Below are 114,840 nucleotides of genomic sequence, written 5' to 3'. Positions count from 1 at the left end.
CTCGGATCGGTCGTCGGGGCGGTCCATGAAAGCCTCCACGGTTCGGGCAGGCGCGCGTACGCTTGCTGTTCTTCCCGGTCGTCACGTCGCCCGGCCACGTTTGCCGAGCGTATTGCTGGTGACCCGGATCCCGCTGCCGGTCGGCGAGAAGGGGGCCCTCATGTCACGGTCGGCCACCCAGCGTGCGGGGCGTCCGCGGTGAGACGGGTGCGCGCGGTGTGGCAGGGGCTGGGGTTCGCCGAACTCAACAGGCGCGGGCGGGAGTTGGAGCTGCTGCACCGGGCGATGGGGTTCGCGACGCTCGCTCTGGTCACCCTGGCTCCCCTGCTGATCGTGGTGGCCGCGGCGGATCCGCTCGGGCACGGCGGGTTCGCGCTGTGGCTGGTGGACGGCATGGACCTGTCCGGCCGGTCCGCCCGCGCGCTCACGGATGTCTTCACCCCGCCCCGCAAGGTCATCGGCGCCACGAGTGCGTGGAGCGTGGCGCTGCTCGCGCTGTTCGGCCTGTCCTTCGCGTCGAGTGTGCAGAGCGGCTACGAGCATGTATGGCTCCCGACCGGTGCCCCGTGGAACCGCATCTGGCGTCAACTCATCTGGCTGGTCATGCTGATGGGCTACCTGTACGCGCAGGTGCAGACCCGCAACGTCCTGGAGGGCACGCCCCGCATCCTGCTCAGCATGGCGGCCGGCCTGCTGTTCTTCTGGTGGGGCCCGCACTTCCTGCTCAACCGCCGGGTCCCCTGGCGCTATCTGCTCCCGGGCGCGCTCGCCACGATGGCGGGCCTGGTCGGCCTGCGCTGGTTCTCGTACCTGGTGTTCACCCCGCTCCTGGTCACCAACGCGGTCAGCTACGGCCCGGTCGGCACGGTCCTGGTCGTGGAGTCCTGGCTGGTCGGCGTCGGCTTCGTGCTCTACGGCGGCGCGCTGGTGGGCAGGCTGCTGTGCGAGCGGTTCGGGGACCCCGACGCGGCGTTCCGCACGGAACCGGAAGCGCCGGACGACCCGGTGTCCGCCGAGCCGGAGGAACCGCCGACGCGCTCCGAGCAGGACAAGGTGTGAGACCTCGCCCACCGGAGTCCGTCCGAAGGGAAGGCCTACCAGCCCTTCTCGAACATCCGGGCCACCTCGGCGATACGGACCTCGTCGCGCCGGTAATAGGTCCGCAGCCGGATCCGCCGCACGCGCAACAGGCCCATACTCGCGAGGAGTTCGAGGTGCGTGTCGGCGACCTGGTGGGACACGCCCAGCTTGGCCGCCACGGCCTCCGAGGTGACACCGGCCTCGGGGTCATACCGATGGCCCGGGAAGTGGGTGGCCGGATCTCTCAGCCACTCCAGGATGTCCAACCGTCGCTGGCCTGTCGGAGTCCTCAACATGTCGTGACCCTCCGTTCTGCGCGCCGCTTGCCGCGTCCTCCCACTCTCCCGCAGCACGGTCCGCCACGTCCCGGACTCGGTGACCCTTGTCCGGGACCGAACGGTCCTGTTGGAGAGGGCCGATCGGCCCTGGGGCGTGGGGCGACAGGCGGGACGCGATCGCACCGGAGCGACCGGACACCGGCTCCCGGGACCGGTGATGGCCGAACCACACCGCCGTAGCCGAACAGAACCGCACGCCGGACAGCGGACAGGACCCCCTCCACCCGCGGCTCGTGGCACGCGCGGGCGGAGGGGAGTTCGGCTCAGCCGTCGAGTCGTACGACCCGGACGGCACCGGCTGGCACCGCGAGGCCGCCCGCGGCGCGTTCGCCGGTCAGCAGCTCGGTGCCGTCGGTGCCGAGCGGCACCTTGACGTCCGAGGCGCTGTGGTTGATCGCGAAGAGGAAACTCCCCAACTCCCCTTCCCGACACACGACTTCGACGTCGTACGGCAGGTCGGCGCGCGGCGCGATCCGGGCGTCCTCGGCCGCCCAGCCGAGCAGGGCGTCCAGGCCGTGGGCGTCGAGGCGGGTCGACACGTACCAGGCGGTGCCCTCGCCGAGGCGGTGCCGGGTGACGGCCGGGTGGTCGGCGGTGAGGCCCTCGGCATACGTCCACACGGTCTCGGCGCCGCTCGGGACGACGAACTCGGTCCAGACGTCGCCGGTGAGTTCGGAGCCGTCGGGACCGGTGATGCGCACCCGCTGGTCGGCGAGGAGCGGCGAGAACTCCTCGACCGTCAGGCCGAGTACGTCCCGCAGCGCGCCGGGGTAGGCGCCCTCGTGGACGGCGTCGTGCTCGTCGACGATGCCGGAGAAGTAGGAGACGACGAGGGTGCCGCCCTGTTCGACGTACCGCTGGAGGTTGCGGCCGGCCGCCTCCGTCATCAGGTACAGCGCCGGTACGACGACAAGGGGATAGGCCGACAAGTCGGCTTCCGGGTGCGCGAAGTCGACCGTGAGGTGGCGGTCGTAGAGAGCCTCGTAGAAGGCGTCGGCGCGCTCGCGGGCGTCGTGGTCCTCGCTGGGGCGCCACGCCAGTTTCTGCGCCCACCACGAGTGCCAGTCCCATACGACGGCCACGTCGGCCTGGGTGCGCGTGCCGCGTATCTGGCCCAACTCATCGACGGACGCGCCGAGTTCGACGACCTCGCGCCAGACACGGGTCTCCGTGCCGCCGTGCGGGAGCATCGCGGAGTGGAACTTCTCGGCGCCGCGCCGGGACTGGCGCCACTGGAAGAACATCGCGCCGTCCGAACCGCGCGCCACGTGCGAGAGGGCGTTGCGGGCCATCTGGCCGGGGGCCTTGGCGGGGTTGCGGGGCTGCCAGTTGACGCCCGAGGTGGAGTGTTCGAGGAGCAGCCAGGGGGCGCCGCCCGCGACGGAGCGAGTCAGATCGGCGGCCATCGCGAGGTTGACGTGGGTGCGGCGGCCGTCGGTGATCAGGTAGTGGTCGTTGGTGACGAGGTCGACCTCGCGGCCCCAGGCCCAGTAGTCGACGGACTCGCACTGGCTGAGGGCGGCCATGAAGTTGGTGGTGACCGGGATGCCGGGCGCGAGACGGTGCAGGATGTCCCGTTCCGCGACGAAGTTCTCGCGCATCGTGGCGTCGGCGAACCGCGTGTAGTCCAGCGCCTGGGCGGGGTTGACGGCGGTCGGGGTGAGACGCGGCGGGTTGATCTGGCCGATGTCTCCGTACCGCTGGCCCCAAAAGGCCGTGCCCCAGGCCTCGTTGACGCCGTCGACGCTCTTGTACGTCGTGGTCAGCCAGCGGCGGAAGTGGGCGGCGCAGGAGTCGCAGTAGCAGGCGGAGACGGGGACGCCGTACTCGTTGAAGACGTGCCACAGCGCGAGGGCCGGGTGGTCGCCGTAGCGCTCGGCGAGCTTGGTGGTGATGTTCGCGGCGGCGGCGCGGTAGTCGGCGTTGCTGTGGCAGATGGCGCCGCGTGAGCCGAACTCGTAGCGGGTGCCGTCGACGGTGACGGGCAGGGCCTCGGGGTGGGCGCGGTAGAACCAGGCGGGCGGGGAGACGGTGGGCGTGCCGAGGTCGACGCGGATGCCGTTCTCGTGCAGCAGGCCGATGATCCGGTCGAGCCAGCCGAAGTCGTACACACCCTGCTCGGGCTCCAGCAGTGCCCAGGAGAAGATCCCGACGCTCACCATGGTGACGCCGGCCTCGCGCATCAGCCGGACGTCCTCCGGCCAGACGCTCTCCGGCCACTGCTCGGGGTTGTAGTCCCCACCGAAGGCGAGCCTGGTGAGGCCCTTGGGGGTGGTCTCCGGCATGGATCTCTCCCGTAGTCGATCATTTGGGAACGTGCACACAGCAGCCCGAGGGCACCGACCCAACATAACCGCACGCCTGCGACCGCTGACAAGTGTCCTTGACGTTTCTCTGCTGTGAACGCTCCCAGCACGCGCTTCTGGCTCCGGGTCCGGGAGCCGTAGAGTCTTGACCATGACCAATACGGGGGGTCGGCGCAGACCACCGACGATCCATGACGTGGCGCGCGAGGCCGGTGTCTCGCGGGGCACGGTGTCGCGTGTCCTCAACGGCGGGCACTATGTGAGCCCGGCCGCGCAGGAGGCCGTCAACGCGGCCATCCGCAAGACGGGTTACGTCGTGAACCGGCACGCCCGGTCGCTGATCACGGGGCGTTCGGACTCGGTCGGTTTCCTGCTGACGGAACCGCAGGAGAAGTTCTTCGAGGACCCGAACTTCAACATCCTGCTGCGGGGCTGCACCCAGGCGCTGGCCGCGCACGACATCCCGCTGCTGCTGATGCTGGCCGGCACCGAGGACGAGCGGCGGCGCATCACGCGGTACATCACCTCCGGGCACGTCGACGGGGTGCTGCTGGTGTCCAGTCACTCCGGGAACCCGGTGGCGGAGGAGCTGAGCGAGGCGGGCGTACCGCTGGTCGCGTGCGGCAAGCCGATCGGGCTCGGCTCCAAGATCAGCTATGTCGCCGCCGACGACCGGGAAGGCGCCCGTGACATGACCCGGCACCTGCTCTCCCTCGGCCGCCGCCGCATCGGCACGGTCACCGGCCCGCTGGACACCCCGGGCGGTGTCGAGCGCCTCGCCGGTTACAAGGAGGTGCTCGCGGAGTCGGGCATCGAGGTGGACGCCGATCTCATCGTCTCCGGCGACTACAGCCGACTCAGCGGCGAGCGCGGCGCCGAGCGGCTGCTCGCCCAGGTCCCGGACCTGGACGCCGTGTTCGTCGCCTCCGACCTGATGGCGCGGGGCGTGCTCACGACGCTGGAGCGGGCCGGGCGTCGCGTACCGGAGGACGTGGCCGTCGGCGGCTTCGACGACTCCCCCGCCGCGCTGGCGTCCAGCCCCGAACTCACCACGATGCGGCAGCCGTTCGACCGGATCAGCGCGGAGATGGTGCGGGTGCTGCTGGCGCAGATCGGGGGCGAGGACACGGCGGCGGTGATACTGCCGACGGAGTTGGTGAAACGGGAGTCGACGTGAACGGGCGGGCTGTCGCGGGGAGTTGAGGCAACAGCTCGGTGCGCGCCGGGAGTTGAGGGGCGAGCTGCGGACCCGCCCCCCAACGTCACCGTCAGGCGGACGGGTTGACGATCACCTCGGCCGTGTTGTTCCCGGTGTTCGAGTCGAAGGCGAGGGACGTGCCGTTGTAGGCCCGGGTCGTGACGTGGCCCGTCGCGTCGGGGACGACCCGGTCGATGCGCAGCTGGAACGGGAAGGTGACGTCCAGGTCGGGCTTGGCCCACGTCGGCAGGGCGCACGCGTAGTGGCCGATGGTCGGGTCCTCGCCGGAGGTCCAGGCGTTGTGGCAGGTCTTGGGCACGGACGTGACAACGGTGCCCTCCGGTGCGTAGAAGTCGATCGTGGTGATCGGGTCGCCGGCGCTGACGTCGCCGGCCCAGGCAGGACCGTGGTTGACGAAGCGGAAGCCGGAGGTGACGGTGTCGCCGAGCGCGCCGCTCGCCGAGGTGCCGTAGACGGCGAAGTCGGCGGTGTTGTCGGCGTTGATGTGCCAGGAGCCGCCGTTGTCCGAGCTGTCGAGATCGGTGGTGTCGCCGAGGGGCTCGACGTCGTAGTCGAACCGGTCGTACAGCGCGTGGTCGGTGACGGCGAGCCGCAGCGGCTCCGGCAGTTCCACCGTGGCGCCGGGCGCGACATCGGTGTCGAAGGAGCAGGTCACGACCGTATCGCCACTGCCGTTGACGTCCGGCCCCGTGTAGGTGCACTGCGGGTAGCGGGTGGTGACGTCGAGGCCGTACGTCGCCCACATGTTCAGGGTGAAGCCGTGGGCGGTCTCGTTGCCGGTGTTGGTGATCGCGTACGGCGCGGTGAGGCTGGTGCCGGGCGCGACGCCGTTGGCGTCCTGCGGGGCGGTGATCCCGAGGTCGACGCCGGAGCTCACGGTGACGGTGGTGTCGTCGCTGCGTCGGGCGACAAGCGTGCCGTCGGGGCCTCCGGTGGCCTCGGCGGAGTACGTGATCGTGCCCCGCGCTCCGACGGCGGCGCCGGCGACGGCCCGCACCTTCAACCGCACCTGCGCGCTGTAGCGGATCGGCACGTCCCCGGTGTCGCACACGGCGACGGTGCCGCTGTCGTCCGGCGTGCAGTTGTCGGGCCAGGCCACCTCGGCGATCCCCGCGAGCCCGGAGGCATCGACGGTCAGCCGTCCGTCGGTCAGGGTGAAGGCGTCATTGCTGTGCGTCAGTCCCAGCGCCAGCGGCCGGTACTGCGCGGCACCACCGTCGGGAGCGGCGGTCACCGCCACGTCGTACGGCGACTGGATCGACAGCGCGTCGGTCTGCGGTACGTCGTCGGCGACCGCCACCCCACTCCCGAGCCCAGCGACGGCCAACGCCCCCACGGCTCCGGCGCAGGCCCCGCGACGCAGCACACGTCCGACGGAGAAAGAACTCATGTGGTCCCCCCAGCTGGGCAGCAGAAAGCCCGGCAAGTGACCAGCACCGGGCGCGAGTTGGACGGGGTGCCGGGGTGGAAGGTTGTAGGTGGGGGGCGCGGGGTGGGTGGTTCTTACCGTTTTCTTGATCAGTGGCGGTGCACCGACAGCCACCTACAGGGGAGGAAGGCTGCGCTTCTTCGCTCTCCGTCGGCGGCGGAGGGGACCGACAACCACGTAGAAGAAGACGGCGAAGGCGACCAGGCTCACCCCCTGCAACAAGTGCGGGAACCAGGACCACCCTGGATCACCATCGGTCACGGTCGCCACGATCGTGGCAACTCCGACGCAGGAGAACACCACCACCCAAGTCCACAACCACCACGGCACGCGACGCTCGGCCATGCCCCCCCTCGCCTCCGCTGCGAAGTCCGGTTTTCGTCAGGACAGGGTGCCATGGCGTACCGGACAGAGCAGCCGGTCAGGATTGGAGAAGCCTCCGCGCCTCCCCCGCCCTAGCCTGAATTCACCGGCGAAATCCGTCGGACCACGCTTCACGGAGGAGCTCGTCATGACCGACGGACTGAACACGATCATCTACCCCGTCAAGGACCTCGACGCGGCGAAGGCCCTGTTCGGCGCGCTTCTGGGGGTCGAGCCGTACGCGGACGAGCCGTACTACGTCGGGTACAAGGCCGCCGGGCAGGACGTCGGTCTCGACCCGAACGGGCACGCCCGGGGCATGACCGGACCGGTGCCGTACTGGACCGTGGACGACATCCGGACACGGCTCGCGGCCATGGTGGAGGCGGGCGCCGAGCTGGTCCAGGACGTCCAGGACGTCGGCGGCGGCAAGCTCATCGCGTTCGTCAAGGACGCGGACGGCAACTTCGTCGGGCTCACCCAGAATCCGGCCGCCTGATACCGGGCCCGATACGGGAGCCGGGCCCGGCCGATTACTTGCACGCGCACTAGTTGCGTACTCAATAACTGGCCGGATCGGTGTACCGTGCGGGTATGGCAGTGAAGTCGGCCGGTGCCCGGCAGCTAGAGGAACAGTGGCGGGACATCCTGTCCGTGCACGCGCGCACGATGTGCGAGATCGACCGCGTACTGCACCCGCACGGCCTGGGCGCGAGCGACTTCGAGGTGCTCGACATGCTCGCGTCCGAGGCGCCCCGGGAGGGCGATCAGTGCCGGGTGCAGAACCTGGTCGGACGGGTTCATCTCAGCCAGAGCGCCCTCTCCCGTCTCATCGGACGGCTGGAGAAGGACGGCCTCGTGGAACGCTCCATGTGCATCGAGGACCGACGCGGGGTGTGGGTCGCGCTCACGCGCAAGGGGCGTGATCTCCACGCGGAGGTGCTGCCGCTCCAACGGGGCGTCCTGGCGCGGATGTTGGACGACACCGACAGCTGACGCCCCGGACCCGCCTCACACCACGAACTCCGCCCCGTCCATGAGTACTTCGACCCCGGCCCCGTTCACCTGCGCCCGCGCCGCCGAACTCGCGTCCAGCAACGGGTTCGTGTTGTCGAGGTGGGTGTAGATCCGGCGGACTGCGGGGTGGCGGGCGAGCGCGGTGAGGCTGCCGTGCGAGCCCGCGACGGGCAGGTGCCCCCTGGTCGGACGGCCGGTGCCGGCGCGTTTCGTCGTCGTACGTGCCCCGTCCGCGGTGAAGTACGTGCCGTCCAGCACCGCACAGTCCGCCGTCGTCAGCATCTCGTCGAGTGTGTCCGACCAGGCCGCGACACAGGGTGCGTAGACGAGCGTCCCGCCGGTCGCCAGGTCCTCGATGCGGTACGCCGTCACCCAGCGGTCGTCCGCCGGGCGGGGCGGCAGGTACGTCGGCGGCTCGGCGCCCATCGGGTGGGCTGTCACCACCAGGCCGCCGGCCAGTACGAACCCGCCCTCCCCGAGGCTGTCGGACCACTCCCACGGGGCATAGCGATCGAGGACCGCCCGGGCCGGGATGAGCGCCGCGAGGACAGGCCTCGGGGCGTACACCTTGAGGCCCGCCGCCCCGCGGAGTGCGGCCAGGCCCGTCACATGGTGGGGCTCGGCGTCGGTGAGGAGGACGCCGCGCACCGGGGTGTCGCGCGCGGCAGGACCCGGCCGGAGCGCCGGGGTCGCGGTGAGTTGGGTGCGGATGTCGGGTGAGGCGTTGAGCAGCCACCAGTCGCGCGCGTTGCCGGTGACGGCCACGCACTCCTGCGTACGCGAGGGCAGTTTCCCGTCGCGGGCGGCCGCGCACAGCGCGCAGGCGCAGTTCCACTGCGGGAAACCGCCACCGGCGGCGGTACCGAGCAGGACGACCCTCACGACGATCGCGCCCCCTTGCCGACTCACCCAACTCGCGGACTCACCGAATCTCCCCGAGGGATCTTTCCTCCAGAACGGACCGGACTACCCCACCGCAGGGGGCAGTTCCGGCCGATCTCCGCCCCCGTCCCCTCCCCCTTCCTCCGGTCAACGCAACAGATCCCGTACCGCCGCGAACGCCGCCTCCACCGTCGCCGGATCCGCCCCCGGCCGGGCCAACGCGCTCATGGGAATCGGAGTGACGGAAGGCAGCCCGTCGTACGGAGTCAGCCCGTCCGGAGCCGAACCGACCGCCGCGAGCAGCGCGACACCCTGTCCCGTGCGGGCGATGTCGAGGACCCCGGCGAGGTAGCCCGCGTCACCGACCACCGCCGCCGGTACACCGTGCGCGGCGAGGGTGGAAATGGCGCGGCGGCGGATCGCGCACGGGTCCTCGATGGCGACCAGCGGGACGGGCGCGGGCGCGGCCGGTGGCTGCCAGCCGGGCGTCGCGTGCCAGGTGAGCGGGAGGCCGCCGACCGGAGTGCCCTCGGTGGCGGCGGCCTCGGTGACGTAGACCGCGACGTCGACGCTGCCGCGTTCCACGGCCTCGACGAGGCGGGCCGAGCGGTCGATGCGGAAGCGGACCCGGCAGCCGGGCCGCACCTCCTGGACGGCGGCGGTGAGCCGTGGCAGGAACTGGTCGGCCGCGTGTTCGGTGGAGCCGATGGTGACGGTGTCGCCGTCCACGTCGAGCAGCGTGCGTACGGCCTCGTCGTGCACGGCGAGGATGCGGCGGGCCTGTTCCAGGAGGAGCCGCCCCTCGGGGGTGAACCGGGTGCCCCGTCCCTCACGCTCGACGATCGGCCGGCCCAGCGTCTTCTCCAGCCTGCGCACATGCTGGCTGACCGCGGACTGGCTCAGGGCGAGGGCCCGGGCCGCGCGATGGAAGCCGCCGCAGTCGGCGATCGCGGTCAGGCTGCGCAGGGCCACGATGTCGAGGACAGGTTGGGGCATGCCGGTGACGGTAGCCGTTGCACGTCTCGTTCCGGACCGATCGCGATAACTGATCGATTTCGATGCGGAATCATCGTTGGACGCGATCGGTCGCGGCCGGTCATGATGGGCGCATGCTGCACACGACCGCTTTCGCTGCCCTTCTGACGCAGCGCCGAGTCATCGACTTCGGCGTGGCGTGCAGCGCGCGCTGTCGTTGACCCACCGCCTCTCCGCGGCCCCCTTCCCGAGTTACAGCTGATCACGTCCGCCCTGCGCACTGACACGTGACGGCGGCTCCGGCCTGCTCGTTTTCTCCCCCTCTCCTCAATTCCCCTCCCCTTTCCCCTCGTTGGGAGCTGTCACCCCATGCCCTCTTCCTCCGTCTCGTCCTGGGACGAACCCGAAGGCCTCGCCGCGCGCGGCACGTTGATCGTGCTGGCCGGGCGGGGCGAACACGGCGGTGTCTACGAGCGGTTCGGCCGCCGTCTCGGCTTCGACGCCTACCGCGTCCGCGCCCTCGGCGACCCGACCGCCGACCCCGCCGTCCTGGAGCAGGCCGCCAAGCTGCTCGCCGACGAGTCGCTGCCCGGCCCGAAGGTGCTGGTCGGTTCCGACACGGGCGCCCTCCACGCCCTTCAGCTCGCCGCCGAGCAGACCGCGGGCGTCGACGCGCTGATCCTGGCCGGACTGCCCACCGGCGCCTGGACGGCGGGCAGTTGGGAGGAGGAGGCCGCCGCCCGCACCGCCTGCCCGACCCATCAGGGGCGGCTCACCAACGACCCCGACTTCCGGCGCGGTGCCATCGACGACACCCCCGACCTGCCCGAACCCCGCCTGGACCTGGTGCGCGTCCCGGTCCTGGCCCTGCACGGCAAGGACGACACGATCAGTCCGCTCGACCGGGCGCTGAGCGTCTACGACGGTCACCCGGGCGTGCACACCGTGGTCTTCCACGGGGGCCGGCACGACGCCCTCAACGACGCCCTCCATCGCACCGCCGCCGCCACGGTCGTCCTCTTCCTCGAACGGCTCCGGCTGGCCCCCGAGGTCCGTGAGACCGGCGAGGCCCGTGAACTTCCCCTGATAGCCGAGGAGTTGACATGAGCGGCCGCGTGACGACCACGGTCGCCGAGCTGACCGAACTTCTCGGTTCCGACCGGCCGCCCGTCCTGCTCGACGTCCGCTGGGCCCTCGGCGACCCGTACGGCCACGATCACTACGCGGACGGTCACATCCCCGGCGCGGTCTACGTCGACCTGGACACGGAGTTGGCCGCACCGGCGAGCCCCGAGGGCGGTCGGCATCCGCTCCCCGAACTCGCCGAACTCCAGGAATCCGCCCGCCGTTGGGGCATCGGGAGCGGCCGATCCGTCGTCGTCTACGACGACCTGGGCAACACGGCCGCCGCCCGCGCCTGGTGGCTGCTGCGGTACGCGGGTGTCTCCGAAGTGACCCTGCTGGACGGGGCGTTGGGTGCCTGGCGGACCGCGGGGCTGCCGCTGGAGTCCGGGATTCCCGCCGATCCGACACCCGGTGACGTCGTGCTCCACGCGGGTGCGCTGCCGATCACCGATGCCGACGGCGCCGCCGAACTCGCCGTATCGGGGCTGCTGTTGGATGCCCGCGCCGGTGAGCGTTACCGGGGCGAGGTCGAGCCGGTGGATCCGCGCGCGGGGCACATCCCGGGGGCCGTGTCCGCGCCGACCGGGGAGAACCTGGCGGCGGACGGCACCTTCCTGGCACCGGAGTCGCTGCGCAAGCGGTTCGAGGAGCGGGGTGCCGGAGACGCGGCGCGCATCGGCGTGTACTGCGGGTCCGGGGTCACCGCCGCCCATCAGATCGCGGCGCTGGAGATCGCCGGGTTCGAGGCGACCCTGTTCCCCGGTTCCTGGTCCGCCTGGTCCGCCGACCCCACGCGCCCGGCATCGACGGGAGACCGGCCATGACGACGAAACCCCTGAACGCGGCGGTGCTGCCCGCCCAGCCTGCCCCCGCGGACACACCTCAGCCGGCCGCGCGCGTCACCATCCGCGGCACGGCGAAGACCTCCCGTCGCTTCACCGTGCCCCGTTCGGTGCGCCGGGCAGCCGGCCCGGTCGGCCTCGTCCTCCTCTGGTTCCTGACCTCCGCCACCGGAGTGCTCCCCGAGTCCGTGCTGGCCTCCCCCGTCGACGTCATCCGGCAGGCGGTCGACCTCACGAAGAACGGTGAACTCCCGCACGCCATCGCCGCGTCGGGCCGCCGTGCCGCCATCGGCTTCCTGATCGGCGCAACCGTCGCACTGGTCCTCTCGCTGCTGGCCGGGCTGTTCCGGCTCGGTGAGGACGTCATCGACTCCTCGATGGGCATGTTCCGGGCGATCCCCTGGGTGGGTCTGATCCCGCTGTTCATCGTCTGGTTCGGCATCGAGGAGACGCCGAAGATCGCGCTCGTGGCGCTCGGGGTGACGTATCCGCTGTACTTCAACATCTACGGCGGCATCCGCTCCACCGACGCCCAACTCGTCGAGGCCGCGCGGATGATGGGGCTCGGACGATTCGGGCTGATCAAGTACGTGATCCTGCCGAGCGCGCTGCCCGGGGCACTCGTGGGCCTGCGGTACGCGCTGTCCACCGCGTGGCTGGCGCTGGTCTTCGCCGAGCAGGTCAACGCGGACGCGGGGCTCGGCTATCTGATGAGCAACGCCCAGCAGTACTTCCGTACGGACGTCATCGTGCTGTGTCTCGTCGTGTACGCGCTGCTCGGTCTCGCCTGCGACTTCGCCGTACGGATCCTGTCGCGCCGGCTGCTGACCTGGCGGGCCAACTTCGAGGGTGAGGCGTAGAGATGGCCAACTCCGTTGAGATTCGGGGGCTTTCGCGGGCCTTCGACGGCAACACCGTGCTGCACGACCTCGATCTGGACATCCGTGAGGGCGAGTTCGTGGCCCTGCTCGGGCACAGCGGCTGCGGCAAGTCGACGCTGCTGCGGATCCTCGCCGGGCTCGACGACGAGATCGGCGGCGAGGTGACCGTGCCAGCGCGGCGCAGCGCGGCCTTCCAATCGCCGCGGCTGCTCCCGTGGTTGAAGGTGTGGCGCAACGTCGTGCTCGGGCTGCCCGGGCGACCGGACCGGGCGCTCGCGCTCAAAGCCCTCGACGAGGTCGGCATCGCGGAGCGCGCGACCGTATGGCCCAAGACGCTGTCCGGCGGCCAGGCCCAGCGCGTCTCGCTCGCCCGCGCCCTGGTCCGTGAGCCCGAACTCCTGTTGCTGGACGAACCGTTCGGCGCGCTGGACGCACTGACCCGGGGCAAGGTGCAGGCGCTGGTCGCCGAGCTGTGGCGGCTGCACGGGTGCGCGATCCTCCTGGTCACCCATGACGTGGAGGAGGCGCTGCTGCTCGCCGACCGGGTCCTGGTGATGGACGAGGGCCGTATCGCCCACGAGGTGACCGTCGACCTGCCCCGCCCCCGTGATCTGACCGCCCCCGAGTTCGTGACCCTGCGCGCCCGCCTCCTGAACTGGCTCGGCGTGACCCGCACTTTGGAAGGAACCCCCTCGTGATCCGCAGAATCGCCGCCGCCACCCTGAGCATGACCGCCCTGCTGGCGCTGAGCGCCTGCGGTGCCGACTCCTCGGCGGACACCTCCGCCGGCGGGCAGGTCACCCTCACCATCGGCGACCAGGCCAAGACGCTCCAGACGATCATCGCCGCGTCGGACGCGCTCAAGGGCGCCAAGTACAAGGTGAAATGGGCCGAGTTCCAGGGTGCGGCCCCGCTCTACCAGGCCGTACAGGCGGACGCCGCCGACACCGGGTACTCGGCCGACCTGCCCGCGCTCCAGGCGCTCAGCGGCGGAGTCAAGATCAAGAACGTGGCCGCCCTCAAGAACGACGGCACGCACGTCGGGATCGTCGTCCGCAAGGACTCCGGCATCGACAGCGTGAAGGACCTCAAGGGCCAGAAGGTCGTGGTGTCCTCGGCGAAGGGCAGCATCTCGGAGTATCTGCTGGCCAACGTGCTGAAGCAGAACGGGCTCAACTACAAGGACGTCAAGGTGCAGTACCTGCTGCCGACCGACGCGCAGGCCGCCTTCGCCTCCGGGAAGGTCAAGATCTGGGCGACGTTCGGCGTCTACCAGGCCGTCGGTCTGGAGCAGGGCGGCAAGCTCCTCGTCGACGGCGCGGACGGCCGGGTCAGCGGCTACGGCTTCATCAACGCCTCCGAGAAGGCACTCGCCAACTCGGCGAAGAAGACAGCACTTTCCGACTTCCTCCAGCGCCTGAGCACGGCGCTGAAGTGGACCAGCACCCACCAGGACGCGTACGCGAAGGCCATCGAGCAGCGCAACGGCGCCGACGCCACGGTCGCCAAGACCCTCGCCTCGGCCGCCTACAGCCAGGTACTGCCCATCACCTCGGACGTCAACACGACCGTCCAGCAGGTGGCCGACCTCATGAACAGCATCGGGGTCCTCGACCCGAACGTGGACGTGGCCAAGTCCGCCGACACCTCCCTGCTCAAGTGACCTTTCCTGCTTAGGAGTTCGCTCATGCCTGTCGAGTTCATCAGCGCCGTCCACACCGACTCCGGGGCCTCGGGTCCCGCCGCGTCGAGCCGTACCGGCCTGGACGTCGACCATCTGCGCAAGTACGCCCGGGCGTTGGACGACGGCGGCTTCGACCACACCCTGGTCGCCTACCACTCGGCCTCGCCCGACGCCTTCCAGATCGCCCAGTTCGTCGCCACGCACACCGAGCGCATCCGCCCGATCCTCGCGCACCGGCCCGGCGTCATCTTCCCCACGCACGCGGCCCGCGCCCTGGCCACGCTGGACCGGATCAGCAACGGCCGGCTGACGCTGCACATCATCTCCGGCGGCAGCGACGAGGAGCAGCGCCGGGAGGGCGACTACCTCAACAAGGCCGAACGGTACGAGCGTTCGGACGAGTACATCCAGATCCTGCGCAAGGTGTGGGAGGCCGAGGGACCCGTCTCGCACGAGGGCAAGTACTTCACCTTCGAGGGCTACTACTCCGACGTGAAGCCGGTGAACGGCCTCGTCCCGATCTCCGTCGGCGGCTCGTCGCAGGACGCGTACCGGGTGGGCGGACAGCAGGGCGACATCTTCGGGCTGTGGGGCGAGCCGCTCAAGGAGACGGCCGAGCAGATCGCCGCCGTCAACGCGGTCGCGGATGCCGCCGGGCGCCCGCATCCCCGTATCTGGGTCTCGTTCCGCCCGATCATCGCGCCGACCGAGGAACTCGCCTGGGAGAAGGCGCACCGCACCCTCGGCATCCTCAAGGACCAGGCGAAGAACACCGAGTTGCTCCGCCACTACCGCACCACAGGCCGCCCCGCGAACGTCGGTTCGCAGCGCCTCCTCGACATCGCCGAGCGCGGCGAGGTCCAGGACCGCTGCCTCTGGACCGCCCCCGCCGTCGCCACCAACGCCGCGGGCGCGTCAACTGCCCTTGTGGGCACGCCCGAGACGGTCGCGCAGGCGCTGCTCGACTACGTCGACATCGGCTGCGACCTGCTGTCGATCCGCGGCTACGACCCGCTCAACGACGCGATCGACTACGCCCGTCACGTGCTGCCGCTGGTCCGCCAGGAACTCGCGCACCGGGCCACCGCCTCGCACGCCGCCTGACCCGTCCGTCACCTTCTGATTGCGAACCCCCTTATGGAGACCCCGTGTTGTTGCGCCACACCCTGCGCGCGTCCGCCGCCGCCCTCGTCCTGCTCCTGCCCTTCGCCTCGGCCTGCGGCGGCAGCGCGAGCGCCGAGTCCTCGTCCGACGTCTCCTCCGTCACCCTGCGGGTCGGCGACACCGGCTGGAAGGTCGACGAAGCCGTCCTCAAGTACGCCCACCTCGACGACACCCCGTACAAGGTGAAGTGGAGCCTGTTCCAGGGCGGCGACCAGCAACTCCAGGCGATCCGCGCCGGAGCGCTCGACCTCGCCTCCTCCAGCGAGATCCCGCCCCTGTTCTCGGCGGCCGACGGCAACCCCAACTTCAAGGTCGTCGCCGTCCAGCGCGGCACCACCCTCAACCAGGAAGTCGTCGTCCCCAAGGGCTCGAAGGTGACCGACATCGCCGGTCTGAAGGGCAAGAAGGTCGGCTACGTCCAGAACACCACCGCCCACTACTTCCTCTACGAGCTGCTGAAGCGGGCCGGGTTGACGTGGTCGGACATCGACGCCAAGCCCCTGCTCCCCAACGACGGCCTCGCGGCCCTGAACGGCGGCTCCATCGACGCCTTCGCCTCCTACGGCACGTCGATCATCACCGCCCACCAGCAGGGCGCGACGACGGTCGGCTCCGGCGCGGACATCCTCTCCGGCAACTTCCTCTGGTCCGCCCGCGACAGCGTCCTCAAGAGCCCCGCCCAACGAGCCGCCGCGGCCGACCTGATCGCCCGGATCACCAAGGCGTACGCCTACGTCCGCGACGGCCACGAGAACGGCTTCGCGAAGGTCACCGCCGACGCCACCCACCAGCCCCTCGCCCAGGCCAAGTCCGACCTGGTCGCCGCGCAGAAGCAACGCCCCACCCAGGCAAGGACAGTCGGCGCCGACACGATCGCCTCCCAGCAGAAGGTGGCCGACGCCTTCACCGAACTCGGCGCGCTCAAGAAGCACCTGGACGTGAAGTCGTTCTGGACCACCGCACTCAACTCCGACCTGAAGAAGGCCCTGTGACCGCCCGCATCGCCGAACTGGCCGCCGGCTACGACCAGTCGGGCGCCTTCCCCGCCGACTCCCTCCGCATCGCCCACGAGGCCGGCCTCCTCACCGCGACCATCGGCGAGTCCTACGGCGGCCGGGGCGCCCGGGTCGAGGAGAGCGCGCGCATCCTCCACCGGATCGGGCAGGGCGACCCGTCGGTGGCCCTGATCGCGGCGATGACCCTGAACACGCATGCCAGGCAGGCCGCACAGCCGCACTGGCCCGAGGAGCTGTACGCGCGGATCGTCAAGGAGTCCTTCGAGCGGCCGGTGCTCGTCAACCACGCCCGCGTGGAACCCGAGTTGGGCTCCCCCGCACGCGGCGGCCTCCCTTCGACCCTCGCCCGGCGCACCCCGGACGGCTGGTCGCTGAGCGGCACCAAACGCTTCGTGACCGGCGCGGAGGGCCTGGACTGGTTCCTGGTGTGGGCCACCACCGACGAACCGGAACCGCGTGTCGGCACCTTCCTCGTTCCCGGCGACTCATCCGGCATCGAAATCACCGGCCGCTGGGACCAGTTGGGCCTGCGGGCCAGCGGGAGCCACGACGTGACGTTCCGGGACGTGGAGATCCCGTACGAGCACGTCATCGGCATCGGCCCGTACGGCGCGTCGGCCGAGCAGGACAACCGGGCGGGGGCCTCTCTCCATCTCCCCCTCGCCGCCCTCTACTTGGGGGTGGCCCGGGCAGCGCAGTCCTTCTTCCACACGTTCGCCCACGCGCGCGTGCCCGCCAACCTCGGTCATCCGGTGGCCCGTACGGAACGCTTCCGCAGGACCGCCGGGGAGATCGAGGTGCTGCTGGCCGGTGCCGAACAGCTGGTGTTCGGCGGGGCCGCCCGGGTGGACGCCGGTGACTCCTCGTACACACCCGAACAGGCGCTAGGGGCACGGGTGTTGGCCGACCGGCACGGCGTACGGGCCGTGGAACTCGCTGTAAGGCTGCTCGGCAATCCCGGGCTCGCGCGGGGCAATCCGCTGGAGCGGCACTTCCGGGACATCCAGTGCGCGCCGGTGCACGCACCACAGGAGGACATCTCCCTGCTCGCGATCGGAACGAAGGCGTTGAATCCGTGAAGGCACGCACAGTGAAGGTACGGAACCGGTGACCACAGCTCCCCCCACCACGCCCACCGCCGCCGCCCGGCTCCTCGGTCTGCTCGCCCGGGATCTGGCGCCCGACCAACTGGCCACGGATCCGCGCACGTTGGCCGCGCACACCACGGACCGTTCGGGCACCCGCCCTGACGGCGTCCCGCTCGCCGTGGTGCACGCGCGGCGCACCGAGGACGTGACCGTCACGCTCCGGCACGCGAACGCGCTGCGCGTGCCGGTGGTGCCGCGTGGTGCGGGCACCGGTCTGTCGGGCGGGGCGTCGGCCGGTGAGGGGGTGCTCGTGCTCGACCTGTCCGGGATGAACCGCATCCTCGAACTGTCGGCCGACGACCAGCTCGCGGTGGTCGAACCGGGCGTGATCACCGCCGAGTTGGACCGTGCGGCGGGCGAGCACGGGCTGCGGTACGCGCCCGATCCGGCGAGTGCGGCGATCTCCACGATCGGCGGGAACATCGCGACCAACGCGGGCGGGCTGCGGTGCGCGAAGTACGGGGTGACGCGGGACAGCGTGCTCGGTCTTGAGGCCGTCCTCGCCGACGGGACGGTGGTCACGACCGGCCGCCGTACCGTCAAAGGGGTCACCGGGTACGACCTCACCGCGCTGCTGACCGGCTCCGAGGGCACGCTAGCCGTCATCACGTCGGCGACGCTGCGGCTGCGCCCGGTGCCGGTGGCGACCGCGACGCTGGCCGCGTACTTCGACTCGTTCGAGGCGGCGGCCGAGGCGTCGTACGCGATCGGGCGGGCCGGGGTCGTACCGGCGCTCGCGGAGCTGCTCGACGGGCCGGTGTTGCGGGCCGTCGATCCGGCGCTCGGCGAGCGCGGGTCGGCGCTGCTGCTGGTGCAGTGCGACGGGGCGGGGGCTGCTATCGAGGCGGAGCAGGTCGCACGGGTGCTGGCGCCGCTCGCCACGAGCGTGGAGACCACCGCGGACCCGGTCGAGGCGGAGTCCCTGCTGGCGGCCCGGCGGCTCGCGCTGCCCGCACTGGAGCGGCTGGGCCGGCCGCTGATCGAGGACATCGCCGTGCCCCGCTCTCGGCTCGCGGAGGCGGTTCGCGAGATCCGCGCCATCTCGGCCCGGCACGACGTGCCGGTGTACACGCTCGCGCATGCCGCCGACGGCAACCTCCATCCGATCATCGTGGTCGATCCGGCCCTGGACCGGCTGCCGGACGCGGCCTGGGAGGCGGCCGGCGAGATCTTCGCGCTGGCGCTGCGGCTCGGCGGCACACTGACCGGCGAACACGGTGTGGGCGTACTCAAGCGGCAGTGGGTGGCGGACGAACTCGGGCCCACCGCGCACGCGTTGCAGCGACGGCTGAAGGAGGCGTTCGACCCCAGGGGGATCCTCAACCCCGGCAAGACCCTGTGAGGCACGCCGGATCGGATACCGCCGAACGGGTGAGGGCGAGTGATCCGGGGGTGGTGCGGGAGCACGTGCGACTGGCATGTGCCTCGGCCGCCGTCCGAAGTCATCACTCGTCGTGACCGACAACGGGTAGCTCTACGCACGGAATGTGACGGACGGCAGCCGTCCCGTCACCCGCGCGACAGGAGAGAAGGCACCATGTCGGTCGACACCGGTACCGCGCCCGAGGCGGGCGCCGAGGAGCGGGAACAGCAGAGCCTCGGCACCGCCGCAGCACGCACTCTGGCGACCACGACCAAGTCCGAACCCCAGATGCAGGGCATCAGTTCACGCTGGCTGACCCGCATGCTGCCCTGGGTGAACGTGCCCGGCGGCACCTACCGCGTCAACCGACGGCTGTCCTACACGCGGGGCGACGGACGGGTGACGTTCGTGCAGACCGGCGCACAAGTGCGGGTCGTCCCGGCCGAGTTGAGCGAGCTCCCGCTGCTGCGCGGCTTCGCGGACGCCGACGCGCTCGGCGCGCTGGCCGATCGGTTCGAGCAACGGGAGTTCACACCGGGCCAGTTGATCGTGGAGGCGGGCCGCCCCGCCGACCAGGTGTATCTGATCGCGCACGGCAAGGTGGAGCAGGTCGGGGAGGGTCCCTACGGCGACGAGACGGTCGCCGGTCTGCTGGCCGACGGCGACACCTTCGGCGGCCAGGTGCTCGCCGACCCCGACAGCACCTGGGAGTTCACGGCCCGCGCGGCGACGGCGACCACGGTGCTGGCGCTGCCGCACTCTGCGTACCAGGCCGTCGCGGAACGGCACCCGGAGCTGAGCGCACACGTCGAGGAGGTCGGCGCGGACGAGCACGGCCCGGTCAACCCGTTCGGCGAGGCGGCGATCGCCCTCAGCGCCGGGCATGTCGGCGAGCCGGACCTCCCGGGCACGTTCGTCGACTACGACCTCGTCCCGCGCGAGTACGAACTCAGCGTCGCCCAGACCGTGTTGAAGGTGCACAGTCGCGTCACCGACCTCTACAACCAGCCGATGAACCAGACCCAGCAGCAACTCCGGCTCACCGTCGAGGCCTTGCGCGAGCGACAGGAGAACGAGCTGGTCAACAACCGGGACTTCGGCCTGCTGCACAACGCCGACTACGACCAGCGGATCTCCACCCACTCCGGCCCGCCGACCCCCGACGACCTCGACGAACTCCTCAGCATGCGGCGCGACACCCGCTACCTGTTCGCCCATCCGAGGGCCATCGCCGCGTTCGGCCGCGAGTGCAACAAGCGGGGCGTCTACTTCAGCGGCATCGACGTCGGCGGCCACCATCTGCCCGCCTGGCGCGGGGTCCCACTGCTGCCCTGCGGCAAGATCCCGGTCAGCGAGTCCCGTACGTCGTCGATCATCGCCATGCGCACCGGCGAGGACGACCAGGGCGTGATCGGCCTCTACCAGACGGGCATCCCGGACGAGCTCGAACCGGGCCTCAACGTACGGTTCATGGGCATCAACGAGCAGGCGATCATCTCCTACCTGGTGAGCACCTACTTCTCGGCGGCGGTCCTGGTGCCGGATGCGATCGGCGTCCTGGAGAACGTCGAGGTCTCCCGCCGGGACGGCAACTGACAGAGATTCAGGGCTAGTTCAGGAACGCGTCCAGCCGTGCCGCGTCCGGCGCCGTCGCCGGTCCCGGCGCGGTGACGGCCAGGGCGGCGCCCGCGTTGGCCCGGTGAGCGGCGGCCACCGGGTCGACACCCCGAGCGAGGGCGGCCATGAACACCCCGGTGTGCGCGTCGCCGGCGCCGTTGAGATCGACGGCGTCGACGGCGAACCCGGGCACGGCGACGAGGTCTCCGCCGTGGTGCACGAGACATCCGTCGGGGCCGGTACGGACGAGCACCGAGCCGCGCCCCAGGCGGGATTGGAGCGCGCGGGCGGCCTCGGCCGGATCGTCGAGGCCGGTGAGCAACGCGGCCTCGCGGGCGTTGCAGCTCCACCAGTCCGAGCGGGCGAGCAGCAACTCCACGGCCCCTGCGGGGATTTCGCGGACCAGCGGTCCCGGGTCGGTGACCAGCGTGACGGCCGGGTCCAGTCGGGGCAGGAGGTCGAGCAGGGCGGCGCGGTTGCTGTCGTAGAGCAGGCCGTATCCGGTGACGTACACCAAGTCGCCCGCCCCGGGCCGGAGTTCGGCCAGGTCGGCTGCGGCCAGACACGCCTCCGCACCAGGGCTCGTGACGAAAGTGCGCTCACCGTCCGCGTCCACCAGGCAGACCACGAAGCCGGTGTCTGTTTGCGGGCGCGGTGCGAGCAGGACGTCGATGCCCTCGGTGTGCAGCGCGGCACGGGCCCGGTCGCCGAAGGGGCCGGTGCCGTGCGCTCCGGCATAGGTCACCGCGAGTCCCTGGCGGTGAGCGGCGGACATGACGTTGAAGCCGCCGCCCGGAGTGTGCTCGGTGCGGGTGGCGAGGACGTCGCCGCCGCGCTCGGGGAGGGCGGGGACATCGAGGACCAGGTCGACGACGACGTTGCCCAGGTGCCACAGTCTGGCGCTCACGGACGTGCCCGGAGTTCGAGCAACGCGGCTGCTGTGGCGTCCAATTGGAGCTTCGGGTTGACGCGTGCGAGCGTCTCCCGCGCGTCGGCCGGGAAAGCGTCCAGCCCGTGGCAGGCGCCGCCGACGGCCCCCGCGATCGCGGCGATGGTGTCGCAGTCACCGCCGACGGACGCGGCGAGCAACGCGGCCCGCCAGGGGTCGTCGGGGCAGGCGGCCAGAACGGCGAAGGCGGCGGGCACGGACTCCTGCGTGGCGAGACTCGTCCCGATCAACGCGTAGACACGCTCGCAGACTTGGGCCTCCGTGAGCCCCCGCACCAGCCCCGTCGCCCAGACGATCCGCTCGGCGACATCGGCGGCAGCCACCCAATGGCCGCGCCCCGCCGCCAACCGGGCAGCCGACACGGCCACTTCGACCGCCTCCGGAACCGACACCCCGTCAACTCCCGCGCTCACAGCGGCAGCTACGGCCGCGGCACCGGCGAGTGCGACCCCGGTGTTGTGGGTCAGGCTGCTGGCCTCCACCACCCGGTCCACCAACTCGGCCGGTTCCGCGACCGACACGGCGATACCCACGGGGGCGATCCGCATCGCCGCGCCGTTGGTGGTGCCGTAGCGCCCCACCTCGTCGACGGGAGTGCCCGCGAGGACGAGTTCCACCGCGCGCTTGGTGGACGGCCCCAGGAGGTCGAGCGAGCCGCGGGCCCGCATGTCGTCCTCCCAGGCGACGAGGCGCCGGGCGAGTTCCGCCGGGTCGATGCGGCCCTTGCCGTCGAGGAGCAACTCGGCGAGGAGCAGGGCCTGTTCGGTGTCGTCGGTGACGGCTCCGGCCGGCATTCCAGCGGCGAGGGGATGGTCTGGGGCGGCCGGTTGGAAGCCGGTCAGGAGCGGGCCGTAGCGAGATGTGATGTCCGGGCGGGACAGCATCTGGGTGGGCATGCCGAGGGCGTCTCCGAGGGCGAGCCCGTGAAGGGCTCCGGTGGCGCGGCTCTGGAGGGTCATGGGTGCTTTCCGGTACAGAGGTGCGGGTCAGCCGAATTCGAGGGTCAGTTGGAAGTGGTCGGGGTCGAGGAGGCTCACGACATGTTCGACGAAGGAACCGTCGGCCGCCCGGCTGGTACGCCGCGTGTCGAGGAACCAGTCACCCGGTTCGCGGCGCAGCAACTCCGCCTCCCGCCCGTCGATCCGCCGCCCGCTCACCCGCTGCTCACCGTGGTCGGCCCGCAGCCCGGCCCGCAGCATCACATCGGTCAGCGACTCCTGGCCGAGCCCCCGGGAGGGCAGGTCGCGCACCCCGGGCACGGGCGGCAGAAAGCTGCGTTCGTACGACACGACGACCGCGTCCGCGGCCAGTTCCCGTATCCGCTCCACGCACACGAACTCGGTGGTGTTCAGGGTGAGTTGACGGGCGAGGCGCTCGTCCCGCCGTGCGTCCACCGTGAGGGTCCGCACCCGCGTGTCGATGCCCTGGGTGGCCAGCGCGTGGGCCCAGCCGAGGCGGTCGTCGAGGGGGCGGCCGTCGAAGAGGACGTAAGAGCCCTTGCCCGTGTGGGTGGCGATCAGTCCGGCCTCGCTGAGTTCGGCGAGGGCCGCGCGGACGGTCGTACGGCTGACGCCGAAGCGTTGGGCCAGGGCGTGTTCGCCGGGGAGTTGGTCGCCGGCGCGGTGGTGGCCGCTGCGGATCTCCTTGGCGAGGACCTCGGTGATGCGCTGGTGTTTGAGGCGGACGGCGGTCATGACGGCTCCCCGACCACCTCGGCGACGGTGACCACCCGGATCAGGGGCCGGTAGAGGTCCATGACGTGCAGGGCCTTGGCGTGGGAGTCGTCGTCCACGCCCGCGCAGGCGTCGGAGACGACCAGTACCTCAACTCCCGCATCAGCGGCGGCCAGTGCCGTGGAGAGGACGCAGCAGTCGGTGCTGACTCCGGCGAGGAAGAGGCGGCCGGTGGGGCCGACGCGTTCGGCGAGTTCCGGGGTCCACTTGCCGAAGGTGGGCGCGTCCACCAAGTGGCTTGCGCGCACGGCGAATTCGTCGGTCAGGCGCCAGAGCGGCGCGTCCGGTGGCTGGAGGGCGAAGGGCCACTGATCGTAGTAGGCGCGCCAGGCGCCCTCGGGTTTCTCGGGGGCCAGGAAGCGGGTGAAGGTGACGCGTTCGTCGAAGGCAGGCAGCAGTCGCCGTACGCCTGCCGCCGCTTCGGCGAAGCGGGGGGTGGCCCAGGGGCTGTCGGGTTCGGCAAAGACGCGCTGCATGTCGATGACGGCGAGGTGGCCGGGTGCGGTGGTCATACGGCGGGCACCGCCTCCGGGCTCGGGGCCTCCGCTTCCTGCCGCTGGACGCGGGCGCGGCCCAGCGCGAGTGTGCCGAGGAAGCCGAGGGCGAGGGCGATCAGCACGCCGAGGTTGGCGTAGGCCCAGGAGCCCGACTTGCCGCCGAGGCCGAGCGGGTCGAGCAGATAGCCCTGCCAACTCAGCCAGTCGGCGGCCGTGTTGGTGACCAGGCCCCAGCCGATCGCGGTGGCGGCGAGGGTGAGGAGGAGGGGTGTGGGCTGGACGTCGCCGTAGCGACCGCTCGGGCGGAAGAGGTCGCCCTCGTCGTAGTCGCGGCGGCGGAGGAGGAGGTCGGCGAGCATGATGCCGGACCAGGCGGCGATGGGGACGCCGAGGGTGGTGAGGAAGCCCATGAACTGGCCGAGGAAGTCGTCGGCGAAGAACACGATGTAGACGGAGCCCGCGATCATCAGGACGCCGTCGACGAGCGCGGCGAGGTAGCGGGGGATCCGGAGTCCGGCCGACAGCAGGGCCAGGCCGGAGGAGTAGATGTCGAGGACCGCGCCGCCGACCAGGCCGAGGACGGCGACCACGGCGAACGGGACCAGGAACCAGGTGGGCAGGATCGTCGTCAGCGCGCCGATCGGGTCGGCGGCGACCGCCTTGTTGAGCGTGCTGGAGGAACCGGCGAGCAGCAGGCCGAAGACCAGCAGGAGCAGCGGGGCGACGGAGGCACCGAAGGTGGTCCAGCCGATCACGCCTCTGCTGGACGAACTCCGGGGCAGGTAACGGGAGTAGTCGGCGGCGGCGTTGACCCAGCCGAGGCCGAAGCCGGTCATCATGAAGACCAGCGCGCCGATGAACTCCTGGGCGGAGCCCGCCGGTACGGCACTCACCGTGCTCCAGTGGATGTGGTCGGCGACGAGCGCGATGTAGACGATCGTGAGCACGCCGGTGACGACGGTGATCACGGTCTGCAGTCGCATGATCAGGTCGAAGCCCATGACTCCGCCGACGACGGTCAGCGCGCCGACCAGGATCAGCGCGACCACCTTGGTCTCGGTGCCGCCGCCCCAGCCGAGTCTGCTGAAGACGGTCGCGGTGGCCATCGTCGCGAGGGCGGTGAGGACGGTCTCCCAGCCGACGGTGAGGACCCAGGAGATCACCGACGGCAGCCGGTTGCCGCGCACGCCGTAGGCGGCGCGGCTGAGGACCATCGTCGGCGCGGAGCCGCGTTTGCCGGCCACCGCGATGAAGCCGCAGAGCAGGAAGGAGAAGACGATCCCGATGACACCGGCGACGAGCGCCTGCCAGAAGGAGATCCCGAAGCCGAGCGCGAAGGCACCGTAGCTCAGGCCGAGGATGGAGACGTTCGCTCCGAACCACGGCCAGAACAGGGTACTTGGGGTGCCTTTGCGTTCGGCGTCGCCGATCACGTCGAGGCCGTGTGTCTCGACCTGGAGCTGCCGGGACTGGGATGTCCGGGAGGAGTTCGGCATCGTCGACCTACCTGTCTAGACGTGTTCAGTCGAGGCTAGGTGTGGGGGTGACGGGCGTCAAGGGGAGGCGTGGGCGCGTCAGTGGCAGTCGCCGTGGCGGCCCAGGGTCTCCACGGGGGTCGCGCCGGGGCGGATCCACTGCGGTACGGGACGGCTGGTCCCGCCCCAGGTGGCGTTCCCGTCGGCGTCCGAGCGCCAGTACCAGCAGGCGTCGCGGCCGGGCGGGTAGCCCTCGGGGTTGTCCTGCCATGCCTCGCCGCGGCCGTAGGGCGTCATGTCGAGCAGGGCGAGGGAGCTGTTGACCGGTTCGTTGCCGCGGCCCGTCGTGGAGTAAGTGAGGAACACGCGGTCGCCGTCGCGCAGGAAGGCAAGGATGTGCCCCATCCCGCCGCCGATCGGCGCGTCCAGGCCCCGCACCGAGTACCAGGGCTCGGTGTACCCCATGAACTCGACGTACGGAGCCACCTCGTCCCACACGCCCGTGGTCAGGACGGCGTACGAGACGCCCCGGGCGTTGAGGTAGACCGCGTCCTTCATGTGCCAGGCCGTGGTGGTGCAGCCCTCGCACTGGCCCTGGTGGGGTGCGTGGTCGTGCCACATGTGCTGGTACACCACAAGTTCGTCGCGCCCCTGGAACAGGTCGAGGAACGGGACCGGTCCGTCCGCGCCGACGACCTCGACCTTTCCGTCGAGCTCGACCATCGGCAGCCGCCGCCGGGCCGCGGCGATCGCGTCCCCCTCACGGGTGTGCGCCTTCTCCCGGATCAACAGCTCGTCGCGCGCCGCGTTCCAGGTGGCGATGTCTACGACGGGCGGCTTGCCGGGGAGGTCGCTGTTCGCGGTGCCGGGGGCGGTCGTCATGGGGTCCTCCGTGGTGCGTCGTTTCGGAGTCATTCCGGGCAGCGTCGCACGGCGTACTACGGCGCTCACCGGATCAGACTCCCGGGCCGACCGAAACTCATCGCCGCGACTCGCCCTGTCCCGCTGTTCCGCTCACCGGCACAGGACGCGACACGTCGCCGACCCGCCCGCAGGCTGTCCCCATCGGTCGGCGCGTCACGCGTACCGCACGATCTCGAAGGGGGCCGCCATGGAGTCGTCCGGGACGCGTCAGGGGTACGGCGAGGGCGCCCGCACTCCCCGCAAGCACCGCGCCCGCGACACGCTGTCGCTGCTGAGCGCGGAGTTCGACGGGGTGCACGACGTGTGGCGCTCGGCCATGGGCACAGTGTGTGTGGCCGACCCGGAGTCCGCCCGGGCGGTGCTCGGCAACCGGGACGCCGTAGTCGCCGAGGCGTCCGACTTCTACAAGACCCGGCACGGAGACTTCGGTCCCCGTGCGGCGCAGATCCGGATCGGGCGCGCGGCCCGCGCCCTGATACGCCGTCACCTGGACGCGCGGCGGGCGGAGTTGCCCGGCCTCGTCGCCGAACTCCTGGCCCCCAGCGCCGTCTGGCCCGATGCCGGGAACCTGCTCGTCCTGCGCCACATGCGAGACGTCCTGCTGCACCGGGACGCGCCGCCCCAACTGCACGCCTCCGTCGGGCAGATCGTCCATCGGGCGGTCCTGGCGGGCGCCCGGCACCGTCACTCGCCGCCGTCCCGACTGCTCTTCCGGCGCCGCGCGCTGAACTTCCTGCACACCGAAATACGCGACAGGCAACGGCAGTTCCATCCCGCCCGCGACGCACGCGACCTCCTCGACGTCGTCGTGGACGAGAGCGAACCCGGGGCCGACCCGAAGGATCTCGCCGAGGTCTATCTCTCCTTCCTGTTCGCCACCGTCGGCTCGGTCGGCTTCGCGCTCGGCTGGTCCGTCCACCTGCTCGGCACGCACCCCGACTGCCAAGCGGCGGAGCCGAGTTGGACGGTACGGGAGGCGCTGCGGCTGTGGCCGGTGGCGTGGCTGTTCGCGCGGACCCCGAGCCATGCGCAGACGCTCGGCGGGACGGAGGTGACCCCGCGTGACCTCCTCGCCGTCTGCACCTATCTGGTGCACCGGCATCCCGGGTACTGGGAGCGGCCGGACGAGTTCGTGCCGGAGCGCTGGGCCGGGGCGGTGCCGGACGCGGCGTATCTGCCGTTCGGGTACGGGCCGCACACCTGCGCCGGGGCGACCGTCACCATGCGGCTCCTCGAAGACCTCGTCGAACTCATCACCCGTGACCGGCAGTTGGCGGTCACCCCTGACGGCACCGGTCCCCAGGTGGGCCCGGCGCTCGCTCCACCGCGTTTCACCGCGGTGCTGAGCGCCCGCACCGACTGTCCCGGAGGGAGGTGAACGCGCATGCACGCCCTGTATCTCAAGGCGAAGTCCGTCCTCAACATCCGAGGCTCGTACGGGCAGTTCTGGTACCTGTACCACCACATCTGACCGGCCCGGCGCGGGGAACCACCGAGCGGCCGGCTCCCCGCGCCCCACGAGGGGACGCTCATCATGACCACCCCGCAGCACCCCGAGGACTTCCTGCGCGCCATCCGTACGCGCAGCGCCGCCGAGGACGGGATCTTCTGGGTCGACGACACCCGGCTCGGCGTGTTCGAGCCGGAGGCGGCACGCCGGGTCAGTGCCACGAACTGGCGCCGGTTCGTCCTGCACGACCGGCTGATCGACATGCTGCGGCGGCGGCACAGTACCGAGGTGCGGTGGAGCCAGATCCGTTCGGCGTGGCTCACCCAACTGCACACGCTGGCCACGCCGGAGCACCACGGCGGCCTGATCGACCGCATGGAGCGGATCATCGACGAGCGGCTCGGCGAGGACGTCGACCTGGTGATGCTCACCCAGGACGTGGCGCTGCGGTCCATGCTGCCGGTCGCCCTGTCCGGACTCACCTCCGGCGAGGCCGAACTGGTCCGCCGTGACCTGGAGATGAAGCTGCTCCGGCTCGTCTCGCCCACACCGGCCGGGTTGTGGCACCACCTGCGGTTCATCGTCGTACAGCTGCGGTCGGGGCTGGTGGTGCGCCGGGTGCTGCGGCAGCGCGCGCACGGGAAGCGGAAGCGTGAGCTGGATCTCGCCGATCCGTTCGTCGACCTGTTGCCCCAACTCGGCATGGACCGCGCGCTGGACGTGGTGACCACCGTCCTCACCGCGATCGGTGGTCCGCCGGGTACCGCCGCCGCGAGTCTGCTGTACGAGTTCGTCCGGCACCCCGAATGGCAGGAGCAACTCACCGAGGAACTGGGGGCCGTGGACCCGGTGGAGTTCCGTACGGCTCCGACGCACGCGGCGCCGGTGACGCACCGGTTCGTCAAGGAGGTGCTGCGGCTGTGGAGCCCGCCGTTGCTGCTGGTGCGGCGCAACCAGTTCCCCTTCGACTTCGGCAAGACCCGCTTGGAGCCCGGCGATTGGTATCTGCTGAGCCCCCACCTCATCCACCGTGACGAGCGGGTGTGGAAGCAGGCCGACGTCTTCGACCCGGACCGTTTCCTGCCGGGCGCGCCGCACGGCCCGGCGGACCGTACCTCTTATGTGCCGTTCGGCTGGGCGCCCAAGAAGTGCGTCGGCGCCAACATCGGAACCGTCCAACTGATGGGCCTGTGCCATCTGTTGTGCACCCGGTACCGGCTGACCGTCGACCACCCCGAGAAGCTCACGATGGCGCTCCGCTTCGCGCCGGTCCCGGAGGACTTCCGCGGGCGTCTCGCGCTGCGGTAGCGAAACCTCTGCGGTGTCCGCTCGTTGAGCCTGCGTCTCGGAACTCCCGCGAAATTGTCCGTGATCCGTAACAGGCGGATCCTTCCCCGCCTTTACGCCGTCCTGACGAGTGCACGGAGTCGATCAAACAGGACAAGGGCAGGGCTGACATGGCGCGGCACGGTGGGCGGGGTTGGTACGGGCGGGTACTCGCGGCGGCGGTCGGGGTGACCGCGGTGGCGGCGGCAACGTCGGTGTGGACCGCTCAGGCCGGTGTCGACGCGCAGGGTGCCGGGGGCTCCGCCCGTCCCTCCGCGGCCGGTTCGGCCCCCGCCCGGGCGACCGTGTCGGAGGAGATCGTGCACGCCTCCGACAAGGGCGCCCGCGGGGTCAACATCACCATCGACGACGGCCCGGACCCGACCTGGACACCGCAGGTGCTCCAGGTCCTCAAGGAGTACGGGGTGAAGGCCACCTTCTGCATGATCGGCCCCGAGGCCGAGGCCCACCCCGACCTGGTCAAGGCGGTCGTCGCGGCCGGACACCGGCTGTGCGACCACACGGTGTCGCACGACACCACGATGGACAAGAAGTCCGAGTCGTACCAGTCGCAGGAGATCCTGAACGCCGCGAACATGATCACCAAGGCGTCCGGCGGTGTCCGACCCCTGTACTACCGTGCGCCGGGCGGCGCCTTCACGCCGTACAGCCGGCACCTCGCCGCCTCGCAGGGGATGCGTCCGCTGGGCTGGAACGTCGACTCCAAGGACTTCGAACTCCCGGGCACGGACGCCATCATCGCCACCGTCAAGAGCGAACTCCCCAACGGGCCGACGATCCTGTTCCACGACGCCGGCGGCGACCGCTCGGAGACCGTGGCCGCGCTGCGCGAGATCCTGCCGTGGCTGAAGGAGCAGGGTTATTCGTTCGGATTCCCCGTGCGTTGAATTGGCCCTCGCTGTTTTTCAGGTGACGAATATGTGTGGGAAATGTGTAACGGCCCGCGAGGTGGCGGTATTTAACCGTGTCAGTGCCGATTCGCGCTGCTGTCGGTTCCCGATGAAGGCTTGCGGCGATTTCAGGCGTGCAGTAACTACGTGACACATGAACCTGTTCAACCGTGCTGCGCCCCTCCGCCGCTCGGCACCCCCCGCCGTCCCGAAACGCCCGGCCGCCCCACCGGCCTCCGCCCCCTCCGGCATGCCCGATCCCGCCCTGGCCGCGCTGACCGGAGAGTGGATGATCGACCCCGCGCACAGCCGGATCGGCTTCTCCGTCCGGCACGCGATGGTGACCACCGTGCGCGGGTCATTCGCCGAATACAAAAGCCGGCTCTACTTCGACGGCCGCAACCCCGCCCGTTCGCAGGCCGAGATCGTGGTGTCCACCGGCAGTGTCGACACCGGAGTGGAACAACGCGACGCCCACTTGGTCGGCCGTGACTTCCTGGACACCGCAACCTTCCCGCGGATGCGGTTCGCGAGCACCGCGGTGCAAACGGCGGGCAACGATGTCTACCGCATGCTCGGCGACCTCAGCATCAAGGACGTCACCCGTCCCGTCGTCCTCGAACTCACCTATATCGGCCATGTCACCGACCCGTTCGGCGTCGAGCGCGTCGGCTTCGACGGCACCACCACCATCGACCGTTCCGACTGGGGTCTGACCTACAACTCCCGACTGGCCGAGGGTGGTGCGATGGTGAGCGAGAAGGTGCGGCTCCAGTTCGACATCGCGGCGATCCGTACGATGCCGGCCGTCTGACAAAACGTTCGCTCGCCCGGACGCCGTGTCGCAGCGTGCCGGGCGAGTCGTAAGTTCCAGTCGTCTCTTGCCGTTTCCGGCGTGCGGTCTCCCTACCGGGTGACGAGGCGGCCGCCGAGGATCGTGTGGACGGGGTTCAGGTCGCGCAGGGCCTCGCTCGGGCAGTCGGCGGGGTCCCGGTCCCACACCGTGAGGTCGGCGAGCCGACCCGGTGCGAGCGTGCCGCGCAGGTCCTGATCGCCGCACAGGCGGGCCGCGTTGACGGTGTGCAGGGTGAGCGCCTCGTCGTAGGTGATGGCGTGCTCGGGGCCCTTGACGCCGATGACGGTCTGGCGGGTGGTCATGCCGTAGACCGAGCGCATCGCGCCGAACTGGCCGACGGGGAAGTCGGATCCGGCGCTGACCTCGGCGCTCAGGTCGATCCAGCCGCGGGCGGGGAAGAGGCGGGCGACGCGTTCCGGGCCCCAGAAGCCCTCCTCCACCTCGGCGGTGTCGTGCAGCAGGGGTTGCTGAATGGTGACGGGGATGCCCAACTCGACGGCGCGGGCCCGCTGTTCGGGTCCGGCGAGGCCGCCGTGCTCCATCACCAGCGCGCCGGCGGGCAGGCCGGGGTTGCGCGCGAGGACGCGCTCGTAGACGTCGAGGAGGGTGCGGACCGCGCGGTCGCCGTAGGCGTGGGTACCGACCCGCCAGCCGCGCCGGACCACGGCCTCGACCGCCTCGACCAGCGCGTCCGGCTCCCAGATCAGGGTTCCGGAGTAGGCGTGGTCGCAGGCGTACGGCTCCTCGGTCGCCCCGGCTTCGAGGCCGCCGTCGAGCCCGAACTTCACGCCCCACACCCGCAGCCACGGGTCGGAGCCGTCACGCCAGTCCTCCATGACGTCGAGCAGGTCCTCCACCTGGGCCGCGCTGGTCATGCCGAGGGCCGAAACCAGGGCGCGGACACGGGTGTTGAGCGCGCCGGCCTCGCGGGCGGCCAGGAGGACTGCGTAGTCCTCGGGGGTGACCGCGCAGTCCCGGACGGTGCCGATGCCGGTGGCCGCGTACTGGGTGGACGCCAGGCGCAGCCCCTCGATCCGCCGCACCCGGTCCGGCGCCGGGACCAGGCGCTCCACCAAGCCCATGGCGTTGTCGATCAGCCGCCCGTCGAGCCTGCCGTCGGCGTAGCGGCCGATGACACCGCCCGGCGGTACGGGAGTGTCCTCGGTGATGCCCGCCAGGCGCAGCGCGTAGCTGTTGACGATGTCGTTGTGGCCGCCGCGCTTGACCAGGACGGGGTGCCGGTCGGTGGCCCGGTCGAGTTCGGCCGCGGTGGGCATGCGGCGCTCGGCGAGGTTGAGTTCCTGCCAGTTGGTGGTCGTGCGGATCCACTCGCCCTCGGGCGTCACCTTCGCCCGCTGCCGGATCAGGTCGAGGAACTCGGGGATGTCGTGGGCCTGGTGGACGGGCACGTCGTGCGCGCCGAGTGCCGCGTAGATCAGGTGCGTGTGCGTGTCGTCGAACGCGGGCAGCACGGTGGCGCCGGGCAGATCGTGCACCGTCGTGCGCTCGCTCACGAGGTGGTCGAGCCCGTTCGGGTCGGGCGAGAGGGCCGTGATGCGGTCGCCCCGTACGGCCAGCGCCCGCTGCGGTGCCTGGTCGGGCACCAGTGTGTGGATCGCGTTCGCCCGGATCACCAGATCGGCTCCGTGATCAGTCATCGTTCTCTCCCGCCTGCTGTTCTCTGCGACATCCGCTGACCAGGCTTTTGTACGGGCGGACAGCTGTTTCGCACACATTTCGCGACTCTGCGAGCAGGAAATACGTCACTTCATGGGATCCAGACCCAACTTGTGCGCCAAATGGTCAGTGAGCTGGGCTGCCGGATCACGGCCGCGGCTTCTTCGAGGACCGGCGACACACCGACCGTCATTGACAAGGCGATTCCGCACCGGTTGTCATGAACACATGCCGAAATATCCGGGGCTCCGCCACACCCGCCACATCCGCCTCACTCGCCGGTCCATCTGCCCCGCCTTCGGCTCCGGTTGTGCTCCGTCCCTGGACTCGCCGTGGAAGTACGGTCATTGACCGGCCGCCGCGAGCTGCTCGACACCGCCCGGGCCGAGTTGACGATCCATCACGGAGTACTTCTCCACGGCCCCGCGGGCATCGGCAAGTCCGTGCTGGTGGCCGCCCTGGTGGCGACCTCGGCAGCTCAAGTCCAGCCGTCCGGAACGGTGTTGCACTGCTCCCCCGCCCAGGAGGACGCCCGGCTCCCGTTCGCCGGTCTCGTCGACCTGTTCGCACGGGTACCGGAGAGCTGCCTGGCGGCCTTGGCCCCCGAACCTCAAGTGGCGCTGCGAGCCGCCCTGTTGCAGAGCCACGAACCGGCCGGCGACCGGGAACGGCTCGCGATCCGCGTCGCCGTTCTCGACGTGCTGCGCGCCCTCGCCGCCACCGGCCCCGTGCTGCTGGTCCTCGACGGTCTCCAGTGGCTCGACGAGCCGACCGCCGAGGTGCTCGCCTTCGTCGTACGCCGTGTGGAGGGCCTCGACGTACAAGTGGTGGCCGCCGAGCGAGTGGCCGAGGACGAGCAGCCCGAGCGCTCGCACTACTGCCCGCCCAACACCGTCGAGCTGCCCGTGTCTCCCCTGACGGACGACGAGGTGGCGCAGCTCCTCCCCACTGACCTGCCACCGGCGGTGCTGCGGGCCGTCCAGGACGCGGCCGCCGGAAACCCTTGGTACGCGCTGGAGTTGGGGCGGGCGGCCCCACGCGACGGAGCGGCCGTCGGTCTCGGCCGGACGCTTCCCGTACCCCAACGCTTGCGCACCCTGCTCCTGGAGCAAGTACGCCCACTGCCCGCATCCGCGCGCCGCACCCTCCTCGTCACCAGCGCAGCCGCCCGCCCCACGCTCACCCTGCTGCGTGCCGCCGGACTCGACGACCCCGCCGCGGACTTCGCGGAGGCGGAGCGGCTCGGGGTCGCGACGGCCGACGCCGACGGGACCGTACGCTTCCGGCATCCGCTGATCCGGGCCGCCGTCTACGCCGATGCCACGGAGCACGAACGCCGGCAGGCACACGCGCTGCTGGCCCGTCCGGTCACCGAACCCGTGGAGCAGGCACGACACTTGGCGCTCGCCCACCCGTACGAGGACGAGGCCACCGCCCGCACGCTGATGTACGCGGCCGAGTACGCCCGTCGCGACGGCGCGCCCGACGCCGCCTTCGAGTTGGCCGGGCTCGCGGCCCTGCGCACACCGGGCGGCCGTCCGGTGGAACGTGCCGACCGGTTGTTGGCGGCGGCCGAATACGCCTGTGACGCCGGGCAGTTGGAGGAGGCGGGGCAGGCGGCCGAGACCGTGCTCGCCGGGTCGGGCTCCGCACGGCAGCGGGTGCGGGCGCGGCTGGTCCTGCTGCGCAATGCCGGGCAGGCGTTGAAGGGTGCGCATGCCCTGATCGAGGAGGGGCTCCGGGATGCCGACGGTGATCCGGAGGCCGAGGCGTGGCTTCATCACTGGGCTGCCGTACGGGGCCTGCTGTGCGGGGAGTTGGAGGACGCGGCCCGGCACGCCCGGCGCGCTGCCCGGCAGGCGGCCGTGGCCGGTGACACGGAGACCCGGATCGGGGCGCTCGCCACGCTCGCCCGGGTGCGTTCCCTGGGCGGTGAACCGGTCGCCGCCGACACCGCGTTGGAGGAGGCTCTCGCCCTGGCAGGTGGCGCCGGCGCGGGACCGGAGAGCTGGGGGTTGATCCGGATGCGGGCGATCCTCGCCCTGGACTCGGACAAGGTCACCGAAGCCCGGGACCGGGTCACCGAACTCCTCGCGGAGATCGGGGAGTTCGCCGGGGTCGAGGAGGTCATGGCGACCCTGGTGGCCCTCACCCGCATCCAAGTGCGCGCCGGGCACTGCCGGGAGGCCCTGGACACCGCCGCCCGCTGCACACGTGCCGTGACCGACACCGGCGTACAGACCGCACCGGCGCTGTACGCGGCGGCGCTCGCGGCGACCGCGGGCGGTACCGCCGACGAGGCGCGGCGGCTCGCCGGGCAGGCGGTGCGGGCCTCGGAGGCGGACGGCGACCGGCTGTTCCTGCTACGCGCGTTGGCGGTGCTGGGGCAGGCCGAGTTGCTCGCCGGTGACCCGCGCGGGGCCGCCGCCGCGGTCGAGGCGCTGCAGCGCGTCAAGGAACTCGGCGCTGCGATGTCCGCCGCCGATCCGCCCCTGCTGCACTGGTACAGCGACCTGGCCGAGGCCCTGGTCGTGCTGGGTGAGACGGACGCGGCCGGTGCCGTGATCGACGAGGCGCGGAAGCGGGTGTCCGTCGACGCGCCCGGCAGCGTACTGGCGGCGCTGGAACGGGCGGAAGGGCTGCGCGAGGCGGGCCTCGGCCGGGCGAAGGAAGGGGCGGTGCGGCTGCGGACCGCCGTCGACCGGCTGCGCCAACTCCCTTTGCCCATAGACCTGATACGCACCCTGATCGCGCTCGGCGCGGTCGAACGCCGGGCCCGGCACCGGAACGCGGCACGCACCGCGCTCGGCGAGGCGTTGGATACGGCGACCCGCATTGGCGCCGTCCCGCTGGCCGCGCGGGCCGGGGACGAACTGGCCCGGCTGGAGGCCGGCGACCGGGACGGTGAGGGGCGGCCCGAACTCACGCCCACGGAGGCGCGGGTGGCCGAACTGGTCGGCGGCGGGGCCACCAATAGGGAAGTCGCAGCTGAGCTGTTCATCAGCGTGAAGACGGTCGAGGGCACGCTGTCGCGCGTCTACCGCAAGGTCGGTGTCCGCTCGCGCACCGCGCTCGCCCACGCCATGGCGGTCGCCGTCATCGCGTCCGGCGCGGCGACCGTGAGCGTCAGCGACGACGACCAACGGCAGCTCACCACACCGGCAGTGACGATCAGTCAGCCCGGCCGGGTCCGTACTCCGAGGTCGCTCGACAACCGCCGCTGACCTGTCATTCGCGGTTCACATGACATCCGCAGTTAACACACAACGCAAGGGTTCCCCCGCTTATGCGGGTGGGGTCGATGTTCCTACGGTGAAAGCCGTTCCGCTTCCGGGACAGCAACCCCCCACTCCTCGGAGGACCTCAGTGACGTCACGACTGAAACTGGTCGGTCTGGTCGCCGTACCGGCTCTGCTCGCCGCCGCCGTCCCCAGCGCCTACGCCGCCGCCCAGCCGCACACAACTCGCGCCGCCATCGCGGGAGATGTCCTCAAGGGCCTGAACCACGACGCGGCCCGCACCGGCGCCGTCTCCGCCGCCAAGCGCATATCGGTGGCCATCAGCCTCACCCCGAGAGACAACAAGGCCCTCGACACCTTCGTCGCCAACGTCAGTAATCCGCAGTCGAGTTCGTACGGCCACTATCTGACGAAGGCTCAGTTCGCGGCCCGCTTCGGCCGGACCGACGCCGAGGTGAAGCAGGTCAAGGAGTACCTGCGCGCCCAGGGTCTCACCGTCGGCAAGGTCCACTCGGGGAACCTGCTGGTCGACGCCAGTGGCACCGCCGCCCAGTTGGAGAAGGCGTTCGGCACCAAGCTGTCGACGTGGAAGGACGCCAAGTCGGGCCGCGCGTTCTACGCCAACGAGACCGCGCCGACCCTGCCGACCGGCATCGCCGGCCTGGTCAGCGACGTCACCGGCCTCAACAACCGCGCCCAGCTGCACCACCAGGGATCCGCCAAGGTCAACCCGCACAACGGCCCCGGCGGCGGCTACACCCCGGCCCAGATCAAGGGCGGCTACAACGTCTCCAGCACGTACACCGGCAGCGGCCAGAAGATCGCGCTGCTGGAGTTCGACGGCTTCGCGCAGTCCAACATCACCAAGTACGACACCAACTACAGCCTGGGCTCCCCCACTCCGACCGTCTCGAAGGTGGACGGCGGTTCCGGCGCGCTCGGCGACGGTCAGGTCGAGGTCGAGCTGGACATCGAGGTCCTGCACGCGATCGCCCCCAAGGCGAACGTCACGGTCTTCGAAGGTCCCAACTCCGACGCCGGTGAGGTCGACACCTACCAGGCCATCGTCGACAGCGGCATCCCGACCACCTCGATCAGCTGGGGCGCGTCCGAGAGCCAGCGCACCACCTCCAACATCAACGCCGTGGACGCCGTGTTCAAGGCGGGCGCGGCCGAGGGCCTCGGCTTCTACGCGGCCTCCGGCGACGACGGCTCGGACGACGCGGGCGACGGCACCACCACCGTCGACTACCCGGCGAGCGACCCGTACGTCACCGGCGTCGGCGGCACGACGCTGACCGTCACCTCCGCCAACGCGTGGAGCAAGGAAACGGCCTGGTCGGGCGGTGGCGGCGGCAAGTCCTCCGTCTTCAAGATCCCGAGCTGGCAGACCGCGGTGCAGAAGAGCGCGGGCGGCGGCTTCCGGCAGGTCCCCGACGTGTCGGCGCTCGCGAACCCGAGCCCCGGTGTCTCGATCTACTCGCAGGGGAGCTGGGGCACGGTCGGCGGTACCAGCGCCGCCGCGCCCGAGTGGGCGGCTTTCGGCGCGCTCTACAACCAGCGGGCCGCGGCGGCCGGCAAGGCCAACCTCGGCTTCGCCAACCCCGCGCTCTACACGGCGAGCGGCACCGGCTTCCACGACATCACCAGTGGCAGCAACGGCGCGTACTCCGCCGCCACCGGCTGGGACTTCACCACCGGTTGGGGCTCGTACAACGCGGCGACCCTGGAGACCAAGCTGCTCGGCTGACCGCAGGTAGCTGAACACCGCTGAACGAAGCGCGGGCCGGGAATCACTCCCGGCCCGCGCTTCACGTCGCCCGCATCACCTGAACTTGGCTTTGCCGGGGCCCTCTTCGACGAAGCTCCGCATCCCGCGTTCACGGTCTTCCGTGGCGAACAGCCCCGCGAACCAGGTCCGTTCGACCGCGAGCCCGGTCTCGATGTCCGTCTCCAGACCCGTGTCGATCGCTTCCTTCGCCGCACGCAACGCGATCGCCGGACCCTGCGCCAACTTCGCCGCCCACGCGTGCGCCTCGGCGAACACCTCGGCGGCCGGGGCGAGTCGGTCCACCAGACCCAGCGCGAGCGCCTCGTCCGCCTTGACCATCCGCCCCGTGAAGATCAGATCCTTCGCCTTCGACGGACCGATCAGCCGCGCCAACCGCTGCGTACCACCCGCCCCCGGAATCAACCCCAGCAGAATCTCCGGCTGCCCCAACTTCGCGTTGTCCGCGGCAATACGGAAGTCCGCTCACAACGCCAACTCACAACCCCCGCCCAGCGCATAGCCCGTGATCGCCGCGACCACCGGCTTCGGAATACGGGCCACCGCCGTGAACGACTCCTGCAACGCCCGCGACCGTACGACCATCGCCGCATGGTCCATCCGCTGCATCTCCTTGATGTCCGCGCCCGCCGCGAACACCTTCTCCCCGCCGTAGACCACCACGGCCCGCACGTCGTCGCGACGCGAGGCCTCCTCGGCGAGTGCGCGCAGGCCGTCCTGTGTCTCCGTGTCCAGGGCGTTCATCGGTGGCCGGTCGAGGCGGATCGTGCCGACGCCCTCGGCGGCTTCGAAGTGAAGTGTCATGGCCGGCCTCAGCTGTCGTAGTCGACGGCGAGGGTGTCGGACACGGGGAAGGTCTGGCAGGTGAGGACGTAACCGGCGTCGACCTCGGCGGGTTCGAGCGCGTAGTTGCGCCGCATGTCCGCGGTGCCGTCGGTGACCAGCGCGCGGCAGGTGCCGCACACGCCGCCCTTGCAGGCGAAGGGCAGGTCGGGGCGGGTCTTCTGGGCGCCGTCGAGGATCGAAGTGTCCCTGGGGAGCGCGGAGTTGGTGGTGCGGCCGTCGAGGGTGATGCTGACCCGGCTGACGGGGCCGTCGTAGGCGGTGTCGACATGGCGGTTCGGCCGGACGGGCTCGTCGTCGGCGTAGAACAGCTCCTGATGGACGCGTTCGACGGGGACGCCGAGGCCGGTGAGGACCTGTTGGGCGTCGCGGACCATGCCGTGCGGGCCGCACAGCCACCAGTGGTCGGCGGTGGCCACGTCGACGAGGGCGTCGACGAGCGCGGTGAGCCGGTCGGCGTCGAGGCGGCCGGACAGGATCTCGGCCTCGCGCGGTTCGCGGGACAGGATGTGCGCCAGCTGGAAACGGCCGGGGTACAAATCCTTCAGGTCGGCCAGGTCGTCGGCGAACATCACGGTGTCGCTGCGCCGGTTGCCGTAGAAGAGCGTGACGCGGGAGCGGGTGTCGGCGGCGAGGACGGATTCCGCGATGGAGAGCATCGGGGTGATGCCGGAGCCGGCGGCGATCAGGACGTGGTGGCCGGGGAGGGTCAGGTCGGGGGTGAAGGCGCCGGTGGGGGCCATCACCTCGACGGTGTCTCCGGGACGCACGTCGTTGACCAGCCAGGAGGAGAACAGGCCGCCGGGGACAACCCGTACGCCGATCCGGGGGCGGGCGCCGGCCGGCGAGCAGATGGAGTACGAGCGGCGCTCGTCGCGGCCCTCGACCTCACGGCGGAGGGTGAGCGACTGACCGGGCCGGTACGCGAACTCCTCGGCGAGATGCTCGGGGATGTCGAAGCTGATGGCGGCGGCGTCCTCGCACAGCGACTCGACGGCGGCGACCCGCAGCGCGTGGAAGGCCGGCCGACGACGCGCCGGGCGGGCGGGGGTGGTGGGAGCCGGGGCGGTCACTGGTCCACCGTCCTTTCCACGAGCGGGAGTTGAGGGCGCGCCGCAGGGGCGGCCTGGGGGCTTGCCACGGGCGGGAGCTGACGGCCCTCCGCGAGCGGGAGCCGGGGGCGCGCCACGGGCGGAAGCTGAGAACCCGCCACAGCCGGAAGCCGACGACTCACCACGACGGCAAGCTGAGGACTCGCCACGGACCAGAGCCGACCGCTCACCGCGAGCGGGAGCCGGGGGCACACCACAGGCGGAAGCTGAGAACCCGCCACAGCCGGAAGTCGACGACTCGTCGCGACGGCAAGCTGAGGACTCGCCACGGACAAGGGGCGGCCGCTCACCGCGAGCGGGAGCCGGGGGCACACCACGGGCGGAAGCTGAGAACCCGCCACAGCCGGAAGCCGACGACTCACCACGACGGCAAGCTGAGGACTCGCCACGGACCAGAGCCGACCGCTCACCGCGAGCGGGAGCCGGGGGCACACCACGGGCGGGAGTTGAAGCCTCGCCGCAGGCGGAAGGTGGGGGCTCGCTGCGGGCCGGAGCTCAGCGCTCGCCGCCGGCGAACGCCGGCGGCTTGCCGCGAGCCGGTGTCGGGGGCTCTCCGCGAGCGCGAGCAGGCGTTGGGGGCTCGCCATCAGATCTCCTTGACGTACTCGAACGGCTCGCGGCAGGCGCGGCACCGCCACAGGGCCTTGCAGGAGGTCGCGGCGAACCGCGAGGTCTCCTCGGTGTCGTTCGCTCCGCAGCGGGGGCACGGCACCGTACGGCGGGTGGCGGACAGTTGCAGCGGGACGGGGCCCGCGGGGTGGCGGGGTGCCGCGCCGGGCGGGGCGATGCCGTGTTCGGCGAGGTTGCGGCGGCCCTTGTCGGTGATCCAGTCGGTGCTCCACGGTGGGTCGAGGACCGTACGGATCTCCACGCGTGCGAACCCTGCCTCCCTCAGCCGCGCGGCGACTTCGGCGCGCATCTCGGCCATGGCCGGGCAGCCGGAGTAGGTGGGTGTCAGGCTCGCGACCACGCTGCCGTCCGCGTCGATCTCGACGCCGCGCAGCACCCCGAGGTCGGCGAGGGTGAGCATGGGCATCTCGGGGTCCGGGACCTGTGCGGCGATGTTCCAGGCGCGGCGTGAGTCGATCAGGGTGGTCACCATGTCGCCTCCGGGTGGGCGCGGGCCACGCTCTGGAGTTCGGCCAGCAGCGGGGCCAGGTGGTCGGTGTGGTCGCCGTCGCGGCCGTGTCCGGGGACCGGTGTCGCCTCGGGGAGCACGAGCCCTGCCGCGTCGGTGACCTGGCGGAGCACGGCCAGCACCTCGGTCCCCAACTCGCCGTCACCCGCGAAGAGTTCGTCCACGTACGGAGCGATCGCGGTCAGCGCGTCCCGCATCCGGCGCTGCGATTCATCCGTGCCGTCGCCCAGTCGGACGGCCCACTCGGCCGCGTACTGGCGGTGGTACGCCAGCTCCTTGACGCCCTTGGCGGCGATCGCGGCGAGCACCGGGTCCTGTGTCGTGCCGGCGAGCCGCTCGAAGAGGGCGAGCCGCCACGAGGACAGCACCAGCAGCCGGGTGATGGAGAACGCGAAGTCTCCGTTGGGGAGTTCGGCCAGCCGTACGTTGCGGAAGGCGTCCGCGTCGCGGAAGTAGGCGTACGCGTCCTCGTCGCGTCCGGTGCCGTCCACCTGGCCGGCACGCGCGTAGAGCAGGCGGGTCTGGCCGAGCAGATCGAGCCCGATGTTGGCCAGGGCCACCTCCTCCTCCAACTCCGGTGCGGCCGTGCACCATTGGGCCAGCCGCTGCGCGCTCACGAGCGCGTCGTCGCCGAGTGCCAGGCAGAACGCGGCCAGTTGAGCGGAGTCCGTCCCGTCCGGCACGGTCTGGTCGACGCCGTACAGCGGGTCCTCGAAGCCGGTACCGAACGCCCAGCGGGCGTCGCTGTCGTCGTGTCCCTCGGCCAGGGACAGATAGACGTGGTCGTCACTCATTCCCTGCTCCTAGATGTGGGGGACGTCTTCGGGGATGTCGTAGAACGTCGGGTGGCGGTAGACCTTGTCGGCGCTCGGCGCGAAGAACGGGTCCTTCTCGTCGCGGGTCGAGGCGGCGATGTGCTCCGAGCGCACGACCCAGATGGACACGCCCTCGTTGCGCCGCGTGTACAGGTCGCGGGCGTGGGTGAGCGCCATGGCGTCGTCGGCGGCGTGCAGCGAGCCGACGTGGACGTGGTTCAGGCCGCGCTTGCCGCGGACGAACACCTCGTACAGGGGCCAGTCCTGCGTCATGCCGCCGCTCCTTCGGTTTTCTGTGTACGGGCGGTCTTCTGGGTACGGGCGGCCTGCTTGGCCGCGTGGGCCGTGGCCGCCTCCCTGACCCAGGCGCCCTCCTCGTGGGCGGCCCGGCGGCGGGAGACCCGCTCGGCGTTGCGCGGTCCGTCGCCGCTGATCACGCGCTGCAACTCGGACCAGTCCGGGGTGCCGAAGTCGTGGTGACCCCGCTCCTCGTTCCAGCTCAACTCCGGGTCGGGCAGGGTGACTCCGAGCTTCTCCGCCTGCGGGACCGTCATGTCGACGAAGCGCTGGCGCAGTTCGTCGTTGCTGTGCCGCTTGATCTTCCAGGCCATCGAGCGCGCCGAGTTGGGCGAGTCGTCGTCGGGCGGGCCGAACATCATGAGCGACGGCCACCACCAACGGTCCACCGCGTCCTGGACCATGGCCCGCTGGCCGTCCGTGCCGCGCATCATCGTGAGCAGCAGCTCGTAGCCCTGGCGCTGGTGGAAGGACTCCTCCTTGCACACCCGCACCATGGCCCGCGCGTACGGCCCGTACGAACAGCGGCACAGCGGCACCTGGTTGCAGATCGCCGCGCCGTCCACGAACCAGCCGATCACGCCGACGTCGGCGAAGGTCGGCGTCGGGTAGTTGAAGATCGACGAGTACTTCTGCCGGCCCTCGATCAGCGCCTCGGTCAGCTCCGCGCGGTCCGCGCCCAGGGTCTCGGCGGCCGAGTAGAGATACAGTCCGTGTCCGGCCTCGTCCTGCACCTTCGCGAAGAGGATCGCCTTGCGGCGCAGGGAGGGCGCGCGGGTGATCCAGTCGCCCTCCGGCTGCATCCCGATGATCTCGGAGTGCGCGTGCTGCGCGATCTGCCGGATCAGGGTCTTGCGATAGCCGTCGGGCATCCAGTCGCGGGGCTCGATCCGCTGGTCCTTCGCGATCGTGGCCTCGAACTGCTCGCCGAGCCGCGCTTCGTCCCAGCCGGCGGCTGACGCCTCCGTGCCTGTGCTGGTCATCGACACACCAACTTCCCTACCGACCATTCGTTCGGTACCTAGTCTGATGGGTTTCCCCCGGCGAGGCAAGACCTCCCGGGCGAATGGCTGCTCAGCGGCCCTGGAACGACGGCTCCGCCCGCGCGAGAAACGCCTCTACGGCGGCCCGGTGGTCCCGCGTCGCCCCCAGCCGCTCCTGCACCGCCGCCTCGCGCTCCAGCACGGTGGCGAGGCTCGCGCCGGGCGCGTCCCGCAGCAGCGCCTTGACCTCCGCGTAGGCGACGGTGGGCCCGGCGGCCAGACGCTTCGCAAGGGCCAGCCCCTCCGCCGTAGCGGCGCCGTCCGGTACGACCCGGTGCACCATGCCCCACCGCTCCGCCTCCTCCGCACCGAACCGGTCCCCCAGCAGCATCAGCGCGGCGGCCCGCGACGGACCCACCGCCTGCGCCAGCGCACCGCTCAGCCCACTGTCGGCGGCCAGCCCGATCCCGGTGAACGCCGTAGCAAACCGAGCGCCCTCGGCCGCGACCCGCACATCCGCGCAGAGCGCCAGCCCGAGCCCGGCCCCGACACACGCACCCTCGACGGCCACGACCACCGGCCGGGTCAGCGCGTGCAGCGCCTCCACAAGGGGGTTGTACTCGTCCCGCACGCAGGCGAAGGCGGCCTCGGGCCCGGCTTCCAGCGCCCGGGCGTGCTCCTTCAGGTCCTGTCCCACGCAGAAGTGCTTGCCCCGCGCGGTGAGCAGCACGGCACGGACCGCGTCCCCGTCGTCGTACACCTGTCGTACAGCGGCCAACAGCCCTCCCCGCAGGGCGACATCGAGCGCGGGCCTGCGCAACTCGATGATGGCGACACCGGCGTCCAGGCGATAGCCGACGCCGTCCGGGGACGCGCTCACTTCCACTCGTAGAACCCCTGTCCCGTCTTTCGGCCCAGCTCACCGCGTGCGACCTTGTCGCGCAACAGCTGTGGCGGGGCGAAGCGCTCGCCGAGGGTGGAGTGCAGGTACTCGGCGATGGCCAGGCGTACGTCGAGGCCGACCAGGTCGGTGAGGCGCAGCGGGCCCATGGGGTGCTTGTAGCCGAGGCTCATCGCGTCGTCGATGGCCTCCGGCTCGGCGACTCCCTCTTCGACCATGCGGATCGCCTCCAGGCCGAGCGCCAGTCCGAGGCGGCTGCTGGCGAAGCCGGGCGAGTCCTTGACGGTCACGTCCTTCTTGCCGAGAGCGTGCGTCCAGTCGAGGGCGGCGCTGACGGCGGCGGGCTCGGTGTGCGGTGCTACGACGATCTCGACCAGCGCGGAGGCGGGCACCGGGTTGAAGAAGTGCATGCCGAGGAAGCGGCCGGGGCGGGTGAGCGCGGCGGCGAGTTCGGTGACCGAGAGGGAGCTGGTGTTGGTGGCCAGCACGGTCGTCGCGCCCACCGCCCGCTCGGCCGCCGCGAGGACGCGAGCCTTGAGCCCGGCGTCCTCGGGGACGGCCTCTACAACCAGATCGGTGTCGGCGGGGAGTCCCTCGACCGAGTCGGCCATGGTGACGCGGGCGAGGACCTGCTCGGCGGGTTCGCTGAGCAGGCCGCGCTCGGCGGCCCGCTTGAGGCCGGTGGCGACCCGGTCGTACGCGGCGGCCGAGGCAGCCTCGCCGCTCTCCACGACGGTGACGGACGAACCGGCGACCGCGAAGGACTGCGCGATCCCGGCGCCCATCCGGCCGCCGCCGATCACACCGACAACGGCGGGCGCTGAGTGGGGTGTTGGGCTCATGCTCGGCTGCTCCTCTTCTCCAAGAAACGTGTCATACGGTCCCGCTTGTCCTGGCCCTCGAAGAGCACGGCCTGCGCGAGGTCGTCGGCGATCGGGTGGGCGCCGGGTGAGTCGACGACCAACTTGGTGAGCCGCAGGGCCGTGGCCGAGGACCGGGCCATGCGGTCGAGCAGCGCGTGCGCCTCGTCGAGCAGCTTCTCGGCCGGTACGACGTCGATGACCAGCCCGGCCGCCAGTGCCGCCGTCGCGTCGAGGTTCCGTCCGGCGAGCAGCACCTGCTTGGCGAGGGACTCGCCGATCAGCTCGGGCAGCCGCCAGCAGGCACCGGCCGCGGCGAGGATGCCGAGGCCGGGCTCCGGGTTGCCGAAGACGGCGTCCGGTCCGGCGATACGGAGGTCGCAGGCGTACGACAGTTCCGCACCGCCGCCCAGCGCCCAGCCGTCCACCGCGGCGAGGGTCGGCATCGGCAGCCGTCGTACGCGCTCGAAGAGGCGGCTGTTGATGCCCTGCAAGGCCTCGTCCCGCCCGCGTGCCAGCAGCTCGGCGATGTCGGCGCCGCCCGCGAAGACTCCGCCGTGTCCGGTGAGGAGGAGCAGCTTGGGGTTCTGCTCCAACTGGTCGCAGACGGCGTGCAGTTCGCGGATCATCAGGCCGCTGATCGCGTTGCGGGCCTCGGGGCGGTGCAGGGTGACGACGACCCGGTTCTCGCGCTCCTCGACGAGGAGAGTCTCGTAGGCGCCGGCGCTCATACTCGCTCCACGAGCATCGCGACGCCCTGCCCGACCCCGACGCACAGCGTGGCCAGACCCCTGCTGCCGTTCTCGCGCTCCAGGCGGCCGAGCAGGGTGAGGAGGATGCGGGCGCCGGAGCATCCGAGGGGGTGGCCCAGTGCGATGGCGCCCCCGTCGGCGTTGACCTTCTCCTCGTCGAGCTTGAGGCGACGCGTGACCGCGAGGGCCTGGGCGGCGAAGGCCTCGTTCAGTTCCACGGCGTCCAGGTCACCGGTCTCCCAACCGGCGCGGTCGAGGGCCTTCTCGGTGGCGGGGACCGGGCCGAGGCCCATGACGTGGGGCTGCACCCCGGCCGAGGCCGACGTGACGATCCGCGCCCGGGGAGTGAGCCCGTGACGTCGGACGGCCGCGCCGCTCGCGACCACCAGGGCGGCGGCGCCGTCGGACAGCGGCGAGGAGGAACCGGCGGTGACGATGCCGCCCTCGCGGAAGATGGTGCGCAGTGAGCCCAGCTTCTCCAGCGTGGTGCCGGGGCGTGGGCCCTCGTCTCGGGTCACCTCGCCGCCCTTGACCGCGACCGGCACGATCTCCCGGTCGAAGTGGCCCAACTCCTGGGCGGAGACGGCCCGTTGATGGCTGCGCAGCGCGAACGCGTCGGACTCGGCGCGGGTGATGCCGTCGAGCGCGGCGACCTCCTCGGCCGTCTCCCCCATCGACAGGGTCTGCTGGGCGGCGAAACGCGGGTTGGTGAAGCGCCAGCCGAGCGAGGTGTCGTGCACCTCCCCCGGCTTGGCCCACGGGGTGCCGGGCTTGGCCATCACCCAGGGGGCGCGGGTCATGGACTCCACACCGCCCGCGACGACCAGGTCCGCCTCGCCGGAGCGGATCGCCTGGGCGGCCGAGGCCACGGCGGTCAGGCCGGAGGCGCACAGCCGGTTGACGGTGTAGCCGGGCACGGTGTGCGGCAGCCCCGCCAGCAGGACGGCCATCCGCGCCACGTCCCGGTTGTCCTCACCGGCCTGGTTGGCGGCGCCGAGGATCACCTCGTCGACCTCGTGAGCGGGTATTCCGGCGCGCCGGACCGCCTCGCCGACGACCAGTGCCGCGAGGTCGTCGGGCCGCACGGAGGCGAGGGCGCCGCCGTAGCGGCCCTGCGGGGTGCGGGCACCGTCGATCAGATAGACCTCGTCGGAGGACAGCTCAGGCATCGGGGGTCTCCTCGGCGGGTGCGGGCCGGCGCGACTGGAGGGTCGCGAACCGGCCGGTGACGAACGCGGGGTCGGACAGGGTGGCGCTGGCGGCCGGGTTGGCGGCGCTGCCGTGGAAGTCGCTGAACGCGGCGGACTGGTTGACGAAGACACCGCCTGTGAGGTTCTCGGAGAGATGCACACCCGCGTCCAGGGCGGCCAACTCGGCCGCGTCCAGCACCAGTTCGCTGGTGGAGTGGACGGCGGCGGTCAGCGCACCGTGCGCCCGCACCGTCTCGCGCAGGATCCGCAGGCTGTGCTCGGTGGAGTCGGTGCCGATGACGAACGACACCGGCCCGAACCATTCCCGCGTGTACGTCTCCCGGTCGTCCTCGGCATCGAGGCGTGCGATCAGCGGCGTACGTACGACGGCCTTCGGGTGCTCGGGGTGGTCGACGGGCGCCGACGCGCGCACCGTACGACCGACCGTCGCGGCCTGCTCCAAGCGGTCCCGCACGCCGTCGTTGACGATCGCGCCGAGGGTGCCGGCGGCGCGGGCGGGGTCGCCGAGCAGCTTGTCCAGCGCCGCGGCGAGGTCGGCGGCGAACTCGTCGGCGCTGCGCGGGCCTTGGTCGGTGGTGATGCCGTCACGCGGGATCAGGAGATTCTGCGGGGTGGTGCACATCTGGCCGCTGTAGAGGGCCAGTGAGAAGGCGAGGTTGCCGAGCAGGCCGCGGTAGTCGTCGGTGGAGTCGAGGACGACGGTGTTGAGACCGGCCTTCTCGGTGTGGACGAGGGCCTGGCGGGCGTTGGTCTCCAACCAGTCGCCGAACTCCGTCGAGCCGGTGAAGTCGATGATCCGGACGTCCGGGTGCAGGGCGAGGACGGCGGCGCTCCGGCCCCCGGGTTCTTCGGCGGCGAGGATCACGAGGTTCGGGTCGAAGCCCGCCTCGGCCAGTACCTCGCGGGCGATCCGTACGGTGACCGCGAGGGGCAGGACGGCGCCCGGGTGCGGCTTGACCACGACCGGGTTGCCCGTGACCAGGCTGGCGAACAGGCCCGGGTAGCCGTTCCAGGTCGGGAAGGTGTTGCAGGCGATCAGCAGCGACACCCCGCGGCCGACCGGGGTGAACTTCTTGTCCAGGACCTGCGGGCCGCCCTTGCGCTGCGGCTTGCTCCAGCGGGCCGTGCCCGGGTGGCGCTTCTGCTCGGCCCAGGCGTACGCGACGGCCTCCAGGCCGCGGTCCTGGGCGTGCGGGCCGCCCGCCTGGAAGGCCATGACGAAGGCCTGCCCTGTGGTGTGCTGCACGGCGTGCGCGATCTCGAAGCTCGCCGCGTTCAGCCGGGCCAGGATCTCGGCGGCGACTCCGGCGCGGGTGTCGGGGCCCGCGTCGCGCCAGGGTCCGGTGGCCGCCAGCGTGGCGGACACCGCCTCGTCCGGCGCGACGCGGGGGTAGGAGATGCCCAGCTCGAAGCCGTACGGGGAGGTCTCGGCGGCCTGGACGCGCCCGTCGCCCGGATGCCCCGGCAGCTCGAAGGACCCGCCGAGCCGCTCCTCGAACGCGGCCTCGCCGATCTTGGCCGCGTCCTCGCCGTAGACCGACTTGCTGGGCGACTCCGGATACGGCGTCCAGTGGTCACGCGTGCCGGTCGCGGCGACCGCCTGTTCCAGCAGGGCGCGATGGCGCGAGAAGAAGTCGGGCAGCTCGGAGCTGGTCTGGGGCATGCGTTCCACCTCTTGACAGGCAGTGGTGTTGCTGGATTACTTGGCCGTGACGCACGCTAACCGAATGTTCGGTCGGTCCACAAGGTGGTGGAAAATGACGCAGGCCGCTGACACGGCCTCCGGTCCGACGGCGAGGATGTTCGCCGCGGACGAGGCGTCCCGGGCTCTCGGAATGGAGCTCGTCGAGCACGGCGAAGGGACCGCCGTGCTCCGCATGACCGTGACCCCGGCCATGGTCAACGGACACAAGATCGCCCACGGCGGTTATCTGTTCCTCCTCGCGGACTCCGCCTTCGCCTGCGCCTGCAACAGCCACGGCCCGGTGACCGTGGCCGCCGCGGCCGACATCGACTTCGTCGCCCCGGCGTACGAGGGCGACGTCCTGGTGGCGACGGCGACGGAGCGCACCCGGTTCGGCCGCAGCGGCATCTACGACGTGAGCGTGGTGCGCGGCGACCAGGTGATCGCGGAGTTCCGCGGCCGCAGCCGCATGATCAACAGCGCGAAGACGAAGGAGTCTCCATGAGCAGCGACCTGACAGCCCCGGCGGCTCCACCGGCTTCGCCGCCCGTGAGTCCGCGCCTCGGGGAACCGCTCCCCGACGGGTTGCTGGACGCCGCCGAGCGCCTGAGCCGCGAGGAGCTGCGCGAGCACCAACTCGGCCTGCTCCAGAGCACGTTGAGGCACGCCTACGACAACGTGGAGCTGTACCGCAGGAAGTTCGACGAGGCCGGAGTCAAACCCGACGACTGCCGCACCCTGGAAGACCTGGCCCGTTTCCCGTTCACCACCAAGGCCGACCTGCGCGACACGTACCCCTTCGGCATGTTCGCCGTCCCCATGGACCAGGTCCGCCGTGTCCACGCCTCCAGCGGCACCACCGGCCGCCCCACGGTCGTCGGCTACACGGAGAACGACCTCTCCATGTGGGCCGACGTGGTGGCGCGCTCGATCCGCGCGGCCGGTGGCCGTCCCGGCCACAAGATCCATGTGTCGTACGGCTATGGGTTGTTCACCGGTGGTCTGGGCGCCCACTACGGCGCCGAGCGCGCGGGCTGCACCGTGATCCCCGCCTCCGGTGGCATGACCGCCCGCCAGGTGCAGATCATCCAGGACTTCAAGCCCGAGATCATCATGGTCACCCCGTCCTACATGCTCACCCTTCTCGACGAGTTCGAGCGCCAGGGCGTCGACCCGCGCACCAGCTCCCTCAAGGTGGGCATCTTCGGCGCCGAGCCGTGGACGGAGGAGATGCGCCGCGAGATCGAGGAGCGCATGGACATCCACGCGGTCGACATCTACGGCCTGTCGGAGGTCATCGGCCCCGGTGTCGCGCAGGAGTGCGTGGAGACCAAGGACGGCCTGCACGTGTGGGAGGACCACTTCTACCCGGAGATCGTCGACCCGATCACCGACGAGGTGCTGCCCGACGGCGACAGCGGCGAGCTGACCTTCACCTCCCTCACGAAGGAGGCGCTGCCGATCATCCGTTACCGCACCCGCGACCTGACCCGGCTGCTGCCCGGCACGGCCCGCCCGGCCTTCCGGCGCATCGAGAAGATCACCGGCCGCTGCGACGACATGATCATCCTGCGCGGGGTGAACGTCTTCCCCAGTCAGATCGAGGAGATCCTGCTGCGCACCCCGGCCGTCGCCCCGCACTTCACGATCCAGCTCAGCCGCCGCGGCCGCATGGACCACATGACGGTCCGCGCCGAGGCCCGCCCCGGTGCCACTCCCGAGCAGCGGGATGCCGCCGCGGCCGCGATCGGTAAGGGCGTCAAGGACGGCGTGGGGGTGACCGTGGCGGTGGAGATCGTCGATCCGGAGACCCTGGAGCGCTCGGTGGGCAAGATCCGCCGGGTCAAGGATCTGCGGGACCAGTGACATCCGAGGCCGTTCCGCCCGGCCCGGTCGCCGGCCTTGTCACAATGGACCGGTGACCAGGACACCTGTGCAGAACCCGGCCGGCCGCCACGGCCGTCCCGCCTACGACCGCGACTCCCTGCTGGAGGTCGCCGTCGTGGTCTTCAACGAACGCGGCTACGACGGCACCGGCATGGAGGAACTGGCCAGACGCCTGGGCCTCAGCAAGTCGAGCATCTACCACCATGTGTCCGGCAAGGAGGAACTCCTCGAACTCGCGGTCAACCGTGCTCTGGACGCCCTCTTCGCCGTGCTCGACGAGGAGGAGGCCGGGGAGCAGCGGGGCAAGGCGTCCGGCACGACCGCGACGGCCCGGATGAAGCGGGTCATCCACCGCAGCGTCGAGGTGCTGGCCGCCGAACTGCCGTACGTCACCTTGCTGTTGCGTCTGCACGGCAACAGCGAGGTGGAGCAGCGGGCGCTGGCCCGGCGCCGTGAATTCGACCACCGGGTCGCGGAGTTGATGAGCCGGGCGGCGGCCGAGGGCGGCATACGGGCGGACATCGACCCACACCTCGCCAGCCGCCTGCTGTTCGGTACCGTCAACTCCCTCGTGGAGTGGTACCGCCCCGACCGCGACCTGACCGTGGAGACGCTGGCAGACGCCCTCACGACCATCCTCTTCGACGGCCTGCACGGACGTACCGCGAGCTGACGGGGCGAAGGCCCCAACTCCCCTCCCCCACAGGCCACATGAAGCACCCCGAGTACGATGATCAGGAGCTTGCCCCGCCCCTCTCGCCCACCCTTCTCACCTGCCGCGATGGAGTTGCCATGACGACCGACCCCAAGCCGTCACCGCAGATCGACACCGGCAAGGCACACCCCGCGCGGGTCTACGACTGGTTGCTGGGCGGCAAGGACAACTACCCGGTCGACGAGGCCGTGGGCGAGAAGCTGCCGCCCGAGGCGAAGGACGCGGCGCGGCAGAACCGTGAGTTCATGCACCGCGCGGCGACCTGGCTCGCCGGGGAGGGCATCGACCAGTTCCTGGACATCGGCACGGGCATCCCCACCGCGCCCAACCTGCACCAGATCGTCCAGCGGACCGTGCCGACGGCGAAGGTCGTCTACACCGACTACGACCCGATCGTCCTGCGTCACGCCGAAGCACTGCTGGTCAGTCACCCCGACGGGGTCACCGACTACATCCAGGCCGACGTGCGCGAGCCCGAGCTCATCGTCGAACACGCCCGCCACGTCCTGGACTTCAGCCGCCCGATCGCCCTGTCGCTGATCGCGCTGATGCACTTCATCCCGGACGAGCAGGACGCCCACGGCATCGTTCGCAACCTCGTCGCGACCCTGCCGTCCGGCAGCTACCTGGTCCTGTCCCACGCCGCGTCCGACCTGTACCCCGAACTCGCCGCCCAGGTCACCGCCGAGTACGCCAAGGGCGGCATCAAGCTCGGCTTCCGCACCCGCCCCGAGGTGGCCCGCTTCTTCGACGACCTCGAACTGGTGCCGCCCGGCCTGGTGACGGCGACGGAGTGGAACCCGCCGGCGTCGGAGGAGGCTCCGGAGGGCAGCGGGATCTACGCGGCGGTGGCGCGGGTCCGCTAGCGGCGGCTCGCGTCCTGGGCCTGCACGGGAGGCTGGTCCGGCCACGTGAACGCGTAGCTCGGATTGCCTCCCCGGCCGAGCCGTACGAAGCGCAGGAGTTCGCGGACGATGCCCGCGTTGCCCATCCCCCAGCCCGTGAACGGCTCCAAGTCACTTGGGGTGGCCCGGTGTTCGACGTTCGACCAGCGGGCGCCGTCGCCGTCGCGGGTGGCACGGGCTGCCAGGTCCGCGACGAGGACGCGTGCGAAGTCGTACGGGTCCTGCTGTTCCCGCTGGTCACGTTGTTCGGCGAATCGGTCGCAGGCCAGGGCCAGGACGCCCGCGGTGCCGCAGCAGCGCCCGTTGTTGTCCCAGAAGCGTGGGCGCAGCCGCTGGGGCAGGCCGGAGTGCGTGACCGTGTGCCAGCAGCGGTCGGCGAGGACGGACCAGGCGGGGTCGGCCGTGATGTCCCGCAGGAGCCGGAAGACCTGGGCGTCGCCCGCCGGGCCGTGGCACCAGCCGTAGCTGACGGGCTCGACCACGTCGGGGCGGAACTGCGGGGTGGAGTGCCGGACCAGGAAGCCTTCCGGGCCCGCCTCGTCGCGCGACACGACGTCCGCGGCACCGGCCAGCGCGAGGTCGACCAGGTCCGGGCGGCCGGCTGCCTCACCGACCCGGGCGAGTCCCAGGACGATGCCGAGTGTGCCGTGCGAGATGTGGTGCAGACGGGATTCGATGTCCGGGCGGTGGGGCCAGTGGACACCCGCCGGCGTCTGCTCCGCCGTCCGCAGGTACGGCTCCACGGCGAGGACGGCCAGTTCGGAGTCGCCGGTCAGGAGGGCGCCGAGGCCGATCCCCGCGTTGCCGCCCATCAGCTCGAACAGGGCGCCCCAGCGGGTTCCGTCGAAGCGTGACCGTACGAGGTGCAACGCGCGGTCGGCGGCGGCACCGGCGGCCGCGTCACCGAGTTCCTCGTGCAGGGTCCGCAGGACGAGGGCCACTCCGGTACGGCCGAAGTAGAGGGAGTCGTCGTCGATGCCGTCGACCGAGTCCGCGAGACCGAGGCCCGCTCGCAGGGCCGCGTCGGCATAGGAGTCGTCGCCGAAGTGCCGCCACGCCTCCAGGAGTACGGGGACGTTCCCGGCCGTACCGCTGTAGAGGGACGGGTTCGGCTCGTCGTCCGAGGGCTTCCTCGACCAGGCGAGGCCTCCTCCGGAGGTTTCTCGTGCCGCGCCGATCAGCCAGCGCAGCCCGTCCACCGCGAGTTCCTCGACCTCGTCGACCGCCACGACCGTGGCCTCTGGTGCCGTCATGCGCCCACTCTCGCATGATCTTCCGGACCCGCCCAGAGGGCGCCAACTCAGCCGTTCCATCAGCTGAGTTCGCTTCGCCGGCCTCGCGCCCCGCCCTCAACTCGCGGTATTGGTCTGCCAGACGACCGCAGCATCGGTCGCGATGACCATGTTGCCGTCCTCCAGCACCTTGAGCACGGCCCCGGTCGCACCTTGCGTGTTGCTGCTCCACAGTGCCTGGTGCTGAGCGTCGTAGACCACGAGGTTGCCGTCCGCCTGGAACGTGGCCGTGTTCCCCGCGCCCTGGGTCTGGCTCGCCCAGTGCGCCGTTCCGGACGCGTCGTAGAGCACGAGGTTGCCGTCCGTCTGCATGATCAGTTTCGAGCGCACGGTCTGGATGAACTTCCCGACCTCGAACGTGAAGGGGGCCTTCACCACCACGGCGTCGGCCAGTTTGTCCTCGCCTGTGCCAGAAGCAGAGGCAGAAGGAGACGCCGTCGCTCCGCTTGCGGACGGGGAGGCCGACACGTGGGCGGCGCGGCCGGCGCCGGCCGACGGCGTGACATGGGCGGACGCCGAGTCCTTGCTCTTGCTGTTGCCCTTGTCGTCAAGGGTGTTGAACAGGAGCAGCCCGGAACCGGCGACCACGACCAGCGCGGCCGCGCCGATGGCGGTCCAGAGCGTGCGACGCCCGCGTTCACCTCCGGTGCCTCCGCCGTCCGGGGGCGGAGTCGTACCGGTTCCCGCCGGATAGGGGCCATAGACATCGGCCACGTGAGGCTGCGTGGGGGTGTCGAGGCCCGAGTGCGGCGCGAGGAGGGTGGCGGCGTGGGTCTCCCGCGTGCCGCCGTCCATCGCCGTCGTCCGCGGGGCTACGGCCGTCATCGCTTCCGAGGCGGCGGCCGGCGCACCGCTGCCGTTGTCGGTGACAGTCGCGGCTCGTTGCCGATCCGTCAACGAGCCCACGGAGAGCGCCCGTTGGTAAGCGGGATGGTGGACCAAGTCGGCTTCGGCCCGGCAGAGTTCGACGATCTGATGCGGGGTGGGGCGCAGCGCGGGATCACTCTGCGCGCAGGCGGCGATCAGCTCGGCGACGCCGGGGTCCACACCCCGCAGGTCGATCTCGCCGTGCACCGAACGGTACGACACGGCCGCGAACGGCCCGTCCCCGTAAGGCGGTCGGCCGGTGACGGCGAACGCCAGCGTGGCCCCGAGGGCGAACACGTCCGCGCCCGGACCGGTCTCGCCGACCGTGATCGTCTCCGGCGCGATGAACCCGGGGCTGCCCATCGCTCCGCCGACCTGCGTCAGGTTGGACGTGCCGGTGGTCCTGGCGATGCCGAAGTCGATGAGTTGCGGGCCGGTCGCGGAGAGGATGACGTTGTGCGGCTTGAGGTCCCGATGCCACACACCACGTACGTGGATGGCGTCCAGCCCTTCGGCCAGGGCGGCCAGCATCACGCGGGCCAGGTCGGCGGGGAGCGGCCCGTTGGTCACGATCGCGGCGTGCAGCGTGGGCCCCGGCACATACTCGGTGGCCAGCCAGTACGGCGGCGTGTCCAGCTCCGCGTCGATGAGCGAGGCCGTGTACGCGCTGCGGACCGTACCCAGGGTCTCCACCTCGCGGCGGAACCGGCTGAGGGCGTGTTCGTCGTGGCGCAGGTGGTCGTTGATCACCTTCACGGCGGCGGGACGGCCGCCCGGCGAACGCGCGAGGTACACCCTCCCCATCCCGCCCTCGCCGAGTCTGCCGACCAGACGGTAACGGCCTATGTGCGATGGGTCGGAGCCATCGAGCGAAAGCACGGGACATGTCCTCCTTGGGTGGAACCGACAGTCACCGGATCCACCGTGAGGTCAACTCGGCTGGGCTCCAACCCCGTTGCCCAGCGGGGGTGCGGGGATGCGACACCAGTCCTCGGACGACACGCCCGGACCGGACCCCGACATAGTAGAGGGAACAGACCCCCGCGCCTCACCCGTCACCCTGTTCACTGGATGTCCTCGTGCAGATGCACGACGAGCCAGTGCCCCTCGGGCTGCGCACGCCGCAGGACCGCGGTGTTGCGGGCCAACTCCGAAGGGGCCGCACGGAAGTCGACCCGCAGCCAGTAGCGGGCCACGGCCAAGTCCCCGAAGACGTCGACGACTTGGCCGTACGCCGTGAGTCCGGTCTCGGCGGGACCGTCGTCCGACGTGGGACGGGCGTCCCGGACTCGGTTCAACTCCGCCCTGCCACAGATGAGTTCGGGGGTCGCCGAGTCCCAGATGGTGGCCTCGGGATCGAGGAAGGCGTCGATCCGGTCACGGTCGCCGGCCGTGTAGCCCTCGTACATCCCCGTGATCACCGTCCACACGTCGGCCAGATCGGCGGGCACGCCACCCGGGCGGGCACCGCGGTCGGCGGCGGGACGGGCGGAACGGGGCGGTGGAGCGGGCATGGCGGATCCTTCGGTGAGTGGCTGGCGGGAGGGGGTTCAAGGGAGGACGACCAGGTCACGGGGCGTGCGGTTGAGGCGCTCGCCGCTCTCCTCCGTACAGATCACGATGTCCTCGATCCGGGCTCCGTACCGGCCGGGCAGGTAGATCCCGGGTTCGACGGAGAAGGCCATGCCCGGGGCGAGCGGGAGCGGGTTGCCGGTCACGATGTAGGGCTCCTCGTGGCTCTCCAGGCCGATGCCGTGTCCGGTGCGATGGATGAAGTGCGGGCCGTGTCCGGCGTCGGTGATGATGTCCCGTCCCACGGCGTCGAGTTGACCGGCCGTGATGCCCGGTCGTACGGCGTCGGTCTGGGCGCGTTGGGCGCTCAGCAGCACGTCGTGGAGGTGGCGGAACTCGGCGGGCGGCTCGCCCACCGCGTACACCCGGGTGGAGTCGGAGCAGTAACCGTCCAGGGTCGTACCGCCGATGTCGACCACCACCGGGTCGCCGGGGCGGATCGTCCGGTCGGAGAGTTCGTGGTGCGGGCTGGCGCTGTTCGGGCCGGAGCCGACGATGACGAAGTCGACCCGGATGTGCCCCTCGGCGACGATCGCGTCCGCGATGTCCCGGCCGACCTCGCGTTCGATACGGCCCGCTCGCAGCCACTCCCCCATACGGGCATGGACCCGGTCGATGGCCGCACCGGCCCGGCGCAGGGCGGCCGCCTCCTCCGGGGTCTTGCGCATCCGCAGCCCGTTCAGCACGGTTCCGGCCAACTCCTGGCTCGCGCGCGGCAGTCGGGTGCGGAAGGCGATGGTCTTCTCCGCCCACATCCGGTTGTCGACACCGACGCGGGCGGTACGGGCGGGCAGCCGGGCCGCGACGAGGGCATAGGGGTCGTCGGTCTCGCCCCAGCCGGTGATCTCGATGCCCAGGTCACCGGCCGGGGATGCCTTGGCGGCGAGTTCCTCCAGGGCCGGTACGAGGAGGAAGGGGTCACCGTCGGCGGGCAGCACCAGGCAGGTCAGCCGTTCCAAGGGCTTGGCGTCGTAGCCGGTCAGGTAACGCAGGTCCGCGCCGGGCGAGATCAGCAGGGCGTCCAGACCGGCTCGGGCTGCGGCCTCCTGGGCGCGGTGGAGGCGGTCGGCCGGGTAGAGGTTCGCGGGCGGTTCGGCGGGGTGGTGGGGGTTGTCGCCGATGGGGGGCGGGGTGGTGGGCATCGAGTCTCCGTGAGGTTCGGTGTGTGCTGGAGTGTTGGGCGCCGCTGAGGCGGGGGCTCCGGACACGCGGATGGCGGGCGATGCGCGCTGGTCGCGTCCCGGCGGAGTGGCCGACTCCCTGCGGAGCGGCGCCTCTTGGCAGAGCAGCGGTCCTCCCGTGGGGCGACCGTCGGAGAGCGGCGCTGCGATCAGGCGTTGTCGGCGTTGCCGGGGTGGATCGGTACCGCGTGAAAGTCGTCGCTACGGGCGCGGCGCGGTGCCACGTGCGAGCCCGCTCCAACCCGGACACGCACCACCCGCCGACCATCCCCAGCACCAGTCCGGATCACCACCCGCGCAGACACCCCACCCCCGCTCACGCCGCGTACAGCCGGCACGCGACACCCCCCGCGATCAGCTGCGGCTCCTCCCGGTCGCAGCCGTCGAAGGCCTGCGGGCAACGCGGATGGAAGCGGCAGCCGCTCGGCGGGGCGGCGGGGTCGGGGACATCGCCGGGGAGTTCGGCCGGCAGCACGCCCGCACCGTCCGGCTTCGGTACGGCGGCCAGCAGCGCTCGGGTGTACGGGTGGCGCGGGTCGGCCCAGACCTCGGCGGTGGGGCCGGTCTCCACGATCCGGCCGAGGTACATCACGGCGATCCGGTCCGCGATCAGCCGTACGACGGACAGGTCGTGGCTGATGAACAGCAGCCCTGCGCCCGATTCGACGGCCAACGACCGCATCAGCGTGGCCACTTGGAGCTGAGCGGAGGCGTCCAGCGCGGAGATCGGTTCGTCGCCGACCAGCAGCCGGGGTCGGGCGGCGAGTGCGCGGGCGATGGCGATGCGCTGGCGTTGGCCTCCGGAGAACTCCTGGGGATAACGGCCGGCGGCGCTCGCCGGCAGGCCGACCCGGGTCAACAGGTCCTCCGGGGTGGTGAGTTCGGCCGCCGCCTCGCCCCGCCCGGCCGCCGTACGGATGCCGTCGGCGATCTGTGAACCCACCCGGCGCCGGGGATTGAGGGAGCCGTACGGGTCCTGGAAGACCATCTGGATGCCGGTCAGGGCCAGTTCGCGGCGGCGCACCCGCAACGGGCGTACCGATGTGCCGTCGTAGGTGATCCGGCCTTCCGCGGGTGCGGTGAGGCCGCAGACCGCGCGAGCCAGCGTCGACTTGCCGCAGCCCGACTCGCCTACCAGGCCCACGACTTCGCCCGCCCGCACCTGAAGGCTGACCCCGGCGACGGCCCGGGTGGGAGGTGCGCCCGGCCGGTGGTACTGGACCACGAGATCGTCGACCGAGAGGAGAGGGGCCGTCGGGTCGGGGGTCATACGGTGCTCCTTCCGGGGAGCGCGTCCAGGAGCTGGCGGGTGTACTCGTGCTGTGGCTCGGTGAGGACCCGGCCGCGCGGACCCGTCTCGACGACCAGGCCGTGGCGCATCACGCTCACCTCGTCGGCGATCGCGGACATCACGCCGAGGTCGTGGGTGACCAGCAGAACGGCGAGGCCGAGGTCGTCGCAGAGACCGCGCAACAGTCTCAACACGCCTGCCTGCACGGTCACATCGAGCGCGGTCGTCGGTTCGTCGGCGATGAGGATCTTCGGTTCGCAGGCCAGCGCGATGGCGATGGCGATCCGCTGGCGCATGCCGCCGGAGAACTGGTGCGGGTAACGGCCCAGCGCCTCGCGGGGGTTGGGGATGCGGACCTGTGCCAGCAGGTCGGCGGCCCGCTCCTTCGCGGCCTTGCGGTTGAGCTTCAGGTGGTGGCGCAGGTGGTCGGTGAGCTGGTGGCCGATGCTGAGCATGGGGTGCAGGCTGGTGGACGGGTCCTGAAAGACCATGCTCACCGACTGCCCACGCAGCGCGGCCAGTTGACGGGCCGGCAGGGTCAGCAGGTCGGTGCCCTCGAACTCGATCCGCCCGCCGGTCCGCGCGCCCGGCGGCAGCAGACCGAGCACGGCAAGACCGGTCATGGTCTTGCCCGAACCGCTCTCCCCCGCGAGCCCGTGGATACGGCCGGGCTGGAGCGCGAGGTCGACGCCGCCGAGGATGCGGGCGCCGCCCAGGTCGAGCGTGAGGCCGCTGATCCTCAGGACGTCCACGGAGTCGCCGTCGGTCATGCCACACGCTCCTTCTCCGCGCCGATCGTGCGGGCGGTACCGGGGTCGAGGGCGTCCCGGAGTGTGTCGCCGAGGAAGTTGAAGGCGAGGACGACGGTGAGGATGGCCAGGCCCGGGAAGACCCCGATCCACCACTTGTCGAACTGCTGCGTGCCGTCCGCCACCATCGCGCCCCACTCGGCCGTCGGCGGTTTCGCGCCGAGCCCGAGGAAGGACAGCCCGGACAGCAGCAGCGTCGCGGTGCCGATGTCGAGGGTGGCCAGGACGAGGAGTGGGCCGAGCACGTTGGGCAGGATGTCGACGCGCAGCGAGCGCCAGGCGGAGAAGCCCAACAGCCGTCCGCTGAGCACGAATTCACGGTTCCGCAGGCCCATCACCAGACCCCGGGTGACGCGGGCGTACGACGGCCAGGAGACGACCAGGACGGCCAGTACCGCGTTCTGCAGGCTGGCGCCGAGCGCGGCGGCGACGACCATCGCCAGGATGACGGTGGGGAAGGCGAACACCAGGTCCGCGATCCGCATCACGGTCTCGTCCACCCACCGCCCGAAGAACCCGGCGCAGGCCCCGAGCACTCCGCCGACCAGCAGCGACATGGCCACCAGCAGGAGCGCGAGCGGGATGGAGACCCGGGCGCCGTACAGCACCCGGCTCAGCACGTCCCGGCCCAGCTCGTCCGTGCCGAACCAGTGTCCGGCGCCGGGGGCGGCCAGTCGGGGCAGGTTCTGCGCGAGGGGGTCGTGCGGGGCCAGCAGCGGGGCGGCGACCACGATCAGCAGCCAGAACACCGCGACCAGACCGCCCGTCACCGCGAGCGGGCGACGCCAGGCGGGCGGCAGCCGTCGTAGGAGACCGCGTTTCACCGCGCCCTCAGGGCTCCGCTCAGGACTGCGTTTCACTGGACCCTCACCCTCGGGTCGATCACGCCGTACAGGACGTCCACGGCGAGGTTGACGGTCAGGTACACCAGGCCGACGACCAGGCCGACGCCCATCACGGCGGGGAGGTCGAGGGTGGTCGCGCTGCGGTAGGCGTAGGCGCCGAGGCCCGGCCAGGCGAAGATCGACTCGACCAGGACGGTGCCGGAGAGGAGGGCGCCGAAGGCGAGTCCGGCGACCGTGATGACGGGGACGAGGGCCGCGCGGAGGATGTACTGGAAGAGGACCGTGCGGGCGGGGAGTCCCTTGGCGCGGGCCGCACGGACGTAGTCCTGGTTGAGGACCTCCAGGACGGCGGAGCGGGTGAAGCGGGTGAGCAGGCCGACGGTGTAGGCCGTCAACACCAGCGCGGGGAGGGCGAGATGGCTCACCGCGCTCCAGAACACCGGCCACTGGCCCGCGAGTGCCGCGTCGATCGTATAGAGGCCCGTGACGTGTGGCGGGGCTGTCATGCCGGGGTCCAGGCGGCCGCTGCCGGGGGCCCAGCCGAGGCGGTAGAAGAAGACGTAGAAGGCGAGCAGTGCCAGCCAGAAGGTGGGGACCGAGACCCCCAACAGGCTGACCACGCGGAGGAGTTGGTCGGTCAAGCGGTCTCGGCGCAGGGCCGCCACGACGCCAAAGGCCACGCCCAGGATCAGGGAGACGACGATCGCGGCGCCGGCGAGTTCGAGGGTGGCGGGGACGGCCGTCGACAGGTCGGTGAGGACGGACTGGTGGCTCTGCTGGGACTCGCCGAGGTCGCCGTGGAGGAGGTTGCCGAGGTAGGTGACGTACTGGACCGGCAGCGGCTTGTCGAGGCCGTAGTGGTGGCGGAACTGGGCGACGATCGCCGGGTCGCCGATCGCCCGCTGGCCGAGGTTCGCCGCCGCCGGGTCGCCCGGGACCAGGTTGGTGAGGATGAACGTCACCAGGGTCACGCCGAGGGCGAGCAGGACGGCGGTGGCGGTACGGCGGAGGAGGAAACGGGCGAGGGGGTGGCGGGCGAGGAGACGACGGGGGCGGAGGACTGTCGGGGGGCCGGTGCGAAGGCCGTCGCCGCCGCCCGAGCCCGCGCCGCCGGCGTCCTTGGTGCCCGCCCCCTCGCCGCCCGTCCCCTTACTTCGTGCCCAGCGCGGCGACATCGATCGTCCATACGGGGTTGTAGGCGACGCCGGTCACGGACGCGGCGGAGACGGTGTTGCGGCTCGGCTGCATCAGGGGGATGAAGGGGCCGGAGGCGTTCATGCGGGTCTGGATCTGCTCGTACAGGGTCTTGCGGGTGTCGTCGCCGATCGTCGTCGCCGCCTTGTCGCCGAGGGCGGTGAGAGTGGGGTCGGCGCCGGCCTTCCAGCCCGCGCGGAGGCCGACGAGGTCGCCGGGGAGGAAGGTCAGGTAGTCGCTCGGGTCCGGGTAGTCCGGGCCCCAGTACCAGAGGCCCAACTGCTCTTTGCCGTTGCGGTAGTTGTCGAGTTCGGTGGTGGTCGGCGCGGGGGCGAGCGTGACGGTGATGCCGACCTCCTTCAGCTGGGCCTGGACCCGTTCGGCGAGGGTCTGGAGGGACAGTCCGTCGACGGTCAGGTCGCTGGCGTAGCCGAGGGTCACGGAGGGCTTGGCGATACCGCTCGCCTTGAGCGCGGCCTTCGCCCCGGCCAGGTCGCGGCCCGCGGCGTCGGAGGCGGGCAGTGCGCCGAGGAAGGTCGACGGGATGATCCCGGCGGGCTGGACGGAGCCGGTGCCGGCGAGCGACAGCAGGCTCTTGTAGTCGATGCCCTTGCGCACCGCCTCGGCGAACTTGGCGTTGGCCGTCGTACCGCTGACCTTGGTGTTCCGGTTGAGCAGCAGGAAGATCACGTCCGAGGACGCGCCGCTGTCCACCTTGAGCCCGCCGCCGAGCCCGCTGACCTGGTCGGAGGTGAGGTCGAGGGCGATCTGGCTGTCACCGCGCTGGACGTTGAGCTTCTGGGTGGGGGCCTGGACGTTGCGCAACACGATCTTGTCGTAGGTGGGCTTGTCCGAGCCGGTGTACTTGGGGTTCTTGGTCAGCACGACCTGGGTGTTCGTGTTGAACGAGGTGAGGGTGTACGGGCCGGAGCCCGCCGACGTGGTGTTGAGGTACTTCTCCGCCGCGTCCGTCGCGGTCGCCGAGCCGCCGTGGGCCTGGACCGTCTTCGCGCTCAGGATGCCGAGCGCGGGGTTGGGGAGGATGAAGGGCAGCGCCGGGTTCGCCTTCTTCGACACCAGGGTGACGGTGGAGGCGCCGGTCTTGGTGACCGTGACTCCGTCGAGCAGGAACGACGGGTTGCCCTTCAGCGCGATCACCCGGTTCAGCGAGAAGACGACGTCGTCGGCGGTGACCGCGCTGCCGTCCGCGAACCTCGCGCCCGCACGCAGGTGGAGCGTGAGCGTCTTTCCGTCCTTGGACTGCTCGTACGAGGAGGCGAGGCCCGGCACCGGCTTGGTGACGTCGGAGCCCTTGAAGGACAGCAGCGTCTCGTACAGCGCCTTGTCCACGATCTGCCCGGTCGGCTCGAACTCGCGGCCCGGGTCGGCGGTCTTCAGGTTGAACGACGTGTCGACGACCAGGGTCTTGCCGGCCGAGGAGCCGGTGGCGCCCGTACCGCCGGAGCAGGCGCTCAGGGCGAGCGCCGCGACCGCGACGAGAGGGAGTGCCACCGGGTACGACCCGGCAGTGAATCTGGGCATGCGTGCCTCCGTGAGCAGGGCGGAGCGTGGCGGAGCGGAAGAAGGCCGTGCGGGACCGGGCGTGCGGGTGCGGGCGGATGCCGGGAGGGGACCTGGACGATTCGCCGTTAGGGTTGGCTGAAACTAACCAGGACTCTCGGCGGACGGGACCAGCACGAGACGTAATGCAACGGAGAGGCGCGAACATGGAAGATCTGTCGACCCCGGAGACCCCGGGCTCGCGCCGTTCTGGACGGATCGGCATCGGTCTTGCCCTGGATTCGGTGCATTTCAAGATCCTCGACGTGCTCCGTACACAGGGCCGCATCTCCGTCGCGGCCCTCGCGGAGCGCGTCGGCGTCTCCCGCGCGAACGCCTACACCCGCCTCGAAGCCCTCCGCGCCGACGGCGTGATCAACGGCTTCAGCGCCCGCGTCGACCACAACCGGGTCGGGCTGGAGATCTGCGCCCTGATCTTCGTCACGGTCCGCCAGGAGCTGTGGAAGCAGTTCCGCACCGCGCTCGCCCAGATGCCGGAGGTGGAGTACTGCGCCGTCACCACCGGCGAGCACGATGCCATGATCCAGATCCGGGTGGCCGACGTCACCGCCGTGCACCGTCTGGTCACCGACCGCCTCTCCACCATCCCCGCGGTCCGCGCCACCGAGACCGTGATCATCCTCGACGAGGTGCTCCGCCGCCCTTACGTCCTGCCGACCACGCCCCGCTCCGCCGAATCGGCGACCGGCAACCCCCAAGACGCCCCCGGGACAAGCCAGTTCGGGATGACCCGGTTCATCCGGGCGGCGGAGGGCCGGGCCGATCTGCAGCGGGCTTCCGAGCCGGAGGACTGACAGGGGCCGCTCTCCGTTTCCCGTGGGGGATGCGGGCGGCGCGGCGCGAGCGGGTGGGCGCGACAGCCGGTCAGCCCCCCGGCGTCACCAGACCCGACTCGTACGCGATGACGACCGCCTGGGCGCGGCTGGCCAGGTCGAGCTTGGTCATGGTGCGGTTGAGGTGGGTCTTGACGGTGGCCTGGCTGATGAAGAGACGGTCGGCGATCTCCGGGTTGGACAGGCCGCGGGCGGTCAGTTTGAGCACCTCGACCTCGCGTGAGGTCAGGATGCCCAGGTCGCGCGGCGGGCACACGTGGGCACTCCCGTGCTGGCGGGCGAAGGCCTCGACCAGGCGGCGGGTGACGCTGGGCGCGAAGAGGGAGTCGCCGCCGTCGACGGCGGCCACCGCGGCGAGCAGCCGCTCGGGACCGGAGTCCTTCAGCAGGAAGCCGCAGGCTCCGGCCCGCAGGGCCGCGTACACGTACTCGTCGAAGTCGAACGTGGTCAGGATCAGGACGCGGGGCGGCCGGTCGGGGGCCTGGGCGAGGATGAGTTCAGTGGCCTCGATGCCGTTCACGCCGGGCATCCGGACGTCCATGAGGATCACGTCGGGCCGGGTGAGGGCGGCCAGCCGTACGGCCTCCGCGCCGTCCGCCGCCTCTCCGGCCACCTCGAACCCGGGCGCGGCGTCCAACAGGCCCACCAGACCGGCACGGATGAGGAATTGGTCGTCCACAACGAGCACTCTCGTCATCTCGAATCGTCGTCCCCCCGCCGAGCGAACGGTGCCGTGGTCGGCAGCACCAGCTCGACCACGAAGCCTCCCCCGGCGTGCGGGCCGAGGCTGATGGTCCCGCCGTAGAGCTTGGCGCGCTCCCGCATGCCAATCAACCCGTGTCCGGCGTCAGTCGGGACTCTGCCCTGAATCACCCCCTCTCCGTCGTCCGTGACGGAGACGGCCAACTCGCTCCGCCCGTACCGCAGTTCCACGTGCGCGTGGGCTTGCCCGGCATGCTTGAGGACGTTGGTCAGCGCCTCCTGGACGACCCGGAACGCGCAGAGTTCGACGCCGGGGGCGAGCGGGCGCGGCGTGCCCTCGACGGCCAGATCGACGCTCACGCCGGCGGCGCGGACGCGGTCGACCAGTTCCCCCAGCCGGGCCAGGGTCGGGATCGGAGCCCCCTCGGGCAACTGCGGATCCTCCTCGCGCAGCACCCGGAGCATGCGCCTGAGCTCCCCCAGCGCCTCGCCACTGGCGTCCGCGATGGTGCCCAACGCGCCCCGGGTCTTCTCGGGATCGGAGTCGAGGACGAACCGGGCCAGGCCCGCCTGCACCGAGATCACCGACATGTGGTGGGCGACCACATCGTGCAGCTCACGGGCCATCCGTCCACGTTCCTCGGCGACCACTCGACGGGCCCGCTCGGCCTGCATGTCGCGCAGTCTGCGGCTGAGTTCGGCGGAGCGGCGGCTCAGCATGCCGAACCAGACCACCACCGAGCTGTACACCACCGCCTGGCCCAGGTTGAGCACCATCGGGGCGTGCTCGACCACTCCGGCGTACGCCCAGACCGCGCCCTTCACCGCGGCACAGGCGACGGCGATCCGCGTCGACCGGTGCGCCGCCACCGTGTACAGGGCGACCATGGCGCCGAGGACGCAGGCCACGGGCCAGTACCCGAACGACACGTACACGGCCGAGGCGACCTGCCCGACCACGAACACACCGACCGGCCATCTGCCGCGCAGGGCGACCGACAGATTCACGACGCCGATCAGCACAAGGGCAAGTACGTCGGGTTCCGGCCAGCCCTCCGCCGCCCGCGACACCTCCGTCAGCAGCACGGACACCGCGGTCAGGGCGAGCGCGATCAGCGAGTCGACGACAAGCGGTCGGGGCGTCCTCGGGCGCATCGCCGTAGCCTAGCCACGACCTACTGACGGAACGTCAACTTTCGCCAATACCACGGTAGTTGTACGACTCTTCGGCTACCGCGTGGGGTGCGGCGGGAGTTCCAACCACTGCGGGACGCGTGGGGTGGGGGGCTGCTCCTACGGTCGGGGCACCGACCATCCTCTTGAGAAGGAGCGGAAATGCGCGGGTCATTCTTCTGGCGCGCTTTGACCCTGGCGGTCGTCATGGTTGCCGGAGCGGCAGTTTTCGTCGCACCTACCGCCACGGCGGCTCCCCGGCCGACCGTGGCCGCCGCCGCAACCGAGCAGGTCTACCTGGAAAACGACGTTCCCGGCCCCAAGTGCCTCGACCAGGACTACAGCGGCAACGTCGAGCACCGCGAAGTCCTCGCCTGGACCTGCACCTTCGGCTACAACGAGCTGTGGTTGGTGACGCCCAGCAGCAAGGGTGGCTCGATCATCGTCAACTACCTGAGTGATGAGTGCCTCGACCAGGACTACAGCGACAACGTCGAGCACAGCGATGTCATCGCCTACACCTGCGACTGGACCGAGAACAGCCCCAACCAGAGGTGGTACTTCAACTCGAACAAGACGATCACGAACGCCCTGAGCGGCAAGTGCCTGGACGAGGACTTCAGCGGAGGCGTCGCGCACAGCGACCTGCTGGCCTGGACGTGCGCCAGTTCTCCGGGCGCCAACGAGAGGTGGTCGAAGCACTACTGACCGGACACCCCTGACAGCAGACCCTCGCGAGAAGCTCCCCGCCGCCCCTCCGGCCGCGGGGAGTCCGCCACGCACAGAGGACCTACGACCAGGCACCCCAAGGCCCCATTGACATGCCCACGCCCGCCTGCTGGACTAGACCAACTCTGCCGGACGGCCTGATCACGGGCGCCGCCATCGCACCACCGACTCCACCACCGGCACCCCACCCGATCAGGCCCTGCCCAGAGCGCTCCTGACCAGAACGCTCGAAACAGGACCGCCGGACCGCCGAGCGCGGTCCCGCGGAGGGGAGACCGCATGCGCGCAGGCGCACATCGCTACCGCTTGGCCAGCGCCCTGACCGTCACATTACTCAGCGCGGCCATGTCCGTCGCCGGTTCACCGGCACACGCGGATCAGCACACCGAACAGAGCCGGCCCGACCGGATCGCCCAACAGATCACCGACGGGCTCCAGTTGGCACACATGGGCGCGGCCAGCCCGGGTGGGCTGAACTTCGATCCGTCGCTCGCCCTGTTGCCGGCCGAGGCCCGGGGGAAGGTCAACTTCCTTCAGGCCGACGTGGATCGGGGAGCCCGCAGCAAACTCCGGGCCGCGCGGCGGGACTTGACCGGGCTCGCGGCCGCGACGCCGTACGCCGAGAAGGAAGCCGCGGGCACGCTCGGCGCCAACGACACGGTGCCGACCGCCGAACGGATCACCGGTTTCGGCACCGGTGCCCGCCAGAACTCCGCGGTCGCCATCTCCGGGGATCTCGCCGACGACCCCAACATCCCTACGCTGCCTGCCGGTTCGGAGGACAACGGGTCCATCCCGCTGGCCGTCGACACCGGTGTGGCCGGTGCGCGGCAGTCCGTCAGGACCTCCGGCGTCATCGGTGACGGACCGCACGGCAGCGCCGGTGACGGTCACGGGGACTTCGACTTCTACAAGGTCTCCGGAGTGCCGAGCGGCGTGGTTCTCACGGTGGACGTGGGCGCCCAGGGCGACTTCAACGCGATCGCGCGGCTCTACGACGCGAACGGCGGCACGGTGTTCTGGGCCGACGACCCGTCGAGTGGAAACGTTTCCGTGAGCCTGGCGCTGCCCACCACCGGGGACTACTACCTCATGGTGGCCGGGTCCGGCCCCAACATCGGCTCGCCCACCGACCCGAACGACCCCGCCAGTGGCGCCGGTTCGGGCTCCGAGGGCGCGTACAGCCTCAAGCTCTCCACCGAGCAGGGCGGGGACCAGGACGTCTACGGCGTCGACCTGAAGGCCGGAGACGTCGTCGGGGCGACGGTCACCGGCAGCGCACACCATCTGTCCTTCTACGACGCCGCCGGCACGGAGCTCATGGGCTCGGCCCTCGACGCGAGCGGGAGTTACGCCCCGGCGTCGCCACTGCCCGGCGGGGGCAACGCCACGGTCGACCTCGTGGCACCGCGCGCCGGCCGGTACTACCTGGCCGTGAGCAGCGGCGTCGGCGCCTACCGTGCCGAGCTGGAGGCGTACCGCCCCGGAACCGAGGCGGAGCGCAGAGGCACGGTCCAGACGCTGTTCCTCGACTTCGACGGCGCTCGTGTCAACACGTCGATCTTCGGCTCCGGCGGAGCGCAGCACGACCTGTCGCCGCTGTCCGCGTTCCTGCCCGGCTGGGGGCTCAGCCCAGCCGACGAGAACAAGGTGATCGACGCCGTCGTGGCCTCGGTGAAGGAGAACATCGCCACCGACCTCGCCAAGAAGGGCACCGACCCGCACTTCGCCGTCCGGATCCTCAACAGCCGTGACAATCCCGACCCGTTCGGGCAGCCCGACGTCAGCCGGGTCGTCGTCGGCGGCACCATCGCCGAGTCCGGCATCCCGACCATCGGCATCTCGTCCTCGATCGACCCCGGCAACTACGGCCACGAGGACACCGCACTCGTCCTGCTCGACCTGCTGAGCGCGGCCGCGCCGAACCCGAACTCGCTCAACACCTATCTGGGGCCGCAGAGCGACAAGATCGGCTTCATCGGCCGGGGACTCGGCAACATCATCACGCACGAGATAGGGCACTACTCGGGCAACTGGCACACCGACCAGTTCGACGACACCGCGAACCTGATGGACCAGGGCGGCAACATCGCCCAGATCCTGGGCGTCGGGGCGGACGGGACCGGCGGTACGGCGGACGACGTGGACGTCGACTTCACCACCGACTCGTACACTCCGCAGGAGCCGTTCACCGGTTCCGAGGACACCCTGAACACGACCGCCTGGGCATACAGCCGCGGGCTCGGCTGAACACCCGCGTGAAGGCCTCCTCGCCCGCCCTCCCGTGGGCGGGCGGGGAGGCCGCGCCGGGTCGGGCCCGGGGCATTGTCAGTGGTGGCAGGCAGGATGAGAGTCATGACAACTCCTGCAGCTGTGATCGTGGATGCCGCCGCCTACGCGCAGGCGGTCGAGGACGCGGTGAAGGCGTCGGCCGCCTATTACGCCGCCGGTACCTCCGCGCTGGACGACGACTCCTACGACCGGCTGGTGCGCGGCATCGCCGCGTGGGAGGCCGACAATCCCGACCAGGTGCTGCCCGACTCCCCCACCGGGAAGGTGGCCGGTGGCGCGGTCGAGGGCGATGTCCCGCACACGGTGGCGATGCTGAGCCTGGACAACGTGTTCTCCCCGGAGGAGTTCACCACCTGGACCGCGTCGGTGGCACGAAGAATCGACCACGAGGTCACGCGGTTCAGCGTGGAGCCCAAGCTGGACGGCCTGGCGATCGCGGCCCGCTACACACGCGGCAGACTCACCCGGCTCATCACCCGCGGCGACGGCACTGCCGGGGAGGACGTCACCCACGCGATCGGCACCATCGAGGGCCTGCCGCAGGAGCTGGCCGAGCCGGTCACCGTCGAGGTGCGCGGCGAAGTCCTCATGACCACAGCGCAGTTCGAGCACGGCAACGAGGTCCGCACCGCGCACGGCGGCCAGCCGTTCGCCAACCCGCGCGGCGCCTCCGCGGGCACACTGCGCGCCAAGGAGCGCGCCTATACCGTGCCGATGACCTTCTTCGGCTACGGCCTGCTGCCCCTCCCGGACACCGAGGCCGACCTCGCGGCCCGGCTGCCCGAGCTCGCGCACAGCGACCTCATGGCCCAGGCCGCCGCCTACGGGGTCAACACCACGGCCACCACCGACGTGCCCGGAATCACGGCCGACACGGTCGAGGAGGTGCTGGCCCGGGTGCAGGAGATCGCCGCGCTGCGGGCCCAACTGCCGTTCGGGATCGACGGGATCGTCATCAAGGCCGACCTCGCCGCCGACCAGCAGGCCGCCGGGTCGGGCACGCGGGCCCCGCGCTGGGCGATCGCCTACAAGCTGCCCGCCGTGGAGAAGATCACCCGGCTGCTGGAGGTCGAGTGGAACGTGGGCCGCACCGGCATCATCGCCCCGCGCGCGGTCCTGGAGCCGGTCGAGATCGACGGCGCGACCATCACCTACGCCACGCTCCACAACCCCGGTGACATCACCCGTCGCGACCTCCGCCTGGGCGACCACGTCATGGTCCACCGCGCCGGTGACGTGATCCCCCGCATCGAGGCCCCGGTCGCGCATCTGCGCACGGGCGAGGAACAGCCCATCGTGTTCCCCGAGGTGTGCCCGCGCTGCGGCTCCGGCATCGACACCAGCGAACTGCGCTGGCGCTGCGAACAGGGCCGCAACTGCCACCTGGTCGCCGCCCTCTCCTACGCCACGGGCCGCGACCAGCTCGACATCGAGGGCCTGGGCCACACCCGCGTCGTCCAGCTCGTCGACGCCGGCCTGGTCGCCGACCTCGCCGATCTGTTCGCCCTCACGCGCGAGCAACTCCTGGGCCTGGAGCGGATGGGCGAGACCAGCACCGACAACCTCCTCGCCGCGCTCACCACGGCCAAGGGGCAGCCGCTGTCCCGGGTGTTGTGCGCGCTCGGGGTGCGCGGCACCGGCCGCTCCATGTCCCGCCGTATCGCCCGCTACTTCGCGACCATGGACGAGATCCGTGCCGCCGACGCGGAGGCGATGCAGCGGGTCGACGGCATCGGCACGGAGAAAGCCCCGTCGATCGTGGCCGAGCTGGCCGAACTCGCCCCGCTCATCGACAAACTGGTCGCCGCCGGCGTCAACATGACGGAGCCGGGCGCGACCCCGCCCGCGCCCACGACGGATGAAGCCGACGGCGAAGGCGCCGCGGCCACAGCCGACGACGGGCCGCTGGCCGGGATGACGGTGGTCGTCACCGGCTCGATGACCGGCCCCTTGGAGAAGCTCAGCCGCAACCAGATGAACGAACTCGTCGAGCGCGCCGGCGGCCGTTCCTCCTCCAGCGTCTCCAAGAAGACCACCCTGGTCGTGGCCGGCGAGAACGCGGGATCGAAGCGGGCCAAGGCCGAAACCCTGGGTATCCGCCTCGCGACCCCGGACGAGTTCGCGACCCTGATCGCCGACTACCTCAACTGAAACCTGCCGCACGGGGTGTTCCGCAGCTCACAGTCCCCGGCGGGACATGAGCGGGAACAACTGAGCCAGGTCGTCCGTTCATACGTACGTGGCTGCGGAGGGGACAGTGTCCCCGGGCCTCACCTATAGCCCATGGGGACGATCGTTCGGCTGAAGCCCCATGGAGCCCCTCGCCGAGAGGCGACCGCCCTCCGCACGCCACCACGTACGGCCCCGGCTGGTCTCCCCCGTCCAGCCGGGGCCTCTTTCACTCCCAGGAGCGACCTCACGCACTCCGCGACCGGGGCAGAATGGACGCCACACAGCCGCTGCGGATGGGGAGTTCATGGACACGCGTACGTTCGACGCGCTGACGGAGTCGATGAAGAGCGCGTACGTCGCGGGTCTCAGCGAAGGCGCCGTGCCCCGCCCGGTCATCATGCCGCTGGTGCGCGGCGAGTTGGTCGGCCTGATCTGGCTGCGCCCGGTCAAGTCCGGCGAGGACGCGCTCACGGCGATCGCGTCGCTGTCGAACATCGCCGCGGCGGCGAACGCCGACGAGATCGTGCTCGCCTGGGAGACCCAGGACGTGGCCACCACCTGCGAACTCCCCGCCGACGGCCCGTCCCCCTGCCTCAACATGGTGCACGCCACGAAGGACGGCCACACGCTCCACCAGTTCCCCTACACCGAGGACCCGGCCTCCGCCGAACCCCAGTGGCAGCCGGCCCCGGCTCCCCAGCCCGACGCCAAACTGCTCCCGCCCGTCCAGGCAGCGGTCGACTACGCCTTCACTCCCCTCGAACTGGACCATCCGTCCCCGTTCGGCGTCACGGTCGTCCTGATGGAAGAGGACGGCTACACCTTGCGCCTGACCGAGGCGTTCACCTTCTGAGCCACGCGTCACCGGCGACTCCGACACTCGGCTGATCGTCGATTGCCGTTACAGACGCGACACACTTCCCGGAACAGCGGCTCCTCACACCCGCCCCGGGCCTACGCTGTGCCCGTGACCAGTGTTGACGTCGCCCCCGGACCCGCCGCCGAGAGCGGACCCGAGCCGCGCACCCAGTCCCTGATGCTGACCTTCTTCGGTGCTCATGTGCTGGGGCGGCCCGTCGCCGTGTCGTCGGGCAGCGTGATCGCCGCTCTCGGCAGGGTGGGGAGCACCGAGGAGGCGGTGCGGACCACTCTGAACCGGATGGTCAAGCGCGATCTGCTGGAGCGCCGCCGCCAGGGCCGGAAGACGTACTTCGCGCTGACACCGCACGCCGTACAGGTGCTGACGGACGGCAGGGACCGCGTCTGGCAGACCGGCGCGGTGAACCGGGACTGGGACGGCCGTTGGACGATGGTGGGCTTCTCGCTGCCCGAGGCCTGGAGCCGTGAGCGGCACGATCTGCGCTCCCGTCTGATCTGGGCGGGCTTCGGCCCGTTGCAGAACGGCCTGTGGGTGGCCCCGGCGCCCGTCGACGTCCGCGAGATGGCGGCGGGACTCGGCCTGGAACCGTATCTGCGGGTGTTCCGGGCCGAGGTGGAGTCGCCGACCGACGTCCGTGAGGTGCTGGAGCAGGCCTTCGACGTGCCGGCCATCGGCGCCCGGTACCGCGCGTTCCTGGACCGCTGGGACCGTACCGACCCCCTGCCCGCGGCGACCTCCGGCGACGACCTCGCCGGTCAACTCCTGCTGCACACCGACTGGTTGGATCTCGTACGACGGGATCCGCATCTGCCCGCCGAGCACCTTCCCGGAGACTGGCCCGCCGCACAGGCGGAGACCGTGTTCCGCGGGCTGGCCAGCCGCTGGGAGCGACCGGCTGCGCGAGCGGCCGCACGTCTGCTGGACACCCTGACCCTCGACTGATCCGCGTACGGACCTCCTCGCGTCCGCACCTGGCCCCCGTGCGTCCGCCGCGGATTCGACTGCCTCGATATTGGTCACTCTATTGACGGCCATGAAAAAAGAGCCCTACATTCGCACCGCTCATCCAGTTCGTTCGACCGCCTCGCTCGCTCCACCTCGCACGTCCAGCACGCTCCCCCTCGGTCCCCCTCGACTCGCGGAGCCGCCGTCATGCCCCGACCCCGTTTCTCGACCCTCGCCGCCGCCTGCGCGACCGCCCTCGCGACCGCCCTGATCGGCCCGGCGACCGGCGCCCAGGCCGCCACCGCCGGCCACTACTCCGGCACGCTGGCCGACGGCGCCACCTGGATCGCGGACACGCCCGAGCAGTGGAACGGCACCCTGCTGCTGTTCAGCCACGGCTTCGGACCGACCACCGCCGCCGACGCGCCCTCGCCCGCCGTGAGCCAGGCCCTGCTGGCCGCCGGTTACGCCCTCGCCGGGTCCTCCTACGACCCCAACGGCTCGATGTGGGCGCTCAGTTCGGCCGAGCGGGATCAGTTCGCCGCGCTCACCGCCTTCCGTACGCAGGTCGGCACACCGACCCGGGTCATCTCGGTGGGCCAGTCGATGGGCGGACTCGTGAACGCCCAGATCGCCCGGGACGGCGCGGGCCGCGTCGACGGTGCGCTCGGCCTGTGCGGTCTGGTGGCGGGCGGTGTCGATCTGGACAACTACCAGCTGGACGCCGAGTACACCCTGGCCACGTTCTTCGACCCCGCCGACGCCGACGACCTGGTGAACCTCGACGACCAGGCCGACGGCGCCGCCCTCGCCGCCCGGCTCACGGCGGCCGTAAAAGCGGCGCAGCAGACCCCAGCCGGACGTGCTCGGATCGCCCTGGCCGCCGCCTATCTGAACCTGGCCGACTGGGCTCCGGGCCAACTGCCGCCCGCGCACGGCGACTTCGCGGGCCAGGAGCAGCAGCAGTACGCCTGGCTGGCTCAGGGCCTGCTCTCGTTCGTCATCCCGGCGCGCTGGTCGGTGGAGCAGTCCGCCGGCGGCAACACGTCCTGGAACAAGGGTGTCGACTACGCCGGGCTGTTGCGCAAGTCGGCCCACGTCAAGCAGGTCGAGGCGCTCTACCGTGACGCCGGGCTCGACCTGCGCACCGATCTGAACCGGCTCACCCGCGGTGCGGACATCACCGCCGACCCGGCCGCGGTGGCCCGTCTGAAGCGGACCTCGACCGCCGGACAGGGACTGGCCGTTCCGCTGCTCGACCTCCACACCACCGCCGACCAACTGGTGCCCGTGGAACAGGAGTCGGCGTTCGCCGGGCGGGTGCGCGCGGCCGGAGACTCCCACCTCCTGCGACAGGCCTACGTCGCCCGCCAGAGCCACTGCAACTTCACCACCGCCGAAGTGGTCGCCGGTCTGCACGCCGTGGAACACCGGCTGGACACCCGGCACTGGGACGACGCCACCACGGCCGCCCAACTCCAGCGCAGCGCCGATGAGTTGGGCCTCGACGGCGCCGCCTTCACCGACTACCGGCCGAGCCGTCTGACCGGTACCCGCTGATCCCGAAGCGTTCCCACCCCGCCTCTTTCCAACTCCCCCCGTTCACAGCCCGCGCGACCCAGGAGCCCTCCGTGTCAATGACGACCGAACCCTCCACCAGGACCGCCGCCACCGGTCCCGGCCTGACCACCGGCACCCTGGTCGCCGGTCTCCTCGCCGTCTGCCTCGCCCAGATCGGCCTGGCCATACCGGCCACGCTCAACGGGCTGTTCCAGTCCGACCTGAATCCGGTCGGCTCCCAACTCACCTGGATCTCCGACGCGTTCCTGCTCCCGGTCGCCGTACTGGAGCTGACCTTCGGCCTGCTGGGCGACCTCTTCGGCCGTAAGCGGCTGCTGGTCGGCGGCGCCGCTCTGCTGGCGGTCGGCGAGTTGACCAGTGCGACCGCCTCCGGCGTCCACCAGCTCTGGGCCGGGCAGGCCCTCGCGGGCCTCGGCGCCGCCGCCCTGTTCCCGACCTCGCTGGCGATCCTGGCCGCCGGCACCACCTCACCCGCGCAGCGCGCCCGGGTCATCGCGATGTGGGCGGCCCTGCTCTCCACCGGCGGATTCCTCGCCCCCCTGCTCGGCGGCGTCACCGCCACCTACGGCTCGTGGCGCTGGTCCTTCGTCGTGGTCACCGCCGTCGCCGTGGCGAGCGTCGCGGTCAGCGCCCTGTTCGTGGTCAACTCCAGCGCGCCCGAGGGCCGTTCACTCGACATAGCGGGACAGGTGACCATCGGTCTGGGCCTGTTCGCTCTGCTCTACGCCATCATCCAGGGCCCGACGGACGGCTGGGCCTCGCCCTCGATCATCATCGCCTTCGTCCTTTCGGCCGTGTTCCTCGCCGGCTTCGTCCTGGCCGAGAAGCGCGCCAAGTCCCCGCTCCTGCGCCTGGACCTGTTCAGCAACCGTGCCTTCGCGGTGGCCTCGATCGTGGCCGTGGTGGGCATGTTCGCCTTCCTGGGCACCGCCTACTCCGTCAGCATCCGGCTCGGCCCGGTGCAGGACCAGGCCCCGATGCGGACGGGCCTGGCATTCGTCCTGCTCAACGGCATCACGCTGGTGATGCTGCCGGTGACGGAACGGCTGCTGCGTACGGTCGCACCGGGGCTGCTCCTGGGCTCGGGGCTGCTGTTGATCGCGGCGGGCGACTACCTGGCGGCCACGCTGCCGATCACCGACACCGCCTTCACCTCGCTGATCGTGCCGCTGGGTCTGGTCGGCCTGGGCTTCTCGGTCACCGTCACCTCGATCACCGCGACAGCCGTCAACACCGTGCCGACCCACCTGGCCGGCATGGCCAGCGCCACCACCAACCTGCTCCGGGACTTCGGCTTCACCCTCGGCCCCGCCGTCATCGGCGCCGTCGCCCTCAGTCGCGCGGCCAGCAGTTTCTCCGGCTCCCTGCACGACTCCGCGCTGCCGCCGGCGCTGAAGGGCGCGGGCACGGCCGTACTGGAAGAAGGCGGGCCGCTCGCGGTGAACGGTGCTTCGGCGGCCTCACCGAAGCTGGCCGACCTGCATCCGCTCGCGCTGGACGCCCTCGGTCACGGCTACTCGATCGGCTTCGTGGTCTGCGGTACGGCCGCGCTGTGCTCGGCGCTGCTGGCGCTCGTCACGCTCCGGGGCCGTGCCACTTCGGATGGCGATGCGGCCTCACATGGCGACGCCGCTTCCGCGCAGCCGGAGTAGTCCAGGCAGTAGCGAACTCCCCTAAGGTCAACGGCTCTTGCGGACCCTCGCCGCCGCGCGGGCTTCCGCGGCCTTGCGGGCCTCGGCGGTCTTCCGGGTCTCCTTGCCCGCCCGGCCCGGACGGGTGCCCATGCCGCGGAAGGGGGCGTTGCCGGTGCTGGTCTTCGTCTCGGTCGGCGGGCGCTTGGCGCCGGTGATGGCGGTCAGCTTCTCCTCGCCGGAGCGGACCTGGGTGACGGTCGGGCGGATACCGGCGTCGGACATCATCCGGTTCACGTCGCGCCGCTGGTTGGGGGTGACCAGGGTGACCACGCGCCCGGACTCGCCGGCGCGCGCCGTACGCCCGCTGCGGTGCAGGTAGTCCTTGGCGTCGGCGGGCGGGTCCACGTTGACGACGAGGTCGAGGGCGTCGATGTGGATGCCCCGGGCGGCGACGTTGGTGGCCACCAGCACGGTGATCTCGCCGTCCTTGAACTGGCCGAGCGTGTGGGTGCGTTGGGGCTGCGACTTGCCGCTGTGCAGGGCGGACGCGCGTACGCCGCTGGCCCGCAGATGGCGGGTGAACTGGTCCACAGCGGCCTTGGTGTCGAGGAACATCAGCACCCGGCCGTCCCGGGCGGCGATCTCGGTCGCCGTCGCGTACTTGTCGGCGGCGTGGATGTTCAGCACGTGGTGTTCCATCGTCGTGACCGAGCCCGACGCCCGGTCGACCGACGCGTGCACCGGGTCGTGGAGGTGGTCCTTGACCAGCTGGTCGACGTCACGGTCGAGCGTGGCCGAGAACAGCAGCCGCTGCCCGTCGGCCGGGATCTGCGCCAGGAGGTCCGAGACCTGCGGCAGGAACCCCAGGTCGCACATCTGGTCCGCCTCGTCCAGCACGGTGATCCGCACATGGTTCAGGAGGCAGTCCCGGCGCGACACCAGGTCGGTCAGCCGTCCCGGCGTCGCGACGACCACCTCGACGCCGGTCCGCAGCAGCGCCTGCTGCCGGTTGATCGACAGCCCGCCGACCACCGTCGCGAGCCGTACCCCCATCGTCTTCGCGTACGGCTCCAGCGCGTCGCTGACCTGCTGCGCGAGCTCCCGGGTCGGCACCAGGACCACGGCGAGCGGCCGCTTCGACTCCGCCCGCCGACCCGCGAGCCGTACGAGCAGCGCGAGACCGAAGGCCAGCGTCTTGCCTGAACCGGTGCGCGCCCGGCCGAGCACATCGCGCCCGGCCAGCGCGTCGGGCAGCGTCGCCGCCTGGATCGGGAACGGCTCCGTCACCCCGAGGCCGGTCAACGTCCCGACCAGCTCGGGCGGCAGTCCGAGCGCGCCGAAGGAAACGGCCGGCGGCTTCGCGTTCATGGGGAACCTTCCTCAGTCCTGTGCCCGCAACGGCACCGGGGCCCGTACCCCTCGGTACGGGCCCCGGCGGCGTCGAAGCGTGCCCTCATTTTACCAGCGCGCCTCCGGCACGCCCGCCGCCGTGAGGCATGTGCGGGATCGCGGTCGGTGACCGCCTGCCCGCCAGTAGGCTGTGACAGCTGCGCCACCCCACCAACACCCCTTACCTCAAAGGGACATGGCCCGCAGCAGTCGAGTCGTTCCACTGCGTGAGGATGAAGCAACAGGTGCTGATAGCGGGCCGGTACCGGCTGAACACCACCATCGGACGCGGCGCGATGGGCGAGGTCTGGCAGGCGTACGACGAGATGAACGGCCGACCGGTGGCCGTCAAGCTCCTGCACTCCCAGAACTCCGAGCCCACCGCCACCGCCCGCTTCCGCCTGGAGGCCCAGACCGCGGGCCGGCTCAGCCACCCTCATGTGGTCGGCGTCCTCGACTTCGGCGAGCAGGAGGGCCGTCTGTATCTGGTGATGGAGCTGGTGGAGGGAGACAGCCTCTCCCACGTGCTCGCCCAGGCGGGCTCCCTGCCGGCCGAGCACGTGGCCCACATCGCCGCCCAGTCGGCCGCGGGGCTCAGCGCGGCGCACGACCAGGGCATCGTGCACCGGGACATCAAGCCCGGCAACCTTCTCCTCGGCTCCGACGGATCCGTGAAGATCGCCGACTTCGGCATCGCGCACTTCATGAACGACCCGAACGGCGCGCTCACCGCGACCGGCCAGATCGTCGGGACCAGCCTGTACATCGCGCCCGAGCGCGCCTTGGGGCAGCCCGCCGGGCCGCCGTCCGACGTCTACTCACTCGGCTGCGTGCTCTACCAACTCCTCACCGGACAACCGCCGTTCCGCGCCGGCAGCGCCATCGCCGTCCTCCACCACCACCTCGACACACCCCCCGTACCCCCGCGGGAACTCGGCGTCGGCCTCCCGCCCGCCTTCGAGAACTACCTGCTCGGCCTCCTCGCCAAGCGCCCCGAGGACCGTCCTACGGCGCGCCAGGTGGCCGAGTGGTTCGCCTCCGGCGCCTGGCGGGGACGCCCCGAGCCCCTCCCGGCGGCCGCACCGCGCCCCGAAGCGACACCGCCACCGACACCGCAGGTGACCTCCTGGGACGCGCCCGTGAAGCCCAGGACGAACGCGGCTCCCGGCTCCGGGGCAGGCCCTGGCTCCGGCTCTGTGACCACGTACGCCTTCCCGACCGCCGCCACCGGCAGCACCGCTCCGGCCCATCGGACCCGGCGCCGGCAACGAACGGGAGGCCGCGGCGTCGCCGTACGCCGGTCGAAGACGCTGGGCACGGTCGCCGCCGTGCTGATCTTCCTCGGGGCGCTGCTGATCGGCCTGACCTGGTTCTCCCCCGACCACAGCTCGGCGGACACGACACCGACGGATCCGCCCAGCAGCACGAGCCCCGCCACGGCCACGCCGTAAGTCACGCCCCGTGCAGGCGGGCCTCCCAACGGGCGTGTGAGCGGCGGCCGGTGAGACACCACAGGAGGCGGGCGGGTAGTGGCGCCTTGGTGAGGATCGCCCGCTGCTCCTCGGGGGTCGCCACCGCCATCAACGCGCTGAAGGCGCGCAGCAGATGCTTCTTCTCCAGCTTGGCCAGGCTGATCTCGCCGAGTTCCTCCCACTCGGCGACGCTCAGGTGTTCGGCGGCCAACGGGAGGATGGTGTGCTCCTCCTCGTCCATGTGGGCTGTCAACACCGAGCCCAGTTCGGTGAGTTGAGCCGCCACCTGCTCGCAGACGGGCGGCCGGGGATCGGCGGCCAGCCCGTCCAGCGCGCCCCTCACCAGGGTGACCAACTCTTCGAGCCGGTGGTGCTGTTCCGCCATGCGCGTGATCGCCTCGGCGTGCAGCGTCGTCCGGTCCGCGAGCCGGGGCCAGAGGAATTCGTCCTCGCTGGTGTGATGGGCCTCCAGGCCCATGAGCATGAACCGCACTGCGTCCACGACCAGTTGGGCCCGCGCGGTGTCGCCGGGCCGTAGCCCGCGCACCAAGTCCGGCAGTTCCGCGCAGGATTGGCGGAACGTACGATGCACCACCACCATGTCGTGGACATCCGGCTTCGAGATGACTACGTCAGACATGGTGCTCCCTAGCCCTTGCTCAGCTGGTCGTGGAAACGGTGTGCCAGGTCCGTCAGCTCGTCCGCGTCCCGCGCGGTCTGCTGCAGGTCGATGAGCACCTCGTCGGCGCCGGCCGCGTGGGCGGCGAGCAGGTAGTCCGAGACCTGTACGACCGTTCCCCGGTGCGGGACGGCATCGCTCGGCGCGGCCTCGGCCGTCACCACTGGGTTCACCCGGACCACGGTGCGCAGGGCGTCGGGGTCACGTCCGTCGGCCTCCGCGATCTGCCTGATCTGGCTGATGACGTACGCCAGTTGAGGCACCGGAAGTGCCACGCCCGCCCAGCCGTCCGCGCGCCGGCCGATGCGTTCCAGCGTGGCCGGGGTGAAGCCGCCCAGGAGGACCGGCGGGCGGGGGCGCTGTACGGGGAGCGTCCCGATGTGCGCGCTGGGGATCGTCCACAGAGCGCCCTTGTGCTCGGCCGACGAACCGGACCAGACGTGTTCGAGGACGTCCAGGATCTCCTCCAGGCGGGCCCCGCGACCCCGCCACGGGACGCCGATGGCCTCGTACTCGTCGGACGACCAGCCGAGCCCGAACCCGATGTCGAGCCGCCCCCCGCTGAGGATGTCGACGGACGTCAGCGAACGGGCCAGCAGCAGCGGGGAGTAGAAGGGCGCGTTCAGCGTGCTGGTCCCCAGGCGCAGCCGTCGGGTGGCGTGCGCCAGGAAGGACAGGGTGGCGATGGGGTCCAGGAAGGTGCGGTACTCCTCAGGCACGGGACCACCCCCGGGGTACGGGTCACGGGGCTCTGTCGGCACCAGGGCCCGGTCGCCCACCCACAGGCTGTCGTAGCCGATCGCTTCGACAGCGGAGGCGAACCCGGAGATCGTGGCGGGGTCGGTGAACGACCCGTACTGGGGAGAGCCCAGGCCGATTTTGAGCATGTCTGTCACCTGTTCGAGGAGTTCTGCGGTCCGTTATCGGCTCACCGTGCCGGACACGGATCGACACTCGATCAACGGCGCGTGAACGCGGGACCGGCCCAGTGAGCGGACGGACTCAGCGCTTCGCCGCTTCCCGCCGCAGGCGGTCGCTCACCTCGTACACATGCCGGGCCGCGGCGATGTTCACCTCGGCCTGGTCCGAGCTCAGTGCGGTGAACAGGCGGGCCACCTCCTGGAGGAAGTAGGCGGGGCTGTTCGGATCGTCCTCCGCGCCGGCGACGGTCTCCGACTCGGCGAAGAACGTGACGGCCTCCGAGGTCCGCCCCCGGTCCACCAGTACGACCGAGAGCAGCCGGGTGGCCATGAAGAACGTCAGCGGGTCGGCGCCGTCGCGCAGCCGTCGGATCGCCTCGCGCAGATCGGTCTCCGCCGCTGTGAGATCACCCCGGATGAAGGCGAGCCAGGCCCGGATGTGCCGGATCTGCGCCTTCAACGCCGGGTTGTCGCCCCGTTCGGCGGTCGCGACCGCCTGGTCCGTGATGCGTTCCAGTTCCCGCTGGTGCGCGGGTCCGGCGAAGAGTCCGCTCGACGCGATCACCGACAGAGCGGCGACGACGATCGTCGAGGCGCCGGGGACGTCGCGCAGCACCCGGGCGAACACCGAGACCAGCAGCGTGTGTTCGGCCAGCAGCCAGGTGCGCGCCTCCTCGGCGTCGGCGAACCGCAGCCCGGGCAGCGGCACCGAGAAGAGATGGATGCTGAGCGAACCGGCCCGCTCGGTCGCGCTCATGGCCTGGAGCAGGGTGGCGTGCAGGAACATCGTCAGCCGCACCAGCGCCGCCTCGCGGTCCGCGACGGGATCCTCGCGCTCGGCGCGCCGGGCGGCGAACGCCCGTACCAGATCGTGGAATCGGTAGCGGTCGGCCGAATGCGGTTCGAGCAGACCGGCCTCCACCAGGTGCTCGAGCTGTTCCTCGGTCTCGTGTTCCGGCTGGTCCAGCAGGACCGCCGCGACGGCGACCGGGAAGTCCGCAGCGTCGAGCAGGGCGCACAGGCGCATCGCACGGGCCCGGTCGGGGGCCAGGGCCCGGTACCCGACCTGGAAGGTGGCCTCCACCGACATGTCTCCGGCCCGCAGCTCGTCGAGCCGCCGTTCCTCGGCGCGCAGGCGCAGCAGCTGCGCGCCGAGCCCGCGTCCGGGACGAGCGGCCGTACGGGCACCGATGATGCGCAGCGCCAACGGCAACTGCCCGCACGCGTGGACCAGTTCGAGCGCGAGTTCCGGGGCGGCGGCGATCTCGGCGTCGCCGGTGAACCGGCCCAGCATGGCCACCGCCTCCCGCTGATCGGGCACCGGCACCTCGAAACGTGTCGCGCCCGGCGGTACGAGCGACCGGTGCCGGGTCGTGATCAGCGCGGCGTTGCCCGGTGTGCCCGGGAGCAGCGGGGTCACCTGGGCGGTGTCGGACGCGTTGTCCAGGAGTACCAGGATCCGGCGGTCGGCGGTCAGGGTGCGATAGGCCCCGGCCCGGGCGGTGGGCGTCGCGGGGATCCCGGCGGCGGGCATGCCGAGGGCGAGGAGGAAGTCGACCAACACGTCGGCGGGGTCTGCGGGTTGGCCTCCGTCACCTCGCAGGTCCACATAGAGCTGGCCGTCCGGATAGTCGCCTCGGATGCCGTGGGCGACGCGCAGCGCGAGCGCGGTCTTCCCCACGCCGCCGATCCCGCTGAGCACCGCGAGCGCGACGGCTTCCCCGCTGGGCCGCAAGGCCAGCCGGAGCCGCTCCAGCAGCCGCTCCCGACCGACGAAGTCGCCCGGCGCCGGGGGGAGTTGCTGCGGGCGGACGGCGGCCGGGACCTCCTCGACCTGCGCGGTCGCCGACCGGTCGGCTTCGGGGGCGGCGGCCGTGGCACCGGTCGATGTCGCAGGAGTCGATGTTGTGGGAGCCGTAGGACTGGTCGAGGCAGTGGCGCCGAACTCCGGTGCGGCACCGGCGAGTTGCCCCTCGGGACGCGGCTCGACGGCGTCGGGCTCGGTGCCGCTGAGGATGCGGGTCTGCAACTCACGCAGTTCCGGCCCCGGATCCATGCCCAGTTCGGCCACCATGGTCTCGCGGGCCGCGGCGTAGACCGCCAGGGCCTCCGCCGTCCGCCCGGCGTGGTACAGCGCACGCATGCGCAGCGCGTACAGGTCCTCGCGCAGAGGATGGTCGGCGATCAGGGAGATCAGTTCCGTGGCGACGCGGGCGTGGTCGCCCAGTTCGTCGGCGCAACTCAGCTGCGCCACCTGGGCGTTGAGCCGTAGATCGACGAAACGTCCGCGGTGGCGGCGGGCGTAGGGGCCGGGTACGCCGGACAGCGGCTCGCCCGACCACAGCGCGAGCGCGGCGTCGAACGCACGCAGGGCGGGGGCGGTCTGCCGTGCGGCCCTCAGTTCCTCGCCCTCGCGGACGAGCCGCTCGAAGCGCAGGGCGTCAACTGCCTGTTCCGGGATGCCGAGTTGGTATCCGCCCTGGGTGGTCTCCAGCCGGGACCGTTCCTCGCCCAGCGACAGGCGAATACGGTAGACGTATGTCTGCACCGAGCGCACCGCGTTGCCGGGCGGCTCTTCCCACAGCGCGTCGATGAGGTGGTCGAGGCCGCACTGGCGTCCTTCCCCGAGCAGCAGCCGGACCAGGACCGCCCGCTGCAGCGGGCTGCCGAGATCCAGCGCACGCCCGCCGTACCGACCGCTCAATGGCCCCAGCAGCCCGAATTCGTACCCGTCCACCGCTATTGCCACTTGACGGATTCTAGTGGCCGGACGAAAGGGAAGTCGTACCGGCGCCGATCGTGACCATGCCCGCCCGGGGATCCGCGAAAGGGAATCCAGGGCGGGCTGTGGTTATGGCCGGCCGTGCTGCCCGTGCCGTACGAGGGGCACGGGTCAGCCGCGGCGCAGCATCATGACGACAAGGACGATGACAATGATGACGACGACGGTACCGATACCTATGTACACGGGTTTCTCTTTCCTTTGGGGAGCGGCGACCCCTGGGTGCCGCAGAAAGCCGAGTACCCCCGACAAAGCCTTTCAGCCCCCTGCGGCACCATGATGGGGAAAGCCGCGGAAAACGAGCCGGGTTCTCCCGTTCCCCTCAGGTCATCGGCTCAGGTCAGCGGCGGTACGCGGCGCAGCGGACGGCGCGCTCCACCGTGGCGGCCATGGCCTGCTGGCCCTGGGCGTTCGGGTGGGCGGGCGCGGTCGGGGCCGGCGCGACCAGGGGTTCGATCCAGCGCTCGCCGGCCGGCTCGCACATGTCGTGTCCGACGGTCGGGGTGTAGGTGTCGACGTAGCGCGCGCCGTTCGCCGCCGCCTGGTCCGCGAGCATCGTGTTGAGCTTCTTCTCGGTGTCCCGCAGATAGGCGAAGTCGCCGGCGGCGAGCGGTACGGCGGAGCTGGTGCAGCCGGCCCCGTCGTCCGGGAACAGGTCGGGATAACCGACCACCAGGACCTTGGCGTACGGAGCCCGCTGCCGTACGGCGTCCAGCGCGGCGGTGATCCTGGGAGCGATGTCGTCGACGCGCTGTGCCAGCCGGTCGGTGCCGTCGCTCGTGAAGAAGGTCTGGCACGGGTTGCCCGTCGGGTCCTTCGACGTCAGTCCGGCGCAGGTGGCCAGATTGCTGGAGAAGCCGAGGTCGTTGCCGCCGATGGTCAGGGTCACCACGTCCGTGTCGGCGCCGAGTGCGTCGAGTTGCGGCGGTTGCGAACCCTGGGGTCCGGCCAGGGCCGTTGTGGTCGCGCCCGAGCAACTGACGTCGGTCAGCTGCCAGTTCCTCGCCGCGGCGAGGAGGGACGGATAGTTCTGGTCGGACCGCGCGCACGTGGCGTCGACCTGGGTCGGGATGCCGGGGCCGGATGCGTAGGAGTCGCCCAGCGCAACGTAGTCGACGCTGGTGGGCGCCGCGGGTATCGAGGCGGCGCTCGCCGCTGTCGCCCCCGCGGCGGCGAGGGCCATCGCGCAACACGTCACCGTGGCACCGCGCAACAGGCCTCGCCGGACCGGAGTTCTTTTGGTCTGCTCGCTGTTCAAGTCCATCCATTCGTCGGGCCCCCGGAGCGCTCGTCGAGTCGCTCGGCCAACTGGCGTCGGGTGCGGGGGCGTTGTGCAGGCGTGACGTCAAACGGCGGGGATGTCAGGGAGGTTCACTCATTGGTTGTGGCTGCGCCGGAGGTGGGACTCGGCATAGGCGTGGGCCCGGAAGGCGAGGACGGGGTCGTCGGAGAGCTGGATGCCGGTGGTGACACGGGTGGGGTTGAAGGCCTGCGTGTTCCAGGGGTCCTGGTCGTCGGCGGGTGCGGTGATCTCCAGTCGCCCGGCGGTGAACTCCTCACGGTGATCGGGCCAGACGGTGCTGGGGTCGTGGGTGGGGTCGTCGGGTTCCGCGAGCTGGATCCGCAGGTCGAACGCCACCGGTGCGTGTTCCAGGCGCTGGTGCAGTTCGTCGGTCAGGTAGTGGGCGGTGCGGGTGGCGGCGTCGGCGGCGGTCAGTTCGGCGCGTCCCGCCTCCGGTTCCCAGCGGTACCGCACGGGCCGCCTGGCGCCGTCCGCGTCGACCCAGATGAAGGCATGGATGGCCCAATAGGCGGCGGAGGCATAGCTGACGGGTATGGGCGGCTGCTGGGCGACGGCTTCCGCCAGGTGGGGATGGGCACCGACGAACGCGTGCACCCGGGTCAGGTCCGGCTGGTGGGTCACCGGGTCGGGGCGCAGGGCCTCGGTCAACTCCAGGAACTCCCTGGGCGTCGAGGCGACGAACCGGGGGACGCTGAGGGCGACGAGGTCGGTGTCACCGCCGTCGTGCAGGTGGAAGCGGACGGCCATGCCGCGGGTCACCGGAGCGGTGTCGGGCGTGTGCGGATCTCCCTCGGAGTTCGAGAACCGTACGGTCGCCGGAACCGGCCGCGTCTGCAGATGCGCGGCGGTGGTCAGCGCGGCCGCGGCCCCGCTGGGAGTGAAGGTGGCCCGGAAACCGGCCCCCCGGGCACTGGACCGGCGGTACCCGGGATGCCTCCCGCTCATCCGCTCCATGCTGTCGACGACCCGGACGGCAAGGGTCTGATCTGCGGCACTGCTTGACATGTCATTCCTTAGGAGACGAACCGATCACGGGACCAATGCGGTCTACGAGCCGCTCCGGGACCCGGTTCACTCGTTGCCGGGATCAGGTGCCACGATCGAAAGCAGCACGGGCACGGGACTCGGCGGGTCAGCGATGCCGGCCCGGGCCGTTCAGCACTCCGGTGAAACCGGCGAGCAGGGAAGGGTTGTTGGAGAGCCAGGCCCGCACATGGTCCGTCCCGACCGTGCCGCTGGGACCGGACTTGAAGTAGGCGTCCAGCTTGTCCAGCAGGGCGCCCACCGCCCGGCGGGCCAGTGGCTCACGTACCCGGTCGAGCGCCTCGCCTGCGCGGTCCATCCACAGCCGCGCGTCGCCGGACGCCGAGGGAACGGGCGGGCCGAACGTCGTCACCGCCACCAGGCCCACGGCGGCCATCGCCCGGCGGTCGAGCGGCGCCGTGGGGCTGTCCCAGACGTCGGCGAAGATCGTCTGCGCGTCCGAGAAGCGGCCACCGTAGAACGCCAGTGTTCCGCGCAGGACGGCCGCTGCGGCTCGGAGGTCGTCCGCGCTCAGTTCGTCCGCGAGGCGGACCACCTCCGAGAGCCGGTCCTCGGCCGTCCCGACCGCTCCCGCCGCGATGTCCAGGCACACGATCCTGAGCGCGGCGTACGCGTACTGACCGCGCGCGCCGATGGAACGGAGGATGCGTGCCGCCTCCGTCCAGTGCGCGCGGGCGCGGTCGCGGAGGCCGGCGCTCTCGTCCGCGTCGCCGCGGAGCGTGAGGGTGCACGCCCTGGCGAAGTCGTCGCCGGAGGCGACGGCCGCCTCGACGGCGGCCCTGCCGTGGCCGCGGGCGCCGTCGATGTCGCCGAACTGGAGGCAGTACGTCGTCCAGTTGGTCAGGAGGATCGCCCGGTCCCAGTGGAACTCGGTGCCCGCGACGCCTTGTTCGGCCCGCACGAAGAGTTCCGCCACGTCGTCCTGCCCGGTCAGCATGGCGTGGAGCGGCTCGTAACAGGGGCCCAGGACAGCGAGATCGGGGTTCTTCGCCTCGCGCCAGACCTCCTTGAACCGGTCGATGAAGTAACCGCCCTCCACGTATCGACCGACGACGTGGTTGAGCCAGACGAGCCACGCGAGGGCGTAGAAGAGGGCGAGCTCGTCCTCCTCAGTCGGCTCCACGGCGGGCAGTTGCCCTTCCGCAGCCGCCGCGTCACAGGTCCGCAGGCTGCGCTGAAGACGGTCGATGCCTTCTTCCTCACGGCCGCTGATGACCCAGTAGCTGCCCCGGCGTGCTTCCAGCGACAGCGCCTGCGCCGCTCTCGACCGGGCCATCATGAGGTCCGAGGCCGCCCTGATGTTGGCGGATTCCGCGGTGTGCCGCCTGATCAACTCCCCTTGGTCCTCGGGCGCGTTGGCGTCAGTGCTCTCGTGCACGAAACGCACGGCCCAGGCCATGAAGCGTTCCTCCGCCTCGGCGGCCCTTCCTTCGGCCCGGAGCCGGTCCAGCGCGTACTCGCGGACCGTCTCCAGCATCCGCAGCCGGCTTCCGTCTGGCGTCGAGACGGTGAACAGGAGGGATGTGTCGACCAGTTGGGCCAGTACCTGCAGGATCTCGTGGCGGTCCGCGTCGGGAAGGCAGATGGCCGTCTCGGCGAACTCGACGGAACAGCCGCCGACATACAGGGCGAGTTCCGTCAACACCCGCTGCTCGGTGGTGTCCAGGAGGGCGTAGCTCCAGTCGAGGACGGCCCGCAGGGTGCGGTGCCGGGCGGGAGCGGTCCGTTTCCCTTTGGCCAGCAGGGCGAAGCGGTTGTCGAGGCGGAGTTCGATCTCGCGCACCGGCAGCAACCGCACGTGCGCGGCGGCGAGTTCGACCGCGAGCGGCAGTCCGTCGAGTCTGCGGCAGAGCGAGCGGATGTCGTGCATCGCCGTCTCGTCCGCGGTGAAGGACGGGTCGATCATGAGGGCGCGGGTGCTGAACAGGTCCGCGGCCTCGCCGTCGGGCATCGGCGCCAGGGGATACAGCGTCTCGCCCGCAACTGCCAGCGGGGCTCTGCTCGTTGCCAGGACGGTGAGTGCGGGGCACCGGCCGAGCAGGACCGCCACGAGCGGGGCGACCGCGTCGAGCAGGTGCTCACAGTTGTCGAGCACGAGCATCGCCCGACGTCCGGCGAGGAACGAGGTGAGCCGGTGCACATAGTCGTGCGGCGGCTGGTCGGGCCGGACCGACGCGTCCGACAGACCGAGGGCTCCGGCGATCGCCGCGAGGACACCCGCGCCGTCGGCCGAGGCCAGATCGACCCACCACACGCCGTCGTACGAGGACTGCGTCAGCACGCACGCCTCAAGCGCGAGCCGGGTCTTCCCGACACCGCCGGGCCCTACGACGGTCACCAGTCGCCCGCGGCCGAGGGCGGCGCGCAACCCGTCGAGTTCCTCGGCTCGGCCGACGAACGGGCCGAGGGGGTGGTCGGGACCGCCTTCGCCGGGCGTCGGGTGGGGAGCGGGACGATCCGTCGGGCGGGAATCGGGATGCACCGAGGACAGCCGTACGGGGTCCGCAGTCGCCGTCCCGGGACGCTGGTCGCCCGCCAGTATCGCGTCGTGCAGGGCACGCAGTTCGGGGGAAGGGTCGGCGCCCAGTTCGGACCTCAGGAGTCTGCGGCCCGATTCGTACACGTCCAGCGCTTCGGCGTGACGTCCGCAGCGGTGGAGCGCGAGCATCAGGCGCGCCCGGGCACGCTCGCGCAGCGGGGCGGCGGACACAAGTGCCGTGAGTTCAGGGACCAGTTCAGCAGCGCGGCCGAGTTCGAGACCCGCCGCGCTCGCGTCCTCCTCTGCGCTCAGGCGCAGTTCCTCGAGGCGCAGGCGCTCGGCGTCGAAGACCCGGCCCTTCAGGTCGTCCAGGGCGCGGCCCCGCCACAGGGCCAGGCCCTGTCGTAGGACGTCCTCGGCCTGCCGGTACGCCCCCGCCGCCAGGTGCTCGCGGCCCTCGCGGACCGTCGTCTCGAAACGGACCGTGTCGAGCTCGTCCTCCGGCGCCAGTACGAAGCGGTATCCCCCGTACTGCGACTGCAACCGCCCGTCCCGGCCCCGGGTCGCGAGTGCCGCGCGCAGCTTGGTCACCTGGACCTGGAGGGCGTTGACCGGGTCCTTCGCCTCGCGGTCCTCCCACAGTTCGTCGATGAGGGTGTCGCGGTGGACGACCGCTCCCCCGGCCAGCAGCAGCCGGCCGACGATCGCGCGGGAGACGGCGCCCGGAAGAGCGACGGCACCGCTCCCGTCGGCCAGCTCCAGGCGGCCGAGCAGTCGCAGGTGCAGGGCGTCGTCGTTCATGTGTCAGCCTTCATCGGCGGTTCCGATGCTCGAAACCATGATTCCCAACCTGGATTCCGAGCATGCCCATGACCGTACGAGGCAGGCGGTGGTTACCCGCAAGGGATACTAGTACCCATTGGGTACTGTTGGCGTATGACCAAGACATCGGGCCTCTGCGAGGACCCCAAGAGCGTCTACTCCGCGGCCTGCCCCTGCCGCGACATGCTGGACCTGCTCGCCAACAAGTGGAGCGCCCTCGCACTCGGCGCCCTTGAGGACGGCCCCCAGCGCTTCGGTGCCCTGCGCGCCCGGCTGCAGGGCGTGAGCCCCAAGGTTCTCACCCAGACGCTGCGCCGCCTGGAGGACTACGGCCTGATCGACCGTGAGATCTACGCCGAGGTCCCGCCCCGCGTCGAGTACAGCCTGACCCCGCTCGGCAAGGACGCCTGCGCCCCGCTCTCCCATCTGCGCAGCTGGGTGGAGCAGAACATCGACCGGTTCCCGGAATCCGCCTGACCTCACGACACGCGGAGCTCCTGACAGCCTCCCTACCTCGATGGTTTCCATTGGGAAGCAGGATCCCTTGATGGTTACTACCTCCCGATAGGTACCTTGCGGGTCGTGGCCGCCGGTCCTCGTCGGTCCACCGCACGAGTCGAGGAGATCCATGATGAGTGAGACCTGGAAGTCGGCGACGATGCCCGCCGTCGCGTATCGCAAGAGCCTGCCGATCGATGACGCCGAGAGCCTGGTGGACGTCGAACTGCCCGTTCCGCAGCCGGGTCCGCACGATCTGCTGGTCCAGGTGGAGGCCGTCGCGGTCAACCCCGTCGACTACAAGGTCCGGCAGAGCAACGACCCGGGCGGTGAGCCCAAGGTGCTCGGCTGGGACGCCGCCGGCACGGTCGTCGCGGTCGGTGAGCAGGTCGAGTTGTTCGAGGTCGGCGACGAGGTCTTCTACGCCGGCGCGATCGACCGGCCGGGCACCAACTCCCGCTTCCACGCCGTCGACGAGCGCATCGTCGGCCGTAAGCCGAGCACGCTCTCCTTCGGTGAGGCGGCGGCGCTGCCACTGACCTCCCTCACCGCCTGGGAGGGGCTGTTCGAACGCCTCGGTCTGCGCGAGGGTGCCGCGGAGGAGACCGGCACGCTGCTGGTGACCGCGGCGGCGGGCGGTGTCGGGGCGATGGTGGCTCAGCTGGCCCGAGCCCTCACCGGCCTCACCGTGATCGGCACGGCTTCCCGGCCGGAGACCGTCGAGTTCGCCCGTCGTATGGGTGTCACACATGTGGTCGACCACCATCGTCCGCTGCCGGAGCAGGTGGCCGAGGTGGCGCCCGGCGGGGTCGACCACATCTTCGGCACCGCGGGTACGGACCGGAACCTCGCCGCGTACGCCGACATGCTCAAGCCGTTCGGGGGCCTGATCGCCATCGACGACTTCGGCCCCGTGGAGATCGGCCTGCTGAAGGCGAAGAGCATCTCCTTCCACTGGGAACTCATGTTCACGCGCTCGCTGTTCAGGACCCCGGACCAGGTGACGCAGCATCACATCCTCGATCGGATCGCCCAGCTCGTGGACGAGGGAACCCTGCGGACCACGGCCACGCAGGACCTCGGCACGATCAACGCCGCGCACCTCCGTGAGGCGCACCGCATCCTGGAGTCCGGCAGCACCATCGGCAAGGTGACACTCACCGGATTCTGATCCCGCTGTGAACCTCCTTCTTCCCCGCTCCGTTTACAGAGCGGATCCCCGTTCACAGGGTGGATCCCCGCTTACCGGGCGGATGAAGAACAGGCTTTCTCGTAACCATCGAAAGGTGACGGGCATGCAATTGACGAGGTTCACACAGGAGCAGAGAATTGGCCATCTGCTCAGCTGGGCACATGAATGGAACGGAACCACGCGAGGGCGAAGTATGTGGGCGTACTCCCTGAGCCTGGGGGGTTCTCACGCCCTTCTGAATGATTGGGTCAACAACGAACGCCTGATGAATCGCCTCACTCCGGAAGAGCGGAGTGCGGTGGAGGAAGCGCGTCGGCGGGCGGCTCGGCGTGAAACCGCTGCGGATCGGGTGGCTCGGTAACGGGGTATGTCTGTCCGCCATTACGGGACCGTGTGCCGAGAAAGGGAGCGCCGAGGATGTCGGCGCTCCCGCTCCGCTTTCCGGGCGGACGTCACGCTCTTTCAGCGCCGCCGACCGCTCACGGGGTGTACCCCCGCTCGGCCAGCGCGGCCCGAAGTGCTCTCAGCGCCAGGTGCGTGCGGGACTTGACCGTGCCCGGCGGTATGCCCAGTGTCTTCGCCGTCCGGGCCACCGACTGGTCCAGGAACTCGACGTGGACGAGGATCTCGCGATGCTGCAACGTCAGGTCCGCCAAGGCCTCGCGCACGATCTTCCTGGTGAGGGCCGGATCCATGGACACCGGACCGGGCATGTCGTTCAACGCGGTGTCGATCGTCTCCGGCGGTCTGGCCTTCCGCGCCCGGTAGCCGTCGATGACGAGGTTGCGGACGACCGTGACGAGCCACGGCCGGATGCCCTCCGCCTCGGGATCGAGGATGTCGGCGTGCTGCCAGGCGCGCAGGACGGCCTCCTGGACCAGGTCCTGGGCCTGATGGCTGTCGCCCCAGAGCAGTCCGGTGGTCACCCTCAGCAGGAACACCCCGTGTTTGTCGTAGACGGCGCGGATGAACGCCTCGTCGCGCGCCGTGTCGCGCGGTGCGCCGGGCCGGTCCGGCCGTACGTCCCGGATTCCTGTGTTGTGCCTCATTGCCACGTTCCCCCGATGCGCCGCGGGTCGATGCACGGCGCGCCAATTCGTTGAAAGCTGAACGGGGAAACCTTCGGGGGGACCTCTTGCCGACGGCTTGATGTCCGCTTGCCTGGCCGGTGTCCGCGAGGACAGGCGTAGGACAGCTGCGGGAAAGGCGCGGGAAAGGGCACCACCGCCGGGCACGCGGACATGCGCTACGGGCGGGTGGGGGCCGGTGTTCCGGGGATGCTCAGGAGCCGGGCGCCCCCGGGATCTCCGCCAGGGCCGCGCGGACCGCCGCTTCCCGCAGTCCGGGGAGCTTCCCGGACCAGTTGCCGAGCATCTCCTGGACGGGCAGCGTCCGGACGGCGGCGAGAGTGGTGCGGAGCCCGTCCACGTCGGCCGCACACGCCGGGCACTCCCGTACGTGGCCGTCGACGCGTGCCGCGTCCGCGGGATCGAGGGCCGCCACGGCGTACGCGGCCAGTTCTGGTCTGTCCTGCTCGCAGTTCACCGCGGTTCACCGCTGTTCCGGAGCGACGTTGTGGTTGTTGACCCGGAACAGGTTGCGCGGGTCGTAGTGCCGCTTCAGGACCCGCAGCCGTTCCAGGTCGTCGGCGGTGAACACGTTCTCCGCCCGGTCGTCACGCCCGGCAAAGTTCGTGTACGCGAGCCCCGTGGACCAGGGGCTCAGGCGCTCGACCATCCCGCCGAGCACGGCCATCCCGGCGTCGACGATCTCCGGCGGTCCGACGGTCGCTCCCCACACGCTGAAGACGGCGTCCCGGGCCGCGATGGGGCTCGCCGCGATCGGCCGATGGGCCAGCGCCCCGCCGAGATGCCTGATCTCCAGGACCGTGACGAGTCCTCCGGCCGCCAACTGAGCGCTCTCGGCAAGGGAGTTGACTGCTTCGGTCGGCAACTCGGCCAGGAGGGCGCCCTGTTCCTCGTACGGGAAGGGATCGGCCGGGTCGGTGTGCACGAGGGCGAACGCGCCGTAGGGATGACGGCCGACCGTGTCGATGACGCCCTCGCCGATGGCCCGGAAGGGCGCGATGAGCTTCTCGGCCTCCTCGTCGGAGCCGAGGTGGGTGACCCGGACGTGGGCGAGGAAGCGGCCGCGCAGGAGTTCCGGAATCTCCGGTACCGGCGGGAAGTTGAGCAGCGCCAGCGAGCAGGTGAAGGCGTCGGGCGCGTCGCGGACCACCTCGGGGACGGCGCGGAGGACGGCCTCGACGTCATGGGCGGGGAAGTAGATTCCGCCGCCGTAGAAGGAAGTCACGGGGAAGAGCCCGATCTCCAGCTCGGTCACGATCCCGAAGTTGCTGCGTCCGCCGCGCAGGCCCCAGAACAGCTCCGGTTCCAACTCCGCGGAGACGCGGCGCAGTTCACCGTCCGGTGTGACGACCTCGATCGCCACGACATGGTCGGCGGCCCAGCCGTAGGACCGGCCGAGGAACGGGCTGAGTCCGCCGCCGAGTGTGAAGCCGACGACTCCCACCAGCGGGCTGGACCCGTTCAGCGGTGCCAGTCCTTCCGCCTGAGCGGGCTCGACGACGTCCGACCAGAGCGCGCCCGCACCCACCCGGGCCACGCCACGCTCGGCGTCGATCTCGACGTCGCGCATCGCACCTGTCGTGACGAGCAGGAAGTCGTCCGCGGCGGGGAACGGCTGGTGCCCGGTGGCCATGACCCCGATGGGCAGGTCACGGGCGGCGGCGAAACCGACCGCGGCCCGCACATCCGCGGCCGTGGCCGCGGCGACGACCAGGCAAGGCCCTTGCCGCGAGCGCGAGTTGAAGCCCGCGACCGCTTCCGCGTAGCCCGCGTCGTGCGGGGCGAACACGGATCCCTCGATCCGGTCGGCCAGTTCGGCGACGGTGTCCTCTCCGAGAACGATCCGCCCCTGGTACTCGGTCATGGTGCTGTGCCTTTCGTCGGAGAACCGGCCCTGTCCGACGGTCACTTGGCACAGCGAGGGACACGGCTCCGCGCCGTGACGCAATGCGACACGGCGACGGAGACATCCCGGGGACCAGGTGCCGTCTGGTCGCTGCTACGGCGGACACCCCGAAGAGGTTCACTGTCCGCGTACGACTCGTGGCCGACCCCGCCCACCGCAGCCGGAGTCGCTCAGCTGAAGGCGGCCAGCACGGAGGGGCTGTCCGCGAGCCAGTCGCACTGTGGGTGCGTCCCACCCGGCCGGTTCGTCCCGTGGTGGGCGTCCAGCCTGTCCAGCAACACGCCCACCGCGTGCCGGGCGAGCGGTTCCAGCAGTCCGGCGTGCGTCTGGCGCCCCCGGGCGATCCAGGCCCTCGCGTCGTCCGAGGCGGTGGGGGTCGGCGGACCGAACGTCGCGATGACCGCGAGACCGACGGCCGCGACGGCTCTGCGGTCGGGCGGCGCTCCCGGGCAGCGCCAGACACCGTGGAGAATCCGCTCCGCGTCCGCGAAACGGCCGCCCCGGACCGCCAGCACTCCGCGCAGGTTGGCCACCGCCGCCTGCAGATCGTCCGCACTCAGTTCGTCCGCGAGCCGGCTCACGTCCGCCAGCCGCCGCTCGGCCGACGCGAACTCCCGCTCGGTGATGTCCAGGCAGACCAGCCTCAGCAGCACATACGCCCAGCGGGTACGCGCCCCTACGGCACGCAGAATCCGGGCCGCTTCCGCCCACTGCTCGCGGGCCCGGGCACGCAGGCCGTCGCTCTCGTCCGCGTCGCCGCAGAGGGTGAGGGAGAAGACCCGGGCGAAGTCGTCGTCGGCCGCGCGCGACGCCGCCACGGCGATCAGCCCGTGCCGCCGGGCCCCCTCGGTGTCCCCGTGCTGGAGGCAGTGGGTCGACCAGTTCGTCTGCAGGACCGCCCGGTCCCAGTGGAATTCCGTGTGCACCACGGCGGCCTCCGCCAGGGCGAAGCGCTCCTCCACGTCGTCGTGCCCGTTGAGCATCGCGTGGAGCGCGTCGTAGCAGAGGCCCAGGACGGCGAGGTCGGGGTTCTTCGCGTAGTGCCACGCCTCCTTGTGCCTGTCCACATAGGAACTGGCTTCCGTGTGGTGTCCGGCCACGTGATGGAGCCAGGTGAGCCAGGCGATGGTGTAGAAGAGCGCCCACTCGTCGTCCTCGGTGGGCTCCGTGGTCCGCCGGCCCGCTGTCGCGTCGTAGGCCTGCAGACTGCGTTGGAGGCGGTCGATTCCTTCTTCCTCGCGACCGCTGATGAACCAGAAGTAGCCCAGCCGCGCCTCCAGCAGCAGGGCCTCGGCCTGCCTGGACCTGGCCGTCATCAGGTCCGATGCCGCCCTGATGTTGGCGGACTCCTCGGTGAGGCGCCTGGCCCACTCCCGCTGGTCAGGGGAGGAGAGTCCCGCGCTGCCGTCGCGGACGAAGCGGGCGGCCCACGTCATGAGGCGCTCCTCGGCCTCGGGGGCGCGGCCCTCCTCCCTGAGCCTGGTGAGCGCGTACTCGCGGACCGTCTCCAGCATCCGCAGCCGGTTCCCGTCGGGCGTGGAGACCGGGACGAGCAGGGACTTGTCGACCAACTGCCCCAGGACGTGGAGCAGTTCGGCACTGTCCGCCCCGGGCAAGGGAGTTGCCGCTTCCACGATGTCGAGGGAACAGCCGCCCACGTACAGGGCGAGTTCCGTCAGCAGCCGCTGTTCGGCGGTGTCGAGGAGGGCGTAGCTCCAGTCGAGGACGGCGCGCAGGGTGCGATGTCTGGCGGGCGCGGTGCGCTCCCCCTTGATCAGCAGGGTGAAGCGGTTGTCGAGGCGGGCCTCGATCTCCCGGACGGTCAGGAGCCGGACGTGCGCGGCGGCGAGTTCCACCGCCAGCGGCAGTCCGTCGAGCCTGCGGCAGAGGCGGCGGATGTCGTGCAGCGCCGCCGCGTCCGGGGCGAAGGACGGGTCGATCATCGCGGCACGGGTGCCGAACAGGTCCGCGGCCTCCTCGTCCGGCATCGGCGCGAGCGGGTACAGCACCTCGGCCGCGACCTCCAGCGGTGCTCTGCTGGTGGTCAGGACGGTCAGCGCGGGACACCGGCCCAGCAGGGTCGCCACGAGCGGGGCCACGGCGTCGAGCAGGTGCTCGCAGTTGTCGAGGGCGAGGACGGCCGAGCGCCCGGCCAGGAACGAGGTGAGCCGGTGCACATAGTCGTGCGGGGGCTGGTCCGGCCGGACGGCGGTGTCGGACAGGCCGAGCGCGGAGGCGACCACCGCGAGCATGTTGGCGTCGTCGGCCGGGGCGAGGTCGACCCACCACACGTTGCCGCAGGACGGCTGGACCAGCGCGCACACCTCAAGCGCCAGACGGGTCTTGCCGACGCCGCCCGGTCCCAGCACGGTCACCAGCCGCTCCCGGCCGACGACTTCGCACAGCGCGGCCAGTTCATTGCGCCGGCCGACGAACGGACCCAGCGGCCGGCTCAGGTTGCCTTCGCCGGAGACGGAGACGGAGACGGAGACGGATTCGGAGACGGATTCGGACGTCGACTCCCGGACATCTGCACGCGGCGAGGACGGTCGGTCCGGCAGGGTGACCGTCCCTTGGAGAGTCGACCCGCGCCCTTGACGAGACGGGTCCTTCCCCTGGAGAGAGGGATCGTGGCGGAGTATCGCGGCGTGCAGGGAGCGCAGTTCCTCCGAGGGAGCGGCACCGAGTTCGGACTTCAGCAGCCGACGGCCGGTGTCGTAGACCGCCAGCGCTTCCGCGAACCGACCGCAGCGGTAGAGCGCGAGCATGAGCCGGGCGCGGGACCGCTCGCGCAGCGGTGCGAGGGACAGCAGGGCCTGCAGTTCGGGGATCAGCTCCTTCGCGCGGCCGAGTTCGAGGCCCGCGGTGGCGGCGTCCTCCAGAGCGCCGAGCCGCAGATCCTCGAGGCGGGTCCGCTCGGTCTCGAAGACCCGTCCCTCCAGGCCGTCGAGGGCGCGGCCGTGCCACATCGACAGCCCCCGCCGTAGCTCGTGCTCGGCCTTCTCGTACTCCGCCGCCGCCAGGTGCTCACGCCCGTCCCGGACCGCGGCCTCGAAGTCGGGTACGTCGACCTCGTCCTCCGGGCCCAGGACGATGCGGTAGCCGCCGTGGTCGAACAGCAGGCGGGTGTCCTCGCCCCGCGCCGCGAAGGCCGCGCGCAGCTTGGCCATCTGGACCTGGAGCGCGCCGACCGGGTTCTTGGTCGTGCGCTCCTCCCACAGTTCGTCGACGAGGGTGTCGCGCTGCACGACCGCCCCGTGGGCCAGCAGCAGCCGTCCCACGATCGCCCGGGACACGGCGCCGGGCGGGACGACCACGCCGTTGGCGGTCACCAGCTCCAGGCGGCCGAGCAGTCGAAAACGCATGCCCGCCATCCTGCCGTGGCCGGCCGAAAGCCCCGAAGGGCTCGTCGGCGCGTCGCGGCGCGAGCGGTCCGGGTCGACGTCCGTCGGCGTTCCCCTCCGTGAACCAAGTCGTCGGACGCGCCGTAGCCGTCAACGTTCACCGAGTTCGACGCGGCACGACACGGCATCAGGAGCGGAAATGATCCGGAACATCGTCCTCTTCAAGCTCAATGAAGGCCTCACGCGCGAATCCCCCGAGGTCACGGAGGGATTCGAACTCGTGAAGAAGCTCGACCGGGAGATCCCCGAGATCCGCCAGTGGGAGGTCGGATGGCACGTCTTCGACGAGACGCCCGCCTCCTACGACTTCGCCCTGAACAGCCTCTTCGACGACACCGCCGCCTTCCAGCGCTATTTCAACCACCCCGCGCACGTGGCCGCGATCGCCCACTGGATGCACCACGCTTCGTGGGTGGTCGTCGACATCCACGTCTGAGGCCTGTGACGGTCGTGGCCCGGTGTCGCCGTCAGGTGGCGATGGCCTGGAGTCTCGCGTTGCGGGCGTCGATCGCTTCCTGTGTGGAGGGCACGATGAGTTCGCCGCCGTCCGTGACGCTGTTCTGGGCGAACTCGGCCTAGGGGCGCTGGCGTTGCTCGTAGCGCTCGAAGGCCACCGTGTGATCGCCGCCCGCGTCTTCGAGTTCCTCGGCCAGGAAGTGCGCGGCGTCGCCGACCAGAGCGATACGGCCCCGGTGCCAGGTGGGCATGTGGATCTGGCTGACCGAGTCGAAGTAGAGCTCGGGATCGGCGCGGACCGCGTCGAGCAGCTGCGGGATCTTCCACTCGGTGTGTCCCGCGAAGGCGTCCAGGAGGAGCTTCTTCTGGGCGTCGAGGTCGCGGTGGTCGTAGTCGAGGAGCCCGGAGCGGAGGAGGAACACTCCGAGCGCCTTGTTCTTGTAGCTTCCGCCGTGGATGCGGCGGAAGCGGCCGACGTCGGCAACGAGGTCTGCCTGTCGGCGTGCCAGGCCGTTTCGTCCGAGGGCCACGCGAAAGGGTGCCCGGCAGGCAGAAACCCCGCGGGCACCCTCTCTGATCACTGGCGCCTACCGCCTCATCGCGACGTCAGTCCGGCGATGCGCCACAGGCCGTCGCCGGCGCCACCGGCCATGTACGCGTCCCCGGACGCCGCCAGCGAGAAGCTGAAGCCGTTGATCCCGACGAGGTTCGTGACGTGGGACTGCACCCCGGTGGCGGCGTTCACCCGCTTCACCTCGTCGCCGACCATGAAGTAGACCAGGCCGTCGCCGCCGACCGAGATCGACGTGGGTTCGTAGGCCTCACTGGCCAGTACCCGCGTCGTACCGGTGGTCACGTTCGTCTGCAGGATGCGGCCCTGGCCCATGTCCGCGGTGTAGGCGAGTCCCGCCTTGTCGAACGCGAGGCCGTAGGAGAAGCCGAGCCCCGTGGCCACCACACGCGATGCCCCGCCGTCCGGGACGGCGACGATCTCTCCGTTGCCGTCGGTGACATAGGTCGTGGTGCCGAAGCGGGCCACCCCGAAGAGCGAGGGCAGGCCGGCGGCCAGGGTACGGCGGGCGCCCGTGGCGAGGGTGACCTGCTGAAGCGTGCCGTCGAAGGCGGTGATGTACGCGCTGCCGTCGGCGACGGCGACCCCGCGGAGGTTACCGAGACCGGTGGTGACCGTGCCGAGCGCTCCGGTGGCCAGGTCGAGCTTGAGCAGATCGCCGCCCGAGTACGCCAGATACAGCGATCCGGCGTTGTCGGAGGCGATGGCGACCGGTGAACCGGCCGTCGGCGCGATCCGTACGCAGTCCGTGGACGGGCACTTGACGTCTCCCGTCGCGGCAACTGCCGGAGCGGCGAGGGTCATTGTCGCGCCCGACACCAGCAACGCGCCGAGGGCCAGCGCCACGCCCAGTGCGCGCCCACGGCTGGTGAGTGAGCGGGCGGGACGGTCGAGCGGGGGTCGCGTCGCGGTCCTAGATCTCATCATTGAGTCCATCCGTTCCTGTCCGTCGACGATGGGTACGCGCCCACGGGATCGCCGCGGGCACCGCACTGGCTACGCACGGGGGTACGGGGAGGTTCACCGAGGGGGCGGATTCAGGTCCGGACTTTTAAAGGCAGGCGGTACCCGGCCATGAGCATCACCGCTCCCGCCCGCATCGGCCGAAGTGGCGGCCCGATCACCCTGCCGCCAGGCTGGCAGCAGACGTGCCAGCACGCGCAGACACACAAGCAGACACACAAGGGGACTGGTTCCACATGCAGATCGATCTGACCGGACGCACCGCCCTGGTGACGGGCTCGACGCAGGGCATCGGCGCGGCGATCGCCGCCGGACTCGCGCGCTCCGGCGCCCGGGTCGGGGTGAACGGCCGGGACGAGCAACGGGTCGCGGAGGGCGTGGCACGGCTCGCGGCGGAGGTCCCCGGTGCGGACTTCGTCCCCGTGGCCGCCGACGTCGCGAACGAGGAGGGCGCCCGGCGCGTCCTGGAGGCGCTGCCGGAGGTGGACATCCTCGTCAACAACCTGGGCATCTTCGGCTCGGCCGACCCGCTGGAGATCAGCGACGAGGAGTGGCGGCGCTATTTCGAGGTGAACGTGCTGGCCGCGGTACGGCTGACCCGTATGTACCTGCCGGGCATGACCGCGCGCGGCTGGGGCCGGATCCAGTACATCGCCAGCGACTCGGCGGTCGTCATCCCGGCCGAGATGATCCACTACGGCATGTCCAAGACCGCGCTCCTCGCCGTCGGCCGCGGCTTCGCGAAGCAGGCGGCGGGCACGGGCGTGACGGTCAACTCGGTCATCGCCGGCCCCACCCACACCGGCGGCGTCGAGGACTTCGTCTACGAACTCGTCGACCGCGACCTGCCCTGGGACGAGGCCCAGCGCGAGTTCATGCGGGCGCACCGGCCGCAGTCCCTCCTGCAACGGCTGATCGAGCCCGAGGAGATCGCCCACATGGTCGTCTACCTCAGCTCCGACCAGGCGTCGGCCACGACGGGCGGAGCCCTGCGCGTCGACGGCGGATACATCGACTCGATCCTGCCCTAGCGCCCTCAACTCATAGTCTCCGCACGCACTTTGTCTCCCAGAACTATGGTGTCCCACCACATGTGCCGCTGACGTGCCCCTTCCTACCGTGTGCCATCACGTACCCGTCCCCACGGCACACAAGGAAGTGGCGCACATGGCCTCGGCACCCGCCGCTCCCCCACCCCCCGCCAACCTCAAACGCATCGTCGCCGCCAGCCTCATCGGCACCACCATCGAGTGGTACGACTTCTTCCTCTACGGCTCCGCGGCCGCGCTCGTCTTCAACGAACTCTTCTTCCCCGGCTCCGACCCGCTCGTCGGCACCCTGCTCTCCTTCCTGACCTACGCCGTGGGTTTCGCGGCCCGCCCGCTCGGCGCCCTCGTCTTCGGGCACTACGGCGACCGGCTCGGCCGCAAGAAACTCCTGGTCCTGAGCCTGCTGCTGATGGGCGGGGCGACCTTCGCGATCGGGCTGCTGCCGACCCACGCGACCGTCGGAGCGGCGGCCCCGGTCCTGCTCACCGCGCTGCGCCTGGTGCAGGGCTTCGCGCTCGGCGGCGAGTGGGGCGGAGCCGTCCTGCTCGTCTCGGAGCACGGGGACGCACGCAGGCGCGGCTTCTGGGCGTCGTGGCCCCAAACCGGCGCCCCCGCAGGGCAGTTGCTCGCGACGGGAGTGCTGTCCCTGCTCACCGCCGTCCTCTCGGACGAGGCCTTCGGCAGCTGGGGCTGGCGCATCCCGTTCCTCCTCTCCGGTGTCCTGGTCGCCGTCGGTCTGTGGATTCGTCTGTCTGTTGATGAATCCCCCGTGTTCCAGGAGGCGTTGGCCCAGGCGGAGGCCCGCAGAGCCACCGCCCGGACAACGGCCCGAAGCGCCACCCCCGAGCAACTCCCGCTCGTCTCCGTACTGCGCCACCACTGGCGCGACATCCTCGTCGCGATGGGCGCCCGCATGGCGGAGAACATCAGCTACTACGTGATCACCGCCTTCATCCTCGTCTACGCCACCACCGCGGCCGGCGTCTCCCGGCAGACGGCGCTGAACTCCGTACTGATCGCCTCTGCCGTGCACTTCGCCGTCATCCCGGCCTGGGGCGCCCTGTCGGACCGGATCGGGCGCCGGCCCGTGTATCTGCTGGGTGCGGTGGGCATCGGGCTGTGGATGTTCCCCTTCTTCTCGCTGATCGACACCGGGGACTTCGGCAACCTGGTCCTCGCCGTGACCGTCGGCCTGGTGCTCCACGGCGCGATGTACGCACCCCAAGCCGCCTTCTTCTCCGAGATGTTCGCGACCCGGATGCGCTACTCCGGCGCTTCGATCGGCGCCCAGTTCGCCTCGGTCGCGGCTGGCGCCCCGGCCCCGCTGATCGCCACCGCCCTGCTGGCCGACTACGGCAGCTCGACCCCGATCGCCCTGTATGTGATCGCGGCGGTCGTCCTGACCCTGATCGCGGTGGGCGTGGCCAAGGAAACCCGGCACCGCGACCTGACCGAGATCGAGTCCGCCACCGACGACCGGGCCGCGACGACCGCTCCTTCGAAGGACGCCGCGGACGCTCGCACCGCCTGATCACCAGGCGCCGTACCGGCCCTCGTACGCCCCGCGCCTACGAGGGTCACGGCCGCGCCGGAGCGGCCAATCTCCTTAGCCTCAGGGCGAGTTGGATCTCCAGGACGCGTCCCGGCTCCTGCCAGTCCTCGCCGAGGAGTCGGCCCACGCGCTCCAGCCGCTGGGCAACGGTGTTGACGTGGACGTGCAGGTCGTCCTTCGTCCGGGCCGGGCTCATCCCGCAGGCGAAGTAGGCATCCAGGGTATGCAGCAGATCCGTACCGCGCCGCTCGTCGTACCGCACGAGCTGCCCGATGGTCCGCTCGACGAAGCCTCCGATGTCCCGGTCCCCGGCGAGGAGCAGTCCGAGGAAACCGAAGTCCTCGGCGGCGGCACCGTCTCCGGTACGGCCCAACAACCGCAGGGCGTCGAGGCAGCGGCGCCCTTCCTCGTAGGCGGCGACCACGGCATCGAGCCGGGCGCCGGGTTTCTCGACGGGGGCGGAGGCGCCGACGGTGACCGCCTCATGGACCGCCGCTCCCAGGTGGGCGGCGGTACGCCGGGCCAGCTCAGTGGCGGTGTCGCCGGGATCGAGGGGCAGCAGCAGGACCGTGCCGCCGTCGCGGGCGGCGGCCAGTCCGTGCCGGGTCCCCGCGAGGTGCGAGGCGGCGGACCACAGGCGTCTGCGGGCGGCGGCCTCCTGGTCGGCGTCGGCGGCCGTGCCGTCGAGCCGGGCGGCGAGGACGACATGGGTGGCGTCCAGGTCGGCGTCCAGTCTGGACGCACGCTCCCGCAGCAGCCGCGGGTCACCGTCGCGGGCGTCGAGCAGGTCGTCCAACAGCTCGCCGCGCACGCGCTGTTCGGCCTCGGCGGCCGACCGCCGGGCGAGCAGGAGCAGGGAGGTGACCATGGCGGCGCGCTCCAGGGTGCGCTGGTCGACGGGGTCGAGGCCGGGGTGGCCGCGCAGCACGAGCGCGCCGAGCAGTTCGCCGCCGGCGGCCACGGCGGCGATCCAGTCGTCCCGGTGCCGCACCGCGTGCCCTTCGACGCGGGACTCCTCCAACGCTTTCGTGGGTGTGGCGTCGATCTCCGTGAACTCGACCACTCCGTCGAGGACTTGGGAGACGGCGGCAGCCACGTCGTGAACTCCACCGCCGCGCAGCACGAGTTCGGCCAGCCGGTCGTGAATGTCCGAGGCACGCTCGATGACTCCGCTGCGGTCCTGGATGATCTCGTTGGCGCGCTCCAGACCGGCCAGGGCCGAGCGGGTCTCGGTGAGCAGGTTCGCGGTGTCGATGGCGGCCGCGGCGAGCGCGGCGAAGGAGCCGAGCAGCGCGATCTGCTCCCGCTCGAAGACCCGCGCCCGCCGGTCCGCCGCGAACAGCACCCCGATGACACGGTGCCCGAGCATCAACGGCACCCCGAGGATCGCGACCAGCCCCTCGTCCCGCACCCCTGAGTCGATGGTCAGGGTGTGCTGGAAGCGATCGTCCTTGAAGTAGTCGTCGGTGACGTACGGCCGTGCCGTCTGGGCCACGAGTCCGCCGAGCCCCTCCCCCATGCCCAGCCGCAGCTGCTGGAAGCGGGCCGCGACCGATCCCTCGGTCACCCGCATGTAAGTGTCGCCTCTGGCCGGGTCGTTGAGGCTGAGGTAGGCGATGTCGGTGCCGAGCAGGGAACGGGCGCGCTGGACGATCGCCCGCAGTACGGCGTCGAGGTCGCGCAGTCCGGCGAGGTCGTGGGCCGTCTCGAAGAGCGCGGACAGCTCGGCCTCGCGCCGTCGGCGTCCCTCCAGCTCCGAGCGCACGCGCAGCGCGAGCACCTTGGCGTGTTCGAGCACGGCGATCGCCTCGGCCGGTCTTCCGTCGGTGCGGGCGAGCAGCACCGGCTGCTCGTAGGCGTCGGCGGAGGCGCCCCGGGCCAGCAGTTCGAGGAACGGTGCCTCGGTACTGCTCGGTCGCGCGGCGGCACCGGTGACGGTGGCGGAGCGCTCGGCGGACTGCACGTGATCGCTGGACATGCTCACAGGATTCCCCATCGCCGGGCCGGCCGGTCAGGCCTGTGGATAACTCGGGAATCGCCTGCGCACCGGGTGCTTCAGTGCGCGGTCCACCCGCCGTCCAGCACCAGCGAGGTGCCGGTCACGAACGACGCGTGCGGGCCGCAGAGATAGGCGACGGCCTCGGCGACCTCCTCCGGTTCGATGAGCCGTTTGACCGCGCTGTCCTGGAGGAGGACCTCGGTCAGCACGCGTTCCTCGGGGATGCCGTGCGCCTGTGCCTGGTCGGTGAGTTGTCGCTCGACCAAGGGGGTGCGCACATAGGCGGGGTTCACACAGTTCGAGGTGACGCCGTGGGGTGCGCCTTCGAGGGCAGCGGTCTTGGAGAGTCCCTCCAGACCGTGTTTGGCGGCCACATACGCGGACTTGAAGGCGGAGGCGCGCAGCCCATGGACGGAGGACACATTGACGATCCGTCCCCAGCCCTGCCCGTACATGTGGGGCAGGGCGCCGCGGATGAGCCGGAAGGGCGCCTCCAGCATCACGGTGAGCACCGTGTGGAAGACGTCGGGCGGGAACTCCTCGATGGGGCGCACCAGTTGGAGCCCCGCGTTGTTCACCAGGACGTCCGTACCGGCGGCGGCGCGCTCGGCGGCGTCCAGGTCGGTGAGGTCGAGGACGTGCGGTTCGACGGCGCCCGCGAGGCCCTGCGCCTGCTCGGCGAGCGCCTCGAGTCCCGGGGCGTCCATGTCGACCGCTCTGACGTTTGCCCCGGCGGCCGCCAGCCGCAGGGTGCAGGCGCTGCCTATACCGCCGGCGGCACCGGTGACGAGGGCGGTACGGCCACTGAGGTCGAGGAGGTTCGCGCGGGTACCCGGGAGGGCGTTGGGCACGGTCATGGGGCGAGCCTAGACAGCGTTCCCACCCAACCGCATATGGGCCGAGCACATACTTCAGTCGGAACTCGTGGTGTCAAACCATGTGGGTGCGTCGGCCAGGGTCTGCTTGATCCGGAACAGCTGGTGATCGCTGAGCTCGGGCAGCGCGTCCAGGTCGAACCAGCCGACCTCCAGCGACTCGTCGTCGTTCACGGCCGCCTCGCCACCGACGGCCCGGCACTTGAGCGTGATGTCCATGAACTGGCAGGCGTCGCCGTTGGGATAGCTGATCGGTCCCCCGGCCTTCACCATGACGACCCGTTCCGCGACGCACTCGACGGCCGTCTCCTCGAACACCTCGCGCACCGCGCAGGCGGCGGGCTGCTCACCGGGCTCGGGAATTCCGGAGGGCAACGCCCACTCGTGGTTGTCCGTCCGCTTGCCCAGCAGGACGCGACCCGCGTCGTCGAAGACAACGGCGCTGACCCCGGGAAGCCAGAGCAGTTGATGCCCGGCGGAGGCCCGGATCGTACGGATGAAATCAGGAGTAGCCATGTTCCGACCCTAACGGGACGATCCATGGCCACTCCACGAACTACCGTGCGCTCGGCGGGCGTACAGCAGGCGTACGGCTACACGTCGCCCGCGCGCCGCCCGCGCACACCGGCGGCGACCGCCCACCCGAGGCCGCCGGCGGCGATGAGCACCAGGGCCATCTCGGGCAGGATGCCGAGCTTCGTGGCCGGGGTCTCCGAGGAGCGCAACGGCACCTTCTGGACCAGGGAGTCCGCCACGAACATGCCGGTCTTCTGGGTGATCTTCCCGTCCGGCATGATGATCGCGCTGACGCCGCTGGTCACCGGGACGGTGACGGTCCGGCTGTGCTCGACCGCGCGGACCCGGGACATGGCGAGCTGCTGGTAGGTCATCTCGCTGCGGTCGAAGGTCGCGTTGTTGCTGGGTACGGAGATCAGCTGGGCGCCGTCGGTAACTTCGGAGCGCACGGCCCAGTCGAAGGCGGCCTCGTAGCAGGTGACCAGGCCGATCTTGGCGCCGTTCATGGTGAACACACCCGGCTTGGTGCCCCGGCTGAAGTCCTGGCGGACCATGCTGGTCCAGTTCTTGTTGATCGCCCCGAGCAGCGAGCGCATCGGCAGGTACTCGCCGAACGGCTGGATCTGCCGCTTGTCGTAGGTGTCGGTCGGGCCCTTCACCGGGTCCCAGAGGATCTGCTCGTTGTAGAGCTTGCCGCCCCGTTCGACGACACCGCCGACCGAGATGGGCGCGCCGATCGCCTTGGCCGCCGCGTCGATGTCGGTGTACGCCTGGGCGTCGGCGAAGGGGTCGACGTCGGAGGAGTTCTCCGGCCACAGGACCACGTCGGGCTTGGCGACCTTGCCCGCCTTGACCTTCGCGGCCAGCCGCAGGGTCTCCTTGACGTGGTAGTCGAGCACGGCCCGGCGCTGGGCGTTGAACTCCAGGCCCGCGCGCGGGACGTTGCCCTGGATGACCGCGACCGTCGTGGTGCCGTCCTCGGCCTTGTCGCTCACCAAGCCCCGCGCGGCGACCGCGCCGACCACCGGTACGGCCACGCTCAGCAGGGCCACGGCGGCGGCGGACCGCCGTACGACACGGGTGTTGCGGGTCTCCAGGGCCAGGCGCACGATCTCGTACAGGCCGAAGCCGCACAGGACGACGGCGAAGCCGAGGACCGGGGTGCCGCCCACCGCAGCGAGCGGCAGGAAGACGCCGTCCGCCTGGCCGAACGCGATCTTCCCCCAGGGGAAGCCGTGGAAGGGGACACGCGCGCGTACCGCCTCACCGGCGATCCACAGTGCCGCCGCCCACAGCGGCCAGGCGGGCAGCTTCGAGACCGCGGTGATGGCCGCGCCGACCAGCGCGACGAAGATCGCCTCGACCACGACCAGCGCGATCCAGGGCCCGGGGCCGACCTCCACGCCGGTCCACACCAGCAGCGGCAGCAGGAACCCGAGGCCGAAGAGGTAGCCGAGTCCGAGGCCCGCCTTCCAGCTGCGGCCGCGCAGCACCCACCCGAAACAGGCGAACGCGGGCAGCGCCAGCCACCACAGCGTGCGCGGCGGGAAACTGACGTAGAGCAGCACTCCGGAGAGTGCGGCTACGGCGGCCGGGACCAGACGGACGAGGCGGGCGAGGCGCGATGCGGGCGCGGCCTGTGGCTCCAGCTGGTCCGACTCGTCCACGGAAGTTGCGGTGACGGTCACTCCGGGAGTGTACGGCCGTCGACCTTGACGCCGACAGCACGGTCCGGATGGCAGGCCGGGGCACTGAGCAGGGCCGCAGCGGCACCGTTCCTGCGCAACTCGTCCACAAATCGGTCATCAGCCGTTACGGTGTGCCGGAGCCCCTGTCGTGCGGTCGGTCCAGGCCAGGACGGCCGGGGCCGGTCACGGGTCGGGGAGGCCCGGTTCAGGGGGCGGCGGGGTGGGTTCCACGGGGATGGCGTCGGCGACCGGTCCGGACGCCGACAGTGAAAGACGAAACGTTTCGGATGCGGTGGGCATCGCGGTGCTCGGATCGTGTGCCGCGTGGTCGCTGATCACCGCCGCCATGCACGACGGCCGGCCCGAGGGCGTGCTGCTCGCGGTCCTGGCGGTCGCCGCCGGTTACGCGTCGGGGCGGATCTCCGGGGCGCTCGTACCGGTCGCCGCGCCCTGTGCGGGGGCGCTGGCCGGGCTCGGTATGGCACTGGCCGAACCGCGTCTCGCCCCGGGCCCCCAGTTCGCCGTACCCCTGGGCCACGCCGGTGCGACCGCGGCCCTGCTGACCCTGGCCGTGGGTGCGGCGTGCTGCGCCGCCTGGGCCGCCTCGGCACCGGCCCCGCGGCTCGCGCTGCGGCTGCTGGCGGCCGGGATCACGATCGCCGCGGTCGTCCTGGGCTCGGTCACGGGATTCGTCCTGTGCACGGCGGTGCTGCTGTGCTCGCTCGCCGCGGGCCGCATGCGGCGACGGGGTCTGGGCATCGCGGGCCTGGGCCTGGCCACGGCGCTGGTGACCGGCGCGACCTGGGCCGTAGCCGGAAACGTGCTCCCGGACGGGCTGACCGCGTCCCTGGAGGGCCAGTTGACCCCGCACCGGATCCAGCTGTGGCAGGACGCCCTGCACATGGCCCATCAGGATTCCGCCCTGGGAGTCGGCCCGGGGCGCTTCGGAGAGCTGAGCAGCGCGGCGGCCGAGGCACTGCTCCCGGACGGCAAGCCGCACTCGGCGCCGCTTCAGCTGGCGGCCGAGCAGGGAATCGTCGGCGTGCTCCTGCTGGCGGCGGCCTACGGCTGGGTACTGCACGCGCTGTGGCGCACCACGCGCTCCACCCCGATCGCGCTCACGGCGGGCGCCGCGCTGACGGGGCTCGCGATGGTCGCCTCGGTCGGCAACGCGCTGAGCTTCACCTCGGTGTCGGTCGGCGCGGGCTTCCTGGCCGGGCTGGCCACGGCCCACCCGATCGCCGACGACCCCTCACGCATCGCGCCGGACGCACACGCGCGTGGCGACCGATTGGCCCCGTGACGGACGAGGAACGCGTCAGAGCACCGCGCCGGGCTTGGGCGGCGCCAGCCGGTCCGTGATGATCCGTACGGCCGCCTCCGCGTTGTCCACGGTGATCGTGAACGTGTGCCCGTCCCACAGCCGCAGGACGATGCCCTCACCACGGCGTACGACGACCGCGGTGCCCTTCTCGGGCCGCCAGCGGTAGCCCCAGCCGCCCCACTGGCGCGGGGTGACGTGCGGGGCGAACTCGGCGCCAGCGACGCTCGCGAGGGGGATGCGGCGGCGCGGCACACCGATGTGCCCGCAGCGCACTTCGAGGGACTCCGTGTCCACCTTCAGGCCGACGTGCACGAAGGCGAGCGTGCCGAACAGCATGAGCAGCCCGGCCGCGATGCACCCGACGACGGACATGACGAGCGGGGCGATGCCGGACGTCCAGGTGGAGTCCACGGCCAGCTCGATGCCGAGCGCCATGCAGGCGGCACCGGCGAGCGCCAGCAGCCACTGGAACCGGTTCGTCGCGCGTCCGGTCCAGATCTCGGTCTGCGGGAAGATTTCGTCGCGGGGGTGGTCCCTCATGCCTACGAGACTACTCAGGTTTCGCTGCGCGGGTACGGCGTTGCGGAGGGTGACCGTTTTGTGGTGCGACACGGTGGACGCACAGGATCCGGTCCGTCGCCGGTACTCAGTGCGCGGGTGTGACGGCCCGCAGGAGCCGACCCTCGGCGTAGACCGACGCGGCGGCGGGCAGCGCGCCCTCTCGGCCGTTCAGGAGCACCGTCACGGTGCCGTCGGGCAGTGCCTCGGGGGCGGGCTTTTCACCGATCCGGCGCAGTGCCTGGGCGGCCACCGCGTCGGCGGAGCCGTGCAGGACGAGCGGCGGGCGGTCGGGGCGCTGCACGGCGGCGCGGATGCGTTCGGCGACCAGTTCGTAATGGGTGCAGCCCAGGACGACGGTCGTTACATCGTCGGGGGTCAGCTCGGCGGCCGCGGCGACGGCGGCGTCGATGGCCGCCTCGTCCCCGTGCTCCACGGCCTCGGCCAGTCCCCAGCACGGGACCTCGGTGACCGGCACACCGCCGGCGAAGTCCTTGATGAGACCGCGCTGATAGGGGCTGCCGGTGGTGGCGGGCGTCGCCCAGATAGCGAAGGGCGTGCCACCGGCGGCGGCCGGCTTGATCGCCGGGACCGTACCGATGACCGGAATACCGGGCTCCAGATGCTCACGCAGGACCGTCAGGGCATGCACGGTCGCGGTGTTGCAGCCGATGATCAGGGCGTCGGGCCGGTGCGCGGCGGCGGCCTCGGCGACGGCCAGCGCGCGCTGGGCGACGTCCTCCGGTGTCCGCGGTCCGTAGGGCATGCCCTCGGGGTCCAGGGAGAGCACGAGATCCGCGTCGGGGCGCACGCGCCGCACCGCGGCGGTGGCCGCCAGAAGGCCGATCCCGGAGTCCATCAGCGCGATCTTCACCCGGCCACGATAGACGATGGCCTCTGTGGATCCGCCGCCGTGGGGCAGACTGCGCCCGTGAGCGCCATCGTGTGGATCGCCGCCGGATCACTCGCCGCCTGGCTGTGGCTGCTGCTCTGTCAGGGCTTCTTCTGGCGCACCGACATCAGACTCCCCGCCCGCACCGACCCGGACGACTGGCCGTCGGTCTGCGTGGTCGTCCCGGCCCGCGACGAGGCCGCCGTACTGCCCGAGAGTCTGCCGTCGCTCCTCGCCCAGGACTATCCCGGGCGGGCGGAGGTCTTCCTTGTCGACGACGGCAGTTCGGACGGCACCGGGGAACTGGCCCGTGAGCTGTCGTCCCGGCACGGCGGGCTGCCACTGACCGTGGACTCACCCGGCGAACCGCCCGCGGGCTGGACGGGCAAGCTGTGGGCCGTACGGCACGGCATCGGGCTGGCACGCGCGCGTGACCCCGAGTATCTGCTGCTGACGGACGCGGACATCGCGCACGCCCCGGACAGCCTGCGGGAGTTGGTGGCGGCGGCCCGGACCGGCGGCTTCGACGCCGTGTCGCTGATGGCCCGGCTGCGCGTGGAGAGCCTCTGGGAGCGGTTCGTGGTACCGGCGTTCGTCTACTTCTTCGCTCAGCTGTATCCGTTCCGCCGCATCGCCCGGAAGGGGTCGCGGACGGCCGCCGCGGCGGGCGGCTGCGTCCTGCTGCGCACCGACGCCGCCGAGCGGGCGCGGATCCCGGACGCGATCCGACAGGCGGTGATCGACGACGTGGCGCTCGCGCGGGCCGTCAAAGGCGGCGGGGGTCACATCTGGCTGGGGCTCGCCGAGCGGGTGGACAGCGTGCGCCCGTATCCGCGGCTGCACGACCTGTGGCGGATGGTCTCGCGCAGCGCGTACGCGCAACTGCGGCACAATCCGCTGCTCCTCCTGGGCACGGTCGCAGGCCTGGCGCTCGTGTATCTGGTGCCGCCGGTGGCCGTGCTGGCGGGCCTGGCCGCAGGGAGTGCGCCGGCCGCGGTCCTCGGTGCTCTCGCGTGGCTGGTGATGACGGGCACGTACATCCCGATGCTCCGCTACTACGGGCAGCCGCTGTGGCTCGCTCCCCTGCTGCCGTTCACCGCGTTTCTGTACCTCCTGATGACCGTCGATTCCGCGGTGCAGCACTACAGGGGACGCGGTGCCGCCTGGAAGGGCCGCACCTACGCGCGTCCCGACGCCGTTGTCGGCGACGAGAGTTGAGGGCTCACTTGCGGCCCGGGGTCCAGTTCATGCCCCACCCGTAGACGCGGTCCACGGTCCGCTGCGGGCTCACCCCGCGGTCGGGGACCAGGTAGCGGACCTCGCGCTGGACGACGAGATCGCCCCCGGTGTTGGTGATCAGGGCGAGCGCGCACACCGTGGAGGGCACCGTGCACTCGTCGAGCGAGAAGTCGATCGCGGCGCCGTGCTGCGGCTGGAGCGTCACCGTGGCGTGCAGGTCCGCGAAGGAACGGGCGCCTTCGTAGATGGTCACGAAGACGAGGATGCGCCGGAAGTCCTTGATGTGGTCGAGGTTCACGGTGAGGTTCTCACCGCTCGCCGACGCGCCGGTGCGGTCGTCGCCGTCGAGGTGGATGTACGGCGGCCGCTGCAAGGAGCCGTACGCGTTGCCGAGTGCCTGGACGACGCCCTTGCGGCCGTCGGCGAGTTCGTACAGGGCGCACAGGTCGAGGTCGAGGTCCGCGTGCATCGCGACCGCCCGGCCGCGCTTGCTGCCCCAGCCCGAGAACTGCTTGCGCACCTCCCAGTTGAGATTCACGCGCATGGCGCCCGAGGTGCCGCCCTGCTTCGTCAGCGAGACCGAGGGGGCCGCCTTGGTGAGCGTCACCTTGGAGAGCCGCACGGGGGTCGCCGACGGGGGCGGGCTCACCGGAGGCGCGACCGGAGGAGGAGGCATGGTCACGGGCGGCTGGACCGGCGGCGGCAGGTTCACGGGCGGCCCGGAGGGCGGCGGCATGTGCACCGGTGGACCGGCCGGCGGCGGCATGGTCGCGGCCGGTACAGCCTGTTGCGACTCGTCCACGGTGATGCCGAAGTCGGTCGCCAGTCCCTCGAGTCCACTGTCGTAGCCCTGGCCCACGGCCCGGAACTTCCAGGCGCCCTGACGGCGGTAGAACTCGCCGAGCACGAAGGCGGTCTCGACCGTCGCGCCCGTGCTGTCGAAGCGGGCGACCGCGGTGTTCTGTACGGCGTCCCGGACCTCGATGTACAGGTCGGGGACCCGGCCGAACGTTCCGCCGTCCGCGGAGGCGGCGAGGACGATGCGGTCGACGGCGGGCTCCACGCGCGCGAGGTCGACGAGCAGGCTGTCGGTCACCTTCCCGCCGGCGGTGCCCTTGCCCTCGTGGCGGACCGCGCCGGAGGAGTGCGCCGGCTGGTTGTAGAACACGAAGTCGCCGTCGGAACGGACCTTGCCGTCGACCAGCAGCAGGGCCGAGGCGTCCGCGTCCGGGACGCCGGGCCCGGACCGCCAGCCCAATTCGACGCGCAGTGCCGTCGTCGGCACCGGCACATTCGATCCCTTCGGCATCGACATGCCTGCCCCCATATCACGTGTCGCCGTGCCAGGACACGACCCGGCAGCCCATCGGGTGTCTACCCGCACAACCTATTCCCCGGGGCGGCGAACGCCCATCAGGAGCGCGTCAACACCGTCGGCCAACCGCTGGTAACCCGCCGGGAACTAGGCTTTTACCCGATCCGAACACAGGTCGATGCCCTTTTTTGGCAAGTTCGCTCGCATTGGGGATCCCGTGCCACCCCCGACACGGAAAACAACCCTCTAATCGGTCTCCCCAACCAGCACATCGTGGGCTTAACTTATGTGCCATGACCTCCCCCCGCTCCACTTATGGCGGCGGCTACTACTCCGCCTCCTTCCCGGACACCCCGATCTACGACTCCCTCGTGGCCGAGCGGGGTACCCCGCAGATCGCCCCGATCCGGGTCCCCGCCGCCTACGACATGCCGGGGAGCAACCTGCCGGCGCTGCCGTCGGCACTGCCCGCTCTGCCGGCGGGTCCCTCGCAGAACTACGGCTACCCGCAGGCCCAGCAGCCCGCCCCGCTGCAGCAGGCGCCCGCCGCCTACATCCCGCAGCAGGCCCCGCCGCGCGGTTACCCCGGGCAGCAGCAGCAACAGCCGCGCCCGATGGCGGCTCCCGCTGGCTACGAGGCGATGCGTCCGGCGGCTCCCCGCCCGGCCCCGGCTCCGTACCAGCAGGACCCGTACAACAACCAGCAGCAGTACCGCGGCGGTTACTGATCCGCACCCTGCGTTGTCCGTGCCACCTGGCACGATGGAGCGATGGGGAATGCGGAGCTGCGGTCGATCCACGTTCATCCGGTCAAGGCGCTCCGGGGCTTCTCGCCCCGGGAGGCTCTCGTGGAGCCTTGGGGGCTGGCCGGAGACCGACGCTGGGTGCTGATCGACGACGGGGGAAAGGTCGTCACGCAACGCGAGCACCCGCGTCTCGCACTGGCCGCCGCCGAGCTTCTGCCCGGCGGCGGTGTTCGTCTGTCGGCGCCCGGCCGTGACCCGCTGACCGTGCCCGTTCCGGAGCCGGTCACCACCGTGGCGATGGAGATCTTCGGTACCAAGGTCGACGCGGTGCCGGGGCCGGACGCCGCGCACGTCTGGTGCGGCGACTGTCTGGGCTTCGGCGTACGGCTCGTCCACATGGACGATCCCGCGACCCGCAGACCCGTCGACCCGGACTACGCGCTTCCCGGTGAGACCGTCAGTTTCGCCGACGGCTATCCGCTGCTGCTGACCTCCGAGGCCTCCCTCGACGCCCTCAACTCCCTTATTGAGCAAGGGGATCACCCGGCCGAGGGGCCGCTTCCCATGAACCGGTTCCGGCCCAACGTGGTCGTCGCGGGCACCGCCGCCTGGGCCGAGGACGACTGGTCGGGCGTCACGATCGGCGAGGTCGCCTTCCGGGTCGCGAAGAAGTGCGGGCGCTGCGTCGTGACCACCACCGACCAGGGCACCGCCGAGCGCGGCAAGGAACCCCTGCGCACCCTGGCCCGGCACCGCCGCATCGGCGGCAAGCTCGTCTTCGGGCAGCACCTGGTGCCCCGGTCGACCGGCACGATCCGCGTCGGCGATCCGGTCCGGATCCTCGCGTAGGCGGAGTTCCGCCGAGAGCGCACGAGGTTCCGCCGAAGAGCGCGCGAGGCGGGAACCCTCCCCGTGGGCCCGGTCGTTGAGATCCCGTGAGAAGTTCATGAGAGGCCCGGCAAGAGGTGATTTCGCTCTCTCTTTGCCGGGGCTCTTGGGTGAACGGCCACGCCTGGAGTTATCACGGAGCGGGAAGGGGGTGCGGGACGGTGGGAGCAATCAGGGGTCTGTGGCGTTGGCGGCGCAATCCGCTACGTCGCGCGACCGATCTGGTCGAGGCCTGGCTGGCCCTCGTGGTCCTGCTGCTGGTCCTGGTCGCCGCACCCGTCATCGGTTCGCTCGTCGGCGCGGTCGCGCAGGACAGCCTGCAGCGGTCGGTGCGGGATCAGCGCGCGGTCCGGCACGTCGTGACGGCGACGGTGGTCAAGAAGCTGAAGGGGGCCGAGCTGGACCCCGATCCCGACTCGTCCACCGCGCGGGACATCCGCAGCAAGGTCCTCGCCGACTGGACCGCCCCGGACGGCACCGCCCACCACGGCGCGGTCATGGCGAGCCTCAACACCCCGCACGCGGGCGACCACTTCAGGCTCTGGACGGACCAGCAGGGACACATAGTGGCCCGCCCGCTGGACTCGGCCACGGCGGCGACGCACGCGGTGCTCGCCGGGCTCGGCGCGGCACTGCTGACCGCCGGGCTCGTCGACAGCGCCAGACGGTTCGTGCTGTGGCGCATGGTCCGCCGCAGGTACGCCCGTTGGGACCGGGCGTGGGAGCGGGCGGGCCCGGACTGGGGCCGGACCGGCACCGGCAGCTGACCGCCTTCCGGCTCTGGTCAACCCACCGCCCGCACGCACGCTACGGTGGACCGGCGAAGGCTTCGGCATCAACCCGCGTACCACGAGGTGGGGGCACAGCAGCGCCATGGCACAGGGCACGGTCCAGGTGACGCACACCGGTACATCGCGGTGGCGGCGCCGCACAGGTGAGTACGCGTCGCTCGCCGCCGCCCTGGAGGCCGCGGCCGAGGGAGACGTGCTCACCGTCGCTCCCGGCACGTACCGGGAGAACCTCGTCGTGGCGCGGTCGGTGACCCTGCGCGGCCCCGAGGGTTCGCCCGGCTCGGTGCGCATCGCGCCCCTGGACGGCGTGCCGTTGACCGTCCGCGCCTCGGCGATCGTCCAGGACCTGCATGTCGAGGGCCAGGACTCGGCCGCGCCGGCCCTCCTTGTCGAGGACGGCGCTCCGGAGTTGACGGACCTTCGGATCGTCACGCGCTCCGCGTCCGGAATCGAGGTCCGCGGCGGTGCCCGCCCCACCGTGCGGCGCTGCACGGTCGACAACCCGGCCGGCATCGGGATCGCCGTACTCGACGGCGGTGGCGGGGTGTTCGAGGAGTGCGAGGTCGTCTCGGCCGGCCAGGCGGGCGTAGCGGTCCGCGCCGGCGGCCACCCACGTCTGGAGCGCTGCCGTATCCACCACGCGTCGGGGGTGGGTCTGTCGGCGACGGGCGAGAACTCCGCGCTGGAGGCGGTGGGTTGTGAGGTCTACGAGACGCGGGGCAGCGGCGTCCAGATCACCGGCCGGGCCACCGCGCACCTCACCGACTGCGATGTGCACCGTACGGCCGCGGACGGCGTCACGCTCGACACCGACGCGGTGCTGACGCTGGCCGACTGCCGCATCCACGACATCCCGGAGAACGCGGTGGACCTGCGTTCCCGTTCGGTGCTGACGCTGACCCGCACGACGGTGCGTCAGTTCGGGCGCAACGGACTGTCGGTGTGGGACCCGGGCACGCGCGTGGACGCCAACCAGTGCGAGATCTTCGACAGCACGGGCGACTATCCGGCGGTGTGGGTCAGCGACGGCGCGACCGCGGTCCTCGACTCGTGCCGGGTGCACGACGTACCGGACGCGCTGTTCGTGCTGGACCGCGGCTCGCGCGCGGACGTCGTCGACAGTGACATCTCCCAGGTCCGCAATACGGCCGTGTCGGTGAGCGACGGCGCGACCGCGCAGCTCGACGACTGCCGGATCCGGGACGCGGCCACGGGCGCGTGGTTCCGCGACCACGGCAGCGGCGGCACCCTGAACAACTGCACCGTGGACGCCACCCAGACCGGCGTGATCGTCACCAAGGGCGCCGACCCCACCATCGAGCGCTGCACGGTCGACTCCCCCGCCGAGGCGGGCTTCTACGTCTCCGCGGGCGGCCGGGGCACCTTCCTGGGCTGCCGCGTGACGGGCAGCGGAGGCTACGGCTTCCATGTGATCGACGGCTGTCGTACGACGCTCAAGAAGTGCCGTACGGAGCGGTGCGCGCGCGGC

The 114,840-nt window shown here is 71.1% G+C and carries 99 protein-coding genes and 1 pseudogene (2 of these 100 cut by a window edge); 44 read left to right on the top strand and 56 right to left on the bottom strand.

Annotated elements, in window-relative coordinates; translation table 11 throughout:
- Positions 1-27 carry the 5' portion of an SMP-30/gluconolactonase/LRE family protein gene (locus tag OG504_RS46545; protein WP_405995210.1) on the bottom strand. It extends 960 nt beyond the left edge of the window, so the window shows 27 of its 987 coding nt (coding positions 1-27); its start codon is at positions 25-27; its stop codon lies off the left edge, out of view.
- Positions 28-198: 171 nt separating this feature from the next.
- Between OG504_RS46545 and OG504_RS46540 the strand changes: the two genes are divergently transcribed.
- Entirely contained in the window at positions 199-1,059 is an 861-nt protein-coding gene (locus tag OG504_RS46540) for a ribonuclease BN (RefSeq protein ID WP_405995209.1), read from the top strand.
- A 35-nt stretch (positions 1,060-1,094) separates the two neighbouring features.
- Here OG504_RS46540 and OG504_RS46535 read toward each other — a convergent pair whose 3' ends face one another.
- Both OG504_RS46535 and OG504_RS46530 read right to left on the bottom strand, forming a co-directional pair.
- Entirely contained in the window at positions 1,095-1,376 is a 282-nt protein-coding gene (locus tag OG504_RS46535) for an ArsR family transcriptional regulator (RefSeq protein ID WP_405995208.1), read from the bottom strand.
- 305 nt (positions 1,377-1,681) lie between these two features.
- Positions 1,682-3,703, bottom strand: coding sequence for a beta-galactosidase (locus OG504_RS46530; RefSeq protein WP_405995207.1), 2,022 nt, complete (start codon positions 3,701-3,703; stop codon positions 1,682-1,684).
- Positions 3,704-3,869: 166 nt separating this feature from the next.
- Between OG504_RS46530 and OG504_RS46525 the strand changes: the two genes are divergently transcribed.
- On the top strand, positions 3,870-4,901 hold the full coding sequence (locus tag OG504_RS46525) for a LacI family DNA-binding transcriptional regulator (RefSeq protein WP_405995206.1): 1,032 nt from the start codon (positions 3,870-3,872) through the stop codon (positions 4,899-4,901).
- A 91-nt stretch (positions 4,902-4,992) separates the two neighbouring features.
- Here OG504_RS46525 and OG504_RS46520 read toward each other — a convergent pair whose 3' ends face one another.
- Positions 4,993-6,333, bottom strand: a complete 1,341-nt coding sequence (locus OG504_RS46520; RefSeq protein WP_405995205.1) for a hypothetical protein — start codon at positions 6,331-6,333, stop codon at positions 4,993-4,995.
- A 153-nt stretch (positions 6,334-6,486) separates the two neighbouring features.
- A complete protein-coding gene (locus tag OG504_RS46515) occupies positions 6,487-6,717 on the bottom strand; it encodes a hypothetical protein (RefSeq protein ID WP_405995204.1) in 231 nt (76 codons plus the stop codon).
- 166 nt (positions 6,718-6,883) lie between these two features.
- Between OG504_RS46515 and OG504_RS46510 the strand changes: the two genes are divergently transcribed.
- Positions 6,884-7,234 (top strand): VOC family protein, encoded by a 351-nt coding sequence (locus tag OG504_RS46510; RefSeq protein ID WP_366495048.1) that lies wholly within the window; start codon positions 6,884-6,886, stop codon positions 7,232-7,234.
- Positions 7,235-7,329: 95 nt separating this feature from the next.
- On the top strand, positions 7,330-7,731 hold the full coding sequence (locus OG504_RS46505; RefSeq protein WP_405995203.1) for a MarR family winged helix-turn-helix transcriptional regulator: 402 nt from the start codon (positions 7,330-7,332) through the stop codon (positions 7,729-7,731).
- A 15-nt stretch (positions 7,732-7,746) separates the two neighbouring features.
- Here the strand turns inward: OG504_RS46505 and pqqB are convergent, their stop codons facing one another.
- Positions 7,747-8,634 carry a pyrroloquinoline quinone biosynthesis protein PqqB gene (gene pqqB, locus OG504_RS46500; RefSeq protein WP_405995202.1) on the bottom strand — a complete coding sequence of 296 codons (888 nt, stop codon included), beginning with the start codon at positions 8,632-8,634 and terminating at the stop codon, positions 7,747-7,749.
- A gap of 147 nt (positions 8,635-8,781) precedes the next feature.
- Positions 8,782-9,630, bottom strand: a complete 849-nt coding sequence (locus OG504_RS46495) for a LysR family transcriptional regulator (protein ID WP_318014515.1) — start codon at positions 9,628-9,630, stop codon at positions 8,782-8,784.
- Positions 9,631-9,978: 348 nt separating this feature from the next.
- On the opposite strand from OG504_RS46495, the gene OG504_RS46490 reads away from it, so the two are divergent.
- The 10 genes from OG504_RS46490 (at position 9,979) to OG504_RS46445 (ending at position 20,428) form a co-directional block, all read left to right on the top strand.
- Entirely contained in the window at positions 9,979-10,716 is a 738-nt protein-coding gene (locus tag OG504_RS46490; protein ID WP_405995201.1) for an alpha/beta hydrolase, read from the top strand.
- Positions 10,713-11,558, top strand: a complete 846-nt coding sequence (locus OG504_RS46485) for a sulfurtransferase (protein WP_405995200.1) — start codon at positions 10,713-10,715, stop codon at positions 11,556-11,558. The genes OG504_RS46490 and OG504_RS46485 overlap by 4 nt, the downstream gene beginning before the upstream one ends.
- Positions 11,555-12,436 (top strand): ABC transporter permease, encoded by an 882-nt coding sequence (locus tag OG504_RS46480; protein ID WP_405995199.1) that lies wholly within the window; start codon positions 11,555-11,557, stop codon positions 12,434-12,436. Before OG504_RS46485 ends, OG504_RS46480 begins: the two co-directional genes overlap by 4 nt.
- A gap of 2 nt (positions 12,437-12,438) precedes the next feature.
- Positions 12,439-13,155, top strand: coding sequence for an ABC transporter ATP-binding protein (locus tag OG504_RS46475; protein WP_033278595.1), 717 nt, complete (start codon positions 12,439-12,441; stop codon positions 13,153-13,155).
- Entirely contained in the window at positions 13,152-14,120 is a 969-nt protein-coding gene (locus OG504_RS46470; RefSeq protein ID WP_365989086.1) for an ABC transporter substrate-binding protein, read from the top strand. Before OG504_RS46475 ends, OG504_RS46470 begins: the two co-directional genes overlap by 4 nt.
- Positions 14,121-14,144: 24 nt before the next feature.
- Positions 14,145-15,245 (top strand): LLM class flavin-dependent oxidoreductase, encoded by a 1,101-nt coding sequence (locus OG504_RS46465; protein ID WP_405995198.1) that lies wholly within the window; start codon positions 14,145-14,147, stop codon positions 15,243-15,245.
- A 44-nt stretch (positions 15,246-15,289) separates the two neighbouring features.
- Positions 15,290-16,297 carry an ABC transporter substrate-binding protein gene (locus OG504_RS46460; protein WP_405995197.1) on the top strand — a complete coding sequence of 336 codons (1,008 nt, stop codon included), beginning with the start codon at positions 15,290-15,292 and terminating at the stop codon, positions 16,295-16,297.
- Entirely contained in the window at positions 16,294-17,400 is a 1,107-nt protein-coding gene (locus tag OG504_RS46455) for an acyl-CoA dehydrogenase family protein (RefSeq protein ID WP_405995196.1), read from the top strand. Before OG504_RS46460 ends, OG504_RS46455 begins: the two co-directional genes overlap by 4 nt.
- A 28-nt stretch (positions 17,401-17,428) precedes the next feature.
- Positions 17,429-18,811, top strand: a complete 1,383-nt coding sequence (locus tag OG504_RS46450; protein ID WP_405995195.1) for an FAD-binding oxidoreductase — start codon at positions 17,429-17,431, stop codon at positions 18,809-18,811.
- A gap of 195 nt (positions 18,812-19,006) precedes the next feature.
- On the top strand, positions 19,007-20,428 hold the full coding sequence (locus OG504_RS46445) for a family 2B encapsulin nanocompartment shell protein (protein WP_405995194.1): 1,422 nt from the start codon (positions 19,007-19,009) through the stop codon (positions 20,426-20,428).
- Positions 20,429-20,441: 13 nt separating this feature from the next.
- Here OG504_RS46445 and OG504_RS46440 read toward each other — a convergent pair whose 3' ends face one another.
- From OG504_RS46440 to OG504_RS46415, 6 genes are all read right to left on the bottom strand, one after another.
- Positions 20,442-21,356: a PfkB family carbohydrate kinase gene (locus OG504_RS46440; RefSeq protein WP_405995193.1), complete on the bottom strand. Its 915-nt coding sequence runs from the start codon at positions 21,354-21,356 to the stop codon at positions 20,442-20,444.
- Positions 21,353-22,357, bottom strand: coding sequence for an ADP-ribosylglycohydrolase family protein (locus OG504_RS46435; protein WP_405995192.1), 1,005 nt, complete (start codon positions 22,355-22,357; stop codon positions 21,353-21,355). Before OG504_RS46435 ends, OG504_RS46440 begins: the two co-directional genes overlap by 4 nt.
- Before the next feature lie 27 nt (positions 22,358-22,384).
- The gene (locus OG504_RS46430) at positions 22,385-23,092 is read right to left on the bottom strand and encodes a GntR family transcriptional regulator (RefSeq protein ID WP_405995191.1); all 708 of its coding nucleotides are present in this window, start codon (positions 23,090-23,092) and stop codon (positions 22,385-22,387) included.
- Positions 23,089-23,643, bottom strand: a complete 555-nt coding sequence (locus OG504_RS46425) for a cysteine hydrolase family protein (RefSeq protein WP_405995190.1) — start codon at positions 23,641-23,643, stop codon at positions 23,089-23,091. Before OG504_RS46425 ends, OG504_RS46430 begins: the two co-directional genes overlap by 4 nt.
- Positions 23,640-25,124 carry a purine-cytosine permease family protein gene (locus OG504_RS46420; protein ID WP_405995189.1) on the bottom strand — a complete coding sequence of 495 codons (1,485 nt, stop codon included), beginning with the start codon at positions 25,122-25,124 and terminating at the stop codon, positions 23,640-23,642. Before OG504_RS46420 ends, OG504_RS46425 begins: the two co-directional genes overlap by 4 nt.
- Before the next feature lie 78 nt (positions 25,125-25,202).
- Positions 25,203-25,985 carry a DUF899 family protein gene (locus tag OG504_RS46415; protein ID WP_405995188.1) on the bottom strand — a complete coding sequence of 261 codons (783 nt, stop codon included), beginning with the start codon at positions 25,983-25,985 and terminating at the stop codon, positions 25,203-25,205.
- A gap of 229 nt (positions 25,986-26,214) precedes the next feature.
- Here OG504_RS46415 and OG504_RS46410 point away from each other — a divergent pair, with 229 nt between their 5' ends.
- The 4 genes from OG504_RS46410 to OG504_RS46395 all read left to right on the top strand — a co-directional run bounded on the left by OG504_RS46410 (position 26,215) and on the right by OG504_RS46395 (position 30,528).
- Positions 26,215-27,405, top strand: a complete 1,191-nt coding sequence (locus OG504_RS46410; protein ID WP_405995187.1) for a cytochrome P450 — start codon at positions 26,215-26,217, stop codon at positions 27,403-27,405.
- Positions 27,406-27,561: 156 nt separating this feature from the next.
- Complete coding sequence (locus OG504_RS46405; protein ID WP_405995186.1) at positions 27,562-28,785, top strand: cytochrome P450; 1,224 nt, start codon at positions 27,562-27,564, stop codon at positions 28,783-28,785.
- 149 nt (positions 28,786-28,934) lie between these two features.
- Positions 28,935-29,711, top strand: coding sequence for a polysaccharide deacetylase family protein (locus OG504_RS46400; RefSeq protein ID WP_405995185.1), 777 nt, complete (start codon positions 28,935-28,937; stop codon positions 29,709-29,711).
- Between the two features lie 157 nt (positions 29,712-29,868).
- On the top strand, positions 29,869-30,528 hold the full coding sequence (locus tag OG504_RS46395; protein ID WP_405995184.1) for a YceI family protein: 660 nt from the start codon (positions 29,869-29,871) through the stop codon (positions 30,526-30,528).
- 92 nt (positions 30,529-30,620) lie between these two features.
- Here OG504_RS46395 and OG504_RS46390 read toward each other — a convergent pair whose 3' ends face one another.
- Positions 30,621-32,228, bottom strand: coding sequence for an amidohydrolase (locus OG504_RS46390; RefSeq protein WP_405995183.1), 1,608 nt, complete (start codon positions 32,226-32,228; stop codon positions 30,621-30,623).
- Positions 32,229-32,579: 351 nt separating this feature from the next.
- Here OG504_RS46390 and OG504_RS46385 point away from each other — a divergent pair, with 351 nt between their 5' ends.
- A complete protein-coding gene (locus OG504_RS46385) occupies positions 32,580-35,471 on the top strand; it encodes an AAA family ATPase (protein WP_405995182.1) in 2,892 nt (963 codons plus the stop codon).
- A 142-nt stretch (positions 35,472-35,613) separates the two neighbouring features.
- Positions 35,614-37,236: a protease pro-enzyme activation domain-containing protein gene (locus tag OG504_RS46380; protein ID WP_405995181.1), complete on the top strand. Its 1,623-nt coding sequence runs from the start codon at positions 35,614-35,616 to the stop codon at positions 37,234-37,236.
- A 75-nt stretch (positions 37,237-37,311) separates the two neighbouring features.
- Here the strand turns inward: OG504_RS46380 and OG504_RS46375 are convergent.
- The 11 genes and pseudogenes from OG504_RS46375 to paaN all read right to left on the bottom strand — a co-directional run bounded on the left by OG504_RS46375 (position 37,312) and on the right by paaN (position 47,850).
- Positions 37,312-38,079: pseudogene (locus tag OG504_RS46375) on the bottom strand (enoyl-CoA hydratase/isomerase family protein).
- Positions 38,080-38,087: 8 nt separating this feature from the next.
- Complete coding sequence (paaE, locus tag OG504_RS46370) at positions 38,088-39,191, bottom strand: 1,2-phenylacetyl-CoA epoxidase subunit PaaE (protein ID WP_405995180.1); 1,104 nt, start codon at positions 39,189-39,191, stop codon at positions 38,088-38,090.
- Between the two features lie 625 nt (positions 39,192-39,816).
- Positions 39,817-40,332 carry a 1,2-phenylacetyl-CoA epoxidase subunit PaaD gene (gene paaD, locus OG504_RS46365; RefSeq protein ID WP_405995179.1) on the bottom strand — a complete coding sequence of 172 codons (516 nt, stop codon included), beginning with the start codon at positions 40,330-40,332 and terminating at the stop codon, positions 39,817-39,819.
- On the bottom strand, positions 40,326-41,162 hold the full coding sequence (gene paaC / locus OG504_RS46360; RefSeq protein WP_405995178.1) for a 1,2-phenylacetyl-CoA epoxidase subunit PaaC: 837 nt from the start codon (positions 41,160-41,162) through the stop codon (positions 40,326-40,328). The genes paaD and paaC overlap by 7 nt, the downstream gene beginning before the upstream one ends.
- Positions 41,163-41,171: 9 nt before the next feature.
- A complete protein-coding gene (gene paaB / locus OG504_RS46355) occupies positions 41,172-41,456 on the bottom strand; it encodes a 1,2-phenylacetyl-CoA epoxidase subunit PaaB (RefSeq protein ID WP_033278572.1) in 285 nt (94 codons plus the stop codon).
- Complete coding sequence (paaA, locus tag OG504_RS46350; protein ID WP_405995177.1) at positions 41,453-42,463, bottom strand: 1,2-phenylacetyl-CoA epoxidase subunit PaaA; 1,011 nt, start codon at positions 42,461-42,463, stop codon at positions 41,453-41,455. The genes paaB and paaA overlap by 4 nt, the downstream gene beginning before the upstream one ends.
- A 91-nt stretch (positions 42,464-42,554) precedes the next feature.
- On the bottom strand, positions 42,555-43,343 hold the full coding sequence (locus tag OG504_RS46345) for an enoyl-CoA hydratase/isomerase family protein (RefSeq protein ID WP_405995176.1): 789 nt from the start codon (positions 43,341-43,343) through the stop codon (positions 42,555-42,557).
- Positions 43,340-44,206, bottom strand: a complete 867-nt coding sequence (locus OG504_RS46340) for a 3-hydroxyacyl-CoA dehydrogenase family protein (RefSeq protein WP_405995175.1) — start codon at positions 44,204-44,206, stop codon at positions 43,340-43,342. Before OG504_RS46340 ends, OG504_RS46345 begins: the two co-directional genes overlap by 4 nt.
- Positions 44,203-44,955: an enoyl-CoA hydratase/isomerase family protein gene (locus OG504_RS46335; RefSeq protein WP_405995174.1), complete on the bottom strand. Its 753-nt coding sequence runs from the start codon at positions 44,953-44,955 to the stop codon at positions 44,203-44,205. The genes OG504_RS46340 and OG504_RS46335 overlap by 4 nt, the downstream gene beginning before the upstream one ends.
- On the bottom strand, positions 44,952-46,145 hold the full coding sequence (locus tag OG504_RS46330; RefSeq protein ID WP_405995173.1) for a thiolase family protein: 1,194 nt from the start codon (positions 46,143-46,145) through the stop codon (positions 44,952-44,954). The genes OG504_RS46335 and OG504_RS46330 overlap by 4 nt, the downstream gene beginning before the upstream one ends.
- A complete protein-coding gene (paaN, locus tag OG504_RS46325; RefSeq protein WP_405995172.1) occupies positions 46,138-47,850 on the bottom strand; it encodes a phenylacetic acid degradation protein PaaN in 1,713 nt (570 codons plus the stop codon). Before paaN ends, OG504_RS46330 begins: the two co-directional genes overlap by 8 nt.
- 94 nt (positions 47,851-47,944) lie before the next feature.
- On the opposite strand from paaN, the gene paaI reads away from it, so the two are divergent.
- The 4 genes from paaI to OG504_RS46305 all read left to right on the top strand — a co-directional run bounded on the left by paaI (position 47,945) and on the right by OG504_RS46305 (position 51,339).
- Entirely contained in the window at positions 47,945-48,376 is a 432-nt protein-coding gene (paaI, locus tag OG504_RS46320; protein ID WP_405995171.1) for a hydroxyphenylacetyl-CoA thioesterase PaaI, read from the top strand.
- On the top strand, positions 48,373-49,737 hold the full coding sequence (gene paaK / locus OG504_RS46315) for a phenylacetate--CoA ligase PaaK (RefSeq protein WP_405995170.1): 1,365 nt from the start codon (positions 48,373-48,375) through the stop codon (positions 49,735-49,737). Before paaI ends, paaK begins: the two co-directional genes overlap by 4 nt.
- Before the next feature lie 52 nt (positions 49,738-49,789).
- A complete protein-coding gene (locus tag OG504_RS46310; RefSeq protein WP_405995169.1) occupies positions 49,790-50,431 on the top strand; it encodes a TetR/AcrR family transcriptional regulator in 642 nt (213 codons plus the stop codon).
- A gap of 119 nt (positions 50,432-50,550) precedes the next feature.
- Positions 50,551-51,339 carry an SAM-dependent methyltransferase gene (locus OG504_RS46305; RefSeq protein WP_405995168.1) on the top strand — a complete coding sequence of 263 codons (789 nt, stop codon included), beginning with the start codon at positions 50,551-50,553 and terminating at the stop codon, positions 51,337-51,339.
- On the opposite strand, the gene OG504_RS46300 is transcribed toward OG504_RS46305, so the two are convergent.
- The 9 genes from OG504_RS46300 to OG504_RS46260 all read right to left on the bottom strand — a co-directional run bounded on the left by OG504_RS46300 (position 51,336) and on the right by OG504_RS46260 (position 61,971).
- Positions 51,336-52,631, bottom strand: coding sequence for a lanthionine synthetase LanC family protein (locus tag OG504_RS46300; protein WP_405995167.1), 1,296 nt, complete (start codon positions 52,629-52,631; stop codon positions 51,336-51,338). The two genes, OG504_RS46305 and OG504_RS46300, sit on opposite strands and share 4 nt — an antisense overlap.
- Before the next feature lie 96 nt (positions 52,632-52,727).
- Complete coding sequence (locus OG504_RS46295) at positions 52,728-54,416, bottom strand: protein kinase domain-containing protein (RefSeq protein ID WP_405995166.1); 1,689 nt, start codon at positions 54,414-54,416, stop codon at positions 52,728-52,730.
- A 185-nt stretch (positions 54,417-54,601) separates the two neighbouring features.
- A complete protein-coding gene (locus OG504_RS46290) occupies positions 54,602-55,051 on the bottom strand; it encodes a nuclear transport factor 2 family protein (protein ID WP_405995165.1) in 450 nt (149 codons plus the stop codon).
- A gap of 36 nt (positions 55,052-55,087) precedes the next feature.
- A complete protein-coding gene (locus OG504_RS46285; RefSeq protein WP_405995164.1) occupies positions 55,088-56,251 on the bottom strand; it encodes a M24 family metallopeptidase in 1,164 nt (387 codons plus the stop codon).
- Positions 56,252-56,606: 355 nt separating this feature from the next.
- On the bottom strand, positions 56,607-57,560 hold the full coding sequence (locus OG504_RS46280) for an ABC transporter ATP-binding protein (protein WP_405995163.1): 954 nt from the start codon (positions 57,558-57,560) through the stop codon (positions 56,607-56,609).
- A complete protein-coding gene (locus tag OG504_RS46275) occupies positions 57,557-58,351 on the bottom strand; it encodes an ABC transporter ATP-binding protein (RefSeq protein WP_405995162.1) in 795 nt (264 codons plus the stop codon). The genes OG504_RS46280 and OG504_RS46275 overlap by 4 nt, the downstream gene beginning before the upstream one ends.
- Complete coding sequence (locus OG504_RS46270) at positions 58,348-59,250, bottom strand: ABC transporter permease (protein WP_405995161.1); 903 nt, start codon at positions 59,248-59,250, stop codon at positions 58,348-58,350. Before OG504_RS46270 ends, OG504_RS46275 begins: the two co-directional genes overlap by 4 nt.
- Positions 59,247-60,410, bottom strand: a complete 1,164-nt coding sequence (locus OG504_RS46265) for an ABC transporter permease (protein WP_405995160.1) — start codon at positions 60,408-60,410, stop codon at positions 59,247-59,249. The genes OG504_RS46270 and OG504_RS46265 overlap by 4 nt, the downstream gene beginning before the upstream one ends.
- Positions 60,385-61,971: an ABC transporter substrate-binding protein gene (locus OG504_RS46260; protein WP_405995159.1), complete on the bottom strand. Its 1,587-nt coding sequence runs from the start codon at positions 61,969-61,971 to the stop codon at positions 60,385-60,387. The genes OG504_RS46265 and OG504_RS46260 overlap by 26 nt, the downstream gene beginning before the upstream one ends.
- 185 nt (positions 61,972-62,156) lie before the next feature.
- Between OG504_RS46260 and OG504_RS46255 the strand changes: the two genes are divergently transcribed.
- A complete protein-coding gene (locus OG504_RS46255; protein WP_405995158.1) occupies positions 62,157-62,804 on the top strand; it encodes an Lrp/AsnC family transcriptional regulator in 648 nt (215 codons plus the stop codon).
- Positions 62,805-62,874: 70 nt separating this feature from the next.
- On the opposite strand, the gene OG504_RS46250 is transcribed toward OG504_RS46255, so the two are convergent.
- Positions 62,875-63,540 (bottom strand): response regulator, encoded by a 666-nt coding sequence (locus OG504_RS46250; protein ID WP_405995157.1) that lies wholly within the window; start codon positions 63,538-63,540, stop codon positions 62,875-62,877.
- Positions 63,537-64,700 carry a sensor histidine kinase gene (locus tag OG504_RS46245; protein ID WP_405995156.1) on the bottom strand — a complete coding sequence of 388 codons (1,164 nt, stop codon included), beginning with the start codon at positions 64,698-64,700 and terminating at the stop codon, positions 63,537-63,539. Before OG504_RS46245 ends, OG504_RS46250 begins: the two co-directional genes overlap by 4 nt.
- A gap of 180 nt (positions 64,701-64,880) precedes the next feature.
- On the opposite strand from OG504_RS46245, the gene OG504_RS46240 reads away from it, so the two are divergent.
- The 7 genes from OG504_RS46240 (at position 64,881) to OG504_RS46210 (ending at position 74,969) form a co-directional block, all read left to right on the top strand.
- Positions 64,881-65,426 (top strand): RICIN domain-containing protein, encoded by a 546-nt coding sequence (locus tag OG504_RS46240; RefSeq protein ID WP_405995155.1) that lies wholly within the window; start codon positions 64,881-64,883, stop codon positions 65,424-65,426.
- A 300-nt stretch (positions 65,427-65,726) separates the two neighbouring features.
- Positions 65,727-67,697 (top strand): PPC domain-containing protein, encoded by a 1,971-nt coding sequence (locus OG504_RS46235; RefSeq protein WP_405995154.1) that lies wholly within the window; start codon positions 65,727-65,729, stop codon positions 67,695-67,697.
- Positions 67,698-67,793: 96 nt separating this feature from the next.
- Positions 67,794-69,890, top strand: coding sequence for an NAD-dependent DNA ligase LigA (gene ligA / locus OG504_RS46230; RefSeq protein ID WP_405995153.1), 2,097 nt, complete (start codon positions 67,794-67,796; stop codon positions 69,888-69,890).
- Between the two features lie 325 nt (positions 69,891-70,215).
- Positions 70,216-70,764, top strand: a complete 549-nt coding sequence (locus OG504_RS46225) for a hypothetical protein (protein WP_405995152.1) — start codon at positions 70,216-70,218, stop codon at positions 70,762-70,764.
- 108 nt (positions 70,765-70,872) lie between these two features.
- On the top strand, positions 70,873-71,733 hold the full coding sequence (locus OG504_RS46220) for a PaaX family transcriptional regulator C-terminal domain-containing protein (protein ID WP_405995151.1): 861 nt from the start codon (positions 70,873-70,875) through the stop codon (positions 71,731-71,733).
- A 210-nt stretch (positions 71,734-71,943) separates the two neighbouring features.
- On the top strand, positions 71,944-73,296 hold the full coding sequence (locus OG504_RS46215) for an alpha/beta hydrolase (protein WP_405995150.1): 1,353 nt from the start codon (positions 71,944-71,946) through the stop codon (positions 73,294-73,296).
- Positions 73,297-73,373: 77 nt separating this feature from the next.
- Positions 73,374-74,969 carry an MFS transporter gene (locus OG504_RS46210; RefSeq protein ID WP_405995149.1) on the top strand — a complete coding sequence of 532 codons (1,596 nt, stop codon included), beginning with the start codon at positions 73,374-73,376 and terminating at the stop codon, positions 74,967-74,969.
- 27 nt (positions 74,970-74,996) lie between these two features.
- Here OG504_RS46210 and OG504_RS46205 read toward each other — a convergent pair whose 3' ends face one another.
- On the bottom strand, positions 74,997-76,319 hold the full coding sequence (locus OG504_RS46205; protein ID WP_405995148.1) for a DEAD/DEAH box helicase: 1,323 nt from the start codon (positions 76,317-76,319) through the stop codon (positions 74,997-74,999).
- A 254-nt stretch (positions 76,320-76,573) separates the two neighbouring features.
- On the opposite strand from OG504_RS46205, the gene OG504_RS46200 reads away from it, so the two are divergent.
- The gene (locus OG504_RS46200; protein ID WP_405995147.1) at positions 76,574-77,791 is read left to right on the top strand and encodes a serine/threonine-protein kinase; all 1,218 of its coding nucleotides are present in this window, start codon (positions 76,574-76,576) and stop codon (positions 77,789-77,791) included.
- Position 77,792: 1 nt separating this feature from the next.
- Here OG504_RS46200 and OG504_RS46195 read toward each other — a convergent pair whose 3' ends face one another.
- From OG504_RS46195 to OG504_RS46170, 6 genes are all read right to left on the bottom strand, one after another.
- The gene (locus OG504_RS46195) at positions 77,793-78,452 is read right to left on the bottom strand and encodes a hemerythrin domain-containing protein (protein ID WP_405995146.1); all 660 of its coding nucleotides are present in this window, start codon (positions 78,450-78,452) and stop codon (positions 77,793-77,795) included.
- A gap of 8 nt (positions 78,453-78,460) precedes the next feature.
- On the bottom strand, positions 78,461-79,378 hold the full coding sequence (locus OG504_RS46190) for a TIGR03619 family F420-dependent LLM class oxidoreductase (protein WP_405995145.1): 918 nt from the start codon (positions 79,376-79,378) through the stop codon (positions 78,461-78,463).
- A 115-nt stretch (positions 79,379-79,493) separates the two neighbouring features.
- Positions 79,494-82,160 (bottom strand): BTAD domain-containing putative transcriptional regulator, encoded by a 2,667-nt coding sequence (locus OG504_RS46185; protein ID WP_405995144.1) that lies wholly within the window; start codon positions 82,158-82,160, stop codon positions 79,494-79,496.
- A 373-nt stretch (positions 82,161-82,533) separates the two neighbouring features.
- The gene (locus OG504_RS46180; protein ID WP_405995143.1) at positions 82,534-83,457 is read right to left on the bottom strand and encodes an SGNH/GDSL hydrolase family protein; all 924 of its coding nucleotides are present in this window, start codon (positions 83,455-83,457) and stop codon (positions 82,534-82,536) included.
- Positions 83,458-83,568: 111 nt separating this feature from the next.
- Positions 83,569-84,501: a catalase family peroxidase gene (locus OG504_RS46175; protein WP_405995142.1), complete on the bottom strand. Its 933-nt coding sequence runs from the start codon at positions 84,499-84,501 to the stop codon at positions 83,569-83,571.
- 127 nt (positions 84,502-84,628) lie between these two features.
- Positions 84,629-87,820 (bottom strand): AfsR/SARP family transcriptional regulator, encoded by a 3,192-nt coding sequence (locus OG504_RS46170; protein WP_405995141.1) that lies wholly within the window; start codon positions 87,818-87,820, stop codon positions 84,629-84,631.
- Between the two features lie 135 nt (positions 87,821-87,955).
- Between OG504_RS46170 and OG504_RS46165 the strand changes: the two genes are divergently transcribed.
- Both OG504_RS46165 and OG504_RS46160 read left to right on the top strand, forming a co-directional pair.
- A complete protein-coding gene (locus OG504_RS46165) occupies positions 87,956-88,318 on the top strand; it encodes a winged helix-turn-helix transcriptional regulator (protein ID WP_405995140.1) in 363 nt (120 codons plus the stop codon).
- 154 nt (positions 88,319-88,472) lie between these two features.
- Positions 88,473-89,510: a zinc-binding alcohol dehydrogenase family protein gene (locus OG504_RS46160; protein WP_405995139.1), complete on the top strand. Its 1,038-nt coding sequence runs from the start codon at positions 88,473-88,475 to the stop codon at positions 89,508-89,510.
- Positions 89,511-90,010: 500 nt separating this feature from the next.
- On the opposite strand, the gene OG504_RS46155 is transcribed toward OG504_RS46160, so the two are convergent.
- The 4 genes from OG504_RS46155 to OG504_RS46140 form a co-directional block, all read right to left on the bottom strand.
- A complete protein-coding gene (locus OG504_RS46155) occupies positions 90,011-90,580 on the bottom strand; it encodes a sigma-70 family RNA polymerase sigma factor (RefSeq protein WP_405995138.1) in 570 nt (189 codons plus the stop codon).
- Positions 90,581-90,812: 232 nt separating this feature from the next.
- Complete coding sequence (locus OG504_RS46150; protein WP_405995137.1) at positions 90,813-91,076, bottom strand: anti-sigma factor family protein; 264 nt, start codon at positions 91,074-91,076, stop codon at positions 90,813-90,815.
- A 6-nt stretch (positions 91,077-91,082) separates the two neighbouring features.
- Positions 91,083-92,483, bottom strand: coding sequence for an FAD-binding oxidoreductase (locus OG504_RS46145; protein ID WP_405995136.1), 1,401 nt, complete (start codon positions 92,481-92,483; stop codon positions 91,083-91,085).
- Positions 92,484-92,695: 212 nt separating this feature from the next.
- A complete protein-coding gene (locus OG504_RS46140) occupies positions 92,696-95,890 on the bottom strand; it encodes an AfsR/SARP family transcriptional regulator (RefSeq protein WP_405995135.1) in 3,195 nt (1,064 codons plus the stop codon).
- A gap of 178 nt (positions 95,891-96,068) precedes the next feature.
- Between OG504_RS46140 and OG504_RS46135 the strand changes: the two genes are divergently transcribed.
- On the top strand, positions 96,069-96,365 hold the full coding sequence (locus tag OG504_RS46135) for a Dabb family protein (RefSeq protein WP_405995134.1): 297 nt from the start codon (positions 96,069-96,071) through the stop codon (positions 96,363-96,365).
- Positions 96,366-96,504: 139 nt separating this feature from the next.
- Here the strand turns inward: OG504_RS46135 and OG504_RS46130 are convergent, their stop codons facing one another.
- Positions 96,505-96,915 (bottom strand): hypothetical protein, encoded by a 411-nt coding sequence (locus tag OG504_RS46130; RefSeq protein WP_405995133.1) that lies wholly within the window; start codon positions 96,913-96,915, stop codon positions 96,505-96,507.
- 65 nt (positions 96,916-96,980) lie between these two features.
- Positions 96,981-97,880, bottom strand: a complete 900-nt coding sequence (locus OG504_RS46125) for a hypothetical protein (RefSeq protein WP_405995132.1) — start codon at positions 97,878-97,880, stop codon at positions 96,981-96,983.
- A gap of 275 nt (positions 97,881-98,155) precedes the next feature.
- Between OG504_RS46125 and OG504_RS46120 the strand changes: the two genes are divergently transcribed.
- Positions 98,156-98,950: an SDR family NAD(P)-dependent oxidoreductase gene (locus tag OG504_RS46120; protein ID WP_405995131.1), complete on the top strand. Its 795-nt coding sequence runs from the start codon at positions 98,156-98,158 to the stop codon at positions 98,948-98,950.
- A 136-nt stretch (positions 98,951-99,086) separates the two neighbouring features.
- Positions 99,087-100,499 carry an MFS transporter gene (locus tag OG504_RS46115; protein WP_405995130.1) on the top strand — a complete coding sequence of 471 codons (1,413 nt, stop codon included), beginning with the start codon at positions 99,087-99,089 and terminating at the stop codon, positions 100,497-100,499.
- Between the two features lie 46 nt (positions 100,500-100,545).
- Here OG504_RS46115 and OG504_RS46110 read toward each other — a convergent pair whose 3' ends face one another.
- The 4 genes from OG504_RS46110 to lnt form a co-directional block, all read right to left on the bottom strand.
- On the bottom strand, positions 100,546-102,498 hold the full coding sequence (locus OG504_RS46110; RefSeq protein ID WP_405995129.1) for a helix-turn-helix domain-containing protein: 1,953 nt from the start codon (positions 102,496-102,498) through the stop codon (positions 100,546-100,548).
- Positions 102,499-102,575: 77 nt separating this feature from the next.
- A complete protein-coding gene (locus tag OG504_RS46105) occupies positions 102,576-103,376 on the bottom strand; it encodes a 3-hydroxybutyrate dehydrogenase (RefSeq protein ID WP_405995128.1) in 801 nt (266 codons plus the stop codon).
- Positions 103,377-103,430: 54 nt separating this feature from the next.
- Positions 103,431-103,910 carry an NUDIX hydrolase gene (locus tag OG504_RS46100; RefSeq protein ID WP_405995127.1) on the bottom strand — a complete coding sequence of 160 codons (480 nt, stop codon included), beginning with the start codon at positions 103,908-103,910 and terminating at the stop codon, positions 103,431-103,433.
- A gap of 77 nt (positions 103,911-103,987) precedes the next feature.
- A complete protein-coding gene (lnt, locus tag OG504_RS46095) occupies positions 103,988-105,598 on the bottom strand; it encodes an apolipoprotein N-acyltransferase (protein ID WP_405995126.1) in 1,611 nt (536 codons plus the stop codon).
- A gap of 235 nt (positions 105,599-105,833) precedes the next feature.
- On the opposite strand from lnt, the gene OG504_RS46090 reads away from it, so the two are divergent.
- Positions 105,834-106,901 carry an O-antigen ligase family protein gene (locus OG504_RS46090; RefSeq protein WP_405996595.1) on the top strand — a complete coding sequence of 356 codons (1,068 nt, stop codon included), beginning with the start codon at positions 105,834-105,836 and terminating at the stop codon, positions 106,899-106,901.
- 15 nt (positions 106,902-106,916) lie between these two features.
- Here OG504_RS46090 and OG504_RS46085 read toward each other — a convergent pair whose 3' ends face one another.
- Positions 106,917-107,462 (bottom strand): hypothetical protein, encoded by a 546-nt coding sequence (locus OG504_RS46085; protein ID WP_405995125.1) that lies wholly within the window; start codon positions 107,460-107,462, stop codon positions 106,917-106,919.
- 106 nt (positions 107,463-107,568) lie between these two features.
- Positions 107,569-108,354, bottom strand: a complete 786-nt coding sequence (locus tag OG504_RS46080) for a glutamate racemase (protein ID WP_405995124.1) — start codon at positions 108,352-108,354, stop codon at positions 107,569-107,571.
- 69 nt (positions 108,355-108,423) lie between these two features.
- Here OG504_RS46080 and OG504_RS46075 point away from each other — a divergent pair, with 69 nt between their 5' ends.
- Positions 108,424-109,590: a glycosyltransferase gene (locus tag OG504_RS46075; RefSeq protein WP_405996594.1), complete on the top strand. Its 1,167-nt coding sequence runs from the start codon at positions 108,424-108,426 to the stop codon at positions 109,588-109,590.
- Between the two features lie 4 nt (positions 109,591-109,594).
- On the opposite strand, the gene OG504_RS46070 is transcribed toward OG504_RS46075, so the two are convergent.
- Positions 109,595-110,920: a TerD family protein gene (locus OG504_RS46070; protein WP_405996593.1), complete on the bottom strand. Its 1,326-nt coding sequence runs from the start codon at positions 110,918-110,920 to the stop codon at positions 109,595-109,597.
- A gap of 299 nt (positions 110,921-111,219) precedes the next feature.
- Here OG504_RS46070 and OG504_RS46065 point away from each other — a divergent pair, with 299 nt between their 5' ends.
- The 4 genes from OG504_RS46065 to OG504_RS46050 all read left to right on the top strand — a co-directional run.
- Positions 111,220-111,654, top strand: a complete 435-nt coding sequence (locus OG504_RS46065; RefSeq protein WP_019058096.1) for a DUF6643 family protein — start codon at positions 111,220-111,222, stop codon at positions 111,652-111,654.
- Between the two features lie 42 nt (positions 111,655-111,696).
- Positions 111,697-112,521, top strand: coding sequence for an MOSC domain-containing protein (locus tag OG504_RS46060; protein WP_405995123.1), 825 nt, complete (start codon positions 111,697-111,699; stop codon positions 112,519-112,521).
- A 200-nt stretch (positions 112,522-112,721) separates the two neighbouring features.
- Positions 112,722-113,327, top strand: coding sequence for a hypothetical protein (locus tag OG504_RS46055; protein WP_405995122.1), 606 nt, complete (start codon positions 112,722-112,724; stop codon positions 113,325-113,327).
- A 106-nt stretch (positions 113,328-113,433) separates the two neighbouring features.
- On the top strand, positions 113,434-114,840 hold the 5' portion of the coding sequence (locus OG504_RS46050; RefSeq protein WP_405995121.1) for a right-handed parallel beta-helix repeat-containing protein. Its footprint extends 1,029 nt past the window's final position; 1,407 of the gene's 2,436 nt are visible here — the first part of the coding sequence; it begins with the start codon at positions 113,434-113,436; its stop codon lies beyond the right edge, outside the window.

Origin of the sequence: Streptomyces sp. NBC_00986 (genome assembly GCF_045162565.1) — a bacterium.
Classification (GTDB): domain Bacteria; phylum Actinomycetota; class Actinomycetes; order Streptomycetales; family Streptomycetaceae; genus Streptomyces.
The sequence above is the reverse complement of the archived record's forward strand: the minus strand, read 5'-3'. Positions and strand labels throughout refer to the sequence as shown.

Bases quoted from the DNA above. Each gene is read 5' to 3' on its own strand.
- OG504_RS46405 (WP_405995186.1), top strand. From the start codon at position 27,562: ATGACCACCCCGCAGCACCCCGAGGACTTCCTGCGCGCCATCCGTACG.
- OG504_RS46410 (WP_405995187.1), top strand. From the start codon at position 26,215: ATGGAGTCGTCCGGGACGCGTCAGGGGTACGGCGAGGGCGCCCGCACT.
- OG504_RS46235 (WP_405995154.1), top strand. From the start codon at position 65,727: ATGCGCGCAGGCGCACATCGCTACCGCTTGGCCAGCGCCCTGACCGTC.
- OG504_RS46425 (WP_405995190.1), bottom strand. From the start codon at position 23,643: ATGACCACCGCACCCGGCCACCTCGCCGTCATCGACATGCAGCGCGTC.
- OG504_RS46535 (WP_405995208.1), bottom strand. From the start codon at position 1,376: ATGTTGAGGACTCCGACAGGCCAGCGACGGTTGGACATCCTGGAGTGG.
- OG504_RS46160 (WP_405995139.1), top strand. From the start codon at position 88,473: ATGAGTGAGACCTGGAAGTCGGCGACGATGCCCGCCGTCGCGTATCGC.
- OG504_RS46280 (WP_405995163.1), bottom strand. From the start codon at position 57,560: ATGACCCCCGACCCGACGGCCCCTCTCCTCTCGGTCGACGATCTCGTG.
- OG504_RS46300 (WP_405995167.1), bottom strand. From the start codon at position 52,631: ATGACGGCACCAGAGGCCACGGTCGTGGCGGTCGACGAGGTCGAGGAA.
- OG504_RS46070 (WP_405996593.1), bottom strand. From the start codon at position 110,920: ATGCCGAAGGGATCGAATGTGCCGGTGCCGACGACGGCACTGCGCGTC.
- OG504_RS46165 (WP_405995140.1), top strand. From the start codon at position 87,956: ATGACCAAGACATCGGGCCTCTGCGAGGACCCCAAGAGCGTCTACTCC.
- OG504_RS46255 (WP_405995158.1), top strand. From the start codon at position 62,157: ATGGAAGATCTGTCGACCCCGGAGACCCCGGGCTCGCGCCGTTCTGGA.
- OG504_RS46085 (WP_405995125.1), bottom strand. From the start codon at position 107,462: ATGAGGGACCACCCCCGCGACGAAATCTTCCCGCAGACCGAGATCTGG.
- OG504_RS46240 (WP_405995155.1), top strand. From the start codon at position 64,881: ATGCGCGGGTCATTCTTCTGGCGCGCTTTGACCCTGGCGGTCGTCATG.
- OG504_RS46120 (WP_405995131.1), top strand. From the start codon at position 98,156: ATGCAGATCGATCTGACCGGACGCACCGCCCTGGTGACGGGCTCGACG.
- OG504_RS46285 (WP_405995164.1), bottom strand. From the start codon at position 56,251: ATGCCCACCACCCCGCCCCCCATCGGCGACAACCCCCACCACCCCGCC.
- OG504_RS46390 (WP_405995183.1), bottom strand. From the start codon at position 32,228: ATGACTGATCACGGAGCCGATCTGGTGATCCGGGCGAACGCGATCCAC.
- OG504_RS46335 (WP_405995174.1), bottom strand. From the start codon at position 44,955: ATGAGCGCCGGCGCCTACGAGACTCTCCTCGTCGAGGAGCGCGAGAAC.
- OG504_RS46170 (WP_405995141.1), bottom strand. From the start codon at position 87,820: ATGAACGACGACGCCCTGCACCTGCGACTGCTCGGCCGCCTGGAGCTG.
- OG504_RS46100 (WP_405995127.1), bottom strand. From the start codon at position 103,910: ATGGCTACTCCTGATTTCATCCGTACGATCCGGGCCTCCGCCGGGCAT.
- OG504_RS46110 (WP_405995129.1), bottom strand. From the start codon at position 102,498: ATGTCCAGCGATCACGTGCAGTCCGCCGAGCGCTCCGCCACCGTCACC.
- ligA (WP_405995153.1), top strand. From the start codon at position 67,794: ATGAGAGTCATGACAACTCCTGCAGCTGTGATCGTGGATGCCGCCGCC.
- OG504_RS46275 (WP_405995162.1), bottom strand. From the start codon at position 58,351: ATGACCGACGGCGACTCCGTGGACGTCCTGAGGATCAGCGGCCTCACG.
- OG504_RS46090 (WP_405996595.1), top strand. From the start codon at position 105,834: ATGGCGTCGGCGACCGGTCCGGACGCCGACAGTGAAAGACGAAACGTT.
- OG504_RS46420 (WP_405995189.1), bottom strand. From the start codon at position 25,124: ATGCCGAACTCCTCCCGGACATCCCAGTCCCGGCAGCTCCAGGTCGAG.
- OG504_RS46340 (WP_405995175.1), bottom strand. From the start codon at position 44,206: ATGAGCCCAACACCCCACTCAGCGCCCGCCGTTGTCGGTGTGATCGGC.
- OG504_RS46465 (WP_405995198.1), top strand. From the start codon at position 14,145: ATGCCTGTCGAGTTCATCAGCGCCGTCCACACCGACTCCGGGGCCTCG.
- OG504_RS46475 (WP_033278595.1), top strand. From the start codon at position 12,439: ATGGCCAACTCCGTTGAGATTCGGGGGCTTTCGCGGGCCTTCGACGGC.
- paaC (WP_405995178.1), bottom strand. From the start codon at position 41,162: ATGAGTGACGACCACGTCTATCTGTCCCTGGCCGAGGGACACGACGAC.
- paaA (WP_405995177.1), bottom strand. From the start codon at position 42,463: ATGACCAGCACAGGCACGGAGGCGTCAGCCGCCGGCTGGGACGAAGCG.
- paaB (WP_033278572.1), bottom strand. From the start codon at position 41,456: ATGACGCAGGACTGGCCCCTGTACGAGGTGTTCGTCCGCGGCAAGCGC.
- OG504_RS46250 (WP_405995157.1), bottom strand. From the start codon at position 63,540: ATGACGAGAGTGCTCGTTGTGGACGACCAATTCCTCATCCGTGCCGGT.
- OG504_RS46145 (WP_405995136.1), bottom strand. From the start codon at position 92,483: ATGACCGAGTACCAGGGGCGGATCGTTCTCGGAGAGGACACCGTCGCC.
- OG504_RS46400 (WP_405995185.1), top strand. From the start codon at position 28,935: ATGGCGCGGCACGGTGGGCGGGGTTGGTACGGGCGGGTACTCGCGGCG.
- OG504_RS46445 (WP_405995194.1), top strand. From the start codon at position 19,007: ATGTCGGTCGACACCGGTACCGCGCCCGAGGCGGGCGCCGAGGAGCGG.
- OG504_RS46330 (WP_405995173.1), bottom strand. From the start codon at position 46,145: ATGCCTGAGCTGTCCTCCGACGAGGTCTATCTGATCGACGGTGCCCGC.
- OG504_RS46200 (WP_405995147.1), top strand. From the start codon at position 76,574: ATGAAGCAACAGGTGCTGATAGCGGGCCGGTACCGGCTGAACACCACC.
- OG504_RS46490 (WP_405995201.1), top strand. From the start codon at position 9,979: ATGCCCTCTTCCTCCGTCTCGTCCTGGGACGAACCCGAAGGCCTCGCC.
- OG504_RS46215 (WP_405995150.1), top strand. From the start codon at position 71,944: ATGCCCCGACCCCGTTTCTCGACCCTCGCCGCCGCCTGCGCGACCGCC.
- OG504_RS46495 (WP_318014515.1), bottom strand. From the start codon at position 9,630: ATGCCCCAACCTGTCCTCGACATCGTGGCCCTGCGCAGCCTGACCGCG.
- OG504_RS46305 (WP_405995168.1), top strand. From the start codon at position 50,551: ATGACGACCGACCCCAAGCCGTCACCGCAGATCGACACCGGCAAGGCA.
- OG504_RS46205 (WP_405995148.1), bottom strand. From the start codon at position 76,319: ATGAACGCGAAGCCGCCGGCCGTTTCCTTCGGCGCGCTCGGACTGCCG.
- paaD (WP_405995179.1), bottom strand. From the start codon at position 40,332: ATGGTGACCACCCTGATCGACTCACGCCGCGCCTGGAACATCGCCGCA.
- OG504_RS46435 (WP_405995192.1), bottom strand. From the start codon at position 22,357: ATGACCCTCCAGAGCCGCGCCACCGGAGCCCTTCACGGGCTCGCCCTC.
- OG504_RS46175 (WP_405995142.1), bottom strand. From the start codon at position 84,501: ATGTCAAGCAGTGCCGCAGATCAGACCCTTGCCGTCCGGGTCGTCGAC.
- OG504_RS46395 (WP_405995184.1), top strand. From the start codon at position 29,869: ATGAACCTGTTCAACCGTGCTGCGCCCCTCCGCCGCTCGGCACCCCCC.
- OG504_RS46210 (WP_405995149.1), top strand. From the start codon at position 73,374: ATGACGACCGAACCCTCCACCAGGACCGCCGCCACCGGTCCCGGCCTG.
- OG504_RS46480 (WP_405995199.1), top strand. From the start codon at position 11,555: ATGACGACGAAACCCCTGAACGCGGCGGTGCTGCCCGCCCAGCCTGCC.
- OG504_RS46060 (WP_405995123.1), top strand. From the start codon at position 111,697: ATGGGGAATGCGGAGCTGCGGTCGATCCACGTTCATCCGGTCAAGGCG.
- OG504_RS46530 (WP_405995207.1), bottom strand. From the start codon at position 3,703: ATGCCGGAGACCACCCCCAAGGGCCTCACCAGGCTCGCCTTCGGTGGG.
- OG504_RS46195 (WP_405995146.1), bottom strand. From the start codon at position 78,452: ATGTCTGACGTAGTCATCTCGAAGCCGGATGTCCACGACATGGTGGTG.
- OG504_RS46260 (WP_405995159.1), bottom strand. From the start codon at position 61,971: ATGCCCAGATTCACTGCCGGGTCGTACCCGGTGGCACTCCCTCTCGTC.
- OG504_RS46485 (WP_405995200.1), top strand. From the start codon at position 10,713: ATGAGCGGCCGCGTGACGACCACGGTCGCCGAGCTGACCGAACTTCTC.
- OG504_RS46510 (WP_366495048.1), top strand. From the start codon at position 6,884: ATGACCGACGGACTGAACACGATCATCTACCCCGTCAAGGACCTCGAC.
- OG504_RS46125 (WP_405995132.1), bottom strand. From the start codon at position 97,880: ATGAGATCTAGGACCGCGACGCGACCCCCGCTCGACCGTCCCGCCCGC.
- OG504_RS46180 (WP_405995143.1), bottom strand. From the start codon at position 83,457: ATGGACTTGAACAGCGAGCAGACCAAAAGAACTCCGGTCCGGCGAGGC.
- paaI (WP_405995171.1), top strand. From the start codon at position 47,945: ATGACGCAGGCCGCTGACACGGCCTCCGGTCCGACGGCGAGGATGTTC.
- OG504_RS46505 (WP_405995203.1), top strand. From the start codon at position 7,330: ATGGCAGTGAAGTCGGCCGGTGCCCGGCAGCTAGAGGAACAGTGGCGG.
- OG504_RS46105 (WP_405995128.1), bottom strand. From the start codon at position 103,376: ATGACCGTGCCCAACGCCCTCCCGGGTACCCGCGCGAACCTCCTCGAC.
- OG504_RS46135 (WP_405995134.1), top strand. From the start codon at position 96,069: ATGATCCGGAACATCGTCCTCTTCAAGCTCAATGAAGGCCTCACGCGC.
- OG504_RS46515 (WP_405995204.1), bottom strand. From the start codon at position 6,717: ATGGCCGAGCGTCGCGTGCCGTGGTGGTTGTGGACTTGGGTGGTGGTG.
- OG504_RS46190 (WP_405995145.1), bottom strand. From the start codon at position 79,378: ATGCTCAAAATCGGCCTGGGCTCTCCCCAGTACGGGTCGTTCACCGAC.
- OG504_RS46155 (WP_405995138.1), bottom strand. From the start codon at position 90,580: ATGAGGCACAACACAGGAATCCGGGACGTACGGCCGGACCGGCCCGGC.
- OG504_RS46245 (WP_405995156.1), bottom strand. From the start codon at position 64,700: ATGCGCCCGAGGACGCCCCGACCGCTTGTCGTCGACTCGCTGATCGCG.
- OG504_RS46065 (WP_019058096.1), top strand. From the start codon at position 111,220: ATGACCTCCCCCCGCTCCACTTATGGCGGCGGCTACTACTCCGCCTCC.
- OG504_RS46265 (WP_405995160.1), bottom strand. From the start codon at position 60,410: ATGTCGCCGCGCTGGGCACGAAGTAAGGGGACGGGCGGCGAGGGGGCG.
- OG504_RS46520 (WP_405995205.1), bottom strand. From the start codon at position 6,333: ATGAGTTCTTTCTCCGTCGGACGTGTGCTGCGTCGCGGGGCCTGCGCC.
- paaN (WP_405995172.1), bottom strand. From the start codon at position 47,850: ATGCCCCAGACCAGCTCCGAGCTGCCCGACTTCTTCTCGCGCCATCGC.
- paaK (WP_405995170.1), top strand. From the start codon at position 48,373: ATGAGCAGCGACCTGACAGCCCCGGCGGCTCCACCGGCTTCGCCGCCC.
- OG504_RS46225 (WP_405995152.1), top strand. From the start codon at position 70,216: ATGGACACGCGTACGTTCGACGCGCTGACGGAGTCGATGAAGAGCGCG.
- OG504_RS46415 (WP_405995188.1), bottom strand. From the start codon at position 25,985: ATGACGACCGCCCCCGGCACCGCGAACAGCGACCTCCCCGGCAAGCCG.
- OG504_RS46430 (WP_405995191.1), bottom strand. From the start codon at position 23,092: ATGACCGCCGTCCGCCTCAAACACCAGCGCATCACCGAGGTCCTCGCC.
- OG504_RS46115 (WP_405995130.1), top strand. From the start codon at position 99,087: ATGGCCTCGGCACCCGCCGCTCCCCCACCCCCCGCCAACCTCAAACGC.
- OG504_RS46290 (WP_405995165.1), bottom strand. From the start codon at position 55,051: ATGCCCGCTCCACCGCCCCGTTCCGCCCGTCCCGCCGCCGACCGCGGT.
- OG504_RS46140 (WP_405995135.1), bottom strand. From the start codon at position 95,890: ATGCGTTTTCGACTGCTCGGCCGCCTGGAGCTGGTGACCGCCAACGGC.